The organism is Wenyingzhuangia sp. 2_MG-2023, from assembly GCF_030548295.1.
Lineage (GTDB): Bacteria > Bacteroidota > Bacteroidia > Flavobacteriales > Flavobacteriaceae > Wenyingzhuangia.
Genome location: NZ_JAUOSB010000001.1, coordinates 173,014 through 288,356 on the forward strand (window position 1 = coordinate 173,014; position 115,343 = coordinate 288,356).

General features: G+C 32.9%; 83 protein-coding genes and 1 pseudogene (2 of these 84 only partly in view). 28 read left to right on the plus strand and 56 right to left on the minus strand.

Annotated elements, in window-relative coordinates; genetic code table 11:
• The 16 genes and pseudogenes from galB to Q4548_RS00685 form a co-directional block, all read right to left on the minus strand.
• Positions 1-379: the 5' end (the start) of a beta-galactosidase GalB gene (galB, locus tag Q4548_RS00610; RefSeq protein WP_303450178.1), read on the minus strand. The gene continues 2,084 nt to the left of window position 1, outside the view; only the first 379 of its 2,463 coding nucleotides appear in the window; its start codon is at positions 377-379; its stop codon lies off the left edge, out of view.
• A 206-nt stretch (positions 380-585) separates the two neighbouring features.
• Positions 586-2,058, minus strand: a pseudogene (locus Q4548_RS00615) (sulfatase).
• Positions 2,059-2,151: 93 nt separating this feature from the next.
• Positions 2,152-3,708, minus strand: a complete 1,557-nt coding sequence (locus tag Q4548_RS00620) for a sulfatase (protein WP_303450181.1) — start codon at positions 3,706-3,708, stop codon at positions 2,152-2,154.
• 13 nt (positions 3,709-3,721) lie between these two features.
• Positions 3,722-5,146, minus strand: coding sequence for a glycoside hydrolase family 28 protein (locus Q4548_RS00625; protein WP_303450183.1), 1,425 nt, complete (start codon positions 5,144-5,146; stop codon positions 3,722-3,724).
• A gap of 131 nt (positions 5,147-5,277) precedes the next feature.
• A complete protein-coding gene (locus Q4548_RS00630) occupies positions 5,278-7,701 on the minus strand; it encodes a hypothetical protein (protein ID WP_303450186.1) in 2,424 nt (807 codons plus the stop codon).
• A 225-nt stretch (positions 7,702-7,926) separates the two neighbouring features.
• Positions 7,927-9,165 carry a family 16 glycosylhydrolase gene (locus tag Q4548_RS00635; RefSeq protein ID WP_303450189.1) on the minus strand — a complete coding sequence of 413 codons (1,239 nt, stop codon included), beginning with the start codon at positions 9,163-9,165 and terminating at the stop codon, positions 7,927-7,929.
• A gap of 51 nt (positions 9,166-9,216) precedes the next feature.
• Entirely contained in the window at positions 9,217-10,659 is a 1,443-nt protein-coding gene (locus Q4548_RS00640; protein ID WP_303450193.1) for a sulfatase, read from the minus strand.
• A gap of 6 nt (positions 10,660-10,665) precedes the next feature.
• A complete protein-coding gene (locus Q4548_RS00645; protein WP_303450196.1) occupies positions 10,666-11,580 on the minus strand; it encodes a hypothetical protein in 915 nt (304 codons plus the stop codon).
• Positions 11,581-11,605: 25 nt separating this feature from the next.
• On the minus strand, positions 11,606-13,360 hold the full coding sequence (locus Q4548_RS00650; protein ID WP_303450199.1) for a glycoside hydrolase family 2 protein: 1,755 nt from the start codon (positions 13,358-13,360) through the stop codon (positions 11,606-11,608).
• A gap of 6 nt (positions 13,361-13,366) precedes the next feature.
• Complete coding sequence (locus Q4548_RS00655) at positions 13,367-14,479, minus strand: glycoside hydrolase family protein (protein ID WP_303450201.1); 1,113 nt, start codon at positions 14,477-14,479, stop codon at positions 13,367-13,369.
• A 10-nt stretch (positions 14,480-14,489) separates the two neighbouring features.
• Positions 14,490-16,043: a sulfatase gene (locus tag Q4548_RS00660; RefSeq protein ID WP_303450203.1), complete on the minus strand. Its 1,554-nt coding sequence runs from the start codon at positions 16,041-16,043 to the stop codon at positions 14,490-14,492.
• A 12-nt stretch (positions 16,044-16,055) separates the two neighbouring features.
• Positions 16,056-19,097: a glycoside hydrolase family 2 TIM barrel-domain containing protein gene (locus Q4548_RS00665; protein WP_303450205.1), complete on the minus strand. Its 3,042-nt coding sequence runs from the start codon at positions 19,095-19,097 to the stop codon at positions 16,056-16,058.
• Positions 19,098-19,342: 245 nt separating this feature from the next.
• Positions 19,343-21,025: a sulfatase-like hydrolase/transferase gene (locus tag Q4548_RS00670; protein ID WP_303450207.1), complete on the minus strand. Its 1,683-nt coding sequence runs from the start codon at positions 21,023-21,025 to the stop codon at positions 19,343-19,345.
• 6 nt (positions 21,026-21,031) lie between these two features.
• Positions 21,032-22,882 (minus strand): sulfatase-like hydrolase/transferase, encoded by a 1,851-nt coding sequence (locus tag Q4548_RS00675; protein ID WP_303450210.1) that lies wholly within the window; start codon positions 22,880-22,882, stop codon positions 21,032-21,034.
• Positions 22,883-23,051: 169 nt separating this feature from the next.
• Positions 23,052-24,452: a sulfatase gene (locus Q4548_RS00680; RefSeq protein ID WP_303450211.1), complete on the minus strand. Its 1,401-nt coding sequence runs from the start codon at positions 24,450-24,452 to the stop codon at positions 23,052-23,054.
• 90 nt (positions 24,453-24,542) lie between these two features.
• A complete protein-coding gene (locus tag Q4548_RS00685) occupies positions 24,543-25,295 on the minus strand; it encodes a DUF1080 domain-containing protein (RefSeq protein WP_303450212.1) in 753 nt (250 codons plus the stop codon).
• Positions 25,296-25,505: 210 nt separating this feature from the next.
• Here Q4548_RS00685 and Q4548_RS00690 point away from each other — a divergent pair, with 210 nt between their 5' ends.
• From Q4548_RS00690 to Q4548_RS00700, 3 genes are read left to right on the plus strand one after another with little or no spacing between them, the layout of a single operon-like run.
• The gene (locus Q4548_RS00690) at positions 25,506-25,730 is read left to right on the plus strand and encodes a hypothetical protein (RefSeq protein ID WP_303450213.1); all 225 of its coding nucleotides are present in this window, start codon (positions 25,506-25,508) and stop codon (positions 25,728-25,730) included.
• A gap of 16 nt (positions 25,731-25,746) precedes the next feature.
• Positions 25,747-27,399, plus strand: coding sequence for a family 16 glycoside hydrolase (locus tag Q4548_RS00695; RefSeq protein ID WP_303450215.1), 1,653 nt, complete (start codon positions 25,747-25,749; stop codon positions 27,397-27,399).
• A gap of 17 nt (positions 27,400-27,416) precedes the next feature.
• Positions 27,417-29,390 carry a plastocyanin/azurin family copper-binding protein gene (locus tag Q4548_RS00700; RefSeq protein ID WP_303450217.1) on the plus strand — a complete coding sequence of 658 codons (1,974 nt, stop codon included), beginning with the start codon at positions 27,417-27,419 and terminating at the stop codon, positions 29,388-29,390.
• A 69-nt stretch (positions 29,391-29,459) separates the two neighbouring features.
• Here Q4548_RS00700 and Q4548_RS00705 read toward each other — a convergent pair whose 3' ends face one another.
• From Q4548_RS00705 to Q4548_RS00725, 5 genes are all read right to left on the minus strand, one after another.
• Positions 29,460-31,007, minus strand: coding sequence for a sulfatase-like hydrolase/transferase (locus tag Q4548_RS00705; RefSeq protein ID WP_303450218.1), 1,548 nt, complete (start codon positions 31,005-31,007; stop codon positions 29,460-29,462).
• Positions 31,008-31,032: 25 nt separating this feature from the next.
• Entirely contained in the window at positions 31,033-32,424 is a 1,392-nt protein-coding gene (locus tag Q4548_RS00710; RefSeq protein ID WP_303450219.1) for a glycoside hydrolase family 28 protein, read from the minus strand.
• Positions 32,425-32,722: 298 nt separating this feature from the next.
• A complete protein-coding gene (locus Q4548_RS00715) occupies positions 32,723-33,991 on the minus strand; it encodes a family 43 glycosylhydrolase (protein ID WP_303450220.1) in 1,269 nt (422 codons plus the stop codon).
• A gap of 29 nt (positions 33,992-34,020) precedes the next feature.
• Positions 34,021-36,300, minus strand: a complete 2,280-nt coding sequence (locus tag Q4548_RS00720; RefSeq protein WP_303450222.1) for an FAD-dependent oxidoreductase — start codon at positions 36,298-36,300, stop codon at positions 34,021-34,023.
• A gap of 19 nt (positions 36,301-36,319) precedes the next feature.
• Positions 36,320-37,969 (minus strand): sodium:solute symporter family protein, encoded by a 1,650-nt coding sequence (locus tag Q4548_RS00725; RefSeq protein WP_303450224.1) that lies wholly within the window; start codon positions 37,967-37,969, stop codon positions 36,320-36,322.
• A gap of 159 nt (positions 37,970-38,128) precedes the next feature.
• Between Q4548_RS00725 and Q4548_RS00730 the strand changes: the two genes are divergently transcribed.
• The 5 genes from Q4548_RS00730 (at position 38,129) to Q4548_RS00750 (ending at position 47,942) form a co-directional block, all read left to right on the plus strand.
• Positions 38,129-39,139 carry a LacI family DNA-binding transcriptional regulator gene (locus Q4548_RS00730; RefSeq protein ID WP_303450225.1) on the plus strand — a complete coding sequence of 337 codons (1,011 nt, stop codon included), beginning with the start codon at positions 38,129-38,131 and terminating at the stop codon, positions 39,137-39,139.
• 152 nt (positions 39,140-39,291) lie between these two features.
• Positions 39,292-43,512, plus strand: a complete 4,221-nt coding sequence (locus Q4548_RS00735) for a two-component regulator propeller domain-containing protein (protein ID WP_303450227.1) — start codon at positions 39,292-39,294, stop codon at positions 43,510-43,512.
• A gap of 111 nt (positions 43,513-43,623) precedes the next feature.
• Positions 43,624-45,243 carry a DUF5060 domain-containing protein gene (locus Q4548_RS00740; RefSeq protein ID WP_303450228.1) on the plus strand — a complete coding sequence of 540 codons (1,620 nt, stop codon included), beginning with the start codon at positions 43,624-43,626 and terminating at the stop codon, positions 45,241-45,243.
• 5 nt (positions 45,244-45,248) lie between these two features.
• Entirely contained in the window at positions 45,249-46,808 is a 1,560-nt protein-coding gene (locus tag Q4548_RS00745; RefSeq protein WP_303450229.1) for a ThuA domain-containing protein, read from the plus strand.
• Between the two features lie 258 nt (positions 46,809-47,066).
• Positions 47,067-47,942 carry a bile acid:sodium symporter family protein gene (locus tag Q4548_RS00750; protein ID WP_303450230.1) on the plus strand — a complete coding sequence of 292 codons (876 nt, stop codon included), beginning with the start codon at positions 47,067-47,069 and terminating at the stop codon, positions 47,940-47,942.
• A gap of 133 nt (positions 47,943-48,075) precedes the next feature.
• Here the strand turns inward: Q4548_RS00750 and Q4548_RS00755 are convergent, their stop codons facing one another.
• From Q4548_RS00755 to trkA, 14 genes are all read right to left on the minus strand, one after another.
• Entirely contained in the window at positions 48,076-50,877 is a 2,802-nt protein-coding gene (locus tag Q4548_RS00755) for a pitrilysin family protein (RefSeq protein WP_303450233.1), read from the minus strand.
• 10 nt (positions 50,878-50,887) lie between these two features.
• Positions 50,888-53,152, minus strand: a complete 2,265-nt coding sequence (locus tag Q4548_RS00760; protein ID WP_303450235.1) for a Gldg family protein — start codon at positions 53,150-53,152, stop codon at positions 50,888-50,890.
• A complete protein-coding gene (locus Q4548_RS00765) occupies positions 53,149-54,087 on the minus strand; it encodes an ABC transporter ATP-binding protein (RefSeq protein WP_303450238.1) in 939 nt (312 codons plus the stop codon). Before Q4548_RS00765 ends, Q4548_RS00760 begins: the two co-directional genes overlap by 4 nt.
• A gap of 34 nt (positions 54,088-54,121) precedes the next feature.
• On the minus strand, positions 54,122-56,392 hold the full coding sequence (locus Q4548_RS00770) for a Gldg family protein (protein WP_303450241.1): 2,271 nt from the start codon (positions 56,390-56,392) through the stop codon (positions 54,122-54,124).
• Between the two features lie 127 nt (positions 56,393-56,519).
• Positions 56,520-58,061: a PKD-like family lipoprotein gene (locus Q4548_RS00775; RefSeq protein ID WP_303450245.1), complete on the minus strand. Its 1,542-nt coding sequence runs from the start codon at positions 58,059-58,061 to the stop codon at positions 56,520-56,522.
• A 102-nt stretch (positions 58,062-58,163) separates the two neighbouring features.
• Positions 58,164-58,919: a DUF4843 domain-containing protein gene (locus tag Q4548_RS00780; RefSeq protein ID WP_303450247.1), complete on the minus strand. Its 756-nt coding sequence runs from the start codon at positions 58,917-58,919 to the stop codon at positions 58,164-58,166.
• A gap of 39 nt (positions 58,920-58,958) precedes the next feature.
• The gene (locus Q4548_RS00785) at positions 58,959-60,428 is read right to left on the minus strand and encodes a RagB/SusD family nutrient uptake outer membrane protein (RefSeq protein WP_303450250.1); all 1,470 of its coding nucleotides are present in this window, start codon (positions 60,426-60,428) and stop codon (positions 58,959-58,961) included.
• A gap of 21 nt (positions 60,429-60,449) precedes the next feature.
• Positions 60,450-63,878, minus strand: coding sequence for a SusC/RagA family TonB-linked outer membrane protein (locus Q4548_RS00790; protein WP_303450252.1), 3,429 nt, complete (start codon positions 63,876-63,878; stop codon positions 60,450-60,452).
• A 180-nt stretch (positions 63,879-64,058) separates the two neighbouring features.
• Positions 64,059-65,228, minus strand: a complete 1,170-nt coding sequence (locus tag Q4548_RS00795) for a FecR family protein (RefSeq protein ID WP_303450255.1) — start codon at positions 65,226-65,228, stop codon at positions 64,059-64,061.
• A gap of 106 nt (positions 65,229-65,334) precedes the next feature.
• Positions 65,335-65,847, minus strand: coding sequence for a sigma-70 family RNA polymerase sigma factor (locus Q4548_RS00800; RefSeq protein ID WP_303450258.1), 513 nt, complete (start codon positions 65,845-65,847; stop codon positions 65,335-65,337).
• Between the two features lie 211 nt (positions 65,848-66,058).
• Positions 66,059-66,769 (minus strand): pirin family protein, encoded by a 711-nt coding sequence (locus Q4548_RS00805; protein WP_303450261.1) that lies wholly within the window; start codon positions 66,767-66,769, stop codon positions 66,059-66,061.
• Positions 66,770-66,830: 61 nt separating this feature from the next.
• On the minus strand, positions 66,831-67,007 hold the full coding sequence (locus tag Q4548_RS00810; RefSeq protein ID WP_303450264.1) for a CPXCG motif-containing cysteine-rich protein: 177 nt from the start codon (positions 67,005-67,007) through the stop codon (positions 66,831-66,833).
• A 45-nt stretch (positions 67,008-67,052) separates the two neighbouring features.
• Positions 67,053-68,552 (minus strand): TrkH family potassium uptake protein, encoded by a 1,500-nt coding sequence (locus Q4548_RS00815; protein WP_303450266.1) that lies wholly within the window; start codon positions 68,550-68,552, stop codon positions 67,053-67,055.
• Between the two features lie 5 nt (positions 68,553-68,557).
• Complete coding sequence (gene trkA, locus Q4548_RS00820; RefSeq protein WP_303450268.1) at positions 68,558-69,904, minus strand: Trk system potassium transporter TrkA; 1,347 nt, start codon at positions 69,902-69,904, stop codon at positions 68,558-68,560.
• 60 nt (positions 69,905-69,964) lie between these two features.
• On the opposite strand from trkA, the gene radC reads away from it, so the two are divergent.
• Positions 69,965-70,663, plus strand: a complete 699-nt coding sequence (radC, locus tag Q4548_RS00825) for a DNA repair protein RadC (protein ID WP_303450270.1) — start codon at positions 69,965-69,967, stop codon at positions 70,661-70,663.
• Between the two features lie 4 nt (positions 70,664-70,667).
• Complete coding sequence (locus Q4548_RS00830) at positions 70,668-71,984, plus strand: polysaccharide deacetylase family protein (RefSeq protein WP_303450272.1); 1,317 nt, start codon at positions 70,668-70,670, stop codon at positions 71,982-71,984.
• Here Q4548_RS00830 and Q4548_RS00835 read toward each other — a convergent pair.
• Positions 71,971-72,372 (minus strand): FdtA/QdtA family cupin domain-containing protein, encoded by a 402-nt coding sequence (locus Q4548_RS00835; RefSeq protein WP_303450275.1) that lies wholly within the window; start codon positions 72,370-72,372, stop codon positions 71,971-71,973. The two genes, Q4548_RS00830 and Q4548_RS00835, sit on opposite strands and share 14 nt — an antisense overlap.
• A gap of 133 nt (positions 72,373-72,505) precedes the next feature.
• On the opposite strand from Q4548_RS00835, the gene Q4548_RS00840 reads away from it, so the two are divergent.
• Positions 72,506-73,402 (plus strand): glycosyltransferase, encoded by an 897-nt coding sequence (locus Q4548_RS00840; RefSeq protein WP_303450278.1) that lies wholly within the window; start codon positions 72,506-72,508, stop codon positions 73,400-73,402.
• Positions 73,403-73,433: 31 nt separating this feature from the next.
• Here the strand turns inward: Q4548_RS00840 and Q4548_RS00845 are convergent, their stop codons facing one another.
• From Q4548_RS00845 to Q4548_RS00865, 5 genes are read right to left on the minus strand one after another with little or no spacing between them, the layout of a single operon-like run.
• Positions 73,434-74,927 (minus strand): oligosaccharide flippase family protein, encoded by a 1,494-nt coding sequence (locus Q4548_RS00845; protein ID WP_303450280.1) that lies wholly within the window; start codon positions 74,925-74,927, stop codon positions 73,434-73,436.
• Between the two features lies 1 nt (position 74,928).
• Positions 74,929-75,942 carry a glycosyltransferase family 2 protein gene (locus Q4548_RS00850; protein ID WP_303450281.1) on the minus strand — a complete coding sequence of 338 codons (1,014 nt, stop codon included), beginning with the start codon at positions 75,940-75,942 and terminating at the stop codon, positions 74,929-74,931.
• On the minus strand, positions 75,930-77,036 hold the full coding sequence (locus Q4548_RS00855) for a DegT/DnrJ/EryC1/StrS aminotransferase family protein (protein WP_303450284.1): 1,107 nt from the start codon (positions 77,034-77,036) through the stop codon (positions 75,930-75,932). Before Q4548_RS00855 ends, Q4548_RS00850 begins: the two co-directional genes overlap by 13 nt.
• A complete protein-coding gene (locus tag Q4548_RS00860) occupies positions 77,033-78,019 on the minus strand; it encodes a GNAT family N-acetyltransferase (protein WP_303450287.1) in 987 nt (328 codons plus the stop codon). Before Q4548_RS00860 ends, Q4548_RS00855 begins: the two co-directional genes overlap by 4 nt.
• Entirely contained in the window at positions 78,012-79,283 is a 1,272-nt protein-coding gene (locus Q4548_RS00865) for a replication-associated recombination protein A (RefSeq protein WP_303450290.1), read from the minus strand. The genes Q4548_RS00860 and Q4548_RS00865 overlap by 8 nt, the downstream gene beginning before the upstream one ends.
• A gap of 77 nt (positions 79,284-79,360) precedes the next feature.
• On the opposite strand from Q4548_RS00865, the gene Q4548_RS00870 reads away from it, so the two are divergent.
• The gene (locus Q4548_RS00870; RefSeq protein WP_303450292.1) at positions 79,361-79,786 is read left to right on the plus strand and encodes an OsmC family protein; all 426 of its coding nucleotides are present in this window, start codon (positions 79,361-79,363) and stop codon (positions 79,784-79,786) included.
• 48 nt (positions 79,787-79,834) lie between these two features.
• On the opposite strand, the gene Q4548_RS00875 is transcribed toward Q4548_RS00870, so the two are convergent.
• The 7 genes from Q4548_RS00875 to Q4548_RS00905 form a co-directional block, all read right to left on the minus strand.
• Positions 79,835-80,416: a phosphatase PAP2 family protein gene (locus tag Q4548_RS00875; RefSeq protein ID WP_303450295.1), complete on the minus strand. Its 582-nt coding sequence runs from the start codon at positions 80,414-80,416 to the stop codon at positions 79,835-79,837.
• Positions 80,416-80,688 carry a twin-arginine translocase TatA/TatE family subunit gene (locus tag Q4548_RS00880; RefSeq protein WP_303450297.1) on the minus strand — a complete coding sequence of 91 codons (273 nt, stop codon included), beginning with the start codon at positions 80,686-80,688 and terminating at the stop codon, positions 80,416-80,418. Before Q4548_RS00880 ends, Q4548_RS00875 begins: the two co-directional genes overlap by 1 nt.
• 219 nt (positions 80,689-80,907) lie before the next feature.
• Positions 80,908-81,447, minus strand: a complete 540-nt coding sequence (locus Q4548_RS00885) for a hypothetical protein (protein ID WP_303450299.1) — start codon at positions 81,445-81,447, stop codon at positions 80,908-80,910.
• Between the two features lie 163 nt (positions 81,448-81,610).
• On the minus strand, positions 81,611-83,014 hold the full coding sequence (locus Q4548_RS00890) for a TolC family protein (RefSeq protein WP_303450302.1): 1,404 nt from the start codon (positions 83,012-83,014) through the stop codon (positions 81,611-81,613).
• A 22-nt stretch (positions 83,015-83,036) separates the two neighbouring features.
• Positions 83,037-86,252: an efflux RND transporter permease subunit gene (locus tag Q4548_RS00895; protein ID WP_303450304.1), complete on the minus strand. Its 3,216-nt coding sequence runs from the start codon at positions 86,250-86,252 to the stop codon at positions 83,037-83,039.
• Between the two features lie 32 nt (positions 86,253-86,284).
• Complete coding sequence (locus tag Q4548_RS00900) at positions 86,285-87,367, minus strand: efflux RND transporter periplasmic adaptor subunit (RefSeq protein ID WP_303450307.1); 1,083 nt, start codon at positions 87,365-87,367, stop codon at positions 86,285-86,287.
• 165 nt (positions 87,368-87,532) lie between these two features.
• On the minus strand, positions 87,533-87,961 hold the full coding sequence (locus tag Q4548_RS00905) for a hypothetical protein (RefSeq protein ID WP_303450310.1): 429 nt from the start codon (positions 87,959-87,961) through the stop codon (positions 87,533-87,535).
• A 305-nt stretch (positions 87,962-88,266) separates the two neighbouring features.
• Between Q4548_RS00905 and secDF the strand changes: the two genes are divergently transcribed.
• From secDF to obgE, 4 genes are all read left to right on the plus strand, one after another.
• Positions 88,267-91,227, plus strand: coding sequence for a protein translocase subunit SecDF (gene secDF, locus Q4548_RS00910; RefSeq protein ID WP_303450313.1), 2,961 nt, complete (start codon positions 88,267-88,269; stop codon positions 91,225-91,227).
• Between the two features lie 67 nt (positions 91,228-91,294).
• Positions 91,295-91,831, plus strand: coding sequence for a hypoxanthine phosphoribosyltransferase (hpt, locus tag Q4548_RS00915; protein WP_303450315.1), 537 nt, complete (start codon positions 91,295-91,297; stop codon positions 91,829-91,831).
• 100 nt (positions 91,832-91,931) lie between these two features.
• Positions 91,932-92,504: an adenylate kinase gene (locus Q4548_RS00920; protein ID WP_303450318.1), complete on the plus strand. Its 573-nt coding sequence runs from the start codon at positions 91,932-91,934 to the stop codon at positions 92,502-92,504.
• 120 nt (positions 92,505-92,624) lie between these two features.
• Positions 92,625-93,626, plus strand: a complete 1,002-nt coding sequence (gene obgE / locus Q4548_RS00925) for a GTPase ObgE (RefSeq protein WP_303450321.1) — start codon at positions 92,625-92,627, stop codon at positions 93,624-93,626.
• Between the two features lie 86 nt (positions 93,627-93,712).
• Here obgE and Q4548_RS00930 read toward each other — a convergent pair whose 3' ends face one another.
• Positions 93,713-94,195, minus strand: coding sequence for an RNA polymerase sigma factor (locus Q4548_RS00930; protein WP_303450323.1), 483 nt, complete (start codon positions 94,193-94,195; stop codon positions 93,713-93,715).
• Between the two features lie 305 nt (positions 94,196-94,500).
• Between Q4548_RS00930 and Q4548_RS00935 the strand changes: the two genes are divergently transcribed.
• From Q4548_RS00935 to Q4548_RS00955, 5 genes are all read left to right on the plus strand, one after another.
• A complete protein-coding gene (locus Q4548_RS00935) occupies positions 94,501-95,649 on the plus strand; it encodes a FecR family protein (protein WP_303450326.1) in 1,149 nt (382 codons plus the stop codon).
• Between the two features lie 212 nt (positions 95,650-95,861).
• Entirely contained in the window at positions 95,862-99,437 is a 3,576-nt protein-coding gene (locus Q4548_RS00940; protein WP_303450329.1) for a SusC/RagA family TonB-linked outer membrane protein, read from the plus strand.
• Between the two features lie 2 nt (positions 99,438-99,439).
• Entirely contained in the window at positions 99,440-100,924 is a 1,485-nt protein-coding gene (locus Q4548_RS00945; protein WP_303450332.1) for a RagB/SusD family nutrient uptake outer membrane protein, read from the plus strand.
• A gap of 25 nt (positions 100,925-100,949) precedes the next feature.
• Complete coding sequence (locus Q4548_RS00950) at positions 100,950-101,921, plus strand: substrate import-associated zinc metallohydrolase lipoprotein (RefSeq protein ID WP_303450334.1); 972 nt, start codon at positions 100,950-100,952, stop codon at positions 101,919-101,921.
• A gap of 11 nt (positions 101,922-101,932) precedes the next feature.
• On the plus strand, positions 101,933-103,300 hold the full coding sequence (locus tag Q4548_RS00955; RefSeq protein ID WP_303450336.1) for a DUF4302 domain-containing protein: 1,368 nt from the start codon (positions 101,933-101,935) through the stop codon (positions 103,298-103,300).
• A 224-nt stretch (positions 103,301-103,524) separates the two neighbouring features.
• Here the strand turns inward: Q4548_RS00955 and Q4548_RS00960 are convergent, their stop codons facing one another.
• Genes Q4548_RS00960 through Q4548_RS00970 form a run of 3 tightly spaced genes read right to left on the minus strand, consistent with a single transcriptional unit; the run spans position 103,525 to position 106,122 of the window.
• On the minus strand, positions 103,525-104,076 hold the full coding sequence (locus tag Q4548_RS00960) for a porin family protein (RefSeq protein ID WP_303450338.1): 552 nt from the start codon (positions 104,074-104,076) through the stop codon (positions 103,525-103,527).
• A gap of 57 nt (positions 104,077-104,133) precedes the next feature.
• Complete coding sequence (locus Q4548_RS00965) at positions 104,134-105,543, minus strand: PAS domain-containing sensor histidine kinase (RefSeq protein WP_303450341.1); 1,410 nt, start codon at positions 105,541-105,543, stop codon at positions 104,134-104,136.
• A 3-nt stretch (positions 105,544-105,546) separates the two neighbouring features.
• Entirely contained in the window at positions 105,547-106,122 is a 576-nt protein-coding gene (locus Q4548_RS00970) for a DUF4202 domain-containing protein (RefSeq protein ID WP_303450344.1), read from the minus strand.
• 177 nt (positions 106,123-106,299) lie between these two features.
• Between Q4548_RS00970 and Q4548_RS00975 the strand changes: the two genes are divergently transcribed.
• Together Q4548_RS00975 and Q4548_RS00980 are read left to right on the plus strand one after the other, a co-directional pair.
• On the plus strand, positions 106,300-106,956 hold the full coding sequence (locus Q4548_RS00975; protein ID WP_303450347.1) for a response regulator transcription factor: 657 nt from the start codon (positions 106,300-106,302) through the stop codon (positions 106,954-106,956).
• Positions 106,957-107,019: 63 nt separating this feature from the next.
• Complete coding sequence (locus Q4548_RS00980) at positions 107,020-108,552, plus strand: YifB family Mg chelatase-like AAA ATPase (protein ID WP_303450350.1); 1,533 nt, start codon at positions 107,020-107,022, stop codon at positions 108,550-108,552.
• Between the two features lie 2 nt (positions 108,553-108,554).
• Here Q4548_RS00980 and Q4548_RS00985 read toward each other — a convergent pair whose 3' ends face one another.
• Positions 108,555-109,394 (minus strand): DMT family transporter, encoded by an 840-nt coding sequence (locus Q4548_RS00985; RefSeq protein ID WP_303450355.1) that lies wholly within the window; start codon positions 109,392-109,394, stop codon positions 108,555-108,557.
• Between the two features lie 220 nt (positions 109,395-109,614).
• On the opposite strand from Q4548_RS00985, the gene Q4548_RS00990 reads away from it, so the two are divergent.
• The 5 genes from Q4548_RS00990 (at position 109,615) to Q4548_RS01010 (ending at position 112,440) form a co-directional block, all read left to right on the plus strand.
• Positions 109,615-109,875: a hypothetical protein gene (locus tag Q4548_RS00990; RefSeq protein ID WP_303450358.1), complete on the plus strand. Its 261-nt coding sequence runs from the start codon at positions 109,615-109,617 to the stop codon at positions 109,873-109,875.
• Between the two features lie 74 nt (positions 109,876-109,949).
• Entirely contained in the window at positions 109,950-110,708 is a 759-nt protein-coding gene (locus tag Q4548_RS00995; protein WP_303450360.1) for a YHYH protein, read from the plus strand.
• 32 nt (positions 110,709-110,740) lie between these two features.
• Positions 110,741-111,319, plus strand: a complete 579-nt coding sequence (locus Q4548_RS01000; RefSeq protein ID WP_303450364.1) for a toxin-antitoxin system YwqK family antitoxin — start codon at positions 110,741-110,743, stop codon at positions 111,317-111,319.
• The gene (locus Q4548_RS01005; RefSeq protein WP_336622724.1) at positions 111,288-111,983 is read left to right on the plus strand and encodes an SCO family protein; all 696 of its coding nucleotides are present in this window, start codon (positions 111,288-111,290) and stop codon (positions 111,981-111,983) included. The genes Q4548_RS01000 and Q4548_RS01005 overlap by 32 nt, the downstream gene beginning before the upstream one ends.
• A gap of 142 nt (positions 111,984-112,125) precedes the next feature.
• Positions 112,126-112,440 carry an EF-hand domain-containing protein gene (locus Q4548_RS01010; RefSeq protein WP_303450366.1) on the plus strand — a complete coding sequence of 105 codons (315 nt, stop codon included), beginning with the start codon at positions 112,126-112,128 and terminating at the stop codon, positions 112,438-112,440.
• A gap of 62 nt (positions 112,441-112,502) precedes the next feature.
• Here Q4548_RS01010 and tig read toward each other — a convergent pair whose 3' ends face one another.
• The 3 genes from tig to Q4548_RS01025 all read right to left on the minus strand — a co-directional run.
• Positions 112,503-113,822, minus strand: a complete 1,320-nt coding sequence (tig, locus tag Q4548_RS01015) for a trigger factor (RefSeq protein WP_303450368.1) — start codon at positions 113,820-113,822, stop codon at positions 112,503-112,505.
• Positions 113,823-113,929: 107 nt separating this feature from the next.
• On the minus strand, positions 113,930-114,700 hold the full coding sequence (locus tag Q4548_RS01020) for an alpha/beta fold hydrolase (RefSeq protein WP_303450370.1): 771 nt from the start codon (positions 114,698-114,700) through the stop codon (positions 113,930-113,932).
• A 1-nt stretch (position 114,701) separates the two neighbouring features.
• Positions 114,702-115,343, minus strand: partial view of a pyridoxine 5'-phosphate synthase gene (locus Q4548_RS01025; RefSeq protein WP_303450373.1) — the 3' portion only. It continues 84 nt past the right edge of the window; 642 of the gene's 726 nt are visible here — the last part of the coding sequence; its start codon lies off the right edge, out of view; its stop codon occupies positions 114,702-114,704.

A 115,343-nucleotide genomic window follows, 5' to 3' on the forward strand; every position in this document is an offset into this window, starting at 1 on the left:
CATAAGGTCTATTTCCAACCAATTGTCCGTTTACCCAAACATAGGCATCATACATAGCTCCTTCAAACTCAATTCTAACTACTTTGTTTTTTGCTGTTGTAGGTACTTTAAACGTTTTTCTGTACCATCCAGTTCCATGAAATGGTAATCCACCTGCACGAGCATTGTACTTTACATCAAAAGGTCCTTCAATAGCCCAATCGTGAGGTAAATTTAATTTTCTCCATTTGGAATCATCAAAATCAACTTTTTCAGCCCCTTCTGCTTCCGCATTAAAAAAAGTCCACGATTCATTAAAATTTAAATCTTGCCCATAACTTGCTTGACTAGCAAACAAACTCAAGAACAATAAACAGGTAAGTAAAATGAGTTTCTTCATCTTTTTTGTTTAATTCATTATTTTATAGATACCCGCAAAATTAAGAGATAAGTTTATCTCTATTCAGACAAATGATTTTGTTTGTAGCAGATATGTGTTTTTTAAAAAATATCTGCTTTTATTTTGATCAACACCTTTATTAAAAGGAGTACAAACATTACAAATACAAATGAATTATTCCTTTGTATTCTGAAAAATTATCAAAATTACTCAATAACTAATAATTTCTTTTTAGCGGCTGCTTGCTGTTCTTTTTCGTACATTTTTTTATACAAATCCAATCTTTTCTTTTGATATTCTCCAGATTGCAAATACCTATTTGATATATTTCCTTGATTCCAATCGTTCCAAAGCTTTGCCATTTGAGCTCTTTTTTTAGTGTTTTTGGCCACAATATCTTTAGCTTCAAAAGGATCTTTTTTCATGTCAAACAATTCAGGTTTAGCTCCTTTTTTGTTCAGTTTTAAAAACTTTGTTTTTTCTGTTCTAATTGCCCAAGCCATTCCATCTTGCATTCTCCAATACAAAGCATTGTGTGGAGAACCTTTTTGCTTTCCTGTTAAATAAGGAATAAGATTTTTTCCTTCTAAAGCATTTCCAGTAGTATCTCCATTTCCTACAGCAACAGCCGTAGCAGCAATATCTAAAGCAGAAACCAATCCATCAAACTCTCCTACATTTAAATTTCCTTTAGGCCAATGTAAAATAAATGGTACATGACATCCACCCTCATACATACTTCCTTTTCCTTCTCTAAAATTTCCGTTGTTTGCAAAGGTTTCTCCATTTTTTCTTGGCCCTCCATTATCTGACAAGAAAAAAATCAATGTATTGTCATACTTACCAGATTTTTTAAGAGACTATAAAACCAGCCCTATTCCTTGATCCATTTCATCAATCATAGCGGCATAAACTCTTCTCTTTTTATCTTTAATATGATTGTACTTTACTATAGTTTCTTTAGGAGCTTCTAAAGGTAAATGAGGAGCATTGTAAGCCAAATACAAACAAAAGGGCTTGTCTGAACTCTGTATAAATTTAGTAGCATCTTTACTTAATGCTGTGGTTAAATATTCATTAAACTCTCCTGCCTGGTTGTTTCTAGTTAAAGGCCAATAGCTCCCTTCATTAGCACTGTAATGAGGTTTGTTATTTTTAGGATTGATTAATGGCATATGCGTTTTTACGTTTTCTGGAAAATAAGAGTGTCCTCCTGATAAAAATCCATAGAAATAATCAAAACCTCTATTATTAGGATGAAAGGTATCCGATCCTCCTAAATGCCATTTTCCTATTACCCCTGTGGTATATCCTTTCTTTTGTAATCTTTTTGCAAAAGTTTGTTCTGATAACGGCAAACCGTTATACATATCAAAAGGAGAGTTGGTTAGGTTAATTTCTAATCCAAACCTTGCCTGATAGCGACCTGTTATTAATCCTGCTCTAGAAGGTCCACAGTACGGATGGGTAACGTATCCGTTCTTAAAAACAACTCCGTTATTTGCTAATTTATCTAAGTTGGGTGTAAAAATTTCTTTAGACCCTGTAAAACCTACATCTCCATACCCTAAATCATCCGCTAGAATTACCAACACGTTTGGCTTTTCGTTTTGCGCATTTACTGCTAAACTTGACATTGCTAAGAACAACATCAATCCTATTTTTTTACTAAAAATCATCGTTCATTATTTTTCATCAAAAATAACGTACTTGTAAAAAATTAAATAACTGTATGATTTACAATGCAACACATATGATTTTTTTTAGGCTGCTTAATTGACCTTTGGAAAATACCTCATAGAAGAATAACGTTTGTAGCTATCAAAAACTTCTTTATTTGGCCCCACAACTCTAGGATCTTTTGTTTTAATGAGTTCTTGCATTAATTCTTGTTTTAAAGCTATCTCTACATGCTGATATTCTTTTGTTTCTGATAAATTAGTTAAGCAAGAGCTATCTTTTTCTAGGTTGTACAATTCAAACTCTGGACGTTTGTCACAAGAAATATCAAAATAGTAACTCACCTCATCAGCCTCTTTGTTTTTAAGGATATAACTTTTTGTGGGAGAACCATCAATATCTGCAAATACATTTTTAATAAGTTTTTTATCTTCTTTAGATTTGTAGCTAACAGGAGCACCCGCAGGCCATCTTTCTGGACTAATGTTCCAAATCAATAAATACTCTTTTTTACGGATACTACGTTGCGGATACCCAAGGTTATTATACCTAGCAGAAGTATGTCTTTCTCTTCCAGAAAACACAGCATTATTTGTATTTAATTCCTTTTCTCCTTTTAAGACCTTTAAAAAACTACTTCCCGTAATAGATTGCATTTTAGTAGGTGTTGTTTGGGTTATTTCTAAAATAGTAGGAGCTAAATCTACAGCTCCTAAAGGAGTTTTTATGGTTTTATTTTTCTGAAATTCTTTAGGATAACTTACTACGAAAGGTACATGTACTCCATAATTGTAACAATTAGCTTTGGCTCGAGGAAAAGGCATTCCGTTGTCTGCTGTTACAATCACAATGGTATTTTCTAATTCTCCTTTACTTTTTAAATAGGTTAGCATTCTTTGTAACTGAGCATCAAACCATTCAATTTCTACAGCATAATCTAACAAATCTCCTCTTACTACTCCATTGTCTGGTAAAAAAGCGGGTACGGTTACATCTTTTAACTGTTTATTAGTTCTTTTCCAAGAACCCTTTTCATATCCTCTATGTGCTTCGTGTGCTCCGTACCAAAAAAAGAAAGGTTGATGTTCTTTTTTGTCCTTCATAAAAATTTTAAAATTCTCAAAGTAATTTTTAGAACTTATTTTAGTTGTAGTTCGTTCATCATGTTCTTTACTGTAATGAATTTTATTGTATTCAGGACCTGCAGCATTTTCTTTTCGCCAAAGAGTTTCTTCTGATTTGTTTTTTGCATATCGAAATGGAGACACTCCTTTTCCTGTCATTCCTACTTTATATCCATTGGCTTGTAATTCATCAGCCAATGGCACATATTTTTTCATCCAAGAAGAACCGTGTTGTCCAGATTGTTCATTTTGCCAAGGATACCTACCTGTAACAATAGAACCTCTAGAAGGTGCACAACCTGGAGATGCCACATAAAAATTAGAAAAACAGATTCCTTCTTTGGCTATTTTATCAAAAGTTGGAGTGTTTACAAATTTACTACCTCCAAAACTCATATGTAAATAAGATACATCGTCACAAATGGCGAATAATATATTTGGTCTTTTTTTACTTTTTTGAGCCACTACTGTAAAACTTAAAAGTATTACAAGTCCTGCAATCATTAACTTTCTATAAAAAATCATTATCTAAAAAGAATTAGTTATTTACATCTATCATCACAACTTCTTCTCTCTTATCTTCAGACTTTAAGTTAAACACGATGTTTTTGGTTTTTAAATTCTCAATATGCCTTGCATACAAACCATAGGAAGGTGTAATACCCAACATCGTAAACTCAGGGTACTGAGTTTCGTTTTCTGGAACTACTGTTTTTGCATGTTCTGCTGTTCCTCCTCCAGGTAAAGTAATATTGATATTCTCTAAGCTAATTTTTCCTAATTTATGATTTGGTGTCCCTGAAAAAAACAAACCTGTTGTTGCTGCTAATCTACAATCTTTAAGCTCTCTAACCGTAGCATCAATATTTCTAATAACTACATTGGTAATGCTTCCTGTAGGTTTTCTATCTGCATTTCTGTACACCAATCTACGTTCGCACAAGCGAATAAAAATAGGCATCTCTACATTCTCCATTTTAATATTCTCTATCAATATATTTTCTGCATTAGCTCCATCGGCACTTAAAATTTTAATTCCACCACCTCTAGTATCGTGTACAAAACAATCTCTAACGGTAATGTTTTTAAAATCTCCCATAGACTCTGTTCCAAATTTAATAGCACCCCATTCACTCTTAATTTTACAATCATACACTTCTACATCTGTTGTCGGTTTAGGGCTGGTAGATTTAAAACAAATAGCATCATCTCCTGAATCTATATCACAATTTTTAATAACTCCGTTTGTACTTGAATCAATATCAATAGCATCATTATTTCTGTTAGCATGGCTGTAAATAGAGATTCCATCTACCACAAAATTATTACATTCTAAAAAATGTAAGGTCCAAGCTGCAGGTTGACGTAAATGAATATCTTGCAACTTTACATTTTCTGATCTTACCATTCTTACCAAAAAAGGTCTGTTAGACAAACGAATGTTATTATTTACATAATTATTGGTCTTAGATACCAAGCCAGTTAAATCAGGCTTTTCCTGTTCTATTCCTAATCTTTTTAAAGTTTCTTTTACTTTGTTTGGAGCTAACATTTTTCCGTGACCATCAATAGTCCCTTTTCCTGTAATAGATACATTCTTTACATCAATAGCACCAATAAAACATTGTCCTCTAAATTGCCCTGTAGCATCTACAAAAGGCTCTACAATTGGATAATCATTAGGATTGATACTTCCTAACAAAGTTGTATTTTCTGTGATTTTTAAATCAACATTGTCTTTTAACAATAAAGTTCCCGACACGAATACATCTCCATCAATTAATACCGTTCCTCCACCTGCTTTGGCACATTCATCAATTGTTTTTTGAATGGCAGTTGTATTAACTGTTGCATGATCATCTACTGCTCCATAATCTTTTACATTCCAACTTTTTTGTTGTTGACATGATGAAATTATTACGGATAAAACAATCATCAATCCTTTTAGTATTCTCTGTATCATTTTGTTTTTTTTTTAGATAAAACACCACTACGTGTGCGCACACAAAAATATTCAAAAAGAAGAATTATAAGTCACACGTATGTTTTTAAATATACTACTAATGGTTTATTTTATTTATACAAATCCCGAATTTATTGAGCTTTCAACTTGGAATACCCAATTAACAAGTCCCCTTTTATTGTTTTTCCTAATAATTTTCCAACAAAATTATTTTCTGTAATTCCGTTTCCTAAGCCATCAAATTCAACAATTAAATCTTTTCCTTTTTTCTTTGTTTTGATCACTTTACATCCTCTTCCAAAATCTACCTCTTCGGTAGCTCCAAAGCGTAATGAATTTACATTGATATCTATTTGAGCATTGAATCCTTTTTCTGAACGGATTAGAATTTTAATGTTTTTAGTGGTACTATCAACTTGTGTTTTATTTAACATTGTAATTCTTTTTGGAATCACTAACGGGATTACAATGTTTTTAGAATTGTGATTGTCTTTTGCCAAATCATCTTCTTTAGGCACATCTATCACTGCTAAAGATAAATGTGTAGCTCTACCAAACTGGTCTTGTAACACATGTGGTCTTTCTAATTTGTACCAATGCGTTCTAGTACCATCTACATAAGAAGTATTATCGGGTGTGTAGGCTGTACCTGAATTAAACTTCCAATGAATTCCATCTGGAGATCTTAAATAAATAGCTCTATAATCTAAAAAAGCATTAATCATCATATGATATTGAACCTCATCTTTCCACAAAACAGGATCTTCATAATTAGAGTTTCTATATTTTTCTGGAATAATTTTATTTCCTCGTACCCCCACAGTTAAAGCTTTATAAGGTCCTAATGGATTTTTATCCTGACTAACCATCATTCCACCTCCTTTAGTTACAAATAAAAATCGTCCATCATATAATTGAACTCCTGATAAATTTCTATAATATCTATAATTTAAATTTGGCTTTTCTAAAGAAGTTGACAAATCAACCTCCATAATTCCTAATCTTTTCCAAGGACCACTCATGGACTTAGAAGTAAACAAATTAGCTTCCCAATTAATTAAAGAATACATCATGTAAGTACCATCATTCAACAAAATAATGTCTGGATTATGTCCTTTTCCATCAGCAAAAGAATACACCAACTCTTTTTTAACTTTATAGGGTCCTGTAGGTTGATCTGCAACTACATGAGCTACTGTAGAATTTGGCCACTCCCAATGTCCTTTAATGGCATTGGCAGGCCAACGCGTAATATTCATATGATATTTTCCATCTTTATCGTACACAGGTCTTCCTCCCCAGTATGTCCAATCTACCGCTTCTATACCATTATCAGGATCTCTAGGCAACACTCCTTTGGCTCCCCATAGATTAGAACTTAAAGATTTATGAATAGGCATTGGTACTATTAAATCGCTAAAAGATGTTCCTAAAACAGTTTTTACACGACATTGAATAACTTTAGATGCTTTGCTTCTATTCCCACTATAATCATAAGCATAAACCTGATAAGTATTGTCTGTTTCTTTTAATGGGGTGAAATCTAAATAATGATCCTTTTTTAAGTCATGAGCAATTTCTCTCATGTGATTTCCATTAGCATCTCCTCTAAAAAGAGAATAAGAAGCAATGTCTTTATCTGTATTTTTATTCCAAAACAATTTAATTTCAGTATCAAAAATTTCTGATTTTAAACCTAGTGGAGCATCAGGAGCAATGGTATCTTTTTTTGCTATTTTAACTTTGTTAGAACCTATTGATTCTACTCCTTTTTGAATATATGTTACTACATAATTATAAGGAAAACCTGTAATTAAACGGGTATCTACAAAAGAATTATTTTGAGTTTCTCCAATTTGCTGATAAGCTACTTTGTTTATAGGACTTCTATAAATTTTATAAATAGCATTTTTAAAAGTATTCCACTTTAACGCTACCCCATTTTTCACCAAATTAGCTTTTAATACTAGTACTTTGTTTTTTGTATCGGCAATTTTAATATTTACATAGTGTAAATAGACCTTTACACCTTGTTCTGAATAAAATGTTGCTCTTACAAAGGGTAAACCAGCTTTAGCATCTTCTTTACTAACCACATACGTTCCTTTAAAATGTTCAATGGTTTTGTCTGATCCTATTAGTTTTACTTTTTCTGCTAAAATTCTTTCAGTATCACCAAAAACAAGACTTAAAGAAATAGTCCCTTTGCTTACATACTCTAAATCAGCTCCAAATTCCCATTCAATAATATCTCCTCTTTTAGCTTGTTGATATTTTGGGTTTGTGTTTAAAATTTTAGATTCCGCCACTCCTAGTTCATTCATACTGAACAACGAACCAAAATGCAATCCCATTTTTTCTTTTCCTTTTAAAACTTTTGTTGTCCAAAAAGGAGATTGTTTGGCTTGTCTCCAATACCCTCGTACGGTGGTAAAGTCTCCGTCGTTTACATTGGCATAAGGAGCATTGTCTCCTAGTAATACAATTTGTGCATTTGCTACAGGAATAAATACTGTACAAAAAAGAACGGCTAAAAATGTTTTAAATTTAATCACAACTATAATTTAAAAAACTTCAGTTTGCTAAAAATCAACAAACTGAAGTTAAATTTGATAGTCCTAAAACTATATAGATACAATTGTTTTTATTGTTCTATATGATTTTAAATGTAGTTGATATGATTAAAAATAAAAACAGATATTTTATGAACTTAAACATAAAACATCTGTTTTAAAAAGGTAATTATCTAACTCCTTAACCTATTCTCTATAAATATTATATTATTTTTTCTGATAATATTTTACATAATCAACCTTCATACTTTTACCATTCAAATCATCTTTTAACACTCCGTGCCATTTAATAAGAGCTAAGCTTAAAAAGATAGGAGCTTCACTATAACAAAAATCATTTTTAGTTCTTCTTAATTCTTTACCATCAAAATAAAACACCAATTCATTTTCATCCCACTCCAATCCGTAGGTATGATATTCCTCAGAAAAATCATTCTCTTTACTGGCATCTAAAACAGAAATATCTCTCCATTCTCCATCTTTTAAATATTGAATTTTGTAATTGCTTACTAAGCTGTGCCATGTTTTACTTTGATCTCTCCATCCGTTTGTAAACTGAATACAACCAACAGTTATAGATTGATCCCAAGTGAACTCTACCCATTTATCTCCCTCTTGCTGAGTGCTCCAAGAAGTAAAAGGGTTTCCGTCTATCAATTTATTTTCTGACGAATTTCCTTTATACGAACCGCTAGAAGTAATTGTGGCGTTATTAGCTCTTGCATAGTTTACCAAACCATCAATGTCACTATCTGCTGTTTGTGACAATACCGTTGGATATTCTCCTGACTCGTTTACTCCATACACTCTAAATTCTCCCATGTTAAACCTTGAGCTATTTTTAGAGGTAAAACGAATTTTTTTAGTTTCAACAGGAATTTCTAATTGAATAGAATAGTCAGGTTTGGTTCCAAAAAAGAACATTTCATTATAACTTGGGTGTGTTTTTTTTCCATTAGGTAATAAGGTAAAGTCTGACCAATTGTGGATGTTGGTACTTACTTCGTTAGGATAATGTCCTTCGTTGATATCAATTTCAAATTTTTTACCTTCCGTAGGCTCTCCTCCTCTGGTCATTAACCAAAAAGAATTATTTGTCGCTTCTCCTCCAGCATATTTATAGCGGCATTCAAAATAGCCGTATTTAAATTGTTTGCGTGTCCAGATACTTCCAGCAGTCCAATCTTGCCCCCCTCTTTTTTCTTTTTTAATATTTAAATGCATTACACCATCTACTACATCTACGTTTTCTCGCCATCGGCTACAGTATAAATTTTTACTAGGATGATTGGCAGAAATCCAATTATCATCTAATTGACTGTTTTTATAATCAAAATTATCTTCCCATTTTAATTCCCACTTGGAATAATCAAACGTGCTTTTTTCTTGAGCTTTTACTTTAACTCCAAAAAGAGCAATTCCTATGCATAGTACGATATACTTCATCTTTGTTATATTTTATGTTGTTTATTTATGATCATTCAAAAATTAATTGATTTACTGTAAAAGTCTTTTTTCCCAATCTTTTACTATTTCTTCATAAGAAGCTTCTACAGAAACTTCTGGTTTTTGTTGTTCCGATGCTTTTTTATAATAAATTTTAGAACCTTGTTTGGCTTTAGCAATGGTTGGCTCATCTTCAAAAATCATATTTTTTTCATAGATTTTTAAGTTTGATGATAGGGTTTGAAACAATCTTTCTTGAACTTTTTTACAAGCTTTTTTTCCTGCCAAATTTTTAAATTCCATAGGATCTTTTTTCAAATCGAACAATTCAAACTCTGGCTTTGTTGCTGCCATAAACTGATTGTACGGAGCTTTTAATGCTCCTTTACTATATAAATAATGATACAATGCAAAAGCAGGATATTGTAATTTTTTATAACTCGTTAACTGCATCCATGGTCTGTCATACGTTCTATTCCAAATTAATTTGTAACGACCATCGGTAATACTTCTCATATTTTCTACGGCATCTCCTGTACGTTGTCTAAATCCATAGATATATGTACGTTTTTCTATGTTATTTCCTAAGAACACTTTACCGTGTAATTTATACGGAGTTTTAATACCTGATATAGCCAAACTAGTAGCTGCTACATCTACCAAACTGACCAAACGTTTGTCTTTTTTATTGGGTTTTAATTGATTTGGCCATCTTATAATTAAAGGAATCTGCAATCCTCCTTCGTATAAAAACTGCTTATCTCTTAAATGAGGACGACCGTGGTCTCCAAAAAAGAATACAATCGTATTCTCTGCCAATCCATCTGCTTCTAATTTTTTTAAAATTTGCCCTACAATAGCATCACAATGCTGAACAGACTCTAAATACAAAGCCCAATCTGCTCTTAACAATGGATAATCTGGATAACAAGCAGGTAGTCTAACATCATCTGGATTAATAGGATTCTTTTCATCTCTAGAAAATATTCTATGAGGGTATTTTATTTGAACTTGAGCAAAAAAGGGCTGTCCTTGCTTTCTTTGATTCCAATCTGTTCCATCGTACTTAATACTTGGAATAAAATTGTAATCTTTTTTACCTCCACTTTTTAATAAATTCAATCCATTTCCATTGGTTACAAAATAACCAGCTTTTTTAAAAAACTCAGTAATAGGTTGTATGCCATCAGGCAGAGTTGTCATATTTAAAGTTCTGTGATCTAACGAATTTATGGCTGTAGGATACATTCCTGTAATTTGAGACGATCTACTTGCAGAACAAACAGGAGCATTGGCATAAGCATTGATATACAAAACTCCTTGTTCTGCCAAACCATCAATATTAGGTGTCTGCACTACAGGATGTCCGTAGCAAGATAATTCTCTTCCTAAATCATCAGCATTTATCCAAACAATATTTAGCGGTTTATCTTGTGCTTGTACAAATTGAACTACAACAAAGAATAAAAAACCTAAAATCCTTAATTTATTCATTCTATACTATTTTAATTTATGAAAGTGAAACCAATCTACTAAAAACGTACAATCGGTAATTTGATCTTCTGTTACTTTTGTTTTTCCTTGAGGCATGAATAAGTTTCCTATGTACCAATACAATGGTTTTACTGCCTTTTTAGGAACTGTTCTTAAAGAGGGTTTTACATCGTTATTTGTAAATACAACTCTGTGTCCTATTTTAACCCACTCGCCATTATCAATTTGCCATAATTGCAAATACTCAGGATGGTACTCCATTCCTAATGTTTGCCATTCATCAAAACTATGACTTCCTATAACTTTACCTTTGTATTTATCTTTTTTACCATCGGTCATCATGGCTTTTTTCCAACCAAACTTTTTTCCTAGCTTATTTACTTTAGCTCGTTTCTGAATAGAGTCTACCCAAATATATGCAGGTGCATCTGCGTTCCAGTCTGTTCTTGAAGCTTTCCATGTAGAAAATTCCATAATGTCTATTTCCATCCAACTCATACCTTTTTCATAAGTCCCTGGAACTTTCCCTTTTTTGGTATCGTCTAAAGAACCCCAAACAGAAGGATGCCAAACATTTTTCCCCTCTTCGTGAATTCCTGTAGTCTTCCATCTAAAAGCATAAAAGCCATATTGGAAATAATCATTAGAAACAATTCCTCCTGCTTTCTTTTTGTCTTTACGTCCATAACAGATTAATTTTCCATCTTTCTCTTCAACAAATTCCTGACCTACAGCCAAACCTTTTCTCCATGGTTTGGGTTGTCTATAATGCCACTTCTTAGTATTAAAAGAATTGTTTTTTCTGTTTCCATTAAACTCATCAGAATGCTTTTTACTAGGCTCAGCCTGATACACCTCTTTTAGATCATTAGGAATATCTTGCGCATTTAAATGTGCTACACAAAAAAAAATACGGTGCATGTAATTTGTATAATTCGTTTCATCTTTATGGTTTAATTTTTTCTTTCACTTCCCAATCTTCATAAACATCTTTCAGTTGTTGGTAAGCTTTTTTCTTTTCTCTTGTTTCACTTACAATCCCCCACTCTCTAAATCCAGATTCTGGAGTTCCTTTGTAATTACTTCTATAATCATTATAACTCCACAATGAAACTCCTGTTACATAGGGGTATTTTTTCAACTCTTTTAAATAACCTACTAATCTATCACTCAAGCCCCCTTCTGGTGCTGGCCCTATTTGACCTATGCCTATTTCTGAAATAAAAATGGGTTTACCGGGAAACTTCTTATGTGTTTTTTCTGCCAATACGGGAGCATTTCCATAACTGTTCATAGATATAAAATCTACTTTTTCATAGGGTTCTGTTCCTATTTCTCCTTTTCTGTAAGAAGTAATAGTTACGTAAGTTTTTAAACGAGTAGTATCTAACTCAGCCACATAATCTAACATACTATCTACATAGCCATATTGATCAGCTGTTAAGGCTTTAGTACTCCAAGCACCTTCGGGATTTCTTAATTCGTTTCCTACACTCCAAGCCACTACAGAAGGATGATTAAAGTCTCTTTCGATCATTGTTTTCATCCATTGTTTGGTTAATGGATTGTTGGGAATAGAATTAGGATCTTGATCTCCCCAAACTGGAATTTCTTCCACCAATAAAAATCCATTTTTATCACAAAAATCTAAGATGTTTTTTGATAAAGGGGCATGCATCAATCTAGAAAAATTACATCCTAAAGATTTAATATCTAACAAATCTTGTGTTATTAAATGATCTGGTTCTGTATTTCCGTAATCTGGATGATTGTGTACACGATTAACTCCATTCATACGAACAGGCTGGTTGTTTAAGTAAAATTGTTCTCCAATTACTTCAAATTTTCGAACTCCAAAATTATCTGTAGCTACATCTTGTAGTTTACCCTTTATCAATAACTCACTTGTTAACTGATATAAATTGGGATGATCAAAATGCCACAATTTAACATCTGATAATTTTTTGGTAAAATGAATTACTGTTTCCTTTACCTCACCCGCTTTTATGCTTAGCTCCTTATTCTCTAATTTAACAACATCTTTAATTCTAAAAGCTATGGCTACTTTTGCCAAAGAACTTCCATTGTTCTCTATTTTATATTTAATAGAAAAAGCAACCTCTTTGGTTTTAAAATTAGGTACCGAAGCAATATGTTGGTAAACCATACGAACAGATTCATTAGCTTCTAAAAAAACCTCTCTACTAATTCCTCCCCAAGCCCACCAAGCTCCACGCTTAATAGTATTATCTGCCATTACAACTACAGAATTCACTTCCTTCTTTTTTACTTTTTGAGTTATATTAAATTCAAAAGGTAAATAACCACCCACGTGAGTTCCTAAAAACTCCCCATTTAACCAAACTTTAGCTGTTTGATAAACAGCACCAAATTTTAATCGGACTTGTTTTCCTTGCCAATTAGTGGGTAGTTTAAAGTTTTTTTGATAATACCCTTTTCCTACATATTCTGCATATCTTTTTCTAGTGTCCCAATTCCCAGGAACTTTAAGTGTATCCCATTGTTTGTAGTCTTGAGTTAACACATTGGTTTCAGCTACCTCATTAGAAGCTAAAAATTGCCAACTTCCGTTTAAAGAAATTTTCTTTTTGTAGGAATTTTCAGTTGTTGATGTGTTTACATTTTTACATGATATCATCAACAAAACAGACATACTAAACAATAGAAATACCTTTTTCATGATTGCTTATTTTTCTTTGGTAATTTTTAATGGAATTTGAATATTGAAAGAATGACGAATATTGTTTGCATCAATCGTATCTGCTGCACATAACAATGCTACAGGCTCTCCATTTTCTAGAAACACTTGTGGACGTTCTAAATGATCAAACTTAGTGGTAGTACCATCTTCCCAAGTCACTGTTTTATCAGAAACTTCAAAATGTTTGGCTTTATCCCAAGTAATTCCATCCATAGACTCATAGTGTACTAAAGAAAAAAGTCTCTTTTTCCCTTCAAACTTAATTCTCTTTACAATAGCTCTATATTTTCCGTCTTGATACCAGATGTATGGATCTTCTGCAGGAAAACGTTCTCCTTCAAAAACAAATATTGGATCTGGGAATTTTTTAAAAGGTCCTGTTGGAGAATCTGCAATAGCAACCATGTGCACTACAGGTCCACCTGCTGGTAATTTATTCTTTTTCCCTACAGCTTTGTATACCATTAAAATTTTTCCATCTTTCATTTCACAAACCGATGGATTTGATGTCATTAAAGCATCATAAGCATTTTCATCATCATGATTTATATCTAAAACAGGTGTATCTAATCTTGTCCAAGGTCCATTAGGATTGTCTGCTACAGCCACACCAATTCTTTGATTATTTCTGTGCACCCAGTTAATTTTTGCTTTTCCTGGAACACTTACAATTTTCTTATCTCCAGTATTCCCCATGTAATACAAGTAGTACTTTCCTTTTATTATAAGAATTGTTGGGTTGTGAGTGGTAGATCCATCCCAAAACTGAGGTCCTCTATCTGCTAACGCAACATCGTGAAATGTAAAAGGTCCAAATGGAGAGGTAGCGGTTGCATGTGCAATTTCTGAGTAATTTACCCATTCCCATCCTATATTTTTTGGCCATCTTGAATAATACATATGGTACAATCCATCTTCTCCTTTAACCAAAGTTCCTCCCCAAACACTTTTTCCTTCTTCTAAAAAAATAGAGTTTTTAGAGGCTTTTCCTAATTCAATTTTATAGTCTACAGGTTTTGCTGTAACTTTTTCTGATTTGTTTGTTTTACATGCTGTCATTAAAGACATGGCAAGTATTGCTGTGTATATAACTTTCATCTATTTTAGTTTATTTGTTTTGAGGTACATCGTAAGTAGCTCTTAACTTTATGATTGCTTTTTTTAATTTTTTAATTTCTTTTTGATACGCTTTGTTGTGGTATTCATTTTTCATTTCATTAGGATCTTTTCTTAAATCAAAAAACTCCCATTGATCTATTTTGTAAAAATGAATCAGCTTAAAATCTTTAGAAACCACACCTTCGTGTTTCTGAATACTGTGTCCTCTTGGGTATTCGTAATAATGATAATACAAGTTTTCTCTATCTTGTTTGAATCGTTTTCCTTGCATCAAAGGTTTTAAACTAACTCCTTGTATATCTTTTGGAATTTCTGTTTTTGCAAAATCTAAAATGGTTGGCGTATAATCTATATTCTGTACCAAATTTTGAGACACTTGATTGGCTGGAATTTCACTTGGACAATAGGCAATAAATGGAGTTCTAAAAGCTTCCTCGTACATAAAACGCTTGTCGTACCAACCGTGCTCTCCCAAAAACAATCCTTGATCTGATGCATAAATAATTAAAGTATCGTCTTCTAAATTATTTGCTTTTAAATAATCTAACAACCTACCCACATTATCATCTACCGATTTTACACAGGCTAAATAATTTTTCATGGTACGTTGGTATTTCCATCTCATTAAATCTGCTCCTGCTAAGTTTGCTTTTTTAAAGGCTTCGTTTTCTGCATTAAAAGTAGCATCCATCATTGCTTTTTCTTCAGGGCTTAATCTACCATAAGCTCTTTTCCACAAAGAACAATATTCATCTAAGTATCTGTCTTCTTTTTCTTTTTTAGGAGTCCATAACTGACAGTACCATCCTAAAGGCATTTCTGCCAATGTCATGTCTGTTTCCTTAGCAGCAGCACTTCTATTTTTATAAGTATCTAAAAGATTGCTAGGCTCTGGAATTTTTACATCCTTGAACGTATTTAAATATTTTACAGGTGGCAACCAATTGGCATGTGGTGCTTTGTTCCCCACAATCATCATAAATGGTTTTTGAGTATTTCTTCCTTTTTCTAACCACTGGATGGCTTTGTTGGTAATTACATCTGTTACATAGCCATCGGTTTTGTAAACTCCTTTTGAGTTCTTAAAATCGGAATGATAATAATCTCCTTGCCCAATTAACACATCCCAATAAGAAAAACCTACCGGTTCTGTTTTTAAGTGCCATTTTCCTACAATAGCGGTTTCGTATCCTGCTTTTTGTAATAGTTTTGGCAAGGTTTGTTGATGACCATTGAACTTGGTGGCCAAATCTATCACTCCGTTTTTGTGACTGTGTTTTCCTGTTAAAATGGTAGCTCTTGATGGAGCACAAATGGAATTCCCGACATAACTTCTGTCAAATCGGATTCCTCCGTTGGCCAATCTATCAATATTTGGGGTAGGTGCTATGTTTGCAAATCTATCTTTATACGCACTAATTGCTTGATAAGCGTGATCATCAGAAAGAATTAAAATCACATTCTTTTGAGCCCATGTTTTTGTCATTCCAAAAACAAAAATCAAAAAAGAAAGCACATAGAATTTAGGATTCTTTTGAAACATACTTTTCATTTTTTATGGATTTACAGTTTGTACAGGAGACCAGCTACTGCTTTTTCCTTTTACTATTCTTTTGATTTTAAAATATAAAGGTTTGGTAATAGGATTATTGACATCAACAGTCATCATTCCTCTAACATTGGTGGTAAATGTTTCTGATAAATTGTTTTTATCAAACCCATAAACTACGGTATACACCTCGTCTTCAAAATCACTCGCGTATCCTATCACTAATTTTTTATCATCTATAAAAGATTCCCACACCACAGGTGGTAATTTGCTGTTAATTAACTCTATAGAAATTTCTTTAGAAAGTGTACTTTTTCCTTTAGTATTAAGAGCTATTAAAGCGATTGTATAACTGTTTTTAGACAAATTTTCTACATCTATAAAGTTTGAAATAGTAGGCTCCGTAAATTGATACGCCCCTCCGTTAACTTTGTAAGCTACTTTGTATTCTTTTACGCCGACAGCCTTTGTAAAATATACTCTTGCATTATTTTGTCCTGCAATTACATTGTCTATACTAGGAGCATTAGGCACTGTAAAAAAGATTTCTTTTTTTCCTCTTTCGTACCCTAAAGGATTGATCACTTTTACTTTTAACTGGTAGGCATCTAAATGCTTTTTTATACGCAAACATCCTTTCCAAGTAGCACCTATTTCTATAGTAGGTAGTTTTATTTTTTGCTCGTACAACACCTCTCCTTTTTTATTGGTAAAAGTTGCCACCAACTGATAATTGCTGATTTGATAACTTGGATAATCCGAAGCTTCTTTAGAAGTAATTTCTACTGCAATTGATTTTTTAGAACGATCAATATCTTCTACTTTTAATATTTTTATAGGACTATTTTCTTTTTGAAAACGATCAAACAAACGTCTTTTTTGTCCCCATACATTTACCACTCCCCAAACTCTATTTTCTTCGGCAGAAGTACCTGCATATCCACTTCGATAATCGTTAAACGTCCACATAGATGAACCGATAACAAACTGATTCTTTCCTCTAAAATGCTGATTCCATTCTGATACAATTGGTTTGTCTCCGTCTAAAGAAGCTGTTGGATACGGATCAAAACCATACTCTGAAATAAAAACGGGTTTGTTTGGCCATTTTGTTCTTAATGTATTTAATATTTCTTGAGGTTCTCCTTGCCAACGATACATGTTGTGCATAATTACATCTACATGTGTATTAGGGTCTGTAGTTCTTGTATAGGCTTTCTTTTGTCCTGAATTACTTACGCAAGTTACCAGTCTATGCTCATCTAATTCTGTACGAACATAGTCCATCATTTTTTTTGCATAATCATAATGATCCGACAATTCATTCCCTACACTCCAACCAATAATACTTGGATGATTGTTGTCTCTTTCCATCATTTCCTTTAACCAAGATTTGACTAATGGATATTCTGGAGCTGTAAATTCAGGATTTGTTAAATCACGAACGTTTACTTCTTCAAACAACAAAATTCCTTTTCTATCGCATAATTTAATCAACTCCTCATTTTGCGTTCCGTGCATGATACGCATAAAATTGGCTCCCGATTCTTTCATTAAATCTACATCGCGTTCTAAAATTTCTATGGGTTCTGAAGATCCGTAATAACGATTTTCACTAACTCTATTAAACCCTCCTGTTCTTATAGGTTCTCCGTTTAAAAGTAATTGCGAGTCTGTTACTTCAATTTTTCTAATTCCAAAATCGTTTACTTTAGCATCTAACTCCGATTTATTTTCTGTAATAGTAGTTTGTAACGTGTATAAAGTAGGATTGTCAAAATGCCATAAATTTACATCTTTAGATTTTAAGCTAGCCGTTAACATAATAGTTTTACTACTATTAGGAGCTATTTCTACTTCTTTTTCTGTTAACTTTAAACTTCTAATTTCTTTAATTTTAGACAATACATTTACTTTTCTAACACTGTTAGAATTGTTTTCTATCTTAATTTTTAAACTTACTGCTGCTGTTCCATTTTCTAAATTTGGTTCTGCGTGTATGTATTGATTTTGTATGCGAACGTTTTTTTGTTTTTTAAGCTGAACTCCTCTAATAATTCCACCCCAATTCCAAGTAGCTCCAACAATAAAAGCATTGTTTACTTCTACAGCAATTACGTTTTTTTCTCCAAACTTTACATCATTAGTAACATCAAACTCAAAAGGAGTTAATCCACCTTGATGTTTTCCGATGTATTTTCCGTTTAAGTACACCTTAGCCAAATGATAAACAGCACCAAATTGAATTCGGATTTTTTCATCATTTTTTGAGGACCAATTAGAGGGTACATCAAACGATTTACGATACCATCCTATTCCTGTATAATTAGAATAAGAATTGATCATTCCCCAATGCCCCGGTACTTTTAAATTGTGCCAATCAGTATCATTAAAAGAAGGTAAATAAATCTGCTTAGGCATTTTTTTAGCTTTTGTGTAAGAAGCTTCCGAAATAGGCTTTAACATGACTGCATCTGCAGCAACTTGTCCGTCTGTAATTGCCGTAATTTCTATATAATTATCATCTTTTTTATCAAACTGATAAATCCCCACGCTAATCCATTCTCCACAAAAAACACGCTGACTAACATACTTTGTAGTTATTTCTCCTGCATGTTTTATATTGCACTGAGAGGTTAAGTGACTAGAAAAAGGATATCTTACAAAGGCTTCATAATAACCAGATTTTTCTAGGTTTGGACGAAAACGCACATAATTGTCTTTACTTTCTCCTTTTACAAAGTTTCTAGCTAAATAATCATCCTTATAAAAACTAGTTTCTCTTGCTCCTTGTTTTTTAGATTTCCAGTTCCCTTTTACTCCAACCTTTTCTGTATCTGAATTGTCTATAATTATATCAGCAGCAGTAGCTTTTACATTTAGATAATTGTATCCTTGACCAGAAATGGTATTAAATTTCCAAGTTCCGTTTAAAGAAACTACATCCTCTTCTTTATGTTGAGCTGATAGTTGTAACACTCCTAAAAACAGAAGAACTACGGTACATATTCTTAAGACACTCACTGTTGGAATTAATTTAAATCTCATGTTTTTTCATTAAAATTGAATGTTATTTTATCTTAAAAAGAAGTCTTTCTTTTTCTAAGTACATTAAAGATACTACTCCCTTAACAATCCTTGTTTAAATTTGAGATTTTAGCATTAAAAAACCCTTTTTTTTCAACGGAAACGTTATCGAAAATCATAGCTTTAAACAAACTGTAATCTACAGAAAAGCACATAAAAAAACCTGCAACTTAGATTGCAGGTTTTTTTAGAGGTTTTTATGTTACTTATTTTTTATTCTTCTTTTTCTGCTGTGCTCTTTTTTTTGCTTTTAACTCTTCAAACTTCTGCTTTTTAATTGCTTCTTGTTTTTCAACTTGCTTTTTTTGCTGAGTTGTTAAAGGTCCGTGCTGGGCTGTTTTAAAAGTATTGAACTGAGGTAAAACCCTCATCAACATTTGTTTTTCTTTATATGCAACTTCAGAAAGTTTTTTTTCATCTTTAATTTTAGGAAAAGAAATCAAATCTGATGGTGTTTCACTTACATCGTACCATTTATTGTATCCATCCTTTAATAAACTTTTACTTCTTATAATTTGTAAACCATCTTTGTACCCATAAATCCAATCACGATGTTCTTTTTGTTTAGTGGTTAAAAAAGGCCACAAACTAACTCCGTTAATTTCGTAATCTTTAGGAATATTGACATTTGTTATTTCTGCTATGGTAGGCAATACATCTGCCAAGTTTACCAATACATCTTGCTCTCCTTTTTTGGTCAACCCTAAACCTGGAGCATACACAATAAAAGGTACGTGTGTTCCTTTTTGAGACTCTGCGCTGTTTTTACCATAACCACTTGTACCATTGTCCGCACAAAAAATTACAATCGTATTTTTGTCAATTTTTAAATCTTTTAATTTTTGCAAATATAAAGACATTTGATAATCTAAATAATTTAGGTGATTGTGAATTCCTGGTTCTGTAACCGTTCCATGTGTATTGTACACTCCTTTATCTCCTGTTACATTTGGTGCCGTTCTTTTGTATTTTCCGTTTTTCCATTCTATTTTTGGAGTTCCTGGCCATTTGGTATGTGTTTGTGGATTGAAAAAATCAAATGCATCGTGTCCTAAATGAGTGGTATGGTACACAAAGAAAGGTTTCTTTTCTTTAGTTTTTCGTTCCATAAAATCGAAAATAAAATCCAATTCCACATCAGGTCCGTAAGTATTTAAACCATATTCTTTTTTAGCCTCTTTGGTGTTTGGCCACCACTCAAATGTTTTTTTAGAAGATGGGTGATTCATTAACATTACATGAGGTTTCCAATACCAACCCGACTGTGGATAAGTAGTTGCTTTTTCTCCTGTATCATTGTTAATCACTTGTTTTTTACCGTCTACTTTTTTTAGCTCAACCTGAAAATCTGTGTAAGGGTTCTCTCCTCCTTGAGAAGATTCTCCTGGAGTAAATACACCTTCATCAAACCCATATTTATCTAAATTCGGATTACGCATTTGTGTTTTTCCTGCCCACATAGTTGCATATCCTCCTTTTTGAGCAACCGTTCCTATATTTAAAGGGGAGCTTGCGTAAAACGGATACGTTGCTATTTTTCCATTTTCATCTGTATACTTTCCTGTGGTTTTGTTACCCCACCACTTGTGTAAATGTGCATAACGTCCTGTCATCATCATAGCTCTACTAGGAGAACATACTACTGCTGCCCATGCTGTTTTTACATACAATCCATCATTGGCTATTTTATCTAACACAGGTGTATTAGCTCTGTAGTTCATATCTTGTGTATTTCCGCCTGTAGGCGGACTCCAAGTATCTGATTTATACAAAGGCATTTCACGAGCACTAATATCATCGGCTAAAACAACAATAACATTAGGCTTTTGTTTGTTTTGAGCTACCATTAAGTTGGCAATCATCAATAATAAAACACTTATTTTTTTCATCTTATTTTAGTTTTTAAATTCTTTAATAGACGGGATTATTATAGAGGGGATGTCTAATTTTTTATCATCAGCTCCTTTGGAAAAATTGCTAATCTTGTAGCTATCTTTTTTACTCCAATCTATTTCTACACGACCATCACCTAAAACAATATTGGTTAATTTTTCACGAAACCATTCTGTTAGCTTTTTATAGTCTTTGTTTAACCCTACATTATTTCTTTCATCAGGATCATTACGCAAATCAAACAAAGCAACCTCAACTGTTTCTAGACTTTCATTTCTTGCCCAATCTAATCCTGTACCTGGAGGAACTTGTTTTCCTGGTTTTGAGTTTTTCTCTTTAATACGCATAGAAAAAGCAAAATCTTTTCCTCTTAAATAAGCTCTTGGTCCGTAAACATGATTCATTTCTCCCAACACATATTCTTTTTCTTTTTCTACTCCTCTAGCAACTTTACTTAAATCTTGTCCGTCTAAATACTCGTGCTTTTTAGTATTGATATCTTCTTTAGCCGCAGCTAACACAGTTGTAAAAATGTCTACATATTCTACAAAAGCTTTACTTACTGTGTTTTTAGGATACAATTTTGTATTGGATCCTGCTACTACAATTGCTCCGTTGTTAGAGGTGTTGTAAGGTGCAAATTTAGCTTCTATTCCTTGTTCTCCTAACTGCCAACCATGATCTCCCACAGTTAAAATAATTACATATTCTTGATGATTTTTTTTACTAAAATCTTTAAAATCTTGAATGGCTTTTCCAATCAGTGCATCTCCATAAGCACAAAAAGCATAATAATCTCTAACTGCTTGTTGTTTTTCTACATCTGTTAATCCATCAATTTTCATGGTTTGATACAACTTTACTAACTGCGGAGGTAATTTGCTTAATTCTTCTTTTTTATCAAAAGATGGAATTTTATAAGTTTTGTTTTTAAACTGATCTCTAAATTCTTTAGGAGGTAATACTGGAGTATGTGGTAAATGAAAATTTAAACTCACAAATTGTGGTTGTTTTTCTTTAGGTCCGTTTACATTTCTACCCGATAATGTTTGATATGCTTTACTTTGATGCTTTAAATAATTTTGATATTCTTTTACAATAAATCCATCTAAAGTTTCTCCTGCAGGTCTTGGACTTACACCTCCAATAATCATATTTTCTTGTTTACGAGTATAGGCTCTAAGTATATCTAATTTTTTATCGACCTTTTTAAACTGTTCTTTGTGAGCTGCATCTTTAGCTTCTGGTACTACTTCTAATTTAGACCCATCGCTAAACAGAAAAGCTTCTATTTGTAACGGTTTTTCTCCTTTTATTTTTAATTTTCCTTTGTTATCAAAATCTGCATATCCTTTAAGAATTAAATCATTCTTATAGTTTACATTAACATCATAGTACCCAGGATCCGTCCAACTAGGCCTACTTTTCTTTTCGTCCCATTCTAAAATTCTATATCCAGATTTACCAAATAATGCTGTTCCATACCCAATTTCTTTTAACACTTGTGGCATCATAGGTTTGGTAATAGACACTTTATTGTGTGCTTGTTCAAAACCTGTTACTCCGTTATGATGTGGATACAAACCTGTCATCATAGAACTACGAGAAGGTGCGCATGCAGGAGAGTTGCAATAAGCATTGGTAAACAACGTTCCTTCTTTTGCCAGTTTGTTAATATTTGGAGAACTCACATAGCCTAGCTTACTTTCTTTTTGCCCTAAAACAGCCTGGTTAACAGCCTCAATAGCATCTGCTCTATGGTCGTCTGTTACAATCCATAAAATATTAGGTTTGTTTTGTTGTGCATTTAATCCCGTGAATACAAAGAGTAAAGCATAGAAAAATTTATTCATTTGTTTTTAGTTTGTTGGTTTACTTAGTTAAGACTTTTTTAAGTCTTAAAGTTTAATGGCAAGTCTTTAGAACTACAACACATATGTGTTCACTTGAAACACTTATGTTTTTAAAACAACAAACCCCTAGTGTTTACTAGGGGTTTGTATAATGAATAAAAAATTAAATTCATTTGTTTTTATCGCCAGCTATGGCTTTTCTAATGATGTCTTCTCTCTTTTTTTCTTCTCTATTACAGTTAAACAAATGAGCATCTTCCCACAATGGGGTTACATTGTCTTTAGTCCATGCAATGTATTTTTGTTTTAACTTTTCAACAATTTCAGGATGGTTTACTGCAATGTTATGATTTTCGTATTCATCCTTATCTATATCAAACAAAAAGGTTTCTTTCTTATAGTAAGAATAAATCAACTTGTAATTTTTATCTCTTACGGCATATCCTTCTCCGCCCGAATATTGCCAATACATAGGTCTTTCTTTTAAACTTTTATTCTTTTTAGTAAGAATTGGTAGCAAGTCTACCCCATCTAATTTTTTACTAGTTGGTTGCTCTATATTGGCTGCTGATAAAATGGTAGGAAAAATATCTAACGCAATAATTGGCTTTTTATACACTCTGTTCCCTTTTACTTTTTTAGGCCAAGAAATTAAGAAAGGTTCTCTAATTCCACCTTCAAACAACATTCCTTTATGACCTCTGTATGGATAACTACTTGCTCCGTGAGAATGTCCTCCGTTATCGCTATAAAAAATAATTAAAGTGTTTTCGTACTCTCCGGTGTCTTTTAGTTTCTGAATTACTTTTCCTATTCCAGCATCCATACCAACTACCATAGCAGCATAAGCCGCTCTTTCTCCATTTTCTATATGCTTTACTTTGTCTACATATTCTTTAGTGGCTTGTATAGGTGCGTGTGGAGCATTGTATGCTAAATACATAAAAAACGGTTTTTTGTTTTTAGAATACTTGTCTATATAATTTACTGCTTCGTTAGAAAAATCGTCGGTTAAATACGTCAATTTATTTTCTGGAACCAATTTCCCATCTCTCATTACTCCTAACTCCTTATTTTTAGATATTGTTCTTCCCCAATAATTAAAACCGCCTCCACTAAAGCCAAACCAATCATCAAAACCTCTTTGATTAGGTAAAAACTTTTTGGCATTCCCTAAATGCCATTTTCCTATAGCACAAGTTTGATAGTCATTTTGCTGTAATAATTCAGAAATCATTAATTCATTTAAAGGCAAACCAATAACGGTATCTTCACTTTGTTTTGTGTTTTCTGGATTATTCTCGTGTCCAAATTTTTGTTGATATCTACCCGTTAACAATCCTGCTCTACTTGGGCTGCAATATGGGTGTGATGAATACCCTTGACTAAAAACAACTCCTTCTTTTGCTAGTTGATTTAAATTAGGTGTAGGAATATCCGTAGCTCCGTTAAACCCAACATCTCCCCAACCTTGATCATCTGATAAGATGATTAATACATTGGGCTTTTTTTGTGCCGTAGCAACCAAGACTGTTGCTAAAAACAATAGCGTACTTATTTTTTTGATCATTTTAAATTTATTTTTTACCTAAGCAAGCTAGCACTATCATAGTAAGTTTGTTGACACAAATGTTTTTTAAACTGCCACAAATAGACAATCCTACTTTATTTCTCTAACCCAAATATTTCTATAACTCACCGGATTTCCGTGATCTTGTAATTTTATTGATCCTTTACCATGTGGAGTATAGCTAGGCAAACCAATATAACGTGTAGGTCCTTTTATAATAAAATGATCTTGTACCAAAACACCATTATGCAATACTGTTACGCTTGCTGGTTTTACAATTTCTTTTCCCTTAAATTCTGGTGCATGATAAATAATATCATATGAATTCCACTCTCCCATAGGCACAGATGCTTTTACCAAAGGCACAGATTGTTTATAAACCGAAGCTACTTGACCGTTTACATAAGTATCATTGTTATTATTATCTAAAATTTGAATCTCATATCTCCCTTGTAAAAACACACCACTATTCCCTCGTTGTTGTCCTTTTCCATTAATTTTTGTTGGAGATTTCCACTCTATATGCAATTGCACAGATCCAAAACTTTTTTTAGTCTGTATGGTTGCATTTTTTTGATCTTGACCTCTTTGAATGGTCATACTTTTATCATCTTTATTTAAAATCCAAGAAGGTGTACTTTTATCTTTAGAATTTATCCATTCTTCTAAATTACTTCCATCAAACAACACAACAGCATCACTAGGAACTCCGTTTTGTCCGTATGGTTGAACTGTGGGAGGTACAGGCTCATAAATTTCAGTATCTTTTGGATTTTTTATTTCTTGTGCAATCCCTAGGTTAAAACAAAAGAGTGCAAGTGCTATTATTGATGTTTTATTCATATTTTTTATTAAAATAGTTCTTTTCTCTAAAATAGGTAATCTACTCAAAATCAATGTTTATTATAAATCAGTGAAATATTTTAAACAAAAAAATCACTTTATTCCCTGTAATTTACACACAACTCAACCAATTCCTAATGATATTCATAATAAACACCGTTTTTTAATAAATAAACATTAAAAAACCTTACAACTAAAATCTATCAGTAAATGAAAAAAAAGCTCATTCTTTTAGCATTAATCCCACTCGTGATTTCTTGCTCTACAAGTTCTTCAAAAGAAGAATTCACAGAAAAAAAACAGATTAAAACACTACCTGCTACAGCTATTTCTTTAGATGACTTAAGTGATTTTAAAAATACAGATAGCAATTGGAGTATTGTTGGAGATGTATATGTAGACCGACAAGTAGAGAAAAAAAATAGAAGGTTCTAAAGGAAAAGGTGTTTTAATGAATACACCTACTCAAGAACATAAAAAACATCTTTTTACAAAATTTGAACATGGAGACATTGAACTAGAACTAGATGTAATGATGCCCTTAAAATCTAACTCTGGTTTGTACTTTCAGGGAAGGTATGAAATTCAACTTTATGATAGTTGGAAAGTTACAGAACCTGCTTACAAAGATATGGGAGGTATTTACCAAAGATGGGACAAAACAAAACCTAAAGGACAAGAAGGATTTCAGGGTCATGCTCCAAAAACAAATACTGCTAAAGCTCCAGGCTTATGGCAACATTTAAAAATTATTTTTCATGCTCCAATATTTGACAACCAAGGAACTAAAATAAAAAATGCCTGGTTTGAAGAGGTTAGACTTAATAATATATTAATTCATGAAAATGTAGAAGTAACAGGCCCTACTAGAGCTGCTCCTTTTAATGATGAAAAACCATTAGCATCATTAATGATTCAGGGAGACCATGGTCCTGTAGCTTTTAAAAATATTACTTACAAACTTTATAAAAATCAAAACTTAAAAATTCATAAAAGTGATTTAAAAATTTACGACAACTCAAAAAAAGAGTCCGTAATAAAAGACATTGCTAAATTTAAACTTCTTGAAGAACATCAAACAGATTCTATTTCCCCTTTAACAAGAATAAACAAAAGAGATCAAAAAATAGTAAGTTATACAGGGACACTAGACATTCCTACTACGGGTGATTATTTGTTTGAAGCAACTGTAAATGGTGGTGCCTATTTAGTTATTAATAAAGACACTATTGTAAACCTTAACAATAATTATTGGCCAGACAAAACAGTGTATCATAAAGTTCATCTAGAAAAAGGAACGGCTCCTTATCAATTTGTTTACAACAAACCTATTGTTTGGAGAAATGGTCTAGATTTTTTTATAGAAGGTCCTAACATACAGCGCTACTCGCTTTTAAAAACAAGCACCTCTAGCTTAAGCAAACAACAACCTATAAAACCTATTACATTAAACGTAACCAATACTCCTATTACCCAACGTAGTTTTATAACTCACAAAGGGATTAAAAAAAGCCACTGTATTTCTGTGGGATTGGTTGAAAACTTAAATTATTCTTTAGATTTAGAAACAGCAAGTCTTTTACTTGTATGGAGTGATGGTTTTTTAGATACTACACAAATGTGGCACTCTAGAGGTACTGAACAATTAGCAATGCCCATTGGACCAACCATAAATTCACACGGAAACATAGATTTTGCTTTATTAGCTAATTCAACAGAAGAATGGCCTACGCAACTAAACAACAAAAACTCTATTAAACAACTTGGATATGAATTTAATAACAAAGGCATTCCTTCTTTTAATTCAGAAATTGATGGAAATAAAATTACCAATAGCTTTATAGCCTTACCTAACTCTACAAGAGGATTACAAAGAACCATTACAACCAACTCCAAAGATATCATTTGGCATAAAGTTGCAGAAGGTGAAAAAATTAAATTGCTTGCCAACAACACCTATATTATCAATAATGAGAGTTACTACATTCAATTCCCTAACAATAGCAAGTTCCAACCTATTGTTAGAAATTCAAATGGAAAAGATGAACTTATTATAGAAATCCCAAAAGGTAATAACAATTTGAACTACAACATTATTTGGTAAATAAAACAGCAAATCACATGAAATTTATTAGTAAAATCATTTTCACATTCACTGTTTTACTTATTAGTAAAACAAGTATGTCTCAAAAAAATAAAGTCGTAAATAATAAACAAGTTCAAAAAGAATCTGAGTATTATAAAATAGTCGATGTTCCTATTCCCAAAGACGTAAAACTAGAAGTTGGAGGACTTGCGCTTACCGATAAAAATCAACTAGGAGTTTCTACTCGTAGAGGAGAAGTTTGGATTATAGACAAGCCTACAAGCTCAAAACCCAACTATCATCTATACGCTAGAGGATTGCATGAATCTTTAGGATTAGCTTATAAAAATAATGGATTTTATTTAGCTCAACGTGGAGAACTTACCCGCTTAGAAGATAAAAACAACGACGGTACTGCTGATGTTTTTAAAACAATTTACTCTTGGCCATTATCTGGTAATTACCACGAATATTCTTATGGACCTAAATTTGATAAAAATGGAGACATGATTCTAACCTTAAATGTTGGTTGGCAAGGAGGAGGTGTTAGCTTAGTAAAATGGAGAGGTTGGATGGTGAAAATTAGTCCCGATGGTAAATTTACTCCATATGCAGCTGGACTAAGATCGCCTGCAGGGTTTGGGATTAATAGTGAAGGAGCTATTTTTTACACCGAAAATCAAGGAGACTGGGTAGGTTCTGGAAGAATGACTCACTTGGAATATGGAGATTTTGCAGGACATGTAGAAAGTTTAAACTGGACAGATGATCCGCTATCTCCCTTAAAACTAAAACCTACCGACATACTTGAAGATTCTGGAATATCTCTATACAATTATGCTAAAAGAGTTAAAGGGTTAAAAGCTCCTGCTGTTTGGTTTCCTCACACCATACTTGGTATTTCCACTTCAGACATATTGTACGACACCACCAATGGAAAATTTGGTCCTTTTGAGGGGCAACAATTTGTAGGCGATCAAGGACATAGTAAAATTATGCGTGTGTATATGGAAAAGGTAAATGGAGTGTACCAAGGAGCTGCTTTTCCTTTTGTAGAAGGCTTTTCTTCAGGAATTTTAAGAATGATTTGGGGAGAAAACAACAATATGTTTGTAGGTATGACTAGTAGAGGTTGGGCATCTACAGGAAAAAAACAATTTGGTTTACAACAATTAGTCTGGACAGGTAAAACTCCTTTTGAAATTAAAACCATGAAAGCACTAGATGATGGATTTCTTTTAGAATTTACCAAACCTGTAAACAAAAAAATGGCAGAAGATTTATCTTCTTATCAAATGACAACTTTTACCTATAAATATCATAAAACCTATGGAAGTCCTATTGAGGATCAACAAAAATGTATGATTCATATGGCAAAGGTTTCAGAAGATGGAATGTCTGTAAAACTAATGATTCACGGTATGCGTTTAGGGTATATCCATCAAATAGAAATTCCTAAATTAACTTCTAAAACAGGAGAATTATTATTACACAATAAAGGATACTACACTTTAAATCAAGTTCCAGGAGGAGAACTAAAATCACCTCAAATGATGGGTTCTCACAAACCTAAAAAAACTATTCATCAACCTAAGCGTATTACAACTATGCCTTCTGACTGGGGAGAACATGGTGCCGATGAAAAATTAGTAGTAGGAACCGTTCCTGGATTAAAATACGATGTAAAAGAATTAACCATTGAAAGATCTAGTAAGATTCAGCTAACCTTAAACAACAATGATGACATGCTACACAATCTTGTTATTACCAAACAAGGAGAACAAGTACCTATTAAAGTTGGAGAACTAGCTCAAAACCTAGGTCTTAAAGGTCCTGAATTAAACTACGTTCCCAATTCGGATATGGTATTGTTTCATACAGGTATTGTAGGACCAGAGAGTGCAGAAACTATATACTTTAACGCTCCAAAAGAACCCGGAGTATATTGGATGGTTTGTACCTTCCCTGGTCATTCTTATTCTATGAGAGCAAAACTAATTGTAAAATAATTTTCTTTATAACCCAAAAAAGCCGCTCAGTATACTGAGCGGCTTTTTTTAATTTATTTTTTGAAACGATTAATTGTAGTAATCCCAAAAATCATACTCTACTCCAATTCCTTGTTTGTAATCATCTAAATCTTTTCCTGCTTTTACAAACTCTTCTTGCATTTCTTTTAACAAAGCTTTGTGCTCTGGAAAAAATGCTAAATTCTGAGTTTCCCAAGGATCTTTTTTAATATTAAACAACTGCGTTACCCTAGAACCTTTAACGGAATATCCTCTTTTCCAATCATTATTGGGAGACTTCACATATTCTATTAACTTATAATCTCCTTTTCTATACGCTCTCTGGAATTGCTTGTAAGCATAATATCCATAATTGTAAACTTGCTTTTTAGCTCCATCCATTACTGGTTTTAAACTTTTTCCTTCTACAGATTTTGGAATAGAAATCCCAGCCATATCACACACCGTTGGATAAATATCATGAATGTAAGACAAGGCATTGTACCTTGTTCCTTTTTGCTTTACATATCCTCCAGAAAAAATTAAAGGTACATGAATACCGTCTTCTTCATAGACATTTTGTTTTCCCATCAAACCATGATTTCCAACAGCCAAACCACTATCTCCTACCAAAACAATAATTGTATTTTCGTATTCTCCTTTATCTTTTAAAGACTGAACTACTTTTCCTATTTGTGCATCTAAATGCGTGATGATAGCGTAATAAGCCGATAACTCTTTTTTAGAAACTTGGGGAGTTCTTGGCCAAGCAGCTAATTCTTCATCTCTTAAATACATATCTCCATTGTCAAAAGGATGTTGCGACATGTAAGAAGGTGTTAATTCCATTTCATTTACTGGATACATATCTTGATATTTTTTAGGAGCTTGTCTTGGATCATGTGGTGCATGAAAAGCTAAATACATAAAAAACGGATCTCTCTTTTTATAGTTTTTGATATATTTTGATGCGTTTTCTGCAAAAATTTCGGAAGTATGAGGTCCCGTTAACTCTGTTCCTGTAGGTCCTCTTTTATCGTTTTTGGTAATGGCTCTTCTTTTTGTTTTTCCTTGCTCATCATAGGTTAACAAATAAGCATCTTTTTTAGGAAACTTTCCTGTTTTATCCCAATCCCAAATTGGCATTCTATAATGATCTGTTAAGTATACACCAATTCCCATTACCGATGCTCCATCATCAAAAGAACGTGCTAACGAACCTCTATCTTGATGCCATTTACCTACCATATAAGTATTGTATCCACCTTGCTTAAAAGCTTCTCCAATGGTTACATCTGTTTTTGGCAATACATGTCCTATATCCGTTAAATGAAATAGTTGTTTTCCTGAGTTTAACATGGCTCTACTTGGCATACAAGTAGCTCCAGAAAAAGCTCCCATTAAATGAGCTTCTGTAAACACCATTCCTGTGTTTGCCAAGGCATCAATATTTGGAGTTTTTACAGGTTGTCCTCCTAAAGCATGAATTCCAGAAAATCGATGATCATCTGTATAAATTAGCAACACATTTGGCTTTTTGTGTTTTTGAGCCTTTGCTGTTGTTAGTGAGAACACTCCTAAACACAGTAATACAGCTTTACATATACTATTCTTCATTTTTACTTTTTTTTATTTTTAAGTTCTATTTTTTTACAAATTGCTTTTTACTAATGGGGTTTCTGTTTAAATAAACTTTAGAAACATCGTAATTTTTAACATCATCAAAAACAACAACAGGTCTTTTATCTTTATTTACGGCATGTACGTGTACATTGTTTACATACAATCCGTTTATATGACGTGCGTATATTCCTGATACAGGCAAGGTTCCTACTTTTCCAAATTCTGGCCACCAATTTCCTAAAGTTTCTAAGTTATATTCTTTAATTACATTTTTAGCATCTTGCTTGGTTCCTCCTCCAGAAACCGTCATCTGTATATTGTGTAATTGTATATCTGTAATGTAATGATTTGGCATTCCGGTAATAAAAATAGCTGAGTTTTTATCTAATGCTTTGTTATCGGCAATAATTCCATCAAATATAAAACTATGCATTGCTTTCATAGGTAACATTTCCATTGGAGCATCTACTCCTGCTCTTTGTTGGCAAAATGTCATAAAAATAGGTCTTGGAACATTACGCATTACAAGGTTAGAGAAAGTCATATTTTTCATTTCTCCTCCCTCATTCATTTGAATTTTTAATCCAGCATCTTGTATATCATGAAACGTACAATTACTTACTGTAACAGAATCGAAGTCTCCACGAGATGCCAAACCTATTCGCATAGCTGCCCATTTACTTGTAAATACACAATTGGTAATGGTAATATCTTTACACGGTTTATCTGGTCTAGAAGTTTGTAAACAAATAGAATCATCGCTAGTATCAAAAGAAGAATTGGAAACGCGCACGTTTGTGCAACCATCAAAATCCAATCCATCACCGTTATGGTTAATTCTACTCACAATTTTAATTCCGTCTACTACAATTTCATCACAATACAACCAAGCTGATGTCCAAGCTGCAGGATTTTGTAAAGTAATGTTGTTCATACGAATGTCTTTACAGTTTAAAAAACGCAATAACATTGGACGACCATTTCCTTTTTTCTTGTTAAAGTTTTTTGGACTTCCATTTCCATCAATAATTCCATATCCATCAATAGCAAAGGATTTTGCATTTTCAGCAAAAATCAAACATCGATCCATATGGGGTTCGTTCTTATATGTATTTTTGTGAGTATTGGTTGCATAATCTTCAAAATTTGGACTCCCTAACAAAACAGCTCCGTTTTCTACTCTTAGCGTTACAAAATCTTTTAAGTAGATAGTACCAATAACTACTGTTTTTCCAGAAGGAATTACAACGGTTCCTCCACCATCTTTTGTACAAACATCAATTGCGTTTTGCACAGCTTTGGTGTCTTTTGTTACTCCATCTGCTTTGGCTCCATAATCAAGTACATTGTAGGTTTTGGCAAAAGTTTGCAATTGAAAAAAGAGCATCAGACTAAAAAAAAATGCTTTCATAAATCTTAGTTTTTATATAAAAATTAGCTATTACCTTTCAAATCTAGCATAAAATATAAGATTTAAAAAAAGGTCAAACTAGAACACCAAAGATTGATTTCTAACAAAAAACTCAAATAAAACTACTCTACTCCCTTTGTTTACTTGACATCACAAAAAACCGACCCTTAGTTTCATTAAAAACTAAGGGTCGGTTACCATACACAAAAGACATATGTTATAGATTTAAAACGATATCTGATGTTTTTATTTATTGATGAACGCACTGATTTACATTTACATTCACAAAATTTTATTTCTAGTTCTTAAAAATTCTTTCTTTCTGTTTTTTAGACAATGTTCTAGAAAAGTAAATCTCTGAATCTAAATACAAACGTGTTTCTTTCATTCCCGGATCGTTAAGATCTAAACTTAAATCACAATCAAATCTTGCCAAAATAGAATGTTTTTTTCCACGTTCTCCCACATTGGTAAAATGTGACAATCCCCATGTAATTCCTCTTCCATCCCCATTGCTATTAAAAGCATCTGGCACATAAGAACCTGCTGCAAAAGGCAAAAAAGAAGTTACGGAAGCAATGTCAAAATTTACACCATCTGAAGCATATTGAATGGTGTTGTTTTCATTACCGTCTCTAGTTACCAAAGCAGCGATTCCCTCCTTAAAAGGAAACAATGCTGTTTCGTGCCCTGAATTAAACAATGGATTTAAAGGATGCTTTTTAAAAGGCCCCAAAGGATTATCAGCAATTGCCAATCCATTTCCCACCAAATATTCAGGTTTGTCTCCATAAGCTGCCTTGTAATACACATATATTTTTCCTTTGTAAACTAGTGGATATGGATCGTGTATAGAATACTGATCCCAGGTTCCTGCCTCACCATTTTCAATAATTACTTTGTTTGCAGGAATCCAAGGTCCGTCTGGCGAATCTGAATATGCTGTGGCAACAGGACAATGATCTCCATTGGTTCCACTTGCTTCCATAAAGGCCTGATAATACAAGTAGTATTTCCCTTTCCACTTTAAAATATCAGTAGTTGTTACAGATCTCCAACCCATCAAAGGTTTCTCTGGTCTTTTGATAGCCACACCTTGCTCTTCCCAATTCAATCCATCTTCAGAAGTTGCATACCAAATATCTGACAAATCCCAATCTGTAGAAGGAATAACATCCGTAGACAAGTGCGCATTTGAAAACCCTACAGGAGGTACTTCTGTATCTCTTTTGGTATACCATACATAATACTTTCCTTTTTCTTTGATAATTTTTGAGGGATCTCTTCTTGATACTGTTCCATCTCCATCGCTATAATCAAACCCTTTTAAATGAGTATATTTAAACGCAGAGAATAGCTCATTATCTTGTGGCCTTGGTGCTAAATAATTATCATACAAACGCTCCATAGCCTTACTCAATGGTCTGTTTGGCTTGGTTTGTGGAATATCCCAAGGATAACCTACTGAAGGAACCTCTTGTTTTGGCTCTGTTTTTTCACAAGACTGAAGTCCTATTAAAACAGCCGTTAACATCAAAAATTTAGAGATTTTTATTGTTTTTATCATTATATATTTCTGTTTTATTTGTAATTGAATCAACTGCATAAAATTTCAAAGATGGCCGCAGGTACGTTTTTTGATGGATGTGCTACTTCTATCACCAATCCTTTTGTGAGGATAGGAACCTCCAATTTCCAAGTATTGATGGTTTGATAGTTCTCTTTTTGTTCTACCAAAACATTTCCTTTATCATCTTTGATGATATAACTACGAACAACAAAAGGAACTACATCTTCTGGATGTCCCATTAATGTGGATTCCATTGGGTGATCATAATCTGAATCTAAGAACAATTTGATTTCAGAAATTTCTTTTTCTTCTTCCCAATCAATCTTTAATGTTGGACTTTTATCTTTCAAATCTGCAACCCAAGCATTTACACCTCCTAAAGGACGGACATATCCATTTCCTAAATTAGACACATCAAAAGAAGCAATAGCTGGGTGAATTTCCATGGCAATGTTTTGTCCGTCTGGTCTACGTTGTGGAATCCAAAATTCAAAAGTGTCTACACCAATCTCATCTGGTGGTGTTTGTTTTCCATTGTTAGAAACAGCTTTATTGACACCATTAAAAACCGACAAAACACCTGAATAACGTTGGTTGCTATTCTTTAAACTTACACTATCGTTTTTCATAAAAGTCACAAAAGCATATTGATCTGCATCTGTTGTCTTATCAAAATAAAACAATACTTCTTGTTCTCCTTTTTGCAATGCTATTTTCTGAGTTTCTAAAATCAACTCTGGAGTATAGTTTTTTATATTGTTTGATGTTCTTAATTGCACCTCTAAAATGGTATTTTCTTCAACTTTTACCAATACCTTAAACTGATATTGTTGATTGGCTTTAAAAGGTAATAATTGTGCTGCTGAAATGCTAAGAGAAGTCCATGTTCCATCAAAAGGAATGTTAGATAATTTGAACTCCGAAGAAGCTGACAAAACCGCTTGATTGATCAAATTACTTGCTTGTTGAATTGGAATGTTAGGAATACTTTGCCCAACTTTATTCAACTCATCTTGCAACAATTCCATTTTCCCATTTTCTAAAATAGCTGTAGGATTGATGTTGTTTTCAACACACAATGAAGCCGCCATTCCCACTGCTTGCGCACACAAACCAGTAGTTGCCATAACACGAGTAGAACCAAAAGCTACATGTGTAGCACTGATAATTCTTCCTGCTAAAAATAAATTGTTGATATCCTTACTCACAAAAGAACGATATGGTATTTGATAAATTCCCTTAGAATGCCACTGAGTACAACCAGACAACTCACTATACACTCCATCTGCTGGATGTAAATCAATAGCCCAACCTCCATGAGCAATAGCATCATCAAATTCACACTGACCAATTACATCTTGTTGTGTCATCATGTACAATCCTTCAAAACGTCTACTTTCACGTTTTCCTGGAACAGTACCTACCCATTCCAAAGTCATATTTTCTACACCTTTAAATGTTCCTGAATTTTTGATATAATCCCAGACTCCATAAATTACTTTCCACAATTCGTATTTTATTTCTTCCGTTTCGTGTATTGTATCTCCACGTCCACCATACTCAAACCACCAAAAACGACAACCTTTGTCATCTTTACCAATAGCCTTATAACGTGGAATGGCTGTAATATCTTTCAATGCGAATTCAGGAGCCACATATTTTACAGGTTTATCAGTATTCTTGCTATAGAAGTACATAGAATGCCCTAACAATTCACCATAAGATTTATCCGGAGCAAACTGTTCTCCAAATTCATCTTTGGTTTCTGCTCCCATTCTAAAAGAAGCACCTGCTTTAAAAGCTACAATTCCATCTCCAGAAGCATCACAAAACAAAGGAGCATTTACAACGTACTCTGTTGAATTTTGAGAATTGAACGCTTTTACTGCTTTAATTGTTCTATCGTCAACTTTTTCAAGACCATACACACTTGTATTTAATAACAACGTGATGTTTTTTTCATTCAATACTTTTTCTAACAAAATCGTATCAAAAACTACTGCATTTCCTTCTTTATTGCGGTACAAGTTCTCTACTAAGATTTCATCCATCACCCCTCCTTCACGAGCCCAACGATTGTTGTTTCCCATATGAGAAGTAGCTCCCAAAATCCACAAACGAACTTCTGAAGAAGCATTCCCTCCCAACACGGGTCTATCTTGTATTAAAACTGTCTTTGTCCCCTTTCTAGCGGCAGTAATTGCTGCACAAACTCCAGCAGTTCCACCACCAACAACGACAAACTCCGATTGAATCTGAACAATTTTATTTGCCCTGACATCTTGGTTAAAATTTTGTACAATCATTATCTTTTACTTCTTGAATTTATTTGTCTTTATTTTTAGTCACAATGGTAATCCCTAAAACGAGCACTGCTGCTCCCATTCCTCCTACCAACAATTGTCCTGTTTCTGCAATGAATGATAATATAAGAATCAGCAAACCTGTTGAGGCAACTCCAATACCTATTACCTTACCTCCTTTTTTATTTCCTGATACAGATTCTTCTTCTGTAGAAACATATTTTTTAGCTTCAATCCCCTTATAAACATCGTATTGCTCTACGCTTGTCTTTTGAGAAGTAGTGTAGATTTCATAAATCGTCAATAACAAAATAGGAATTCCCATTCCTACTCCCATCTCTAGAGCTCTACTCAATGTAATATCTAATAATGAAGGAGCTAGAAATTTGAAAAAAGCATTGATTGCCAAAGAAGCTATCGTAATACTCAACACACTTTTCCCAGTCTGATATTTAGAAAACAAAGCCCATAAAGGTGGTAAAAACATAGCACCTCCTGTTAGAGCAGCCAAAGTCATCACAACTTCTACAATTCCTCCTAAATAAGGAACCATCAATGCAATTAAAATGGTCAAAACTCCTAAAATAACTGTTGCTAACTTCCCTACTCTTACCAATTGTATATCGCTCGTATTAGGCCTAATACGTCTATACAAGTCATTGGCCAACACTCCTGCTGAAATATTTAAGGTTGTATTTACAGAACTAGAAGTTGCAAACACCATTCCTCCCAACATCAACCCAAGCATACCAACAGGTAATACTTCTTTACACATTAACAAATACGCTCCTTCTTCTGCCAAATCTCCCAAATCTGGATTCAATACTCTATAAATCATTGGAGGCAACATCCATACAATAGGACTTAACGTGTACAAACCACCAAACAACCAGCCTACTTTTTTAGCTTCTTTAGGAGAAGCCACACTTGTATATCTTTGAACATATGCCCAGTTACCCGCAATAAAAAACAAATTGTACAAACCAAAAGCCACTAAAAAACCTGGAGTATATTCATCATTCACCAAATTGAAAAAGTTATCAGGAGCATGAGAAATAAAATTATCAATCCCTCCTACTTTATCAAAAGACAAAGGCACCACAATTAACACAGCTGCGGTTAAAACTACAAATTGCAATACATCGGTTACGATTACTGCCCACAAACCACCAACAGCTGTGTAGATTAAAATTAGAATTCCTAAAAAAATGATACTTGCTGTAATTGGAATTCCTGTAGAAACTTCCACTATTTTAGCTACAGGATATAAAAAAGCTCCAGTAGTAAAAATGGAAATCCCTAAAAACAAATACGTATATATTTTTTGAGTTCCTCCTCCCAATCTATCTGTAATAAACTCTGCTACCGTTAATGCTTTTGTTTTTTGCCACTTGGGTGCTATAAAAAAACCAATAATAATTCCTGCAATACACATCGTCCATTGAATAGCAACTGCTACCCAACCACTTTTGTATGCAATAGAACCCCACACCACAAATGTACCCGCAGAAAAAAAACTCATAAACAAAGACAAACCACTCATCCACCAAGGCAAAGCACCACCAGCAGCAAAATAAGACTTCATGTTTTTTCCTGATTTGGAAAAACTCATTCCGCATATAAAAACCAATAAGGTAAAAATTAAAATTACCGATATGTCTATTGCTCCCATTCCTCTGATTTATGATTTGATTACCAAAATAATTATAATTCAACTGAAAGAATCCTTTCTTACTAAAAATCAATTTCGATAACGTTTCCGAAACACTTATTTTTATCGGAAACGTTTCCGATAGTTGTCGGAAATTAAAAAAAGAAGTAATATTAACATATGAAACACATTACCATAAAGGATGTTGCCAAAAAATTGAATGTGTCTATTTCTACTGTCTCTAGAGCTTTTAATGACAAATACGACATTAAAAAAGAGACTCGAGATTTAATTTTACAAACGGCACAAGAATTAGGTTACAGACCAAACCCTATTGCTAGAAAACTAATTCAGCAGCGATCTTTCAATATAGGAATTGTCGTACCTGAGTTTGAAAACAGTTTTTTTCCGCAAATAATGTTGGGAGCTCAAGAAGTATTGCACAACAAAGGTTATCAAGTTTTAATCATGCAATCCAATTATTCTTGGGAAATAGAACGTAAAAATGTAGAAACTTTGGTTGACAACATGGTAGACGGGCTGATCATATCACTCACTTCTGAAAAACAGAATAACGAATATTACAAAGAGCTTTTAAAACAAGATATTCCCATTGTATTTTTTAACAGAGCTGTGGATGAAATTCCAGCATCTAAAGTTTTATTTGATGATTTTAAATGGGCTCTGTTTGCCACCGAGCATTTAATCATGCAAGGATACAGAGACATTGTTCATTTGACTGGAACTCATAATTTGACCTTGACCAAAAATCGTTTGAGAGGGTTTGAGCAAGCTCACAGAAAACACAAATTACCTCCTGGAAAAATTATCTCTTGTGGTTTTAAAATGGAAGATGGAGAAAGAATTGCACAAGAATTAATTGACCGAAACGAAATTCCGAGAGCCATTTTTGCTGCCAATGATTCCTGTGCTATTGGTGCCATGAATGTTTTTAAACAACATGGTTACAAAATACCAAATGATATTGCCATTGTGGGATTTACGGAATCTAAACTAGCAAAACACACATATCCATCACTAACTTCTGTAGAACAACCTACAAGAGACATTGGACAGACATCCGCTAATCTACTACTTGAACAAATTGAAAACAAAGGATTTTTTGTTCCACAAACCATTATTCTAAATGGTAGGTTAAATGTTAGAGATTCTTCTATAAAAATAAAATAAAAACACATATCTTTCTTAGAAAAAAACATATATAATGTATTACAGCACTAAACTAAATTAGATTTGCTTCCCTTTCTAAACTAGCAAAGTTGTAATTTATGTTGATTTTATCTACTATTTTTTAAGCATTTTCACAATTTTAAAGACCATACATGCCTACTAAAATTTTAAAAATAATTCTTGCTTTATTGATAGTTTTTACAACTATTCATTCAAATTTCGCACAACATTCTATTGCCTTTTCTCATCTTTCCGTAAATGATGGATTGTCTCAAAGCGACATCAATACCATCTACCAAAGTAATGATGGCTATATGTGGTTTGGAACACATGATGGACTGAACAAATATGACGGCTATAACTTTAATCATTATAGACCCAACCCAATTACAAACAGTCTTAGCAGTAATTTAATTTACGTGATTGTAGGAAATCGAAAAGGAAATATGTGGATTGGTACCACAGGTAGTGGTCTCGATTATTTAAATACGGTAACAGGTAAAGTCATTAATTACAAGCACAACACTCACAAAAAAAACAGCTTAAGAAGTAATTATATTTCTAGTTTGCTTTACGACAACAAAAACAGATTGTGGATTGGTACAAGTAAAGGTTTAGACATGGTTGACTGTACTAGCCAACAAGATAGTCTAGAATTCCAACACATAGAAATAGAAAATAAAAGCCTACAAAACCATCGAATAAACACCATTTACCAAAGAAAAAATGGAGATATTTATGCAGGTGATAACAAATTTATATACAAGCTATACAAAGAAAATGGTAAGATTAAATTTAAAAAGATAAACCAAAAATTAGGTCTAAGACAAACTGCAATTAAATCCATAACAGAAGATAAAAACCAAAAATTAATTGTAGGTACTAGCAATGGAGCATATATAGAAAATAAAGAAAAAGGAACCCTTTTTGAATTTAGTCCCATTAGCATTATTGAGATTGTAGTTGACAATATGAATCATATTTGGATAGGTACCACAAAAGGACTAAGGTATTATAAAAACGAAGAGAATCAAGAACTACCAACTCACGAAAACACCTTTACCAATGATGCTAACGACCCAAACAGTATTAGCAAAAACGTAATTGTATCGCTATACAAAGACCTAACAGGTATTATTTGGGTAGGAACCAATGGTGGTGGAGTTAACAAGTTTGACCCTCAAAGAAAACCTTTTTTGCATATAAAAAAAACATCTAGTCCAACCAGCCTAAGCTACAATAAAATACGTTCCATTTTTGAAGACAGCAACAATACATTGTGGATTGGTACCGAGGGGGGAGATTTAAACATGGAACTTTCTACAAGTAAAAAATACAGTTCATGGAAGCACATTTCTTCATTCTCAAAAACATTTTGTTTAAACGAAATAAAAACAAACAATAAAAAATTTCTGCTTATAGGTTCTGAAGGAGGCCATTCTTTTTCCTATATAGACATTACAAATCCAATTCCCGAAAACAGAAACATAAAACGAAGTCCTATAGACCCCAATATAGGTAGTAGCGTTTTTACTATTATGGTTGATCATCGTAATTATATTTGGATAGGATCTTATAGTAAGGGTGTTTTTGTTTATAAAATAAACGAGAACGATGAGTTTCAAATGATAAAAGAATTTAGTCACAATGCTAATGATCCAAAATCTATTGGAAACAATATAATTAGAAATATTTACGAAGATTCTAAACACAATATTTGGTTTGCAACAAGTAATGGTCTTAGCAAACTAGCATTTGATGAGGTTGACAAAGAAAAACCAGAATTCACAACCTATAGAAACATTCCAAAAGATGAGACTAGCATTAGTTTGAATTACATTTTATCACTTTACGAAAGTAAAAAAGGAGAATTGTGGATTGGTACGTTTGGCGGAGGTATAAACAAATTAACCACCTCTCTTACTGAAAACAAGGCTCAATTCAAAAGATATTCTGGAAAAGATGGATTGCCAAATGACGTCATCAAAGGAGTTCTAGAAGATGACAAAAACAATTTATGGATTTCTACCAATAATGGAATTTCTAAATTCAACCCAGAGTTAGGAACCTTTAAAAATTACAATATTTACGATGGTCTTCAAAGCAATGAATTTCAAGAACTAGCATGCTATAAAAAAGCTGATGGTGAAATGTTTTTTGGAGGGATTAACGGGTTTAGTGTTTTTTATCCAAGTGAAATTAAAGACAATCCTTATGCTCCAATAACCACCATAACCAAAATGTCTCTTTTTAACGAAGTAATTGAGCCTGGTAAAAAAACAAACGGTGTGGTCATCTTAAATCAGTCTATTGATAAGACCCACAAAATAGAGCTAAATCATTTTCAAAATAGTTTAACTTTTGAATTTGCTGCCTTACAATATTCATCACCATTAAAAAATCAATACGCATACAAATTAGATGGTTTTGAAACCAAATGGAATTATACAAACTCTAAAAAAAGATTTGCTACGTACACAAACTTAGCTCCTGGCAACTATTTATTTAGTGTAAAATCTTCTAATGGTGATGGAGTATGGAACAACAATGCTAAAAAAATATTTATCAAAATAACACCTCCTTTTTGGAAAACAATTTGGGCATATATAATATATGTATTGCTTATTATTGGTTTGTTAATCAGTTTCTGGAAATTTACATTGATCAAAACAGAGAAAAAACACGAATTAGAATTAGAACACATAGAAAAGGAGAAATACGAAGAATTACAACAAATGAAAATGGAATTTTTCACCAATATATCTCACGAATTTAGAACTCCTCTAACCCTCATCAAAGGGCCTTTAGAATACCTACAGAAAAAAGGAAAAGAATTAGAATACAATGTTATTCAGAACCAATATTCTTTAATGGAAAAAAATACCGATTACCTGCTAAGATTGGTTACACAGTTGCTAGATTTCCAAAAAATGGACAAAGGAAAAATGGGATTGACTATTTACAAAAAAAACATTGCTCGTTTTGTAAAGGAAGTTGCAGAACCTTTTAAATTTATCAGCGAAAAGAAAAACATCCAATATTCTATCAGATCTGAAGAAGATGCTATTTACAGTTATTTTAGTCCAGATGCACTAGAAAAAGTAATGAACAATCTATTGTCTAATGCCTTTAAATTCTGTCCAGAAGGAGGAATTGTTGATGTTTATGTGTACATTAAAAACACTTATCATTCAGACAGATTGACCAAAGGCTCTGTTTATAAAAGAGTGGTTATTGAAGTGAAAGATTCAGGATCTGGAATTTCTGAGGCTAAAAAACAAAGAATTTTCAATCGTTTTTATAGCAACTCTGCAAAAGAATTGGCAAATCCTACAGGTACAGGAATTGGACTGAGTTACACCAAAAGCTTGATAGACCTACACCAGGGAAGCATAGCTGTGGTAGATAATGAATTGGGAGGAACTACGTTTGCCATAAATATACCGCAAGAAAAACAAGCTTATATTGACAAGCCTAATATTGAATTTGGTAATGAAACAGACAATGTAAGTACCACTACCGCTTACGTATCATCAGCACACATTATTTCTGTTGAAGACGAAAGAAATGATCAGGAAATGATTGCAAAAAGACCTGAACTTCCTATCATACTTGTTGTTGATGACAATGAAGATATTCGAATGTTTATTAGACAAGCACTTCAAAAAGACTACAATATTCTTGAAGCAGAAAACGGATTAAAAGGCTTTGAAATTGCTAAAAAAGAGGTTCCAAACATTATTATTAGTGATTATGTAATGCCCGAAATGGATGGTGTAGAATTTTGTAAAAAATGTAAAGATTTGGCAGAAACAAGCCACATTCCTTTCATGCTTTTGACAGCAAAAACATCTAAAGAAAATGAATATTTAGGATTAGAAAGTGGAGCTGACGATTACATTACCAAACCATTCAATTTAGAATCTTTGCAATTAAAAATTAAAAATATCATCTCTAGACGTAATCGTTTGAGAAAACGATTCAATCAAGAAATTATTCTAAAACCTGAAGACGTAACAGTAACTTCAACTGATGAAATTTTCTTGAAAAATGCAATGGAAGTGGTAGAAAAAAACATGATGAACACGGAATTTAGTGTAGAAATGTTGGTAAAAGAAATGAATGTAAGTAGAAGTAACTTGTATCTAAAATTAAAAGAAATCACAGGATTGTCTTCTAGTGAGTTCATTCGTAGCATCCGATTGAAGAGAGCTGTTCAATTGCTTAAAAAAAGTGACTTGTCTGTAAAAGAAATCATGTACATGACCGGCTTTAATAGTCCTTCATACTTTGCAAAGTGTTTCAAAAAACAATTTAACATGACTCCTAGTGAATACATTAGCAGTAATGATATCGACATCAAAAAAGGTTAAAAAAATACCATATACATAATGAAAATTAAAAAACATGCTATTATTATAAATAATAGCATGTTTTTTTTCATTAAAAATAAATATATTTACGCTAAAATCAGATAGTTTAAAATGAAAACTAAGAAACTCCTTTTTGCCTTGCTAATGATTTTGTCATTACAATTGACATACGGTCAAATTACAACCGTAAAACACAAAAACCACAAAACTTTTGACATCCCAAAATGGGAAGTTATAGACATCGTCATTAAAAGCAAAACGAACATAAAACAACCTTACCGTTCAGATTTTGGTGCTGTTTTTACCCATGAAAATGGAACTACTCAAAAAGTCCCAGGTTTTTATAATGGAAACAACGAATGGATTGTTCGTTTTTCTAGCTCACTAAAAGGAAAATGGAGTTATATTACCTATGCTGAAAGTTCTAAATTGAAAAATAAAAAAGCAAAAATTTCAGTAACAGATGCCAAAGAAAATAAACACGGAGCCATTGTAATCAACCAAAAAAACACAAAACGTTTTAGTTACCAAGACGGAACACCTTACTTTCTTTTGGCTTTTGAATGTGACTGGTTGTATGCTTTGGATTATCACAACAAAAAAGAAATTCCCAAAACAGATCATTTACTAAATCTTATTCAAGAAAATGGATTCAATCAAGTAGTAATGAATGTATTTTCATATGACGTAAGTTGGAAAAAAGATGAAAAATTAAAAGAGCATCCTGAACATGAATTTGGAGGTCCAAAAGATATATTTCCTTTTTTAGGAAACAATGACCATCCTGATTTTTCTTCTTTAAATCCAGAGTTTTTCAAAAAATTAGATCGAACTATCAGCATGATGAACGACAAACAAATTGTTTCTCATTTGATGATTTATGTATGGAACAAATTGGTTGCTTGGCCTGAAATGTATTCAGAAGCAGACAACATGTATTTTGATTATGTTGTAAAACGTTACCAAGCTTTTCCAAACATGCTTTGGGACATTTCTAAAGAAGCTTTGTATTATGGAAGAGCAGACACTAAATACATTAACGAAAGAGTAGATAGAGTTAGAAAACTAGACAGCTACAAAAGATTGTTAACCGTTCACGATTATGGCTACTGCAACAAAAATCCTGAGAAAGTGGATTTTATTTCTAGCCAAAACTGGTCACATAACATATACGATACTATGTTAGAAGCAGGTCAAAAATTTGACAAAAAACCAGTATTCAATATTGAGCACGGAGGTTACGAAGAATCTCCTTACACTGTTTTTACAGGAAACTATGACAATGCTGAATATTGTTTAAGAAGAAACTATATGTGCTTATTTTCTGGAGTCTACACTACTTATTACTGGCAAGGAACGTCATGGAATGCAATTATTTACAATCCTTTTGAACAACCAAAAGGTGTCTACAAACCTAAGTTTGATTATTTTAAACACATGAATTCTTTGTTTAAGAATTTAGATTTTAGCACTTTTAAGCCTGTTCCTCATAAAAACGCTGGAGTTTACAATTTATCTGACGACAAAGGAACCGTTTTATTATACGTGCCAAAAGAAAACCACAGTATACGTGTTTGGTTCTTTAAAAAAGAATTGAAAAACAGAACTTTTGAGTGGTTCAACACATTAACAGGAGAAAGACAACCTTACTCAGGCCCAACAGCAGGTCAATATATGTCTCCTTGGAGCGGACAAGCAGATGCCGTTCTTATTTCTAAACTAATCAAATAACAGCCATGAAATTTCACAAATTAAAGTACATCGTTCCCATTGTTTTAACTTTTATTTTAGCTGCCTGTGCTACTCAAAAAGAAGTAAATCAAAAACAAATCAATAAGAAAGTTCTTGTTTTTTCTAAAACAGCAGGCTTTAGACACAAGTCCATCCCTACAGGAATTTCAACATTAAAAGAGATGGCTGAAAGAAAACAGTGGCAAATAGATTTTACCGAAGATGCATCGTTATTTAACGACGTTAATTTGCAACAATACCAAACCATTGTTTTCTTAAATACCACAGGAGATGTTTTGAACAGAACCGAGGAAAAAGCGTTTGAGAACTACATTAGAAACGGTGGTGGATACCTGGGAATTCACGCAGCAACAGATACTGAATATGACTGGCCATTTTATGCAGAAATGATTGGAGCACAGTTTGCATCACACCCTAAACAACAGACAGTTACATTGATCAAAAATAAAGATTGTAAGCATCCTGCTACTGATCATTTGCCTGATAGTTTTAATAAATTTGACGAATGGTACAATTTTAAAAAACCTGTAGCAAAACACGCTAATATTTTATTATCTCTAGATGAAAGCAGTTATACTGGAAAAAGAATGGGAGCAGAACACCCTATTGCATGGTACCATACGTACGAAGGTGGACGTGTTTTTTATACTGGAATGGGACATACTGATAAAATATATACTGATCCAGATTTTATAACCCACATAGAAAAAGGAATTGACTGGACTTTAGGAAATATAGAAGTAGAAATTCCAGAAAAAGGAATTTCTATGTTGGACACAAAACTTTCTAATTGGGATATTTGGATGGGAATTCCTCACACATCCGTAAAAAATCTAGAGGCTCCTAAGTTTGACAACGTTATGAAAAAGGAGGGTATCCCTTTAGGCTTGCACAACGACCCTAAACAGGTATATTCTGTAATTGAAGAAAATGGAGAACCTGTATTAAAAATTACAGGTGAAATTTATGGTGGATTGACAAGCAAAGACGAATTTCAAAACTATCATTTTTCTGCTCAATTCAAATGGGGAGAAAAAAAATGGGAACCAAGATTAAAAACCAAAAGAGATAGCGGAATTATTTACCATGCTAAAGGACCTCATGGAGCGTTTTGGAAAACCTGGATGTCTTGCTTAGAGTTTCAAGTACAAGAAGGTGACTGTGGAGATTTTTTCCCTTTAGGAACCTTAAAAGGAGATACTCCAGCAGACTCAAAAACAAACAGCAAAGGAAAAACATACCACGTGTACAATCCTAAATCTAAAACATACTTTACTGGAAGTGTTTCCAAATCTGAATTGCATGAAAAACCAAACGGAGAATGGAATACTATTGAAATTTACTGTTTAGGTGATGAAAGTATTCACTTGGTGAATGGGCATGTAGTCAACCGAGTTAAAAATGCAAGACAAAAAATTAATGGAAAAATGATTCCTGTAACCAAAGGTAAAATTCAAATTCAGTCAGAAGCTGCTGAAGTTTATTACAAAGACATCGTAATTACACCTATCAAAAAATTCCCTAAAAAATATGACAAGTTGTAGTATTTTTTAAATTTTAAAACCCAGAAAGGGATTTCTTAATCAATTTAAGAAATCCCTTTTTTTTATTGTGTTGATGTTCTCCGGTTTCTGAATTTTTAACAGAAATAAAATCTTTACAAAAACACAAATGTTTGTTCCTAAAAAATTGTTTTCTATAGAGACTATTTATAAAATTGCATTTTACGATACGTTCTTAATTTGGATATCAATTTTATAAATGAAAACGTATATTATTCACTGCCCTAATCCATCAAACATATGTCTGATTTATTGATCAAAGCCTTTTTACCCTTGTCACTTGCCATGATTATGTTTGGAATGGGAATGACTTTGACTCCAAATGATTTTAAAAGTGTATTTCAACATCCAAAAGCGGTAATCATTGGTCTTATCAACCAAATTGTGCTTTTGCCTTTGCTAGCTTTTTTACTAGCACTTATCTTTCAACTAGATGCTGTTATGGCTGTAGGAATTGTCATTTTAGCTGCTTGCCCTGGTGGACCTACAAGCAATATGATTACCCAAATTTGCAATGGAAATATCGCTTTATCCGTAACGTTGACCGCTATTGCCAGTTTTACGAGTATTGTTACCATTAACATTATTGCTTCTTATGCCTTGGATTATTTTGGAACAACAACTGCCATTATCAAATTACCAATAGTAGATACCACACTACAAATTATGACCATCACTTTGATTCCTATTTCTTTAGGAATGTTGGTTCGTAAATTTAAAACTGGTTTTGCCATTCGTATGGAAAAACCCATGAAAATAGCCTCAACATCTATTTTTGTATTGATTTTTATTGGAATTATAGCTACCAATTTTAGTTTGTTAGGAGATGCGCTAAAAAGAATTGGGGTGGTTACTCTTTTGCTCAACATTGGTACTATTGGACTGGGATATATGGTTGCAAAAATTTTTAAACTAAATTACAAAGATGCTATTGCTATTGGTGTAGAAGGTGGTATTCAGAACGGAACGCTTGCTTTTGTAATTACCACAACCATTTTAAACAATATGGAAATGGCAATCCCCACAGCTGCATATTCTGTTTGGATGTATGCTTCCGCCAGCATTTTAATGTGGCAATTTGGTAAGAAAAAATCAAATATTGCTTTAAGCGTATAAAAAAACTCGTTTCTTTACGTTAACAGAGAACCTCTCCGTTATGAAAAAGAAACGAGCAAAAACAAAACTCTCAAAACTATATTTAAACAGCTTTTATATATAAAAAAGTTACATCAATAAACTCTTTTACACATCAATCTAAAGGTTTGAAAACAATCTCGTAAGATTTGGAATCTTTCAATACCTTTTTAGTGAATTTTTGTACATCTTTTGGTGTGATGGACTTTACAATCTTTTCAAAATTCTTAGGATCTTCCATATTGTATCCTTCTCTATAAAAAACAGTCAACAGTCTCATATCAAAACTATTGTAATCCTTTTGTTGCTTTCTTTCTTTAAGGTAATTGGTCAATGTTTTCTCTAAATCTAATTGCTGAATATCTCCATTGGCAATCTTTTCTATTTCTTGATGCACAATACCAATCAACGATTCTACCTTGTCTGGGTCACAATCAAAACTTACAGAAAGTACTGCTTGTTGTGATGGTTTTTTGGATAAGTTTGCACTTACATTGGCTCCATAAGTACCACCTTCTTCTTCTCTTAAAGTTTCTGTGAATCTTAAGCTTAAAACATCTGCCAATGCACTTGCCACAATATTTTGTTTCAGACTGTATTTAAACTCTTTTTTGTAGGTAATCCTAACAGAGCTTTTGGCATCCTCCATTTTCAAATAAATATCTTTATCTATATTTTTTTCTTTCCATTCTGTAGCATCATCTTTCCAATATTCTCTTGTCTCATTAGTAGGAATACTTGCAATGTATTTTTCTATCAACGGTTTTAGTTGTTCTTTTTGAACATCTCCCACAATAAAAAATTCAAAATCTGCTGCATTTCCAAACCTATCTTCGTAGATGGATTTGATTTTATCAAAAGAAATCTCATTCACAAAAGAATCATTAAAAATACGGTGTCTCGGATGTTTGTCTCCATACAAAGTAACAACCACACTATCGTTCATTTTCTCGTTAATGTTCTGACTTCTTCTTACTTGATAATTTTTTACATTTTGCATAATCACATCGTATCCTTCTTTGTCAAAACGAGGTTTTACAAAACGAAGAAAAACCATTTGCATCATAGTTTCAACATCTTTGGTTACCGATGCTCCCGAAATATTTTCTGTGATACTACTTAAATTTATAGATGCATTTGCTGTTTTTCCAACCAATACTTTAGGCAAATCTGTAGCAGAATAATCTCCTAAACCTGAATACTGAATAACGTTTTCTAGCAAATTCGCAGAAGGCAAATCAGAATCTTTTAACAAAGACATTCCTCCATCACTAATTGCTTTCAATTTCACATCGTTCTTATTTTTGTCCGCAAATTTGTAATGTACTTTTATTCCATTATTTAGTACAAATGTTGTAGCTCCTATCGTTTTATTTTCCGTCTCCGAAACAATTTCCCCTGGCTGAATATCTAAACCACTTGTCAATGTTTTTCCTGAAAAATTATCTGTATGCGCTATCAAATTCTCGTCATTTTCTACCGTTTTCAGTATACCAATAGCCTCCTCTTCAGTCAAATTTTGTTTCCCTTTTACTCCTGTAACCATCAAAAATCTATTTTCTTGAGCATACAATTCTTTCATTCTTTCATGAATCTCATCAGACTTTAAATTCTCAAAAATAGTTTTTACAATTTCATACTCTTTGCTAATATCAGTAATGGTCGAGTTGTTTAAGTAATTGTCTTTTATGCGCTGAACAATACTCCCATGAGATCTATCTTCTTCTTTGATGATTTGATTTTCATAATAATTTTTAAATGCTGTAATTGTTCTTTCAATTTCAGCCTCTGTAAAACCAAACTTTACAGCCCTATTAACCTCTGTTAAAACAGAAGCAAATGCCGCTTGTTGTTGATTTGGCTTGGGAGAAACAGAAATATTAAAAACATTAGTAGTTCTTGTCTGTTGCCCAAATTTGACACCCGCTCCTAAAAAAGTAGCATCCGATTTTACAGACAATTCCTTTATTCTTTTAGACAACATGGTTGTAACCATACTATTTAATAAAGATTGTTTTAAATCTGCAATGGTTTTGTCTTTTAAGAGTTTAGGATGCCTAATTCCCAATAAAATAGAAGGGGTAGTTATTTCTTCATCCATAGCTAGGACATAAGACATTTTTTGATGTTCTGGAATGCTTACCAGAAATCTTTCTTTGGGGTTTTTGACTGCTGGTATTTCAGCAAACAATGCCTTGATTTTTTCTTCAACAACGGCTACATCTACATCACCCACAATAGCAATTGCTTGTAAATCGGTTCTGTACCAATCGTGGTAAAAATCTCGCAACGCTTTGTATTCAAAGTTAGCAACCACATCCATAGAACCAATTGGCAAACGACTTGCGTAAATGGAATTGTTAAACATGGTTGGTAGTGACTGTTGTAAAATACGCATAGAACCGCTCTGACGAGTTCTCCATTCTTCTTTAATCACACCTCTTTCTGCATCAATTTCTTCATCGGTAAGTAACAAATAATTAGACCAATCGTGTAAAATTAACAACCCTGTATCTATCAATTCTGGAGTTGTAGGAATGTTATTGATATTGTATACTGTTTCATCAAAAGAAGTATAGGCATTGATGTCTCTACCAAAAACAAGCCCGTGTTTTTGCATGGAATTCAGTACTCCTTTACCTTCAAAATTTTCAGTACCATTAAAAGCCATGTGTTCTAAAAAATGTGCCAATCCTTGCTGGTTGTCTTGTTCTAAAACAGAACCTACATTTTGAATGATATAATAACTAGCAACTCCCTTTGTGACGTCTGTATTTTTAATATAATACGTCATTCCGTTAGCTAACACACCTTTTTTAACAGTTTGATCTACGGGTAATGGACTTTCTAAATCTATGCTTTGAGCATTGTTATTCACACTTACAATTAGTGCAAACAAGAACATCATTTTTCTCATTTTCTTTGTTTTAATTTCTATGCCTCTTGATTAAAATCGTTCCACCTAAAATAGCTATTAGAAAAGGAATAATCCCTAAAACAACAACTTTCAACCAGTTGATTTGCTTTCTGGTCATTAATATTTCTGTATCAATTGGTTTGGGTCTTTTTATTGAAACAGAATACTCATTATTGCTAAACCATTTGAACATTTTTTTAGTAAAAGACACGTTTACATTTCTGGGAGAATTCCTAGTCACCTGAGCATTGCTCATAAAATCTGCATCTCCTAAAACCACAATTCTTTGTTCTTTTGAACCGTTTATTTTCCTTTTCATAGCAATGGCAACAGGAATTTCTTCTTTACGATTGTTGATACTATCAAAAACTATTTTTTCAATATTCAGATCAAAAGGCTCTGTTCTTCTCCAAGTGTTTTCTTTGTTACTTATCAGCAAAGGTATTGTTTCAAATTCTGAAGTATTTTCATAAGTAATTCCCATAGCTTTAGGATGCACCACCACAGCACTTTCATGAAATTTAAATCCTTTCAAAGCTTCTTGTTTTGCAAATTTACTTTGAATCAAATCCAGTTCAAAATTTTCACTTTCTTGCAACAACTCACCCTCTAAAAAAGCAACTCCAAAAGTATTTACAATAGGATTTAGCAGTTCTTGTTTTCCAGGTTCTCCAGCCAACAATAAATTTCCGCCAGCTTTTATGTATGTATTTATTTTTTGCAATTCTTTCTTAGAATACGCATACTTAGGATCTGAAATCACCAAGACATCCAACGTAGTATTTATGGTATCTGTTTCTTTAAGTGAAATGTCTAACACATCAAAACCAGAGTTGATCAATGAACCTCTAACGTTCAATCCTTTGGTGATGTATTTGTACGAATCATTCCCTTTTTTGTAAGTATCTCTTTCTCCATTACCTGTTAACATTCCTACAACTCCCTGTTTTTGAATCAATCGTTTTAAGGTAGAAGTAATGTCTGTTTCATTAGGATACACATAAATATCATCAAACATACGAAGCGGAATTGTTTGGTCTCCATAATGTATAAACCTCACAAATCGATTGTCTTCAGATTTCAAATCAATTTTCTTTCTTATCTGTTCTGGGGACAGCACATTCTTTAAATTCACATGATGTACTCTAGCTGCTTTCTCCACCAATTTACGCATCGTTTTTGTGGTATCCATGTACGTGATAGAGTCGTAATAATAGACATAATTCATCTCCATTTTTGGAATAAACCTTCTGTACTTCTCAAAACTTCTCAAATCTTTGATACGGTTTTCAGGAGCCCCATAACGTGCTGAACTATGAATCAAATTGACATAATTTGTCATGTGAATGGGCTCCTCTAATCTTTTGATGATTTCCTGTGACGTTTCTGTCAACGTTCTGTCTTTAAAACGTGTAGTGTCGTAATATTTATTGATTGTAGGTAATGAGCTTACATAACCTAATCCCATTACAAAAACAAACAAACCTGAATAACTAAGTGTTTTTGCAAATAATGATTTTCTTTTTCGTTCGTAGGTAAGTTTTAAAATTCCAAGTATCAAAAACAAGAAAATCACCAACAGAAAATAGAGAATATCTTTGGTGCCTATAAGACCATTTACAAAATAATTAGCCCTTCCTCTCATAGACAACCAATAGGTAATTTCTCTGATGAAATCATACACCTGTCCTACGTTTCCTATAAAATTAAAAAATGCAAGAACGGCCAATGTACTGATGGCAGCAACTACTTGATAATTGGTTAGTGTAGACATAAACAAACCAATGGCAGCGTAGGCACTCATCAGCAAATAAACACCTAAAATCCCTCCTAAAACAAACTTGATATCAACAGCTACTATAGACATTGTTCCAACAACAATAAAGCTAGAAAGCAAAATGGCCAATAGCAGGTTGTAAATAGCCATGGATAGGTATTTCCCTAGAATAATCTCTTTGATTTTTACAGGAGAAGAGTACAATAATTTGATAGAACCACTACTGGTTTCTTTACTCATCAGTCCCATAGTTAACAAGGGAATGTACAAATACAAATAGTTCTGAACTTTAGCCAGAATACCATCTTCTCCTGCGTACAAAATTTTTGTCAATACACTAAGTGGTCTTCCTAATTGCTGATTGGTTTCGTATTTATAGAGCAATTCTGTAAATGTCAATCCTGTTTGAATAAAGAAAATGATAAGGACGAACCAAGCAATTGGAGAATAGAACATTAAACTTAGTTCTAGCTTTGCTATTTTTATAATTTTTCTCATTTATTCGCGTAATTTTTTTTCTTTGACAATTGAGCAAATATTGCATCCAAAGAGCTTTTTTCTAACTGAATTTCTGAAAGACCCCAACCTTTTTCTATACTTAACTGAATGATTGTTTTTGTGATTTCTGGATTGGCATCAAAAGTCAATCGAACATTCTTTTTGGTAACATAATCTACATGAGTAACTCCTGCTATTTCTAAAAACTCAGCAACCAAAGGCGGATTGTCCATAGAAATTAAAACAGTGTTGGGTTCAATATAATTGTTAAAAGCATCCATGGTGTCTTGAAAAACAGTTTCACCGTGTTCAATCATCACAATATTGTCACACGTTGCTTGTACCTCTGATAAAATATGTGTTGAAAGTATTACTGCACGATCTTCTGCAATATTTTTGATAAGCCTTCTTACTTCGGTAATTTGGTTAGGATCCAATCCATTAGTCGGTTCATCCAAAACTACCAATTTAGGATTGTGAATAATGGCTTGAGCCAATCCTACACGTTGTTGATATCCTCCTGATAAATTTTTCAAAACACGTTTGCTAAAATGCCCTATTCCACATTTGTTTTTAGCAACCTCAACAGCTTCTTTAATTTTGTTGGAAGGAATAGATCTCATGTATGCACAATGCGTTAGATACTCATCTACGGTCAATTCCAAATACAAAGGTGCTTTTTGAGGTAAAAAACCAATCAATTTCTTTGCTTCTACAGGATTCTCTCTAATATCTATACCATCAATCAAAGCCAATCCTTCTGTTTGATTGATGACCCCACAAAGAATATTCATAGTGGTAGATTTTCCTGCTCCGTTAGACCCTAACAATCCTAAAATACCTCGGTTTTTTATTTCAAAATTTATATTTCTAATCGCCCAATCTTTGCTATATCTGTGTGATAAATTTTGAACTTTTGCAATGCTTTCTTCCATTGTTGTACTTTTATTTATAAAATAAATTATATAATTAGTTGCGCTTTCTTTTAATCAAAGTAAAAACTCCTAAAATTGCCACTAGAAAAGGGACTAAACCGATAAAAGCAATCTTTACCCATTTTAGTTTTTCTTGAGATATTAGAATCTTATTGTCCGTTGTTGTAGGTCTTGTAGTGTCTATAGGATATTCCCCATTGCTAAACCACTTAAACATCTCTTTGACAAACGTATAATTTTCTTGCTTTTTTAAATTAGATCTGCTTATTTCTTTATTACTCATAAAATCCGCATCTCCTAGCACCATTATTTTTTGTTCTTTTCCCTGAACATTTCTTTGGAGTGCAAGCGCTACCGTAACTTTTTCTTTTTTATATTTTTCCGAATTAAAACTTATAGAATCAGTTTCTAAATTGATTTTCTCGGTATGATTCCACACCTCTTCTGGATTGGTTACCACAACTGGTGTTGCATTAAAACCTAACGTATCTTTGTATGTTATTGCCATTGCATTTGGCAAACTTATTACGCTTTTTTCTTTTATTGAAAAACCAAGATTTAACGCAGTGTCTGACATTTTTCCTTGTATCAAATCTAGCTTGTAATCTTGCGATTCTTGTAACAACATTCCTTCGGAAAACTGAACTCCAATTTCTTTCAAAATAGGATTTAACAAAGCTTGTTTAGAAGGCTCTCCTGCAATGACAGCACTTCCACCTTGTTTTATATAATTGCTAATTTTTTTTAATTGATCACTTTTATAAGCTTCAATAGGATCTGCTATTACCAATACAGAAAGATCTAATGGCAACTCTTGATTGTTTTCTATAGAAACAGGAGCAACTTCAAAACCTTGATTTATTAGAGACGTTCTAACATTAAGCTCTGCCAATACTTGCTTATAATCTTTATCACCTCTTTTGGCTATTCCTCGTTCGTAATTACCTGTTAGCACACCTACTTTTGGTGCTCCGTGTAAAATATTTTTAATTGCTGCCGAAACTTCTGCTTCTTTTGGATAACCAACTTGGTCAAAAAACATACGAAGATTGGCCGTTTTCCCTTTGTACTCTACCACCCTTACAAATCCATTTAACTCTGGTGACAAATCCACAATCTTATCAATTTCTTCAGGATTTAGTACCTCATCAAAATCATAACCATTTGCGGTAGCATAACGTTGTGCTCTTTCTAACAATGGTTTTCCTGTCTCATCTCTTTTGTCTAATGTGTAGTTGTAATATGGCTGATAATTTATTTCTAAATTTGGTAAAAATCTAGTATAATCTTCAAATTGTCTCAAGTCAAAAATTCTAAACTTAGGAGCTCCTATGTGAGAAAAATAATTGATGACATTAGGATAAACCGTTATTTTTAGAGGAGCATCCAATTGCTTGAACAACTCTTGACTGTTTTTTGTTAGTGTATTTGTTTTGAACCTAGTTGTATCATAATATCCGTTAAACACAGACAATGAACTTAAATAACCTATAAACAAAACACTTGCAACAACAACTGAATATCTTATTGCTTTTGTGGCACTGCTGTAAGAACTTCTACCTGCGTTCAATCGCATGATACTCAAAGTTAAAAACAGACTTATAATCAATAAAAAATAAATAACATCTTTACTACTTATCAACCCTATTCTAAAATTATCAACTCTGTCGGAAAGTGACATCCAATAAGTAATATCTCTTACAAAATCTATACTTTGTCCTACGGAGCTCATAAAGTTTAACAGCGCAAAGACAGCAAGCGTACTCATAGCAGCTACCACTTGATACGTTGTCAAACTAGACATGAACAATCCTATAGCAGCGTAAGAACATGCCAATAGATAAAGTCCAAAAACACCTCCTAACAGATAGTAAAAATCTATAGATTCAATAGAAACAACACCGATCAATACAACTCCAAACAACACCAATACTAATAGAAAGCAGTACATTAACATGGCTAAAAACTTTCCTAAAATAATTTGCCTATTGGTTATAGGTGAAGAAAGCAATAGTTTGATAGAGCCACTGCTCAATTCTCTACTCATCAACCCCATGGTTAATAAAGGAATGTATAAATATAATTTGTTTTTTACTGAATTGAAAAAAGCATCATACCCTCCAAAAACATCTTTTGTCAACCCTTTTAATTTATTCCCTAGCTCTTGACTGGCAGCTTTTGCATCAATCAAATCGGTAATGGTGATACCGCATTGAATGATGAAAATAATCAATACCAACCATGCTACTGGTGAATAAAACAGGATACTCAATTCTACTCGAGCAATTCTTACAATTTTTTTCATTCTAAATTTAGTGCTTTTTAGACAATAGTTTTCCAGCCCTAAAGTAAGTAAGGCTTTTCTTTTTTATATATTCTGATGCATAATTAATTATGTGGAGTGCCCTAAAACACTCCACATAATTTTTTATTTACTTCTGAGGTGCAATTGACAATACACGATCAAAACCAGTAAAACTTGTAATGTTAGCGGTATCTATATTTCCTACTCCAACATTTACAATTGGCAAAAGGTATACCTTTCCTTCAACATCATTGTAAGTAGACATAACCAACTGTTTGTTGTTTGTACTTATATTATCTGTTGAATATTTGTCAGGATAACCTGACTGCTGATACATTTGCAACGTAGTAATACGCTCTCCTGCTGGTGCTGTATAACGAAGTTCAAATGTTGGCGTTTCTGTACTGTACAACATTGCATAAATTTTGGTTTCTGTAGCATAATACATCACTCTTTGGTCTACAGGCAATACAAAAAATTCTGCATTTTCTATATCTGGAGCAGAAGCCAAACTGTACAATCCTTTTGGTGCTGGTGGTATTGGACTTGGGTAAAGATCTCCTCCACCATCAAGAATATACAAAGTCAATTCATTTGTTGTTTTGTCTTTTAGCAAATGCCTAAAATCTCCTGTAGAACTTACGCCAGCAGCTAAATTTATTTTATCCTTTACATCATCTGGATTGAATATTCCATCTGCATCTCCAGGAACAGCATGCATGCTAGTATCACCAAAAGCAATCGTTGGCAAATACACAAAGTGTTCGTTTACTTCATCGTAAAAATTGAATCTTACAGGCAAAGGATAGTACGAAAACCCATTGTATCCGATATGATCTGGAACGGTATACGTAAAGTCAAAAGGCAATCCAAATTTTCTTGAAGCTCCCATATAAGTTGCAGTCAATTTTCCGTTCCCTACATACACATCTCCCTGAACTATAGCACCCAATGCTTGAGGTTGGTAATTATCAACACTAGAAAAGAACAAGTCATCATTTTCACCTTCAAATGTGTAATCTAACGTATTTACACGCACCACACTTTGATCTGTAATCCCTAACAATGCATCTACACCATAAATAGTGGTAAACCTCATTTGTTTGATCAATCCATCAATAGTGGTTCCGTTAATAGCTGAATACACATTGTATTTCACACTAATTTCTGTAGAATTTTGTGTCACTTCTGGTGACATGATATGACTTAAATCTGTATTGATTCCATCTGAAGTTACCGCGATAACCAAACCTTCTCCTATATTGTTTTGAACCGTTAATGGCCAAGCAACACTGTATTCCAAATTTGTTTCACTATCAATAACTTTGTAATACAATACATGATTCTCTCCAACTTTATTGGGAGGCAATCGCACTTCATATTCTAGATTTTTATCTGTACTAATAACATCAAAAAAGTCATCGTTGGGCTCTAAATTAAGTTGCCATTCATAACTTAAATTGGATTCTGATAAATCTCCAATATCAAGAGTCGGATTAATTTCTAAGGTTTCAAATTGTCTAACAGACAATGTACTCACCCCAGTGGTATCTATAGATACCGCTGTAATTTTGTTTAAGTCTAGCTGACTATCATCTTTGTAACACGATTGTATTAATAAGAAGATGGTAACTAAACAAAATAACTTGAAAATTTTTATATTTTTCATCTGTTTATTTTTTAATTGTTTTACGTTTCTTAACTTTTGGAGAAACAAAAATGGATTCATCAAAGGTTAAGCATAGACTATTACGATAAGACAGAATTGTATTTAATCGTATTTAGATTTGGAATAATATCTTGGTACAATTTCTTGTCCTGCCAATGTACCGTCATCGTGTAATAATGGATTGCCTGGATGATCTAAATTCCACTGTTTTATATAATCTCCAAATTGAGTTCCCAAAGCGGTAGCCCCAGCAGTTCCTACCAGAAAATAATCCGCACGATCAAATTGTGTAACTCCTGTAGATTCTACAATAGCTCTATAAGCAGATGTACTTGCTACAGACGTAAAAAAGTAACGATAATAGGTCCAAGACGGAACCACAATTTGATTGGTCCAATACAACGTAAAATCGTTTGTTTCTGCTACTCCTGAAGTAAAATCATCTGAATCTGACAATTCTAAATTCACAGAAACTGTTGTACTGCTCAACGGTTCTGAGTTGTACAACTTTACATACAATTTACCTTCGTATTCATTAGCTTTTACCACACCTTCCAAAATTTCAAATTGATCTTCAGTTGCAGTGGTAGCATCATCACTAGTCATAGTTGCTGTAAAGTATCTATCAACCTCTGCCGCTCTTCCAATAACCTGCACGTCTACTTCTTGAATGTATTCTCCTGTTTCATTTCCTAAAAACGAATAGGTTTTTTCGTAGGTTCTATTTACAGATTCAGGTAAAAAGGTAACCCCATTATCCCCTTCAAATGATGTAATTTCATCTTTAGCACATGCTGATAAAAAAACAAATGTTATCAACGTATATAGAGCACCTATTTTTAGATTTATTTTTTTCATAATTTATAAGTTTTAAATGTTAACATTATTTCCACCCCATTAAAATTCCGAGTCAGGATATGGTAAAACATAAACAGCATCATCTACTATAATTTCATCACCTACTCCTGAAAAAGTGGTGTAGCCTAATCTTTTGTAATAAAAAAACAACTGTCCTTCTCCTATAAATTCTTTTCTGTATTCTTTTTCTAATTCAAGTTTTAGCTCTTCTTGAGTGGCTGTGTCTGGAATATCTTCAATAATACCTCTACTTGACCTTACGGTGTTCAAATAGTTAATGGCTTCTAATGTTTCTCCTGTATTGATGTAATATTCTGCTGCGATGTAATACATTTCTGGCAATTTCATCAATGGCACTTTTTCAGGATGAGTAATTCCTGTTTTCTGAATTAATTTTGTACTAACCAAACCTCTTGTTTGACTCTCTAGCAACGTATTGTAACGAATGTCTGCCACACCAATATTGGTATTGCTAGTTTCGTACAAATTATCTGCAACAGTTTGCGACAAGTACAATGCATTGTAATTGGTGGCTGTAGAGGCAGAGTTTAAGATTCCTAACGTTATATTTTCGAAAGCCGTTACATCTAACCCAAACAAGATTTCTGGATACAACAAAGGATCAGAAGCTACAGAATATGTTTCTGAATTGATCAATATCTTGTTTGATTTTTGAATCACTTCTTCTGCCGCTATACTAGCTGCTTGTAAGTTTTCCTGTCCACCTTGCCATGCGTAAACTCTAGCCTGTAAAGCTTTTACAGCATAATAATTCATACGCAATTCTCTAGTATCGTAAAAACCTGTTCTGTTTACTTCTGTATAGTAATCATCTGTTCTGTCTACTTCTGTATAAATAGGATCTTCTTTTAACAAATCTTCAGCCATGGCTAGATCTTCTAGCATCAAATTAAAAGTTGCTTCGTAAGACAGTGGACTTGTTACTGCTTTACCAAAATCTATCACGTATGGAATTGCTAAACTTCCAGCTACATCAGTTCTTTCTGCCAAATTACCCATTCCGTAAAAACGCATCAAATCAAAGTGAACAAAAGCTCTCAGCCCTAACAATTCACCTTTGATAATGCTGTAATTAACCGTTCCTAACAATTCTTGTTTATCGTCAATTGCATCTAAAGCACTGTTGATGTTTGCTATTACATTGTACGAATTTGTCCATATAGCATCTACTTGTGCAGTGGATATTGTACCTCTGTAATTGTACCCTTGAACTTGACTGTACAAAGCACTACTTGTAAGAGGCTCATATTGTCTACTTAATATATCCGCCAAATTGTACATCATATCTTTACTGTACAATTCTGGGGCTGTCAATCCTATATACACTCCTATCAAAGCATCTTTAAAACCCGATTCTGTATCAAACTGACTTTCTGCTGTAATGGTTGCTGATGATGTTTCATCTAAAAAATCATCGCAAGACACTGCTAACAACATTATGAAAATCAATAGAAATTTATTTTTTATTTTTTTGATTGTATTTTTCATATTTGAAAATTTAGCTGGTTATTAAAATGTTGCCAATAATGAAAAAGACAACGTTCTTGCAAAAGGATAACTAGTTCCTCGTTCAATTTTAATACTCGAAAATTTAGCAACTTCGTTCATATTAAAACTCAAACGCAACCTGTTCAAACCAAGATCTTCAATCATCTCTTTTTTAAAGTTGTAGTACAAATTGATGGCTGAAATATCGATTTCATTTCTATCCTGTACAAAACGAGTTGTAGCACGAGTTTTTTCTTGATAAGCGGTAACACTACCATCTCCATTACTGCTATTGTAATCTCCCAATCGTTTGTACAAAGCTTCTTGTCCTGGCACCAACCAACGACCTGTTAACACTCGTTTGTCTACATTATAATTAATATCTACGTTCTCTACTCTGTCTACAAGTGTTTGGTTGTACAATTGTCCACCTCCTATAAAGCGACCTGTAATTCCCATACCAAAACCTTTGTATTCACCGTTAACTCCAAAAATTCCTTGATAATCAGAATTGCTGTTTCCTGCTACAACCAAGTCATCTGAACTCCATTCAAAAGTTGTGTTTCCATCTTTATCAACATAAATTTCATTCCCTGTTGCAGGATCAATTCCTAAGGAAGGAACTGCCCAAATAGCGTTTAAAGATTTTCCGTCTTCATAAATTAATACCGGTTGATTGTTTCCTCTATCCGCAGCTCTTTCTTTGGCCAATTCATTTACAGATTTTAGTGCATCTGAAAGTTCTACGATTTCATTTTTATTGGTTTGTATCCCAAAATTAAAAGACAAAAAACTAGTATCATTAGACCAAACCAAGTAAGATGCATTGATTTCTATTCCTGAGTTTTTAACCTTTCCTATATTTTCACTTACAGAACTAAATCCTGTAGAAGTTGGTACTGTTAAATCTGTAATTAAATTTTCTGTAATACTTTGGTACACATCAAACTTTAAAGAAAGTCCCTTAATTTTTGCATCCAATCCAGCGTTGTAATCAAATTTAGATTCCCATTGCAACGCACTGTTAGACAAATTATCTAAATAAGAACCGCTAAAACCTTGGTACAAATTATCTAAGTAATAAGAATAGGTTGCTATAGACTGATTGGTATTAAAGTTTTGGTTTCCTGTAGACCCTAAACTCCCTCTTAATCTAAACTCACTCAACAATTTATCTTTCAAAAATGCTTCATTGTGCAAATTCCACCCAAGTCCTAAACTCCAGAAAGTAGCCCAACGTTTGTCTGCACCAAACTGAGAAGAAGCATTGGTTCTAAGGGTTACATCTGATAAGAATCGATTGTCATACACATAAGATCCTACGGCCAAAAGTCCAAAATCTCTTGAAAGTCCTTCAACACCAGAAGGTCTAGTTCCCAAAGCATAATCTCTACCAAAAATAATGTTATCACGTCCACTAGGAAATCCTTCTACGTTGTGTACCAATTCCTCATATCTCTGCTCACTTACGCTAAATCCTACATTAGAGAAATACGTGTGCTTGTCAAATGTTTTGTTGTACATCAAGTTAAAATCTCCAGAAACTCTTGTGCTATTTCCGTTGTTTACCTGATAAGATCCTTTACGTTGTATTTGTTCATCAGTTACGTATGAGTCAAAACTTGTATGATCTGATGGAAGAAAAATATCAGCATCATTGTATTTTAAATCAATACCAATTCTAGTTGTAGCTCTTAATTCTGGTAAAATATCCCATTCAATATAAAAATTGTTTAAGAAATTAAGATAAGAAGATTCTGATTTTGTGTTGATCGTTGTATTGTACAATGGATTTGTATACCTGGTTCCATCTGGTGAAATTTCTGAATAATAAGGTATGCTACCGTCTGTATTTACGGCTCTCCAATAAGGATTCATTTTTACATATTCACTAAACTCTCCGTAAGGTGATTCTGTAGATTTTGTACTTGTTATAGAAGTTCGGTTGGTGAAAGACACATTTTTTACACGGTAAAATGTATTAAAACTCCCATTCAATGTTTTTCTGTCAGAACCAATCATCACTCCTTCAACATCGTTGTAAGATAAATTTGCCAACATACGCAAATCTTGTCCTCCTAATTCAACAGACAAAGAATGACGTTGTCCTATTCCTGTTTGCAAAGGTTTAGAAATCCAATCGGTGTCCAAACCTTCTAAAGCTAATTTTTGTCTGTAATTGTACAATTGTTCCAAACGAACATAATCATCTGCATCATCAAAAACAGAAGGCATATAAACACCGTCAATACGTTCTGCTTCTATTTTTTCTAAGGCATTGGTCAAGTTGTAACTTGTCAAGTCTGGAATTTCAAAATCTAGATTTGAATTGTATGTCACACGAACTTTCTCGTTGCTCAATTTTTGTGTTTCAATAACCACCACTCCGTTGGCAGCTCTAGAACCATAAATAGCTTTAGAAGCCGCATCTTTTAAAATAGTTACACTCTCAATAAAATTAATATCTAAGTCTAATATTTGTTCAATGGTACTTTCAAAACCATTTAGAATAAAAAGAGGTTGGTTTGGATCTTTTAGATAATTCCCTCTTAAACTAGCACTCAAATCTGAATCTTCTGTTGGCAAAGATGAAGCTCCACGAATTTGAACATCCGGCAGTGCATTGGGGTCAGAACCAAGCTCAAAACTATCAAATATTGCGATAGATGGATCTATATTTTTTATGGTTTGGAACAAATTGGCATTCCCAACTCTTTTTAACTGTTCTTTGGTAATGGTAGATGTAGCTCCTGTGTAATTCCCTGCATTACGCTTAAAAATACCCGTAGATATTACAACCTCATCTAACTCATTTAATGATTCTTTAAGAATTACATCTATAGTAGTTTTGTTTCCTACTTTAATTTCTTGAGTAGCATAACCCAAGCTTGAGAATATTAAAATACTCTCTGAATTGGGAACTAAAATTCTATATTTCCCGTCTAAATCTGTAGATGTACCAATACTTATGTTTTTTACAACTACTGTTACTCCTGGAATTGGAGCACCTTCTTCATCTATTACTTTTCCAAAAACTCGTTGTTGTTGTTGTTGTTGCTGGATGTTGGCAGTTACAGATGTTTTCTCTTTGATAACAATGGTGTTGTTAGGTGTAATTGTTACGTTTACCTTATCTTTTGGAAAACTTTTTTCTAACAACTCATTTAGTTCATAAACACCTTTTTTTAGAAGAACATCCGGAAAATCATTAAACAAATCTTCTGCATAAATAAACATGTAGTCGCTTGTTTGCTCCTTGATGATTTGAAATACTCCATCCACACTTACAGTGGTGTCTTTTTCAATCTTAATTTTGGTTTTTTGAGATAGATTTTCTGTTGGTGTAAAGCTGAACATTGTTGCACTTAGCAAAAACACCAGTGTTTGAATAGCGCGTATTCTCAGTCCCTTTTTATTTCTAAAAAGAACATTAGTCAATTTAATTTTCATAAATTTGCTTGTCGTTAGTTAGTTAATTTTTAATTGATTAATACATTCTAAAAGGAGGAGATAGTCACATACTTTCCTAGGGTTGAAACTATAGCCTCTTTTTTTATATATTAAAATTGTATTTTTTTCTATTCGCTCTTGTTTATTTCATTGGCACTTATTATGTTTTAGATGGTTCTATTATTTTAAAATGATTGTTCTATCGTTTATGGTATAAGAATTAATTACGCTTGCATATTCCATCAATTGAAGAATGTCATCTATGCTGTAATTTTTATTGATCAATCCTACAAATTTTTGACTCTCTAACTCTTTGTTCTCAAAAATCACATCTACATCGTACCAACGAGATAACACCACCATAATATCTTTCAACACCTTTCTATCAAAGTTGAAAACTCCGTCTTTCCAAGCTATTTCTTTGCGAACATCTACCTCCGAAACTGTTAGAGAATTGTTATCTAAATTCAATTTTGACTGTTGATTAGGCACCAAAACCATATTCATTGAATTGACAGAAACAGATACTTTACCCTCTACAAGAGTTGTGTAAATATTGCTTTCATTTTTATACGCCTTAATGTTAAACTGTGTTCCAATCACCTTAACTTGTTGCTCTTTATGATATACTTTAAACGCAGCACCTTTATGTTCTGTACTTGGTGACACATCAAAATAAGCTTCACCATAAATAAGCTCTATCTTTCTGGTAACACCTTCTACAAATGCAACAGGATACTTTAATTTGGTTTCAGAATTTAACCACACTTGCGTTCCATCTGACAATTTGACAAAAAACTGTCCACCTCTTGGAACCGTCAAATAGTTATACTCTATACTCGTACTGTCTTTTACAGAAGCCACATAAACAATCTCTTCTCCATTACTTTTAAGGTTTGCTGCGGTGTACGCTTGCCCTTTGTTCAATTTCACAGAAGAACCATCTCCTAAAGTCAGTATAGCCTTGTCTGTACCTGCTTTAATCTTACTCTCTTTAACTGTTTGAGAAGTTGTAGCTTTCTTAAAAACACTTGTATTTCTATACATAAGTGTAACTGAAATCAAAATCAAAATTGAAGCTGCAGCAGCCACAAACTTGGTATTCCTAAATAAAAACAAAATACTTTTTTCTTCCTTTTCTTGTTTTTTTGTCAACACCTTTTTCCATGCAGTATCTGCATTTATTTCGGAAAATTTTTTAACCGCGCTTTCTTCTTTCTTTAATAGCAATAAACTTTCATAAAGCTCTCTGTTTGCTTCTGACTCAAGAAGCCACTCTTGAAACAAAACTTCTTCTTTTTCACTTAAATGGGATGCAATTTTTTTTAATAAAATCTTTTTCTTTTTCACGTTAACGTTATTTAATAAATTATAGCCTTTATATACAAGACCCAAAAAGAAGATTTAGGGTGATGTTTTTTTAACTATTTTTTTACTTTTTGCTAAAATGAGTAATTTAAAGAATTACTTGACTAGAAATTATGTAGAGAATACAAGCGCTTTTTAAAGTAGTTCTTAGTATTTTAAACGCTTTTTTCATTTGTGTTTTTACCGTATTTATAGAAATTCCTAAAGCATCTGCAGCTTCTTTGTATTTCAAATCATCTAACACGCATAACAAAAATATTTTTTTGCATTGCTCTGGTAATAAGTTTATCTGTTTGTATAACTGAACTTTTTTTTGAAGAGCCAATTCATTTTCACTTTCAGTATTGGATTCATTGTAAAAAAGAACTGTTTCGTCAATCTTTTCTGATTGGTACTTTTTGGAGATTCGTTTTAAACTAGCATTTCTAACAGCAACTTTCAAATAATTTTCTAATTCTTTTATTTGATCTTGCTTCTCCATTATTTTCACAAAAACATCTTGAACAACATCTTCAGCTTCTGCAATATCTTTTGTGAAAAAAAAAGACATAATACACAAGTCTTTATAGCATGCTTTAAATGTTTTTTCTAGATTACTCAAAAGTATAAAACTTTAATATTCTTTGGTGATTCTGAGATAATTCTAAGGATAAACGATCCTTTTTTTCTCTCTAATAATACTCACCAAATTTAGAAAAAAAGAAACTATGCTTTTCTGAGTAAAAACAGAAGCACAACCAACAATATACAATTCTAATTTTTCTTGAGCTTATAAAAACCAAAAACGCTACCAGAATTTAGCAGCATTTTTTTTAGACCATTGACACTTCCATCAAGAGTACGTGTGTATTGGTTTTAAACTTAAAATTAATTATTTCTTGAGCTACAATCCCCATTCCATCTCTACTTATCAATTCCTGATCTCCCACAAACAACTCCCCATAAATTACAAAAACATACAATCCGTTGTTCGGGTTTTTCATTTCATATATTGCCTCTGTATTTCCTTCAAACTTACCCATATGAAAATAAGCATCTTGATGAATCCAAACACCATCATCGTTTTTATTAGGCGATAATATTTGGTAAAATTCATTCGGTTTTTCCAACTCCTTAATTGATTGTTGATCGTATCTAGGTGTTACTCCTTGCTCATTTGGAAACAACCATATTTGCAAAAATGCTACAGGAACCTCAGCATCTTTATTGTATTCGCTATGAAAAACTCCTGTACCAGCACTCATCACTTGTATTTCTCCTTCTTTGATAATTCCATGAGTTCCTATAGAATCTTTATGCTCTAAATCTCCAGATAACGGAATAGAAATAATTTCCATATTATCGTGTGGATGGGTTCCAAATCCTCTTCCTCCAACTACTTTATCATCATTTAAAACTCTTAAAACTCCAAAATTCATTCTTTCTGGATTGTTGTATCCTGCAAAACTAAAAGTATGATGACTTTCTAACCAACCATGATTGGCATGACCTCTAGAACCTGCTTTGTGCACTACTGTTTCCATAATTTTTTGTATTTGACTAATTAGGGTTTTATAGTCGGAAATTTTCTTAATAACTTTCATTTTACTGACCTATTGAGTTTGCTTCAAAAGACACCAAAGCATCTGAATCCCAGACAGTTTTTAGCTCTATGGGATTGCAACAAACCTCACAATCTTGAATGTAAGTTTCACTAACAGAAAACTCTAACTGCATCGCAATGGTTTCCCAACAATAAGGACAAGTAAAATGATGTTCCATTTCTTTTTTAAAACCTTAAGTTACAAAAATCAATCTTTTTAAAGATTAATTACTTTTCCAAAAATAAGGTGTCAAAACAATCAAAACTGTAAACAACTCCAAACGACCAAGCAACATTAAAAAAGAACAAAATAGTTTGGCTGTATCACTCAAATGCGCAAAATTATCTACAGGACTCAACGATCCTAAAGCAGGTCCAATATTCCCCAAACAAGAAGCGGCTGCTCCCAATGCTGATAAAAAATCCAATCCTAAGAGAGTCAACACAATGGTGCTTAAAATAAAGATCAGCATGTAAATGACAAAAAACGATAAGATGTTAAAAATAATTACTCGAGAAACTCTGCTTCCATTGTAACGCACAGAAATAATTGCTTTGGGATGCAATTGTTTTTTCAATTCCAACATAGAATTTTTAATCATAATTACGTGTCGAACCACTTTTACACCTCCACTAGTGGAACCTGCAGAACCTCCTATAAAAAACAAAGAAAACATTAAGGCGGTGGCCAAATAATTCCACATGGTAAAATCTGCCGAAACAAAGCCTGTTGTTGTAATAACACTTACTACTTGAAAAGCTGCATGTCTAAAAGCACTCTCAAACTCCCCATAAGGTTTTGGATGGTATATTGTTGTTTGTAACGATGGTTCTTGAAAAAAGACAATTAACATTGTTATTATAATTGTTACCGACACACTAATTAAAAAATAATATCGGAACTCATCGTCCTTGTAAATCTTAGATGGTTTTCCTTTCAAAGCAAAATAACTCAACACAAAATTAGCACCTGCAACAAACATAAATCCAATAATGATATATTGAATTAGCGGATTTCCATTCCAATAAGCCAAACTATTATTCTTCGTAGAAAATCCCCCTGTACTTAACGTAGCCATTGCATGATTGATGGCATCAAACCAAGACATTCCGGCTACTTTTAACAACAGAAATTCTGCAATGGTAAAACTAAAATAAATCAACCATAATCTTTTTGCTGTCTGTGTAATTCTAGGGTGTAATTTGTCTGTAGAAGGTCCTGGTGCTTCGGCTACAAATAGCTGCATTCCTCCAATTCCTAACAAGGGTAAAATAGCCACTGTTAAAACAATAATTCCCATTCCTCCAATCCAATGGGTAGCGCTTCTCCAAAACAAAACTCCTTTAGAAACGCTTTCTATATCTGTTAAAATAGAAGCTCCCGTAGTAGAATATCCTGAAATTGTTTCAAAAACAGCATCGGGAAAAGAAGTAATGGTGCCCGTTAACAAATAAGGTAAAGTTCCTGTTAACGTAAGCATCAACCAACCCAAAGTCACAATTAAATAACCATCTCTTTTCTGAATATTTTTTTCTGCATTTTTATTAAAAAACCACAATAAAAACCCCAACGCAATAGTTAACAAACCTGCACTTAAAATTCCAAAACTAGCCTCTTCATGGTGGTACCAACTAAAAGGTTCTGACAACAACATAAAAAAACCATTCATCATGGATGTCAACCCCATAAAACTGGCAATAATTTTAAAATTTAACCCTTTCATGAATCTTAGTTGTTAAACAATTTTTCTACCTGAGGAATTGCATCAGGCAGACAAAAAACAATAGCTCTATCTCCTGGCATAATGGTAAAATCTCCAAATGTCATTTGAGCCACTCCTGATCTTACCACACCTCCTAAAACAGTATTCTCTGGCAAGTTTAAATCTTTTATTTTGTTCTCAGTAATTTTGGTATTTCTTCTTACAAAAAACTCAAGCACCTCAGCTTCTACATTGTGTAAATTTGCCAAAGCTAAAACACGACCTTTACGCACGTGCCTAAAAATAGCGCTTGCTGCTAATATTTTCTTGTTGATCAAAGTATCTACCCCTATGTTTTGAGAAATCCCCATATAGTTCATGTTCTCCACAAGGGCTATGGTTTTTTTAACTCCTTTAGACTTTGCTACCAAACTAGTCATGATGTTGGTTTCAGAACTCCCAGAAACTGCTACAAAGGCATCCATCGTATCTAAAGACTCTTCTTCTAACAATTCAATATCTCTACCATCACCGTGAATAACCAACGTATTTTTTAAAGTATCAGACAAATCAAAACACTTTTCTCTGTCTTGTTCAATCATTTTTACTCTTAAGTTTTTACTACAAAATCTTTTGGCTATTTTTTGACCAATTCTACCACCCCCTAAAATCATTACATCTTTAACACCAACTCTTTGATGATCTACCAACAAATGTATTTTCTCTAGACTTTCTCTAGGCACCGAAAAATATACTTGATCGTTGACTTCAAAAATTGTATTCCCTCTAGGAATGATAATTTGATTGGAGTTTTCTCGTTTTACAGCAATTACAATAAAATCAAAATTGTATTTTTTTCTAATTTCTTGCACTGTAGAACCTACAATATTTGAATCTATAGATAATTTAGCTCCCAAAACACTCAAAGCTCCTTTTTCAAATTCAAACTTATCATTAAAGGCAGTCTCTTTGATTAATATTTCAATTTCATTAGCAGCCAATTCTTCTGGAGAAATCATATAATCTATTCCTACTTCAGAAAAATTAATTTCTTTAGACTTGATATATTCCGTATTGGAAATTCTAGCAATTGTTTTTTTTGCTCCAAGCCTTTTTCCTATTCCGGCAATGGTTAAATTGGTATGTTGAAATTCCGTAACCGCCACTAACAAGTCTGCATCACCAATCCCTACCGCCTCTAAAACCTCAATAGAAGCTGCATCCCCTTTTTTAGTAAACACATCCAGATGCGTGTTCATATGGTTTAGCCTTTGAGCTTTGTTGTCAATAACATAAATATCGTGTGCCTCCATAGAAAGCAACTTTGCTAAATGATAACCAATTTCTCCTGCTCCAGCAATGATAATCTTCATAATGAATTGTTTGGTACAAATATATTATATTTAGGAGAACGCTCCCTAAATAATAAAGCTATGAAAAAAGAAGTAAAGTCACTTACGATCAAGGAGTGGAATGAAGAAGATAGACCTAGAGAAAAACTGATTTTAAAAGGAACAAATTCCTTGTCCGATGCAGAATTGATTGCAATTTTAATTGGGTCTGGAAACCGAAAAGAATCGGCAGTGGAACTATCTAAAAAAATACTAGCACATTTTAACAACAATTTAAATCAATTGGCAAAAGCCAGTGTTACCGATCTAAAGACTTTTAATGGTATTGGAGAAGCAAAAGCAATTAGCATTGTAACTGCTCTAGAAGTTGGCAAAAGAAGACGTTTGGAAAAAGCGTTAGAAATTCCAAAAATCAGCTGTAGCAAAGATGCTTTTGAAATTTTTCTACCATTGATAGGTGATATTCCACATGAGGAATTTTGGGTATTGCATCTTAACAACAGTAACAAAGTCATCGAAAAACAAATGATTAGCAAAGGAGGATTGACAGGAACATTGGTTGATGTGAGAATTATTTTAAAAAAGGGCTTAGAACTTTTATCAACAGCACTTATTTTAGGACACAATCATCCTTCTGAAAAACTAGACCCAAGTCAAGCAGACAAACAAATCACTCAGAAAATAAAAAACGCTTGCAGTACCTTAGATATAAAAGTCCTAGATCATTTGATAATCACACAAAAAGCTTATTTTAGCTTTGCAGACGAAGGAATTCTTTAAACTTATGGCAGACGAACTACTTATATACACTCCTAAAGTTACACCAAGAGTAAGCTATATATTTAAGCATATTTTTGTTCGTATTCTCAACATTCCTATCAAATTCACCTCTACCATAGAGGAATTTGTAGCTCATGACAATCTAAAAATGAGTTATTGCAAAGCTCCCTTAGGAAATGAATTTTTTATTCAAAGTCACGGCTTGTTGTTAGAACAAGGTATTAATGATACCGAAATCTCCATTTCTCAATGGGAAAGTACTCCTTGTTTTTTTAGTGTTGGAAAAAAATCCAAACTTCCTTTTGATATTTTTGCTGCTAGTTTTTACCTATTAAGTAGGTATGAAGAATATTTACCTTCTGTTTTGGACGAAAATGATTGTTTTCCAGCAGAACAGAGTATTGCATTTAAAAATAATTTTTTAGACAAACCTTTGATTGATGTTTGGGCTTATAAAATGCTCAAAAGCCTGAAAGAAACATTTCCAGAATACAATTACAAAGCAAAAAAATACCAATACATATCTACTTTTACCATCAACCAAACTTTTTTATTCAAAAGCAAAGGAATTATTCGTAGTATTATAGGTAGCGTTTTTGACTTGTTTACTTTTAAACTTTTTAATTTTTGGATGCGTATTGCTACGCTTGTAGGAATTAAAGAAGATCCTCACAACACCTTTGATAAGATTATTACTTTGCAAAAAAAGTACGATGTAAAAACCATTTTCTTTTTTTTACTGTCCAACTATACTACTTTTGACAACAATATTTCTTTTACCAAAAGAAATTATACATCTCTAATTAAATCCATTGCAGATTATGCTAGAGTAGGACTGCTTGCTTCTTATTTTACTCTTGAAGATGAAGAAATTTTAAAGAAAGAATCTAAAAGACTAGAACGCATCATCAACACCCCAACTACTTTATCCAAACAACATTATGGTAGAAATCAACTTCCTGAGACTTATCATAAATTAATTGATTTGAATATTGAAGAAGATTACACCATGGGCTATCCTAAGCACGTGGGATTTAAAGCAAGTACTTGTACTCCGTTTTATTTTTACGATTTGGATTTTGAAATTCAAACACCCTTAAAAGTTTTTCCTTACGCATTCAACGACAATGCTTTGCGTTTTCATATGCAACTGAGCCCCAAACAAGCTTTGATGAGAATAAACCACTTGGCAAACATGGTAAAACAAGTAAACGGCACCTTAATATCGGTTTTTCACAACGATTCCCTTTCTAATTATGGACCTTGGAAATATTGGGATCAATTTTACGAAGAAGTTCTAAAATGTGTTAAAGCTGATTGACATAGGTAACAAACTCATTGTAATCGTATATATAATCACTTTCTTTGTATTTTTCCGAAGCTAAAACCAAACAGACACTTCCACTAGAAAAATTTTCTAATTCTCGCCAAACACCTGGTTTGATCAACAATCCTTTTGTGGGCTTATTAAGTGTTACAATTTCGTGTTCTTTTCCGTTTTTTAAAGTGACGTCAAAACTACCAGACAAAGCAATCAAAACCTGATACAGTTCTTTATGCGCATGCCCTCCTCTGTAAGAATCCGAAGGAACATCAAACAAATAATACACACGTTTGATGTCAAAAGGTAAAGTTTCTCCCTCAATAACCGCTAAGTTACCTCTAGGATCCGTAATTTTTGGAATGTCTATAAATTCTATGTTGTTCATTATTATTGATAGAGAATAGTTTCTAAGATAGAATTCTCTTGTCTAAAAGTAAGTTTTTTTTATTACAAAATAAATTAGAGTTCCTATTGTTTATTGCCTTTAATAAGTAATTTTATCACATCAATATGTATTTATGTCTACTTCTCCATTAGTTACGGTTATTTGTAGTTGTTACAATCATTCCGAATATGTACTAAAATCTTTAGATGCCGTTACCAACCAAACGTATCCTAATGTAGAACTAATTGTAGTTGATGACTGTAGCACAGACAACTCCATTGAAATTATTGAAAACTGGACTCGCAACAAACCCAAAGTTCTTTTTATCAAAAATTCTAAAAATTTAGGATTGACTCGGTCTTTTAACCATGCTATGAAATCTGCTTCGGGAAAGTATTTTATGGATTTGGCTGCTGATGATATTTTACTACCTAATTGCATTGAAACACTTGTAAAATCTTTTGAAAAAAATCTTGATTTAGCAATGGTTTACAGCAATGCAGAAACCATCAACGAAAAAGATGAAGTCAAAGAAACTTTTTTTAACAAAGCCCAAACTGCTAAAATAAAAACTGCTATTCAAGATAATTTTTACCAAAATATTCTTGCCAATTCCATCTACATGTGTAGTGTAAGTGCTCTTTACAATCGTAATATTTTTGATACACTAAATGGCTATGACGAAGGTCTTTACTTTGAAGATTTTGATTATTGGCTGAGGATTTCTAGAAAACATCCTGTTGAATTTATAGACATCATTTTGGTTCAGAAACGTTTCTTAGAAAATTCTATGGGAAATGGTTTTTTTGTCAAAAGCGAACATACCCATAAATTACATACTAGCTTTTATATTATCCTAAAAAAAGCCTACAGTATGAATGTTAAAAAATCGGAATATGTTGCGTTGCTTCAAAGAATTTACAAACAGACAAGATGGGCAATTAAAACCATAAACGTTAAGTATTTATTTCTCTATTTTGTATTGTTTACACAAACTCTATGTAAATTGATCAGTGTTAAAAAAGAATAAGATTTCTACTTACATCCAAACTGTTTTATTTCTATTTACTCTTGATTTTATGTTTCATCTTTACTAAATAAGCCATAATATCAACTCTTTTATCTAACTCTTTGTAAGAGTAAATACATGAGAGAACAAGTAAAATCCCTATTAAAAAATACGTATTTGGATCCTTTACAAAAAACAAAATCAAACAGTTTAGCAATCCTATCAAACAAGAAACAACCATAATTCTTAAGGTATCTTTTCTAAAATCAAACTCAAATTTATTTTTCAATATAAAATAAACATAAAAACCATAAATAGAAAAATTAATCAAGTTGGCTAGACCAATTCCTATCAAACCTAAAAAATGATACAAAGCTATTGTTAACAATATATTTAAAGCATCTCCCAACAACTCTTGCTTAAAATACAAGCGATTTTCTCCTTTTGCCAAAATTACATAAGCCAAAGGCCATATAATTGCTCTTATAATTACCGCAAACAATGCTGCTTTCAGAATCAACACCACCTCTAAAAAATCTTTGGAATAAAGAGTTCTAATCAATATAGGTGCTGTTAAGTATAAAAAAGTTATTGCTGGAGTAATGATCAACAAAGCTATTTCAATCTGATCATTCACCAATGCTTTTATTTTAACGTTGTCATTAGAAACAGCCGTCAATCTAGGATAATAATCGGTGTTCATGGCATTAAAAATCATCCCAACATAAGACAACAAAATAATGGTACTCACTTCATAAAACCCCAAAATTTCTGCCGTTGTTCCACTATTGTTTAAATACAACTTGATAATATAAGTACAGATTTGTCCAAAAAGAACATTGATAGACAACAAGAAACCTAATTTGATAAGTGGTTTTCCACACCTGATGGTTTCTTGTAAGGTAATTTTGAGTTTTAAAATTTTAACGTTTCTAGTAAAGTACAAATTGACAGCAAGTGCAATGGCACTTGAAAGTAGTATTACAGAAACAATTCCTTTCAATCTAAAAAAATAATAGATGGGAATGGTAACAATTGTGATGAGTATTGAAATAACAAGATTGGATACGGCAATTGATCTTATCATTCGCATTCCTTGCAATATGGCTACTCTACTTGCAGTTAAACTTGATAAAATAAAATTGATGGACAAGAACACAAACCAAAGTTGATATTCATTAGATCCAAAGGTCAATTTGCTTAAAACCGAAGACAAACATAATGTTAAAATTCCGCCAAATAGACCTATGGCTATAGACCATCTTTCTAAAACAATAAATCGTTTTGAAAATTTTCCGAGATCATTTTCAGCATGAGCTAAACTCATTTCTCGAACGCTAACAACCTGTATTCCAAAACTTGTTAATGATGACACAATGCTAATTGTATTGTTTAGAAGACCCGCAATACCAATACCCACAGGCCCTAAAAAAATAGCAATAAACTTAGCTCCAATAACGCTAATACTCATTTTAAGAATTTGAGTAAATCCAAAAACTCCTGTTGTTTTTAGAATGGTTTTATGAGAGCTTTCTGTTTTCTGCATATCAATCAATTGTACATCCAAAAGAGGTGTATTGAAATTTAAATTTTTTCACCCACTTATTCCATTCCTCTGCATTTGCAGCGGTTGCATTTTTTTCTTTTAAAATTGTATCTATGATTTCTGGATTCAAGTCCTTTGGAAAACCGCCCATCGCATCAAATTGATTTTCATACCAAGCCTCGTTCACAATTTTATTAAAAGCAAACATATCTAAATTTACATCTTCATAATTCTTGTGTTGGTTGGTTGCTGCAGATAAAAAACTAGTTTTTACAATTTCTTTATTAGTCCTTCCAAAATTTACATTTTTGTTAGATTTTAAAAACTTAACGGCATTGTAAAGCTGAAGCTCTTCAGAAACCGTATTGGTGTGATTGTTCCATAAACTCAAAAAATAATCTCTTTTAAAAATTGCCCCAGCAACAGAATAAATAGCATAGTAACGCAACGCTCTTGCTGTTGTATAGATATTAAAAAAAGAAAAAAAACGCCTTATTTTAAATCGATCAATAATAAAAACCAATCTATATAAAAGTGGATTTTGAGTATACAACTGAGGTTGATAAACACTAAAAAAAGGATCTTTTTTAATGATTTTATTAGAAATCAATTTAGGATTCCCCAACCAAAACAATTTCAACATTTGCACTTTTTCTTTACTCAACTCAATTTGCAAATCGCTCAATGCAACACAATCCGTCAACCAAATATCATCTTCCAACAACAGAAAATAATCAGAAGCTTTTTTAGCAGCATCAAGCCACAAATCTATCGGAATTTCTGTGCTTACATTTCCCAAGTCACCCTCTATTGATGTTACTTTTTCAGCATATTTAGAAGATTTTAAAATCGTAATTCCATCATGTTTTTCTTTGATTTTTTTCAAATATTTTTCTGGAGTTCCATCGTCTAAAACAATTATTTGATACTCTGAATCTACAACAAATTTGTTAATGCTCTGAATACACCTATCCAAACAATACGGTCTATTGAATGATTTAATTAGTATGTCCATGCATTTATTTTTTCAATAATTAAATCAACCTCTTTGGTGGTTAAAACTGGACTAATAGGCAAACTCAATGCTTCTTCGTGTATTTTTTCAGTAATTGGAAAACTCAACTCATTCCATTCCGCGTATGCCTCTTGTTGATGTGGTGATAAGGGATAATGAATCATGGTTTGTATGCCATTTCTATCCAAATACACTTGCAACTCGTCTCTTTTCTCACACAAAATCACAAACAAATGAAACACATGATTTTTACTTTTATGATAAGTTGGCAAAACAATTGTTTTATTTTTTATTTCTGACAAATAACGTTGTGCTATTGCTCTTCTCTTTGCATTGTCAGCATCTAATTCTTTCAGTTTAATACTTAATATTCCTGCTTGTAATTCGTCCAAACGGCTATTGATTCCCTTGTGAGAATTGAAATATTTTTTATCAGAACCATAATTAGCCAACACTCTAACCAAAGCAGCAATTTGCTTGTTATTCGTTGTTACGGAACCTGCATCACCCAAAGCCCCTAAGTTTTTTCCTGGATAAAAACTAAAGGCAGCAGCATTAGATAAATTCCCAGCTCTGTTTCCATGCTCATCCATTGCTCCGTGGGCCTGTGCTGCATCTTCAAAAACCAATAAACTGTGCTCTTTTGCAATTTTATTGATGCCTTTCATATTTGCCAGTTGACCGTACAAATGCACCGCTAAAATGGCTTTGGTTTTCGTTGTGATTTTTTTAGAAATGAAACTAACATCCATATTGAATGTAGCTATTTCTGGCTCTACCAAAACAGGAGTCAAACCTACTTCTGTAATTGCTAAAATAGTAGCGATATAAGTATTTGCAGGCACAATAATTTCATCTCCCAAATGAATTTCACCCAATGCTATATAAGCTTTTAAAATCAACTTAATAGCATCAAAACCATTACCTACACCTACACAAAATTGTGTTCCGCAATACAAGGCATATTCTTTTTCAAATTTGGTCACTTGTGACCCGTTGATGTACCAACCAACTTCTAAAAAAGATTGAAAACTTTCTTGAAACTCCTTTTCAAATCGATGATTTATTTTCTGCAAGTCTAGAAATTTAATCATAACAAGACTTCGTTTAACAATTTATAATTTGATGTTTTTACACGGTAAAAACCTTGGGTTACCATTCTGGCTCCAAAACTTTCTTTCCAAAACTGCAATCCGCTATTCACTTTCGTTCCTTGAGCTTCGTTGCTAATTCCAAAATCAAAATAATCTTTTTCTTGGAATACATTTTTCAACATATAATCATGTAAAAAATCCAAACTCCCTAAATCATTGTTTTCTGAATTTTTGGAAATATATTGAGAATGCGCTACTCTCTGTGATTCAAAAATAGTTGTTCCTGCCACAATCACCTCATCTTTATACACATTGAATTGCCTTATATTTTTTGGAAATCTTTCTTTTAACAATGTAATTTCTTCCAAACTATGCACTGGTTTTGCGTTGTGTTTTTTTCGCAAATTAGGAATCAATATCTCATTCCAAAATGTATCAAAAGCTCCAACTTCTTTTACATTTAATTTGTTTTTGATTCCTTTTTTCACTCCTGATTTTCTACTTTTTCCAAACATCAAATCGTTCTTCATTTCTATCACAGACAGACCGTCTCTTCTATACAATTCTGCTTTGCACAAAAACAACAAATGCAAAATTTCATCACTTGGAAAAAGAGCATATATAGATGGTATTTCTTTAATTTCTACTGTTTTGACCCCCTGCTGTTCTAAAAAGCACAACAATGCTCTAAAAATAAAAACACAGCTCTTGTATTTTTCCTTAGCGCTTAAAATCAAACCACCATAACTCAATCCTTGATGAGAACAAACTACTTCTTCATTTCTATTGGCAGGAAAAAGAGCTACTATTTTTTCATTCTCATAAACCATCAGAGAAAAATCAACAAATCGATCTGCATGGTATTCCATAAAATCTCTATCAAATAAAAAAGTGCCGTTTTTAGAAGCTTTTACAAAAGCATTCCATGCCTCTTTTTTATCCGATGTATATTTTACAACTCTTATGTTCTCTGATTTACTCATATTTGTCTCCCCAACGATCTTTCATTATTTTTCTAAACTCATTTTCACGTGCATTTACACCTGGTGAATAAAATGAGGTTCCAACCAAAGCATCGGGCAAAAATTCTTGATCCACAAAGTTGCCCTCATAAGCATGGGCATATTTGTAATTTTTCCCATAGTCCAAATCCTTCATCAATTTGGTCGGAGCATTTCTCAGATGCAATGGTATGGGCAAATCTCCCGTTTGTTTTACCATTTGGATTGCTTGGTTGATGGCTTCGTAACTTGCATTGCTTTTGGCTGAATTTGCCAAGTAAATTGCACATTGACTCAATAAAATTCTAGCCTCTGGGTATCCTATGGTTGTTACTGCTTGAAATGTATTGGTAGCCATAATCAACGCTGTTGGGTTTGCATTTCCAATATCTTCAGAGGCAGAAATCAACATTCTACGGGCAATAAACTTTACATCTTCTCCCCCTTCTATCATTCTTGCCAACCAATACACAGCTCCATTAGGATCTGATCCTCGGATGGATTTGATAAAAGCCGAAATAATATCATAATGTTGTTCTCCTGTTTTGTCGTATCGCACTACATTTCGTTGTACTTTTTGCAACACCAAATCATTGGTAATTTCTACACCTTCTTCTTCAGAAGCCACAATCAACTCAAAAACATTCAGCAATTTTCGAGCATCACCACTAGAAACCTGTAACAAAGCATCTATTTCTTTTAATTTTATTCTTTTTGCAGCAATGTCTTCATCTTCTTCCATAGCACGTTGTAACAGAGCCTCCATATCCGATTTATCAAAAGGATTTAAAATGTAAACCTGGCAACGAGACAACAAAGCGGGAATTACTTCAAAACTAGGATTTTCTGTAGTTGCTCCAATCAGTGTTACCCAACCTTTCTCTACCGCCGCCAACAAAGAATCTTGTTGTGATTTGCTAAAACGATGGATTTCATCAATAAACAAAATAGGATTTTTTGTTGTAAACAAACCTCCACTCTGCTTGGCTTTATCTATAATTTCTCGAACATCTTTTACTCCTGCATTGATGGCACTCAACGTAAAAAAAGGTCTATCAGAAGTTTCTGCAATAATATTTGCCAACGTGGTTTTTCCAATACCTGGAGGTCCCCATAATATTAAAGAAGGAATAATTCCGTTTTGGATGTGTTTTGTCAATACCCCGTTTTTTCCTACAAGGTGTTGCTGACTGATATAGTCCTCTAAAGATTTAGGACGAATGCGTTCTGCCAAAGGTGCTTTCATAAAGTAAAGATACGAGTTGTGAAACAAATGAGGAATTGATTTAGTTTGCTTATTTTTGAAGTCTAAAATTTAAGCACATGGCAACTCAAAAAATAAAATTAAACTGGAAAGAAGGTGTACATTTTGAATCAGAAGGACCCGGAGGATTGGTACCAATTGATGGTTCTGAAGAAGTAGGTGGACAAGGAAAAGGTTTGCGTCCAAAAGCGTTGATGTTGTCTGCATTGGCAGGTTGTTCTGGAATAGATATTGCCTCTTTAATTCAAAAAATGCGTATTGATGTGGATACCTTTGACATTGATGTAGAAGCTGAATTGACAGAAGAACACCCAAAATACTATCATAAAGTTTGGGTGAATTTCAATTTTTATGGTGACAACTTGAGTGAAAAGAAAATAGAAAAAGCAGTAAAATTATCTGTAGACAGTTACTGTGGTGTAATGGAAATGTTCCGTCAGTTTGCTAAAGTGGAAACAAAAATTAATTATTTTCCAAAACAGTAAAACAATTTATATTAGCATAAAAAAAGGAAGTCAATTGACTTCCTTTTTTTATGCTAATTTTTTCTTACCCTTCCATTTACTCAAAATATAATGAGCTAATTTTAAGTATAAAATTGCTTCTATTATTCCTAAAGTATATCCACAAAGAATGTCTACAGGATAGTGTTTACCCATATAAATTCTACTGTATGCAAACAACAATGGATAGATATAAAACAGGATTGACCATCTATATTTTTTTCTAAATAACAAATACATAAAAGTGGTTACTGCGGTTGAAGTAGTTGCGTGTCCGGAAACAAAACTAAAACTACCTGAACATTTTAAAATACGAATTTGCTCCAGAACTCCCTCTTGCCAACAGGGTCTAGGCCTAGCTGTAGAATATTTGATGATATTTACCAAAACATCCGAAAGCCCTGCCATGGCACAGATAAACAAAAATAAGAACAAACCTTTTTGCCATTTGTAATTTTTGATCAGCAAAAACAACCAGAACAAAAATAAAGGTATCCAATTGAGAGGTTTGGTAATGATTAACCAAAACTGATCGTAAGGTTCACTTCCAAAATTGTTTAAGTAAATTAATAGTTCCTGATCTGCTGCTATGATGGTGTCTAAAAAACTCATTATTTCATTCGTTTGATAGGCCCTGTCATGTCGTCAACGCTTTCTTTAACATCATCAATAGTTTTTTTGATGTCTTTTGTTACATCTAAATCCACTCCAACATCTTTTGCGCTATTGTTAATCTCTTTCTTAATATCTTCTGTTGCATTTTTAATTTGAGCCATTCCTTTACCCAAACCACGAGCAATTTCTGGAATTTTATCAGCACCAAAAAGCATCACAACAAGTAACAGTATGATAAAAACTTCTGGACCTCCTATAAATAAATACATTGTCTTCTATTTTTAAACAAAGATAACAGGAATAAATGAATTTCTATCCATTTTAAATCTTACAAAAAAAGACTCTTTGCAAAGTTTCTCAATTGGTATTTCACTCTTAAACTTCCTTTTATTCAGATAAGAATAATTTTGCAAAACCTACCCTCTACCAAATACAAAAAGACCGTCTTTTTAGACCGTCTCTTGTTTTATTTTTAAGGTTTTTAATGATTAAAAACTTTTACCTATTCCTATCCCAATAGACAAATTAGAAATTCCATCTGTTGCATGATCGTAAAAGAAACTAGGAGCAACATCCCAGTGATGACCAATATTTAAATCATACTCTAAGCCAATTCTTATCAAATCCTTAACTTCTCCATTTTCAAAAATCACTCCTGGCCCTAATACAAATTCCAAGTGTTCAACTGGATTCCACAAAGCATCTAAAGTAATAACTACTGGGTATCTTCTATCAATCACACCCCCATGCAACTCTTCAGACTCTTTACTCGAAATCAACTCTACATCACTAAAAACTCCAATTCCCCATTTTTTTTTAAACCAGTATTCATAATCTAAACCAAACGAGGGAATAGACAAAACATCTTTGTTCCCCAATTCATAGCCTAAATTCAAATAAGAATGCCCTAAAACCACACTAACTCTGTGTCTTTTTTCTTTCACTTCTTCCTTTTCTTCAATTTCTTGCGCTAACAATCCATCAACACTAAAAAGCAAGCAGACAATGTAAAATAGTTTCTTTTTCATTTTGTTATAATTTCATATCACAAAACTATTAAGACTATTTAATCTTTTTATATTTTAAAAATTAATATTACGAAAACGTATGAATAAAAGGAGCCCGAGGGTTAACAAGCAAATTCCCCAGGCTCCAGACAAAACTAACTATGAAAAAAAGTTTCTTTTATTTCTAATTCCAACCACCTCCTAAAGCTTTGTAAATATTTACAAAAGCATTCATTTGGTTCTTTTTGGTTTCTATCAATTCAAATTTAGATTCCAAAGCATCACGTTGTGTTAATAACACTTCCATATAATCTGCTCTTGCAGACATGAACAATTTGTTTGATATCGTAATAGATTCTGTAAGCGCATTTACCTCTTTCTGTTTTAGGTCAAAGCTCTTTTTCATATTACTGATTTTAGACAATTTGTTTACAACTTCTACATATGCATTCAAAATAGTTCGTTCGTAATTGTAAACGGCTTGAATTTGTTTTGCATTTGCATTGTAATAATCTGCTTTGATAGCATTTCTATTGATCAACGGAGCTGTCAAATCTCCCGCTAAAGAATACAACAAAGATTTAGGTGTGTTTAACAAATACTTTGCGTTAAAAGCTTGGTAACCTATATTTGCAGATAACCCTAAAGATGGATAAAACCTAGCCTTTGCCACTCTTACATCTAATTTAGCAGCTGCCAATTCCAACTCAGCCTGTTTGATATCAGGACGGTTTGTCAACAATTGAGCAGGAATTCCCGCCTGAATTGCATCGGGTTCTAAATCTACAAATCCACTGTGATCTCTTACTATAGTACCAGGAAACTCTCCAATTAAAAAGTGAATTCTATTTTCTGCTTCGGTTATTTTTTGTTCAATTTCAAATTGGATACTTTGTGTACTCAATACTTGTGCTTCAAACCTACGCACAGCAAGCTCTGTTACTCTTGCAGATTGCTTTTGCAACCTTACAATTTTTAGTGCATTGCTCTGAATCTTAATATTCCTTTTTAAAATTGTTAACTGATTGTCTAACGCCAACAATTCATAATACGAATTTGCTATTTCTGCAATCAAATTGGTCACCATAAAATTCTTCCCCTCTACGCTTGCTAAATATCTACTTACTGCTGCTTTTTTAGCGTTGTGCAATTTGTTCCAAATATCTATTTCCCAAGTTGCATGCGCTCCAAACATAAAATCTGGCAAAAATTCTGGATTTTCTTTGCTCCCTCTAATTGGAGTGGTAGCATCGTTAGCACCTTGACTGGTGTAACGACCTACTTTTTCTCCACCTGCACCCGCAACAATGCCTACAAAAGGCAAATACTCTCCTTTTCTTGCTCTAATCTCGTTTCTAGCAATTTCAATCTCTTGCATCATAATATTCAATTCCTGATTATTTTGTAATGCAACATCTATCAATTTCACCAAATGAGGATCGGTAAAGTATTCCTTCCAGTTCATTTTCACTACATTCACTGTATCTTTTGATGTGTTGAAACTCTCAGGTACATCTGTATTCTCTGTTTTCTGAACTAAAGTCGGAGTTTTACAAGCCCATAGGGTTAATATCCCTCCTATTATCATTAGCCTATAAAGGCTTTTTGTTTTATTGATCTTTTTCATCTGTTTCTTCTTCGTTTATAGAATATGTATCTACTGCGTGAACAAAATCTTCGGACAATGAAGTGTCTTCTTCGTCTCTAATTAACTTTCGACCCTCTGCTAAACTACCAAAAATGTAATACAGCCCCGGAACAATAACAACCCCAAAAATAGTTCCGAACAGCATCCCTCCTAATGAAGCAGCACCAATGGTAAGATTCCCTACAGCACCTGGTCCTGTAGCCACCAACAATGGTATCAACCCTGCTATAAAGGCAAATGAAGTCATTAAAATAGGTCTAAAACGAGCTTTTGCTCCTTCAATTGCAGCATTTAATACAGACATCCCTTCGTGATGTTTCTGAATTGCAAACTCTACAATCAACACTGCATTTTTACCTAGCAATCCAACCAGCATAACGAGTCCTACTTGTGCATAAATATCGTTAGCAACACCTGCAAATTTAATCAACATAAAAGCCCCAAAAATACCTGGAGGTAAAGAAAGAATTACAGCTAATGGCAAGATGAAACTTTCATACTGTGCAACCAATACCAAGTACACAAAAACCAATACAATGATAAAAATATATACAGCTTCATTCCCTCTAGCTACTTCATCTTTTTGAAGTCCTGCCCAATCAATATCATACCCTTTAGGTAATTTTTCTTTAGCTACTTCTTGAATTACTTTAATAGCTTCTCCACTACTATATCCTTCTGCTGGAGAACATCTGATAGAAGCTGAATTGTACATATTATATCTGTTAACTTCGTAAATCCCTTGTGTTTTTTTCATTTTCATAAATGAAGAATAAGGAACCTCTTCGTCTCTGTCATTCTTTACATACAACTTCATAATATCTTCAGGAAGTGCTCTATATTTTGGATCTGCTTGGACGTAAACTTTAAAATAACGACCATATTTGATAAATCCTTGATCATAGGTACTACCCACCAAAATAGATAAGTTTTCCATTGCTTCACCTATAGACACACCTTTTTGCATTGCTGCTTGATTGTCTATCTCTAACTCATACTGAGGGTAATCTGTACTATAAAAAGTAAACAAAGATGTAATCTCTTTTCTCTTTTCAAGCTCAGCCATGAACTCCTTAGTAGTTCTATCTAAACGTTTATAATCAATGGTGTTATTTTTATCTAACAACTGCAAAGCAATACCTCCTGCAGCACCGTATCCTGGCACAGCTGGTGGATTAAAGAATTCTATTTTTGCTCCAGGAATATCCTTAGCTTTTTCTTCTAATTCTTCTATAATCTCTTTTACTGTATGCTCTCTTTCTCCCCAAGACTCTAAATTGATTAATAGTGTTCCTGAGTTGGAACCACGACCTTGAGTTAATATTTCGTAACCTGCTAATGCCGATACAGATTTAACTCCATCCACTTCCTTGGCAGCCTCTTGCAACTGACGGCTTATTGCATATGTTCTTTCTAAAGTAGACCCCGCAGGTGTTTGAAGTACAGAATAAATCATACCTTGATCTTCATCAGGTACAAATCCAGAAGGAAGGAGCTTTGAAATACCAACAATACTAACTGCAAAAATGATTAAAATTCCAAAAGTAACAGTTCTTCTATGTACAATTACTTTTAACAATTTAACATATCTATTGGTTAGTCCGTTAAACTGCTTATTGAATCTATCTAAGAATTTGTCAATAAAGTTTTTCTTCTTTTCAACCCCATGATTGTTTTTTAATAAAATCGCACACAATACAGGTGTTAAAGTAAGTGCAACAGTACCTGAAATTACAATTGAAGAAGCCATTGTAATGGAGAATTGACGGTAAAAAATACCAACAGGTCCAGACATAAATGCTACAGGAACAAATACTGCAGTCATTAATAATGTAATTGCAATAATAGCTCCACTAATCTCACCTAACACTTTTCTAACAGCATTGTATGGTGTAATATGTGGCTCTTCTTCAAATTTAGCATGGACTGCTTCTACTACCACAATAGCATCATCGACCACAATACCAATGGCGAGCACCAAAGCAAACAGCGTAATTAAGTTGATGGTTAAGCCAAAGGCTAGCATTACAAAAAAGGCTCCAATTAAAGATACAGGTACCGCTAAAATTGGAATTAACGTGGATCGCCAATCCCCTAAGAATACGAAAACTACAATTGCTACCAATATAAAGGCATCTCTTAGTGTATGAATCACTTCCTCTATAGAGGTATCTAAAAAGTTAGATACATTGTAACTAATTTCATAATCAACCCCTGGCGGAAAATCTTTTTTCAGTTCTTCTAATTTCTCTTTTAAACGATCAATTACCTCTGTAGCATTACTTCCGTATGCTTGGTTCAGCATAATTGCTGCAGAAGGGTATTCATCTTTGTTTGAATACACATCATAAAACTCACTTCCCAATTCTACATCCGCAACATCTCCTAAATGAAGTACTTCTCCATTAGGCTTAGCTTTTAGAATAATGTCTTTATACTCTTGAGCCTCATTAAATCGTCCTTTATAGGTTAACACATATTCAATAGATTCCGACACTTTACTATCGGCTCTACCCAACCTACCTGGTGAACCAATAATACTTTGCTGATCAATAGCCTCCATTATCTCTTTTGTAGATATATTGTAAGCCCTCATTCGGTCTGGTTTTAACCAAACACGCATTGCGTACTGTCTTGTACCAATAATTTTTGCTTGCCCTACTCCACTTACCCTCTGCAACTCTGGCATTACATTTACGTATGCGTAATTAAAGATATATTCCATATCCACATTGGCTGTATCTTTACCATAGAGGTTTACATACATTAACATGTTAGGCATTAATTGTTTTACAATCAACCCTTCTAATTGCACCAGCTCTGGCAACCTACTCTTCATCTGAAGCACACGGTTGTTAACATTTACAAGTGCTTGATTGGGATCCGTTCCTTTATTAAATACAACTGTAATGTTTGCCTCTCCTGAACTTGCCGCAGTAGAAAACATATACTTCATTCCTGGAACCCCGTTAATGGCTTGTTCTAATGGAATAAGAACAGATTTTGTTAACACTGTAGAACTTGCTCCTGGATATGCTAAATACACAACAATCATTGGCGGAGCAATGTCTGGGAACTGCGATTTAGGTAGCGTTTTTATGGCCAATGTTCCCATAAACACGATGAGTAATGAAATTACTATCGCTAGGGCTGGCCTATGAATAAATTTTTGAAACATATTGTTTTATTTTTTTGTTCTTAGAATTACCATTATTCAGCATGTAAGTCTAAATGAGCAATTACTTGTTTAGGATCTTTCAACTCATAATGGATTTCTTGATTTTCTTTTACTTTTCTAATTCCTTCTAAAAGAATCTTATCACTTTGTTTTAAACCGCCTGTGATTACAAATAAATTTTTTAATTCTGTACCGCTTATTGTTACCATTCTAGATTCAAGAACATTTTCATCATTTACTACATAAACATATTTTTTATCTAAAATTTCATACGTTGCTTTTTGAGGAATAAACAAAACATCAGACAAAGGGACATCCATTTGAATATTTCCTGTTTCACCATGTCTTAATAATTGATTAGGGTTAGGAAAAGTTGCTCTAAAAGGAATATTACCTGTTTCATTATCAAAATCAGCAATAATAGCTTTTACAAATCCTTCATGATTAAATAATTTTGTATTCGCCATTTCTAACTCAACTTTTAATGGGTTATCTTCATCTATTTTACTTTCTAAATTAAGATACTCAGACTCTGGAACATTGTAGTACACCCACATTTGACTATTATCTGACAAGCTTGTTAACAAATCTCCATCATCAATAAGACTACCTAATCTTACATGAAAACGATCTATATATCCATCAAAAGGTGCTTTTATTTGTGTAAACTGTAAATGAACCTTTTTTAAAGACAACTCAGCATTTGCCTTAGCCAACTTAGCTTTAGCCATAGCCAATTCGTTTGGAGAAACCACATTCTGATCTGCTAACTGCTTGGTGTTTTTGTATTCTATTTCAGCAAAACTAACCTCAGCTTCTGCTTTTTGCATTTCAGCTTCGTATAGCTTAGGCATAATTTGAAATAACAATTGTCCTTTTTTCACAAATTGTCCTTCATCTACATAAATTTTTTCTAAGTAACCTCTTTCTTGGGCTCTTAATTCAATGTGTTGTATTGAGTGTATTTGACAAACATATTTTTTCTTGATAATTGTATCCATCCTTATTGGATTGGTAACAAGATAAATATCCTCTTTTTCTTTTTCATGTTCTTTTTTGCAGCTTGTAAAGCATGACAAGACACAAAAACTTACGAGCGTAAGAATTCTCTTCATAATAATGTTGTTTTTATTAATGTAATTTTGGTTGTTCTTTATAAACAGAAGTGCATAACAATACACATAAACGCACGATGACAAATAGACATAGAGCGATAAACAGTTAAGAATAACTGCAAAAAAAATTAAGCAGGTGATTGCTTAATTAATAAGTAAGGATGATCAAATTCTGATAACTCTGAAAAGGATGTATCTTTTTAACGATACGTAAGAAGTATTCTTGTAAATAGAGATTAAGGAAAAACTTGAGTGTAAATCTCTCTGAAATAGAGATGAACTAACAACCGTTTGAAAACTGGCTATTTGTGTTTTTTTCTTAGAAGGTGACTCTGATTCTGATTCAATTTCTTCGTCTTCTTCTTGACCTTCAATTTCAACCTCAAATTTTTCATCTTTATTTGATGAATGAAGTGGTTTTGCAATAAATTCTTGAAAATTACTTTCTAAAGAATCTATCTCATCAGCACTTAGCAAATGAAGATTTTCTACAATACAACTATCATCTACCTCATCAGAAAAAGCATAGCTATGCCCGTATCCATTTAGGAAGACAAAAAATAGTACTAAAAATTTTGTGTAAAAATTCTTCATTATGAAGGCGAAATTACATAAAGTCTTTTAGTAACGCAAATATTGTATTGTAAAAAAACACAAATTACAAAGAGCTAAAGAAATCACCACTAACATTACAATATATCTAAAAACCAGCCTCATAAAACTTCATTTTTTATAAAAGACTTCATTTTAAAACATCGTTTGTTATAAATTAACATGAAACAAACATTAACTTTTTGATTATATAATACAATTAACTTCTTAAAATTCGCCTTTATTAAGTTGAAATATTATATTTGCACACTTACATAAAAAATAGTAGAGAAAATACACATAAAAAAATGCAAAACAAGGGACTTATCAGATTATTTGCTATCCTTTTTGGATTGGTTAGTTTGTACTCTTTATCTTTTACTTTTTTCGCGAACAAAGTAGAAAAAGAGGCTAAAACTTACGCTAAGGCAAATGCAGAAGAAAACAATGGTAGAGAGATTGCTAGATTAGAGAAAGCTTATTTAGATTCTGTTGCAAATGTACCAGGAGTATTAGGGTTTGGAAGTTTTACTTACAACGACATTAGAGACAAGGAAATCAACTTAGGTTTAGATTTAAAAGGAGGTATCAATGCAACCTTACAGGTATCTGTAAAAGATATTTTGATTGGATTGTCTAACGACTCTAAAAATCCAATTTTCTCACAAGCGTTACAAGCAGCTTCAGATGCTCAAAGAAATTCATCAGAAAGTTATTTTGATTTATTTTACAAAGAGTTTGAAAAAATTGCTGGTGAAACTAAATTGAGTGATCCATCTATTTTTGGAACTAAAAACTTAAGAGAAAAAATTAAATTCGACACTCCAAACAGCGAAGTAAAAACCATTTTAGCTAGTGAAATAGATGCTTCTATATCAACTGCTTTTCAAGTATTACGTTCTCGTATTGATAAATTTGGGGTAACACAACCAAACATTCAAAGAATTGGAACTTCTGGAAGAATCTTAATTGAATTACCTGGAGCTAAAGACGTAGAGCGTGTAAAAAAATTATTACAATCTACAGCAGAATTACAATTTTGGGAAGTATACACAGGACAGGAATTGATTCAATTCTTAGTAGCTGCCAACCAAAAAGTTGCTGAAACTATTGACGTTGAAGAAACAAAAACTACAGAAAGTAAATCTGACGAAGACAATTCTATTGAAGACTTATTAGGAGATGTTGAAGAAAATGATTCTATTCAGAGTACTTCTAAAATGGTAAGTTTATTTAGTTACTTACAACCAACAGGTCAACCTTCATCTGTAATTGGTTATGCTGCTGTAAAAGATACTGCAAAAGTAAACGAGTACTTAAGCAGAAAAGATGTGAAAGCATTGTTGACAGGAGAATACAAATACACAAAGTTCTTATGGGATGCCAAGTCTAGTGACGACTACTTACCTTTATACGCTATAAAATCTAACAGAAACAACGAAGCTCCAATTGAAGGAGATGTTATTTCTGATGCAAGTCAACAATTTGACCAATTAGGAGCAAATCCTGAAGTAAGCATGACCATGAACGGAAACGGAACTAAGTTATGGGCAAAAATGACTGCAGAAAATGTAGGTAAATTTGTTGCTGTAGTTTTAGATGATTATGTATACACTGCACCTAGAGTAAATGATGCGATTACAGGAGGAAGAACTTCTATCTCAGGAAACTTTACCGTAGAAGAGGCTACCGATTTAGCAAACGTATTAAAAGCAGGTAAATTACCAGCTGCTGCTCATATTATTCAATCAGAAGTAGTTGGACCATCATTAGGACAAGAAGCAATCAATGCTTCTATGATTTCATTTGCCATCGCAATTTTATTGGTATTGGTTTGGATGATCTTATACTACGGAAAAGCAGGATGGTATGCTAACGTTGCATTGTTGGTAAACATCTTATTTATTTTTGGAATTTTAACATCTTATGGAGCGGTATTAACGCTTCCTGGTATTGCTGGTATCATTTTAACGATTGGTATGTCTGTAGATGCCAACGTAATTATATTTGAAAGAATTAAAGAAAACTTAAGGTCAGGACAAAATTTTGTCACTGCCATAGATAATGGATTTAGTGTAAAAGGAGCTTTGTCTTCTATTATTGATGCCAACATTACCACTTTATTAACAGGTGGAATTTTATATGTATTTGGAACAGGACCTATTCAAGGTTTTGCCTTTACTTTAATTGTAGGTATTTTAACTTCATTGTTTACTGCAATTTTTATCACTAGAATGTTGTTAGACGGTGCTACTTCTAAAGGAAAATCTTTAGCTTTTAACACTCCAACTACTAAAAACTGGTTTACAAACATCAACATAGAGTTCTTACAAAAACGTAAAATAGCTTACATCGTTTCTGGTACTATTATCATTTTAGGAATTGGATCGTTATTTACAAACGGATTGAACTATGGAGTGGACTTTGTAGGAGGTAGAACGTATACTGTTCGTTTTGACAAAGATGTAAAAGCTTCGGATGTGTCTGCTACATTGAAAGATGTTTTTGGATCTGCTCCAGAAGTAAAAACATACGGAAGCAACAATCAATTAAAAATAACAACAAAATACTTAATTGAAGAAGAAGGTCCCGTTACTGACACCAAAGTTCAAAAAGCATTGTTTGATGGTTTGGTATCTTACTTACCAGCAGGAACTACTATAGAAGATTTTAGAGGTGGTTTTGATGGACAAACTGTAGGAATATTATCTTATGCAAAAGTAGAACCAACCATTGCTGATGACATTAAACAATCTGCAGGATGGGCTATTATTGGATCTTTGATTGGAGTGTTCTTGTACATTTTATTAAGATTTAAAAAGATAGAATTCTCATTAGGAGCTGTAGCTGCAGTTTTCCATGATGTATTGGTTGTATTGGCTGTATTCTCTATCACTTATAAACTAATGCCTTTTGATATGGAAATTGGTCAATCTTTTATTGCTGCTATCTTAACAGTAGTTGGATACTCATTAAACGATACGGTGGTTATATTTGATAGAATTCGTGAATTTTCTACTGAACACACAAAATGGTCATTCTTAGATACTGTGAACAAAGGATTAAGTTCTACACTAGGACGTACTGTAAACACTTCTATCACAACATTGGTTGTACTGTTAGCAATCTTCATTTTTGGTGGAGATAGCATCAAAGGATTTATGTTTGCTTTGATTATTGGAGTTATTGTAGGTACTTACTCTTCATTATTTATTGCATCACCAATTATGTATGACTTTAAACAAAAGAAAGCAAAATCTAAAGAATAGTTTTACTTTTTATACACACAAAAACCGTTTCATATTTTTGAAACGGTTTTTTGCATTTTAATCATTTATGGACATCAAACTTCACGACAAAAACTTTGAACCTTTTCTTTCTAAAGAGATTATTTCCAAAGCAATTGACACCATCAGCAACGCTATTTCTAAAGATTATCAAAATAATACTCCATTGTTTTTAGGAGTTTTAAACGGCTCTTTTATGTTTTGTGCTGACTTGTTAAAAGCCTACAATCATTCTTGTGAAATTAGTTTTATCAAACTAGCTTCTTACCAACAAACTGAATCTACTGGAACTGTAAACGAATTGATAGGACTGAATGAAGATCTAACCAATAGAACCGTTATTATTATTGAAGATATTGTAGATACTGGAAATACTTTAGAAAAAATTATTGCACTATTAGACAAACAGCCTATTAAGGAATACAAAGTTGCTAGTTTGTTTTTAAAACCCTCTGTATACAACAAAACCATTCCTATTGATTATGTAGGATTAGAGATTCCGAATCACTTTATAGTGGGTTACGGTTTGGATTATGATGGTTTGGGAAGAAATTTACCAGAAGTATACAAATTGAAATCTTCTTAATACAATAATTTCTTTTAAAAATTCAACTGTTATCCGTACATTTGCACTCTGTTATTAAATAATTTTATTTCCTAACTTACAGGATATTAAATATAAATAGATGAAAAACATAGTTTTATTTGGCCCTCCAGGAGCAGGGAAAGGAACACAAGCAGACGTTTTAAAAGACAAATACAATTTGGTGCATATTTCTACAGGGGACGTATTTCGTTACAATATGAAAAACGATACTGAGCTAGGAGTTTTAGCAAAGTCATATATTGAAAAAGGTCAATTAGTTCCTGATCAAGTAACTATCAACATGTTGCAAGCCGAAGTTGAAAAAAATTCTCAAGCCAATGGGTTTATTTTTGATGGTTTTCCAAGAACAGAATCTCAAGCAGAAGCATTGGATGCTTTTTTAGCCAAAAAAGAGAGTCAAATTAATGGAATGATTGCTTTAGAAGTGAACGAAGATGAATTGAAAAGTCGTTTGACAGAAAGAGCAAAAACAAGTGGTCGTGCAGACGATGCAGATCCTGCTGTAATTCAAAAAAGAATTGATACTTACAATGCAGAAACTGCTCCCGTAAAGGATTATTACGAAAAACAAAACAAATATTACGGAGTTAACGGTGTAGGTTCTATTGAAGGGATCACAGCGTTGATCTCAGACGTAATCGATTCATTATAAAAATAGTGGCCTAAGGCTATTTACAATTGGCTATTGGTATTTTTATAATACTAATAGCTTTTTTATTTTTGAATTATACACCGCGAATGGCACTAAGCCAATAGCTAAATAGCTAAAAACATGACAGACGGAAATTTTATTGACTATATAAAAATATATGCTGCTTCTGGTAAAGGAGGTAGTGGATCTATGCATTTACATAGAGAAAAATTTATTGAAAAAGGAGGACCCGATGGAGGTGACGGTGGTCGTGGTGGACACATTATTATGCGTGGAAACAAAGAAATGTGGACCTTGCATCATTTGCGTTTTTTAAAACACAGTAGAGCTGGTCATGGTGGTAATGGTAGTTCTAGTAGAAGTACAGGTAAAGACGGGGAAGACAAATACCTAGACGTACCTTTAGGAACCATTGTTCGCGATTCTGATACTCAAGAAATCTTATTTGAAATATCTCATCACGGACAAGAAATTATATTGTGTGAAGGTGGTATTGGAGGATTGGGTAACTGGCACTTTAAATCATCTACCAACCAAACACCTCGTTATGCGCAACCGGGTATGCCTAGCGTAGATGGATGGTTTCAAATAGAATTAAAAATTTTAGCAGATGTAGGATTGGTAGGATTTCCCAATGCAGGAAAATCAACCTTATTGTCTGTGGTTAGTGCTGCTAAACCTAAAATTGCTGACTACGCTTTTACCACGTTAAAACCCAATGTAGGTATTGTAGATTATAGAAACTATCAGAGTTTTGTAATGGCAGATATTCCTGGAATTATTGAAGGTGCCAACGAAGGAAAAGGTTTGGGGCATTATTTTTTACGTCATATAGAACGCAACTCTACTCTATTATTTATGATCCCTGCAGATTCTGACGATATTAAAAAAGAGTATAAAATTTTATTGAATGAATTAAATTTACACAATCCTGAATTGATGCACAAAGATCGTCTTTTGGCCATCACCAAATCGGATATGTTAGACGACGAACTAAGAAAAGAAATAGAAGATTCTGAGTTACCAGAAGGAATCAAAACTATGTTCATTTCTTCTGTAGCTCAAACAGGAATTGTAGAACTTAAAGACGAATTGTGGAAAATGATCAACAAAGAATCATAGTATTACACTCACTTAGAAAATAAAAAAAGGCTTTAACAATTTTATGTTAAAGCCTTTTTCATCAAACTAAATATGCTGTAAAGGTTTCAAACATCATCTTCTAAAGATTTTATTTCTTCTTTAATTTTAAGAATTGCTTTTGAAATTTGTCCCTCTACTGTTTTAATAGATATACTCAAAATCTCAGCTATCTCTTGATACTTAAACCCATTTTGTTTATTTAAAACAAATATCTCTTTGCATTTTGGAGGCAATTTTTCAATAGCCAACTTTATTTTTCTTTTTTGACTTTTGATGCTCTCAAAATCTTCTTCTACAAAAAAAGTCAATCGCTCTTCTTCTACTGCATCTATATATTTCAAATCTTTTTTATGTGCATTGTATTCCGTTACAAACTCATGGTAACATGCTCTATACAAATAACTTCTTATGGATGTTTTAATTTTTAAAGATTGCCTTTTTTTCCAAATAGTCAACATTACATTCTGTACAATATCCTCAGCCTCAAATTTATTATTATTTAAACTATAGATATAGGAAGCTAATTCGTTATAATATACATTATACAAAAGTTCATAAGATTTAATGTCTCCCTTTCTTAACTGTTCTATGTTAACTTCTTCTTCTATGCTAATTAAATTTTTGATGGATTTTCTATGCTGGAATAATAAAATAAAATTCCTATAAAGTAAAACATGAAATTATCACAATATAAAACATCAAAACATGGTGTTTCCATAGGAATATTTCAGCTTTATAAATTGTTTTTTTATGCTTTTGTTTCGATGACAAAGTTTCTGTAGGGGTTTTTAAAATAAAGTTCGTCTTATAGGTATAGACACGTTTTAATTAGATCAAAAAGAAGTCTTCATACATGGAAAAAGAGCAAATCTTAAAATACTTAAACAATCAAATGAGCAATAAAGAATTGCGTGAATTTGATCAATTGTTAGCGAAAGAAGAAAACTTTAAATTATTCAAAGAGTTTTTAATTACGCATCAATATATAAATGTGAGTCAAGATCAATTTGATGATAAAGTTGCCTTTTTATTATTTGCTCGTAAAATTGGTATCAAAAAAGGATTTACTATTTCATTTTATCCTATGGCAATAAAAGTCTTAAAATATGCAGCAATCTTTATTGGATTACTTGTCTTGGTTACCAAGAGCTATAGAGACAACGAAACATTATTTTCAGAAGTTACCCTGAAGATGGGAAGTAATTTGATAAAAAAAATAAGTATAGATGATGAAACTGTAGAATTGAGGGATGACAAAGGAACGGTAGTCGCTATCCAACAAAAGGACAAATTGATTTATACTCTTGCGTCAACAATATCTCATAACAAAGTTGCTACAGAAATAAAGATGAATACGCTAAGTATTCCTTACGGTAAAAAATTTCAATTGATTTTGTCTGACGGTACAGAAGTACACCTTAATGCAGGGTCAACCATAAAATACCCTACGTTATTTGCTGAAAATGGAATTAGAAAAGTGGAGTTAGAAGGAGAAGCTTATTTTAAAGTTTCTAAAAATAAAGAAAAGCCATTTGTGGTCTATACAAATAAAATTAGAGCCGAAGTTCTAGGAACAGAATTTAATCTATCTAGTTATAGAAATGATCCTTTCTCTGAATTAGTTTTGGTTGAAGGTAGTGTTGGAATTTTCTTAGACAAAGAAAGATTAGATAGAGAAAATGACATTATTCTAAAACCTAATCAGAAAGTGAAACTTACTAAAAAAGACAACAAATTAACAGTTTCTAGAGTAAGAACAGAACCCTATGTTTCTTGGAGAAACAATGTATTGATCTTTAATAATGAAAATTTTGAAGGCATTGTACGTAAACTAGAAAGACGTTTTGATGTGAATATCAAAATTAATTATGACAAACTTAAAAACGAACATTTTACAGGTCAGTTTGATATTGAAACTTTAGAAGAAATCATCAAAACGTTTCAAAAAACAACTCCTTTTAACTACAAAATAACAAACAAAACAATCAATATTAACCCTTAAAAACTATACATGAAATAATATCTATCACAAAAAAAATCGAGAAATATTGCAGTATTCCTCGATTCAGTAAAATTAATCTAACAATGGTTCAATCATTAAACTAGCACTACAAAAGTATGGAAAAAAAAATACAGAATCTTTCTGTGAAAATTATTAACGCAAAATTAAGTTTAAAAATGAGGTTAAGTTTCATTTTATTGCTCTTATGCCTTATGAAGGCAAACGCAATCACTTATTCACAGAACACCAAGATCAACTTAGATGTAAAAGACGAGAATTTGTCTGTGGTTTTAGACTTGATAAAAGAGAAAACCGAATTCAAATTATTTTATAAAAATTCTGAAATAGACCTTAACAGGAAAATCTCATTAAAATCTGACAAAAGAAAACTTAGCGATGTTCTGAATGATATTTTTAAAGGAACCAATATTATGTATACTGTTTTTGACAAGCAGATTATACTAGGTACAGCTCCTGTAAAAATGGAAAACAAAATAGAAGCACAAAAAAGCTTTGTCATTGCAGGTCAGGTTGTAGATGAAGATGGTGTACCTCTATTGGGCATTACCGTTTCTGTAAAAGGAAGCAACAAAGCAGCCGCTACTGATTTTGATGGAAATTTTAAACTAGAAGTAAGCGAAGGAGATACTGTTCTAGTAAAATCTGTTGGGTTTACCACACAAGAAATTGTGATAAAAGACCAAAAGTTTTTAAAAATTGTTTTGGTAGAATCTTTAGAGCTTTTAGATGCTGTAGTAATTACAGGATATGGAAAAGTTGAAAAAAGAACTTTTACTGGAGCAAGTACTTCTCTACAATTAGAAGAATTAAAAATTGATGGTATTACCGATGCCTCTAGAATGTTAGAAGGACGTGTGGCTGGGGTAAACATCCAAAATGTATCGGGTACTTTTGGTACTGCTCCTAAAATTACCATTAGAGGATCTTCTTCCATTTTTGGAAACAACACACCTCTTTATGTAATTGATGGTGTTGTTCAAGAAGACGTTGTTAACGTAGATTTGACACAATTGACTTCTGGAAATGCACAAACTTTAATCAGTTCTTCTTTAGCAGGTATTGATGCAAACACCATTAAAAGTGTTGAAATTTTAAAAGATGCTTCTGCAACTTCTCTCTATGGTGCAAGAGCAAGAAATGGAGTGGTTGTGATTACTACCAAAGAGGGAAAAAGAGATAGTCCTCTAAGAGTAAGCTATAGCTCTGAAGTTACTATGACAGACGTACCAAGTTATAACAATTACGATATTTTAAATTCTAAAGAAACTGTAAGTATTTTTAAGGAATTAGAATCTAAAGGGTATTTAGACTTACCAGAGGTAGCACAAGCTAGATATGGAGGTGTGTATTATTTAATGGCAAAATTAACAGATACTTATTTAAGTAATGGTGAATTTGCTTTACAAAACACTCCAGAAGCTAGAAATGCTTTCTTACAACAATATGAAATGGGGAATACAGACTGGTTCAAAACGCTGTTTAGAAATGCCGTTTCACAAAATCATTCTTTAAGTTTTTCTGGAGGTGGTAAAAACAATGCATACAGTGCTTCTGTAGGTTTTTATACAGATCCAGGATGGTCTATAGCAGACAACGTAACTAGATTAACTACCAATTTAAAAAACACTTTCTACCTTTCAGATAAACTTACTGCAACTCTGTCTAGTATTATTTCTGTAAGAGATCAACTGACTCCAGGAACATTTGAAAGCGAAACCGATAATTTTAATGGTTCTGTTACTAGAGATTTTGACATCAACCCTTTTAGTTTTGCACTAAACACATCACGTGCCTTAAGACCAAGAGACCAAAATGGTGATTTGGAGTACTACAGAAACAACTGGGCTCCTATGAATATTCTTAATGAAACGGCAAACAATTACATGGATTTAAGTGTAAAAGACATTCGTTTTCAAGCAGATATAGAATACAAAGTAACCGACAAATTAAAATACAATGTTGCTCTTTCTAACCGATATGTAAACAGTACTTTTGAACATCAAATTAAAGAAAACTCAAACGTTGTTGGTGCTTACAATGCTGCTGAAACTACAATTGTTAGAGACGATAACATTTTCTTGTACAGCGATCCTAACTCCCCTAACAGTCCCCCTGTCTCAGTTTTTCCACAAGGAGGTATTTATAAAAAAACCGATTATGAATTAACATCTTACTACCTTAGAAACAGTCTTCAATTTGATGATAAATTTAACGACAGACATGAAGTAAGTTTATTGGCTGGACAAGAAATGAGGTTTGTAGACAGAAAAGATAATCGTTTTGATGGTTATGGAATTCAGTACGACAATGGCTTGGTTCCTTTTACAGATCCAAGATTGTTAGAAAAATTAATCACAGATGGTCAAGATCTATTTTCTCTAAACGAAGAAAAAGAAAGAACCGTTGCATTTTACGGAAAAGGATCTTACACCTACGACAACCGATACACTTTTTCTGCAACAGGTAGATATGATGGATCTAACCGCCAAGGTAGAAGCAATAGTTCTAGATGGTTGCCTACAGGTACTGTGAGTGGAAAATGGAATGTAACTGGAGAAGAATTTATGTTTGATGTAGATGCTGTAGATGCATTACAACTTAGAGCTTCTTATGGTTTGGTAGCTACTCCTGGTTCTGCAACCAACTCTTTGGCTATTTATCAAAATCAAACCACAGACAGATTGTTATTAGCAAACAGAGAATCTTATCTTAATATAGAAGATTTACAAAACGCAGAACTAACTTGGGAAAAACAATACGAAACCAACATAGGACTAGACGTTGCCTTATTTAACAGAGGTATTGAGCTTACTGTAGATGTTTTTAAAAGAGATATTTTTGACAATGTTGATTTTGTAAAAACCTCAGGAATTGGTGGTGAATACATCAAAACAGGAAACAATGCAGATGTAGATGTAAAAGGTTTAGAATTTTCTATCAACACCAAAAACATCAGTACAGAACACTTTAAATGGAACACAGGTTTCAACTTCTCTTATATAGACCAAGAAATTGTAAAATTAGCCAACCAGCCTACCGTTTTTGACTTGGTAACTCAAAATGGTGGAAATATAGAAGGGTATCCTATCAACTCTTTATTTTCTTTTGATTTTAAAGGATTAGACAACCGAGGATTGCCAACATTTGCATTGCCAGATGACAGCACCAATGAATTCAACGAAATTAACGGAGCTGACTTTCAAGAATCAGAAAACATCCTAGATTATTTGGTTTACGAAGGTTCTTCTAACCCAAACATTACTGCGGGTTTAACCAACAACTTTACTTATAAAAACTGGGACTTGTCTGTATTCATTAGTGCTTCTGGAGGAAATAAAATTCGTTTGAATCCTGTTTTTAGTGATGAATACTCAGACTTAGATGTATTTACCAAAGATTTTTCAAATCGTTGGATTTTACCTGGTGATGAATTGGTTACAAACATTCCTGTAATTGCAAGTGAAAGACTAAACTCTGAAATTCCAAACTTAGACAAAGCTTACAATACATACAATTACTCTACAGCTAGAATTGCAGACGGATCGTTTGTACGTTTAAAGAACATCTCATTAGGATATACTTTAGACAAAAAGTTAGTTAAAAAAATGGGCTTGTCTAATTTAAAATTTAAAATTCAAGCAACCAATTTATTTCTATTGTACTCTGACTCAAAATTAAACGGTCAAGATCCTGAATTTATCAACACAGGAGGTGTTGCTTTTCCAATAAAAAGGCAATACACTTTTTCTTTAAACCTTTCAATATAATTATGATGAGAAATATATATAAAATCAAAATCGCACTGTTGATAACTCTTGCTACTCAACTAGTAAGTTGTGATGATTATTTATCAGAACTACCCGATCAACGAACTCTGATTGACTCTCCTGAAAAAATATCTCAACTGATCACCAATGCGTATCCTCAAAGCGGGTATCAATTGATGGCGGAAATCATGTCTGACAATGCAGATGATAAAGGTACAACTGAAGAAACAACAGATTTAGAACTAGATTCTTTTCGTTGGATTACCAGTAATTTAGACACCAATGACACACCTGCAAGCTATTGGAATAGCTGTTACAATGCCATAGCACATGCCAATGAAGCATTGGCTTCTATAGAGAATTTTCCAGAAACAGATTTAAGCGCACAAAAAGGAGAAGCTTTGTTAGCAAGAGCTTACGGTCATTTTATGCTAGTTAATTTTTGGGCTAAATCTTACAATTCAACTACAGCAAGTACAGACTTAGGAATTCCTTATGTTCTACAACCTGAAACAGTTCTTTTAGAAGAATACACCAGAAATACCGTTGAAGAAGTTTACGACCTAATTGAAAAAGATTTGATTGAAGGACTGGCATTGGTTACAAGTGATTATGATCAGCCTAAATACCACTTTACAAAAAGTGCTGCATATGCATTTGCTACTAGATTCTATTTGTATAAAGGAGATTGGGACAAAGTAATTGAACATTCTTCTAAAGTATTGACAAACCCTAGCAATCAAATTAGAAATACAGAAGGATACAGATCTTTAACTTATAGTCAAAACAAAGCCATTTATCCAAGTGCTACAGAGACCACCAACTTGTTAATTGTTTCTACAGAATCACTTTACGATCGTAGGTTTGCAAGTACACGTTTTGGATTGTCTGCCTTAAAAGCAAATGAATTGTTTTTTAGTGGAGCCGGAAATCCTCTTTCTAAATCTTGGTCATATGCTGTTTATGGAACAGACGTAGTTTACAATTTACCAAAATTTGATGAATACTTTAAATTGACCAATGCGAATGCAGGTATCGGAATTCCTCACGTAGAAATAGTATTGTTTAGTATTGATGAAGTGTTATTAAACAGAGCAGAAGCTTATGCCATGAAAGAACAATACACAGAGGCATTAGCAGATTTAGATATTTTCTTATCTAGAAAAACAAGATCATACGATGCTACCACAGACAAATTAACAGATGATATTGTAAAAGCTAACTACCCTATAGTAACAGATGAATATACCCCATCTTATAGTTTGTTAGACAACCAGACACCGTACGTAAAAATGATTGCTGAGTTGAAAAGAAGAGAGTTTTACCACGAAGGATTGCGTTGGTTTGACATTAGAAGATTTGATTTAGAAATCACACACGAGCTTTCAGACAGATCTGTAGTAGTTTTAGAAAAACAAGACCCAAGAAAAGCATTGCAAATACCAACTTTTGCATTGGCACAAGGTCTTACAGCCAATCCTAGATAAATTATTAATTAAAGAAATTTGAGATATGAAAAAAATAAAAATTATTTTAATTGTTATGCTTCAACTAACTTTAGGGTTGAGCAGTTGTGCTTCAAAAGATGATTTGGGAGAAAGCGAATTAGACATTACCACTCCTGAATTAACTGATTTGGATGTATGGATCCGAGATAATTACACATTTGATTACAATATTGAAGTATTGTATCGTTGGAATGAAAACGCGGTAGATAGAAACCGATATTTGTTTCCTCCTACTGCCGAAAAAGTACAACCTGCTTTAGCTGCCATCAAAAAAATATGGATTGACACCTACACTGAAGTTGGTGGAGAAGATTTTATAAAAAAAATAGCTCCTAGAGAAGTTCTTTTGGTTGGTGGAATCAATTTAAATCCATCAGGAACCATCACTTTGGGAGTTGCAGAAGGAGGAAAAAGAATTACCTTTTTCAACACAGATTTGGTTGATTTAAAAGACAAAGCTAGTTTAGTGAGATTTGTATCTACCATGCAACATGAATACGCACATATTCTAAACCAAACTGTCCCTTTTGATGAGGAAGAATTTCAAGCAATTACTCCTTTTAACTATACCGCACAATGGTTTAATGAAAGCATTGAACAAGCAAACGAACTAGGTTACATTACAGACTACGCAAGAGCTAATGTTAGCGAAGATTTTGCAGAAATGGTAAACGCAATGCTTTCTAACAGCGCTGATGAGTACAATGCTATTCTTACCGGAATTCAAGATCGAGTTGTTGCTAGAGAAGTTGCTGCTGCTGTAAACAGTCTTCCTGCTGATGCTACTCCGGAAACAATACAAGCCGTAACAGATGCTGTAACGTTAACTGCCAGTAATGAAGCACAAATTGCAATCAACGCAATTAGAACAAAAGAAGGGCTTGTTGCAGAATACTTCAAAACAAATTTTGATCTAGACATTTACCAGCTTCAAGAAATTGCAGCTAGAAATACTTTAGAAGTTTTAAACAATTAAATTAAAAAATTATGGACATAAAAATAATTGAAAATTATTTCAAAAACATAGCATTACTCATCCTCTTAACAACAGTTTTTACTGCTTGTCAAGATGAAATAGAGGTTGAGTCCAAGTTTTCTGAATCGGCAGCAGTTCGTATTACTAACAACGAAACAGAAATTAAAGAATTATTAAAGTCATCACCAGAAGGTTGGAAAACAACTTATTTTACAGACAATGAATTGTTAGGAGGTTACACTTTTCTTTTCGATTTTGAGGATGATAAAAACGTAAGAATGACTTCAGATTTTGATGATGATTTTACCGTAGCTACTAGTGAATACCAAATTGTATATGGGTCTACCTCCAAACTCTCCTTTGCTACCAGAAACGAAATTCACAAATTATCAGACTCGGACAATTTTCCTACGGGAGATTTAAGAGGTGAAGGTTACAAAGGAGATTTTGAATTTTTATACTACGGACAAGAAGGTGATGATCTTATTTTTAGAACCAACAGAGACTTTATAGAATTGCGATTTACCAAAGCCACCGTAGATGATTGGACAGAAATTGAAGAAAGTAAAATAATGCGCGAAAAATTAGTTTCCGATGCTACAACTTCTGTTTACAAATCTTTAGCTATTTCTGATGGAACTACAGAAACAAGATACGACTTGTCTTACAACACCGCTACTTTGTTTGCCAATGCCAAAAGATTGAATGAAGAAGGTAAATTTTCTGAATTGAATTTTGGTGTAGCTGGAACAAAAGAAGGATTGATTGCAGATCCTGCTATTGAAACGAATGGAGTTTCATTTAAAGATTTTGTATTTGATTCTGATTTGTCTCAATTTGTAGCAACCGTAGATGGTCAAACTGCATCTATTGGTTTTTTTGACGAACCTGCGTTTCTTACGGATGACGTAGCTGATATTGGTGTAGATTTAGGAACATTTGTATATGCTTTAAGTGAAGGAAACAATGCGCTGACATCTCCTGGATTTGATGCTTTAATTGATCAAATTGAAACAAACGCTGGTACTAGGTTTCCTTTTGAAACACTAGCTCTTTTTTCCTCACCTGATGGTTCAGATGTAGAACTACTCTTGCTAATGGGAGGGTATGGATTCCGTTATACCTTTACTTCTGAAATTAAGGATAATAAGTATTTTTTAACTTATGTAGGACCTAGAGATGGTAATGGGGCTTTCTTAGAAGCAGCTGTTTTGCCATTTATAGAAATGTTTGCAGGACCAAATGGATTGTATTATACCAATGAAGGTTCTTTTAATGCTATAAAAGACGATGGAAGTGTAACCAGCTATTCAAATATTTCTGGTGCATTTGTAAGTGCCGATAGTCCAAACATAAGATTTTACGGTTATTGGTTTTAACATTTAAACACTTATGCTCAACTTTAAAAAAATACCCTATTGATTTTTAATGCTGTAAAAATTAGCCATTTTTATAATAAGTTTATTTTATGTTTTATTTATATTGAAAACCAAGGGAGCTAGCTGTAGTATTTATAGCTACAGCTAGCTATTAAAGAAGCATTAAAAAACCGATTTAGAATTAATTCTAAATCGGTTTTTTAGCTAAAATTCTTTTACACTACTTACAATGTAATTCCAACAAATGCTTGAAACAATGTATTAAATTCATCCGAATCTTTATAAGCACTGCTCAACCCATAATAATACCTAAGTCCTATTGTTACTCCTGGATTGATAGCAAAACCTACACCTCCGTTAATTCCCCAATCAAAAGTATTAGGCTCAGATGTTTTGGTAGAAGTACCAATTATAAAATCAGTTTCTTCCTTTTTACTAATCGTTACACCTACTTGTGGACCTAACTCAACATATAAAGGTTTTAAAATATATGCTTTAAACATCAAAGGGATTTGTATGTAATCTAGCTTTATTTTTTGATTGTCACCATCTTTAAACCCTAACTGAGAATATATTAGCTCTGGTTGAAAAGAAACATTGTTGTTAATTTGGTGTTCACCATAAACCCCTACATGGAATCCATTTCTATTGTCTACATCTCCACTTCTTAACGAACTTAAATTGTAACCCGCTTTGATTCCAAAATAGGAATTGTTTTCTTGTGCAAAAACAATGGCAGAAAATAACGTAGCAATTACTAAAAATTTGATCTTCATAATTTTTGTTTTTCAATTTATGTATTTATAATACACAAAAAATTGAACAAAACAAAATTATTTAGAAATTGGCACCACAATATTCACCGTGGTTCCCTTACCATCTTCTGATGTAATCAACAACTCACCATCTATATAATTCACACGTTCTCTCATAAATCTTAACCCATTTCCTGTTCCTTTGTATTTGTGAGTGTCCTTGGTATCAAACCCTACACCATCATCTTCTACCCTAATTTTTAAATAGGAATCTGTATGGTACAACGTGATTAAAATATACTCAGACATTGAATATTTTAAAGCATTGTTTACAGCTTCTTGCACCACTCTGTAGATATTTACTTCTACATTGTTATCCAATCGTTTGTCAAATTCAGAAACATTTTCATACAATACTTTGTGACCTGTAAAATTCCCAACCATGTTGCTCATTTTACGTATGGCAGAAGCCACTCCATGATCCGTTAATTCTGGTGGAGCCAAACTAAAAGTTACTGCTCTCACATCTTTAATCAACTGTCCAAAAACTTCTTTTAGTGATGAAAGACTTTCTTCTGCTTTTATTTTGTTGGTAAAATCTATACCATCAATATTAAAACGCAATGCTGTCAACATTTGCCCAATTCCGTCATGTATATCTTTGGCAATACGTTTTCGTTCATCTTCTTGAGCCGTCATAATTTGCTGAGACAAATCTTTTTGTGACTGTACTTCTGCAACAAACTTATTTCTGTTTACCCGTTGCATTTCCATACCCGCATGTTTTCGCTTGGTAATGTCATGACAAACAATCAACCTACGTTTAGAATTTTTAAGATTGTCCATATTGATGATTGACATTTCCATCCAAAAAATTTCGCCTTCATGATTGGTCAACCTCAACTCTTTATTCACCAACTCACCCTCCGCACTATTCAACACCTTTCTAATTCTATGGTGCTGATTGTGTTTGTATGTAAGTACTTCTTCAAATTTCCTAAAGGTCAAATCTTCTTTATGACCTAAATATTGCTCAAATTTTTTACTGATATACGCAATTCTATTCTCATCTGTAATTGTTGCGTACAAAACAGCATTGTTTACCGCAAAGTTCAATTCTCTAAAACGCAATAATGTATTTTCTCTAGACGATAAAGGTCTGTCTGAATTATGGATGTTGTTTTTTATAGCTAACAAATCCGTAATCAAATCTAAATACGTGATATAGGTTGGTCGAATCAATTTGAATAAAATATAACCCAAATATCCCAACACAAATGTAGAAATCAATCCTAAATACAATTTTAGGTTGTCAATATCATCTTGTGTCATTAAGACCGTATTCTCATCAGAAAGTTGATTTTGAATTGCGTAACTCATTACAATGACAATCGCAAACAACAGAAAAAAAGCTCCTGATATTTTAGACCTCCTTTTTTGTAAAAGTGACCGTTCCCTATCTGATAAATACGTATCTAATAATCCCATAATTTAAGCCAATGCTTTTTGAACCAGTGCCAATCCAGAGTCTGAAAATGGCAATTTCAACGCAGCTTCGTGTCCTTTATCAGACATTTTACCCCACGTTTTTTGAACAATATCAATTATTTTTTCATCGCTATGCTTGGTTGCAAAGTCATCAAAGTAGAATTCTAAAAACACCAAACAAATTACATCTTCTAAAGCTTGAGTCAATTCATTCTTTTTTAATTGTTTTTTTAACAACATAAATTTCACCTCATCAATCAAGTCTTGCTCGTAACCTACTTCTTTTAATATTTCTTCTGCTTTTTGAGAATGCATTTTTTTCAATTCATTTCTCCAAGTTATATAACCAACTTTATCCATAGGATAAGTACTCCTTGGAATTTCCCATCTACAAATATGTTGACATCTAACAGCCAACTTTAAAGACTCTGGAGCATCTGGCATAAAATCTTCTAATTTTTTGCTCATTCTTACCCCGTAGATATATTCTTTTGAATAAGTTATATCCCCAACTATTTCTTGGTTTGTATCTTTTTTATTTGCCTCATCTATCAATAAAATTGCTTCGTCGTATTTCATGTAAATTAATTTATAATACAAAGTTCGTTAAAAAGGTTAAATATATTTACCCCAAAAGCGCAGAATAATCTCTGACTGAAAAATTACGTAGATTTTCTTATGAATTTACGTAATTTCGTTGTAATTTTACGTATAATTTCATTAAGTACCCTATTTTTCCTAAATTCATAAAAACCAATGAGTCAAATTAACATTTTATTAGTTGATGATCACCTATTAGTAAGAAATGGACTGCGATCTTTGTTAGAAAGCGAACCCAACTTTACTGTTGTGGGGGAAGGAACTAATGGACAAGAAGGTGTTGATTTTACTTTGGAATTGAAACCAGACATCTTAATTATTGATGTTCGCATGCCTATTATGAATGGTATTGATGCCGTAGCCCAACTTTCAAAATTGGGAACCTCTACAAGGTCTATCATTTTATCAATGCACGATTCTGAGGAATATATCTTAAAAGCAATTTCTGCAGGAGCAAGTGGTTATTTGTTAAAAGACACAAATAAAGATGAATTTGTAAAAGCAATTACCAACGTTTACAATGGTGGTAAGTATTTTAGTGGAGACACTACTGATGCTATTGTAAAAAGTTTGATCAACGGAACAACTCCTCAAAGAACAGTTGCCAACAGTTACAACGACACTTCTAAATTGACTAAAAAAGAATCTGAAATTTTAGAATTCATTTTAAATGGGTTTACCAATTTAGAAATTGCAGAAAAATTAGGAAAGAGCAAACGAACTATTGAAACACACCGTTTCAACCTAATGAAGAAACTAGATGTTAAAAATTTAGTGGAACTTTCTAAAAAAGCTCAAGAATTAGGCTTTTAATTTACGAATACCTTAATTCTAACCTGTATTTTTTAATAACTTTAGCAGATAAAGAAATTTGCTATGTTAGAAAAAGTATATGCTGCTGCCTTTTTAGGTGTGGACGCAACCCTTATTACCATTGAAGTAAATATTGACAAAGGTATTGGATACCATCTTGTGGGTTTGCCAGACAATGCCGTAAAAGAAAGCAACTTTAGAATTCACGCAGCTCTTAAAAATAATCAACTTCATTTTCCAGGTAAAAAAATAACCATAAACATGGCTCCGGCTGACATGCGTAAAGAAGGAACCGCTTATGACTTATCTTTAGCCGTTGGAATTTTAGCTGCATCCAATCAGGTAAATTCCCAAAAGTTAAAGGAATATATTATTATGGGAGAACTTTCTTTGGACGGAAGTTTACAGCCCCTAAAAGGAGTTTTACCTATTGCTATAGAAGCTAAAAAACAAGGATTTAAAGGAATTATTCTCCCTACCAAAAACGCCAAAGAAGCGGCATTAATAGATGACTTTGAAGTTTATGGACTAGAAAATTTATCTGATGTAATAGATTTTTTAGACGACAACAAAAAATTTACTCCTCTAATTTTTGATACTCAAAAATATTTAAACGAAATAGATGATAAATTTTCGTTCGATTTTATGGATGTTAAAGGGCAAGAATCTGTAAAACGTGCTTTGGAAATTGCAGCTTCTGGAGGTCATAATATTTTATTAATTGGTCCACCTGGTTCCGGAAAGACTATGTTGGCAAAACGTCTCCCAAGTATTTTACCTTCCATGTCTCTGAACGAAGCCATTGAAACTACTAAAATTCACTCCGTTGCAGGAAATACTAAAAACAAGGAAGGTCTAATTTTAGAACGTCCATTTAGATCTCCTCATCACACTGTTTCTGATGTTGCACTGGTTGGTGGTGGACAGTATCCTCAACCTGGTGAAATTTCTCTAGCTCACAATGGAGTCTTGTTTTTAGACGAATTGCCTGAATTTAAAAGAAGTGTTTTAGAAGTTATGCGACAACCCTTAGAAGACCGGGAAGTAACCATTTCTAGAGCAAAATTCACGATTACTTATCCTAGTAGTTTTATGCTTATTGCAAGTATGAATCCATCGCCAAGTGGTGATTTTATGAACGATCAAAACAAAATCCAATCTTCTTCATTAGAGGTAAAAAAATATTTGAATAAAATTTCAGGCCCGTTGTTAGATAGAATTGATTTACATATTGAAGTGAACCCTGTTCCGTTTGACAAATTGAGTAATGAAATTCCAGCAGAAACTAGCAAATCTATCAAACTACGTGTGCAAAAAGCTAGAGACTTACAAACAAAAAGATTTGACGAATACAACATACATTACAATGCACAAATGGATGTAAAGCACATTAAAAAATACTGCAAATTAAACCAAGACACCAAAGCTTTGCTTAAAAAAGCAATGGAATCTTTAAACCTATCCGCCAGAGCTTACGATAGAATTTTAAAAGTTAGCAGAACTATTGCAGATTTAGAAGCTTCTCAAAACATTGAATCTCATCATATTGCAGAAGCTATTCAATACCGTAGCTTAGATAGAGAACACTGGGTTTGATATTAACTTTTTCTTTTTAAATAAACATTATAAACCAAACCAAACATAATTAACAACACACCTAAAAGAGTCCATAAATTATAGGTTTCTCCAAACCAAAAAGCACCAATCAAAATCATAAAAACTACTTCTAGGTATTTTAAAGGAGCAATTACATTTGTTTCGTATGATTGAACAGCTTTTGTTAAATACAATTGCCCTATATATCCAAAAAAACCTAAGCTTAACAATAGTAGCCATTCTATAAAGTTTGGATGCCTCCAATGATTGATAGACATCAACCCTCCAAAAACAAATGCCATCACCATAAAATAATTAATAATAACTAATGGATGTTCCGAGTTTCCAATTTTACGGATTAAAACAAAAATTAAACCTAAAGAAACAGCTGATAACATTACAAAAATTAAACCTAAAGAATTTACATCTACTCCAAAACCTTTGATAATTAAAACACCAGCAAATGCAATTAAAAACAAGAACCATTGCATAGGCTTTATTTTTTCTTTCAGAAAAATAAAGGCAAAAATTGCAGCAAAAATAGGAGATGTATATCTTAAAGAAACTGCAGTACCTAAAGCCAAATAATTTAGAGATTGAAAAAAACAAGTTAGAGAAATAACTCCGGCTAAACCTCTAAGAAATAGCAATTTTTTATGATTCCCAAGAAAAGAAACTTTGGCTTTTATGATTAATGGAATGGTAAAAAACAAAGTTCCTACAGATCTAAAGAAAACAATTTGGTAGGCACTAAAATCATTTAAATATTTAACCACTGCATTCATAAATGAAAACGCAATAACACTAAATATCATATAAAAAATGGCTTTTGAGCTTTTCATAAAAATGATTTTTTCGTTCTAACCTAACAGTCTATAAAATTACTATTAATAAATACTTTAGCCTCCAAATCAAAAAATAAATAATTGAATTTAAGTGAGTATTTACATAACACCATCAGTACTACCCTCAATTCACAAAAGACTCTTTGTAAAATTCATACTTGATAAGTTCATTCCTTTTTCTTAAATTAGAGAAGATACAACCTCAAAACATACTATTATGCTTCCATTTAGAACAGAAATAAGAAATAGTCCCAAAAAACAAACCGTAAAAGTGTATATAAATGACACAAAATGCGATCAAGAATGCAAAGATTTACTAGAAAAAATTAGCGGTGTTGATTTTATAGAAATTCAAGAATCTATAAGTAGAAATCGGGTAGAAGAAAACTTGACCATTTTTATAAAAGACGATGCTGATGTTAATAGAGTATTGAAACTCATCGAAAATAAATTGGATGGGCATTTTGCTTTTGATTGAATTAACAACTAGTAGGTAGGGTAAACGATACCTTTCTTGTTTTAATTATACAAACACATACTTAAAACAAGAAAATGAAAACAAATATCAAATTAGGCCTTACTGCACTATCCTTAATAATAGGATTTTCTTCATGTAGCAGCGAAAACAATATAGACAGTGACAATGTAGATACCGAAGAAACCGTAGTAACAGAAGTTCACAAAGCATTTGCTGAATTTAACGAAGAGGCAGTAACTGTTTACTTATCTAATGGAGGAACAGAATACACCATTGAAACTACAGGTTTACCAAATCATGAAACAGTATATTGGGGAGAAGACAGTGACTTGTACTTAGAAGAATCAGATGTAGAAACAACCCCTTCTATTATGACAAGTAACAACAATGCAGTGACCATTACTGTAGATGCAACACCAAACTTAACAGGTAATACCGTTTCTACAGAACTTAACACTATTGGAATAGCAGTAAGTGGTGTTTCTATTTTTAACGATCAAGAAGGGAATGGAGCCCTAGATGCTGCTGCAGGTAGTTTAGATTGGACTGGTGCACACATTGGACCTGGAGTATACCACTACCACTTAGAACCTAAAGCATTCTCTAACGATGATGATGCCTTGGTGGGAATTTTACTTGATGGTGTTTTTATTTATGGTAGAAAGTGCAATGCTACAGGAACTTATCCCACAGATTTAGATGTGTCTGGCGGACATACATCAACAACACAATATACAGAAGGTGAGCAAGAATACCACTACCACATCATAAACGAAATCTACTCTAATACAGGATCGTATATTGCTTTTACAGGACCTTTCCAAGGATATTAAAAATGAGACACCTCCACCTTAAAATACATTTAATGATTGCAGTTATTTTTTATGGCTGTAATCATCATAAAGAGCAACAAAATTTAGATACTAAAATAATAATTGAAAATATTTTTATTGACAAATCTAGTTTGACATTAAACAATACTGAAGGAGTTTGGTATTATAAAAAACAACCCTTTAATGGTTTTGCTGTTGTCTATTTTAAAAATGACTTGTTAAAACAAAAAATTGGTTTTTATAAGGGTAAAAAACAAGGTGTTGCCAAAGAATGGTTTTCTAATGGTCAATTGCGAATAGAATCCAACTACAACCAAAATGCTTTAACAAATACCTACAAAGCATGGAGAGCAAATGGAATACTAGAATCTGAATGTTACTTTGTAAAAGGAAAAAAAGAAGGTGTAGAGAAAAATTGGTATCCAAATGGACAATTATCTAAATTAAGAAACTTAACTGGCGGAAAAGAAAATGGCATACAACAAGCTTGGCTAGCAAACGGAGAAATATACGTTAATTACGAAGCAAAACACGGTCGTGTTTTTGGTTTAAAACGTGCAAACTTATGTTATAAATTAAATGATGAAAAAGTTGTTATCACAAAAAAATAAAATTTTACTCTATTTACTTATTGTTGTTTTAGCTTCGTGTAAAAATGAAACTAAAAAACAAAACAGTAGAATTGAAGAAACAAGTAGAGTAGACTATTTACCCTATTACAACGAAGCTAATTTTACACCACACTGGCTTACACCTGGCAGTAATGAGGAACAAGAATTTCATAAAATCCCTAATTTCTCATTAACAAACCAATTAGGGAATACGGTCTCTCAGGAAACATTTAAAAATAAAATTTATGTTACGGATTTCTTTTTCACCTCTTGCCCAGGAATATGTCCTACCATGACTAGCAACATGTCTAAAATTCAAGAAGAATTTATAAATGATAACGAAGTTCTTTTGCTTTCTCATTCCGTAACCCCAACCTTAGATTCCATTCCTGTACTAAACTCCTATGCTGTATCTAAAGGTGTTATTCCAAACAAATGGCATTTAGTAACTGGAGATAGAGGTGAAATTTATGAATTGGGTAGAAAAGCATATTTTGTTGAAGAAAGCCTAGGTTTAGAACAAACTAAGGATGATTTTTTACATACCGAAAATTTTGTATTGATAGATAAAAACAAGCACATTAGAGGTATTTATAATGGACTAAACAGAACCTCTATAAATCAATTAATTATTGACATTAAAACTTTAAAAAAGGAACAATAATTAAATATTAAATCAGCCATATGTCTGCTGAAAATGAATAGAAATTAAAATCCTAATTTGTTCTTTATTAAATTATCTAATATTGGGTAGGGAGAACAACTTCTTTCCTGTTTTAGTTATATAAACACATAATTATAACAAAATGAATATTAAATTTTTATTAGTAACAGTAGCTATTGCTACAATGACCATTTCTTGTAAGTCAAACGAACAAACAACTCAATCTAGATCACAACAGGGACAAGGGCAACGAAACCAACGTCCGTCTATAGAAGAATTATTTGCCGAAATGGATAGTAACAAAGACAACTTATTGTCTAAAAGCGAAGTCAAAGGACCTTTAGCAGAAACGTTTTCTGAAATAGACACTGACGATGATGGATTTATTTCTAAAACTGAATTAGAAAACGCCCCTAAACCCGAAAGACAAGGTCAAGGAGGAGGACAAAGAAGATAATTAAGAATAAAAAAAGCGTTTTCTATATAGAAAACGCTTTTTTATTTGTTATGATGCAATTCTTATTTATAAACTTCTTTCACAAAATCTTCATAAGTTACTTCTTTCTCATCAAAAGAAACTTTTTCTTTAAACAAGTCTAACATTTTAGAACTAATCAATTGTGATTGTAATCTCTTAGCTTCATCTTGATTTTGCAAAACTCTCATTGCAATATCTTCCAATTCTTGATCTTCAGGGTTCATCTGACCATATTGAGCCATTTGTTGTCTAATAAATCCAATTGCGTAATCTTTCAACTCTTGAAAATCAACTTTCACATCGTTGTCTGCCATTATTTTACCTTCAATCAATTGGTAACGCAACCCTTTTTCAGACTTGTCATATTCAGCAGCAGCCTCTTCTTCTGTCAGAGGTTTATCTCCAGCTCTTTCCAACCATTTGATTAAAAACTCTTTTGGCAAATCAAAAGAAGTATTTTCAATTAAGTTTTCTGTTATTGCATTTAACAAATATTGATCCGCTTGTTGTACAAACTGTCCTTCAGCATCTTCTTTAATTTTTTGTCTCAATTCAGCAGCAGTAGAAACTACTCCTTCTCCAAAGATTTTATCAAACAATTCTTGATCTAAATCTGCTGGTTCTGTGTAGCTAATTTCATCTATTTTAAAAGTAACAGGAATTTCTAAACCTTCAACTTCCTCTAATTTTAAACCTAATGAAGTTGCTAATTTTAAATCTTCATTAAACAAATTCTTAGTTTTCAACTCTAAAACATCACCTACTTTAGACCCTACAAACTTTTTAGTGTTTAATTTTCCTTTGATATCCTCTAATACCAATGTAGCAACAGCCTCAATCTCTTTTTCTTCGTTTACAAAAACTCCTTTAATAGTGGAATTTTCTGCAACTTCTTCTTGAGAAATTACATTTCCAAAACGGTTTTGTAAGTTTTCAACTTCTTTATCAATCAATTCGTCGTTTGCAACAATATTGTATTTTGTAATTTTACCTGCTGATAAATCTACATTGATTTCTGGAGCCAATCCTAATTCAAATTCAAAAGAAAAGTTTTCAGCATCCCAATCAAAATTCTCTTCCAATTTTGGTAATGGATTTCCTAAAACATCTAACTTTTCTTCAGCCAAAAAGTTATTCAAAGACTCTTGTAATAATTTATTTACTTCATCAACCATTACTGATTTTCCGTACTGCTTCTTTACCAATCCCATAGGCACTTGTCCTGGTCTAAAACCTGGAATGTTTGCCTTCTTACGATAATCTTTTAATACAGAAGCCACTTTCTCTTGATAATCCTCTGCTGTAATATCAACTTTAACTACTGCATTCAATGCATCGATATTCTCTTTAGTAATGTTCATTTGACTAATTTTATTTAAAATCTCTAAAAAATTGGGTGCAAAAATACGATTTTTTCGTTAAGCTACAAAAGTTATAACCAATTCATGCTCAATCGCTTTGATTCCAGTTAAGATTGCTTTAAGAAGCGAATCAACTTATTGTAAAACTCAACAGGGTTTTCTGCATGCAGCCAATGTCCTGCATTTGATACCGTTTCTATTTCAGCTTTTTCAAAATGTGCTTCTATCAATGAAAAATCTTCGTCTTGAATATAATCCGATTTCTGCCCACGTAAAAAAAGAACATCTCCATCATACATGGTAAAAGAAGGCAAGGCTTCTCCTACTTCAGAATTGTTTTCGGTCAAACTTTTTAAATTGAAACGAAAAGCCATTTCTGTTTTGGTTTTTCGATACACATTTTTCAACAAAAACTGACGAACTCCTTCTTCTTTAATATTCACTTTTAAAATATCATCTATTTCAGAGCGTAATTTTAATTGTGAAAAATCCACACTATTCAATGCATCGATAATAGCATGGTGATGTGGTGCATAATATTTTGGAGCAATATCTACAATCACCAACTTTTCTATCAATTCTGGATATTCTACAGCAAACAACATGGCTGTTTTTCCTCCCATAGAATGCCCTAACACAATTGCTTTTTCTATTCCTTTTTCTTCAAAATAAAATCGCAAATCTTCCACCATCAATTCGTAATTAAATTCATCAGAATGAAAACTACGTCCATGGTTTCGCTGATCTACCATGTGCACTTCATAATCTTTAGACAATGTGTTTGCGTGAGATTTCCAATTGTCTCCCATACCAAAATACCCATGAAGAATGATCAATGGAAAACCCGAACCAACAACATTTGAATGTAACAACTCCATATTATAACACGTCTTGTAATTTATATAAATACATATTTACCACATTTTGCAGACCATAGTACAATGCTTCAGAAATTAGCGCATGTCCAATAGAAACCTCATCTAACTCAGGAATATTTTTTGCGAAAAAATTGATATTTTTCAAACTCAAATCATGTCCAGCATTTACGCCCATTCCTAATTGCTTTGCAAGTTTTGCAGCTTCAGCATATTCCGCAATCACACTAGTATTCCCTTTTGCATATTCTACAGCATACTTTTCGGTATACAACTCCACTCTATCAGCTCCTGTAGTAGCTGCAGCTTCTATCAACGCAGGATTTCCTGTATCTATAAAAACAGAAGTTCTAATTCCCGCCGCTTTAAATTCAGCAATTACATCTTTTAAAAAAGCTTGATGTTTGATGGTATCCCAACCAGCATCTGAAGTAATATTATCATCACCATCTGGAACCAACGTAACCTGATTTGGCATTACATCTAACACCAATTGTTTGAATTTTGGAATCGGATTCCCTTCTATGTTCAACTCGGTTGTAACTATTTTTTTTAAATCAAACGCATCTTGATAACGAATGTGACGTTCATCAGGCCTTGGATGGATGGTGATTCCCTGCCCTCCGAACTCCTCAATATCTTTAGA

Excerpts from the sequence above, each read along its gene's own strand:
- Q4548_RS00620 (WP_303450181.1), bottom strand. The coding sequence starts at position 3,708 with ATGATTTTTTATAGAAAGTTAATGATTGCAGGACTTGTAATACTTTTA.
- Q4548_RS00625 (WP_303450183.1), bottom strand. The coding sequence starts at position 5,146 with ATGATACAGAGAATACTAAAAGGATTGATGATTGTTTTATCCGTAATA.
- Q4548_RS00635 (WP_303450189.1), bottom strand. The coding sequence starts at position 9,165 with ATGAAGTATATCGTACTATGCATAGGAATTGCTCTTTTTGGAGTTAAA.
- Q4548_RS00640 (WP_303450193.1), bottom strand. The coding sequence starts at position 10,659 with ATGAATAAATTAAGGATTTTAGGTTTTTTATTCTTTGTTGTAGTTCAA.
- Q4548_RS00645 (WP_303450196.1), bottom strand. The coding sequence starts at position 11,580 with ATGCACCGTATTTTTTTTTGTGTAGCACATTTAAATGCGCAAGATATT.
- Q4548_RS00650 (WP_303450199.1), bottom strand. The coding sequence starts at position 13,360 with ATGAAAAAGGTATTTCTATTGTTTAGTATGTCTGTTTTGTTGATGATA.
- Q4548_RS00655 (WP_303450201.1), bottom strand. The coding sequence starts at position 14,479 with ATGAAAGTTATATACACAGCAATACTTGCCATGTCTTTAATGACAGCA.
- Q4548_RS00660 (WP_303450203.1), bottom strand. The coding sequence starts at position 16,043 with ATGTTTCAAAAGAATCCTAAATTCTATGTGCTTTCTTTTTTGATTTTT.
- Q4548_RS00665 (WP_303450205.1), bottom strand. The coding sequence starts at position 19,097 with ATGAGATTTAAATTAATTCCAACAGTGAGTGTCTTAAGAATATGTACC.
- Q4548_RS00670 (WP_303450207.1), bottom strand. The coding sequence starts at position 21,025 with ATGAAAAAAATAAGTGTTTTATTATTGATGATTGCCAACTTAATGGTA.
- Q4548_RS00675 (WP_303450210.1), bottom strand. The coding sequence starts at position 22,882 with ATGAATAAATTTTTCTATGCTTTACTCTTTGTATTCACGGGATTAAAT.
- Q4548_RS00680 (WP_303450211.1), bottom strand. The coding sequence starts at position 24,452 with ATGATCAAAAAAATAAGTACGCTATTGTTTTTAGCAACAGTCTTGGTT.
- Q4548_RS00685 (WP_303450212.1), bottom strand. The coding sequence starts at position 25,295 with ATGAATAAAACATCAATAATAGCACTTGCACTCTTTTGTTTTAACCTA.
- Q4548_RS00690 (WP_303450213.1), top strand. The coding sequence starts at position 25,506 with ATGAAAAAAAAGCTCATTCTTTTAGCATTAATCCCACTCGTGATTTCT.
- Q4548_RS00695 (WP_303450215.1), top strand. The coding sequence starts at position 25,747 with ATGAATACACCTACTCAAGAACATAAAAAACATCTTTTTACAAAATTT.
- Q4548_RS00700 (WP_303450217.1), top strand. The coding sequence starts at position 27,417 with ATGAAATTTATTAGTAAAATCATTTTCACATTCACTGTTTTACTTATT.
- Q4548_RS00705 (WP_303450218.1), bottom strand. The coding sequence starts at position 31,007 with ATGAAGAATAGTATATGTAAAGCTGTATTACTGTGTTTAGGAGTGTTC.
- Q4548_RS00710 (WP_303450219.1), bottom strand. The coding sequence starts at position 32,424 with ATGAAAGCATTTTTTTTTAGTCTGATGCTCTTTTTTCAATTGCAAACT.
- Q4548_RS00715 (WP_303450220.1), bottom strand. The coding sequence starts at position 33,991 with ATGATAAAAACAATAAAAATCTCTAAATTTTTGATGTTAACGGCTGTT.
- Q4548_RS00720 (WP_303450222.1), bottom strand. The coding sequence starts at position 36,300 with ATGATTGTACAAAATTTTAACCAAGATGTCAGGGCAAATAAAATTGTT.
- Q4548_RS00725 (WP_303450224.1), bottom strand. The coding sequence starts at position 37,969 with ATGGGAGCAATAGACATATCGGTAATTTTAATTTTTACCTTATTGGTT.
- Q4548_RS00730 (WP_303450225.1), top strand. The coding sequence starts at position 38,129 with ATGAAACACATTACCATAAAGGATGTTGCCAAAAAATTGAATGTGTCT.
- Q4548_RS00735 (WP_303450227.1), top strand. The coding sequence starts at position 39,292 with ATGCCTACTAAAATTTTAAAAATAATTCTTGCTTTATTGATAGTTTTT.
- Q4548_RS00740 (WP_303450228.1), top strand. The coding sequence starts at position 43,624 with ATGAAAACTAAGAAACTCCTTTTTGCCTTGCTAATGATTTTGTCATTA.
- Q4548_RS00745 (WP_303450229.1), top strand. The coding sequence starts at position 45,249 with ATGAAATTTCACAAATTAAAGTACATCGTTCCCATTGTTTTAACTTTT.
- Q4548_RS00750 (WP_303450230.1), top strand. The coding sequence starts at position 47,067 with ATGTCTGATTTATTGATCAAAGCCTTTTTACCCTTGTCACTTGCCATG.
- Q4548_RS00755 (WP_303450233.1), bottom strand. The coding sequence starts at position 50,877 with ATGAGAAAAATGATGTTCTTGTTTGCACTAATTGTAAGTGTGAATAAC.
- Q4548_RS00760 (WP_303450235.1), bottom strand. The coding sequence starts at position 53,152 with ATGAGAAAAATTATAAAAATAGCAAAGCTAGAACTAAGTTTAATGTTC.
- Q4548_RS00765 (WP_303450238.1), bottom strand. The coding sequence starts at position 54,087 with ATGGAAGAAAGCATTGCAAAAGTTCAAAATTTATCACACAGATATAGC.
- Q4548_RS00770 (WP_303450241.1), bottom strand. The coding sequence starts at position 56,392 with ATGAAAAAAATTGTAAGAATTGCTCGAGTAGAATTGAGTATCCTGTTT.
- Q4548_RS00775 (WP_303450245.1), bottom strand. The coding sequence starts at position 58,061 with ATGAAAAATATAAAAATTTTCAAGTTATTTTGTTTAGTTACCATCTTC.
- Q4548_RS00780 (WP_303450247.1), bottom strand. The coding sequence starts at position 58,919 with ATGAAAAAAATAAATCTAAAAATAGGTGCTCTATATACGTTGATAACA.
- Q4548_RS00785 (WP_303450250.1), bottom strand. The coding sequence starts at position 60,428 with ATGAAAAATACAATCAAAAAAATAAAAAATAAATTTCTATTGATTTTC.
- Q4548_RS00790 (WP_303450252.1), bottom strand. The coding sequence starts at position 63,878 with ATGAAAATTAAATTGACTAATGTTCTTTTTAGAAATAAAAAGGGACTG.
- Q4548_RS00805 (WP_303450261.1), bottom strand. The coding sequence starts at position 66,769 with ATGGAAACAGTAGTGCACAAAGCAGGTTCTAGAGGTCATGCCAATCAT.
- Q4548_RS00810 (WP_303450264.1), bottom strand. The coding sequence starts at position 67,007 with ATGGAACATCATTTTACTTGTCCTTATTGTTGGGAAACCATTGCGATG.
- Q4548_RS00815 (WP_303450266.1), bottom strand. The coding sequence starts at position 68,552 with ATGAAAGGGTTAAATTTTAAAATTATTGCCAGTTTTATGGGGTTGACA.
- trkA (WP_303450268.1), bottom strand. The coding sequence starts at position 69,904 with ATGAAGATTATCATTGCTGGAGCAGGAGAAATTGGTTATCATTTAGCA.
- radC (WP_303450270.1), top strand. The coding sequence starts at position 69,965 with ATGAAAAAAGAAGTAAAGTCACTTACGATCAAGGAGTGGAATGAAGAA.
- Q4548_RS00830 (WP_303450272.1), top strand. The coding sequence starts at position 70,668 with ATGGCAGACGAACTACTTATATACACTCCTAAAGTTACACCAAGAGTA.
- Q4548_RS00835 (WP_303450275.1), bottom strand. The coding sequence starts at position 72,372 with ATGAACAACATAGAATTTATAGACATTCCAAAAATTACGGATCCTAGA.
- Q4548_RS00840 (WP_303450278.1), top strand. The coding sequence starts at position 72,506 with ATGTCTACTTCTCCATTAGTTACGGTTATTTGTAGTTGTTACAATCAT.
- Q4548_RS00845 (WP_303450280.1), bottom strand. The coding sequence starts at position 74,927 with ATGCAGAAAACAGAAAGCTCTCATAAAACCATTCTAAAAACAACAGGA.
- Q4548_RS00850 (WP_303450281.1), bottom strand. The coding sequence starts at position 75,942 with ATGGACATACTAATTAAATCATTCAATAGACCGTATTGTTTGGATAGG.
- Q4548_RS00855 (WP_303450284.1), bottom strand. The coding sequence starts at position 77,036 with ATGATTAAATTTCTAGACTTGCAGAAAATAAATCATCGATTTGAAAAG.
- Q4548_RS00860 (WP_303450287.1), bottom strand. The coding sequence starts at position 78,019 with ATGAGTAAATCAGAGAACATAAGAGTTGTAAAATATACATCGGATAAA.
- Q4548_RS00865 (WP_303450290.1), bottom strand. The coding sequence starts at position 79,283 with ATGAAAGCACCTTTGGCAGAACGCATTCGTCCTAAATCTTTAGAGGAC.
- Q4548_RS00870 (WP_303450292.1), top strand. The coding sequence starts at position 79,361 with ATGGCAACTCAAAAAATAAAATTAAACTGGAAAGAAGGTGTACATTTT.
- Q4548_RS00875 (WP_303450295.1), bottom strand. The coding sequence starts at position 80,416 with ATGAGTTTTTTAGACACCATCATAGCAGCAGATCAGGAACTATTAATT.
- Q4548_RS00880 (WP_303450297.1), bottom strand. The coding sequence starts at position 80,688 with ATGTATTTATTTATAGGAGGTCCAGAAGTTTTTATCATACTGTTACTT.
- Q4548_RS00885 (WP_303450299.1), bottom strand. The coding sequence starts at position 81,447 with ATGAAAAAGAAACTATTTTACATTGTCTGCTTGCTTTTTAGTGTTGAT.
- Q4548_RS00890 (WP_303450302.1), bottom strand. The coding sequence starts at position 83,014 with ATGATAATAGGAGGGATATTAACCCTATGGGCTTGTAAAACTCCGACT.
- Q4548_RS00895 (WP_303450304.1), bottom strand. The coding sequence starts at position 86,252 with ATGTTTCAAAAATTTATTCATAGGCCAGCCCTAGCGATAGTAATTTCA.
- Q4548_RS00900 (WP_303450307.1), bottom strand. The coding sequence starts at position 87,367 with ATGAAGAGAATTCTTACGCTCGTAAGTTTTTGTGTCTTGTCATGCTTT.
- Q4548_RS00905 (WP_303450310.1), bottom strand. The coding sequence starts at position 87,961 with ATGAAGAATTTTTACACAAAATTTTTAGTACTATTTTTTGTCTTCCTA.
- secDF (WP_303450313.1), top strand. The coding sequence starts at position 88,267 with ATGCAAAACAAGGGACTTATCAGATTATTTGCTATCCTTTTTGGATTG.
- hpt (WP_303450315.1), top strand. The coding sequence starts at position 91,295 with ATGGACATCAAACTTCACGACAAAAACTTTGAACCTTTTCTTTCTAAA.
- Q4548_RS00920 (WP_303450318.1), top strand. The coding sequence starts at position 91,932 with ATGAAAAACATAGTTTTATTTGGCCCTCCAGGAGCAGGGAAAGGAACA.
- obgE (WP_303450321.1), top strand. The coding sequence starts at position 92,625 with ATGACAGACGGAAATTTTATTGACTATATAAAAATATATGCTGCTTCT.
- Q4548_RS00935 (WP_303450326.1), top strand. The coding sequence starts at position 94,501 with ATGGAAAAAGAGCAAATCTTAAAATACTTAAACAATCAAATGAGCAAT.
- Q4548_RS00940 (WP_303450329.1), top strand. The coding sequence starts at position 95,862 with ATGAAGGCAAACGCAATCACTTATTCACAGAACACCAAGATCAACTTA.
- Q4548_RS00945 (WP_303450332.1), top strand. The coding sequence starts at position 99,440 with ATGATGAGAAATATATATAAAATCAAAATCGCACTGTTGATAACTCTT.
- Q4548_RS00950 (WP_303450334.1), top strand. The coding sequence starts at position 100,950 with ATGAAAAAAATAAAAATTATTTTAATTGTTATGCTTCAACTAACTTTA.
- Q4548_RS00955 (WP_303450336.1), top strand. The coding sequence starts at position 101,933 with ATGGACATAAAAATAATTGAAAATTATTTCAAAAACATAGCATTACTC.
- Q4548_RS00960 (WP_303450338.1), bottom strand. The coding sequence starts at position 104,076 with ATGAAGATCAAATTTTTAGTAATTGCTACGTTATTTTCTGCCATTGTT.
- Q4548_RS00965 (WP_303450341.1), bottom strand. The coding sequence starts at position 105,543 with ATGGGATTATTAGATACGTATTTATCAGATAGGGAACGGTCACTTTTA.
- Q4548_RS00970 (WP_303450344.1), bottom strand. The coding sequence starts at position 106,122 with ATGAAATACGACGAAGCAATTTTATTGATAGATGAGGCAAATAAAAAA.
- Q4548_RS00975 (WP_303450347.1), top strand. The coding sequence starts at position 106,300 with ATGAGTCAAATTAACATTTTATTAGTTGATGATCACCTATTAGTAAGA.
- Q4548_RS00980 (WP_303450350.1), top strand. The coding sequence starts at position 107,020 with ATGTTAGAAAAAGTATATGCTGCTGCCTTTTTAGGTGTGGACGCAACC.
- Q4548_RS00985 (WP_303450355.1), bottom strand. The coding sequence starts at position 109,394 with ATGAAAAGCTCAAAAGCCATTTTTTATATGATATTTAGTGTTATTGCG.
- Q4548_RS00990 (WP_303450358.1), top strand. The coding sequence starts at position 109,615 with ATGCTTCCATTTAGAACAGAAATAAGAAATAGTCCCAAAAAACAAACC.
- Q4548_RS00995 (WP_303450360.1), top strand. The coding sequence starts at position 109,950 with ATGAAAACAAATATCAAATTAGGCCTTACTGCACTATCCTTAATAATA.
- Q4548_RS01000 (WP_303450364.1), top strand. The coding sequence starts at position 110,741 with ATGATTGCAGTTATTTTTTATGGCTGTAATCATCATAAAGAGCAACAA.
- Q4548_RS01005 (WP_336622724.1), top strand. The coding sequence starts at position 111,288 with ATGATGAAAAAGTTGTTATCACAAAAAAATAAAATTTTACTCTATTTA.
- Q4548_RS01010 (WP_303450366.1), top strand. The coding sequence starts at position 112,126 with ATGAATATTAAATTTTTATTAGTAACAGTAGCTATTGCTACAATGACC.
- tig (WP_303450368.1), bottom strand. The coding sequence starts at position 113,822 with ATGAACATTACTAAAGAGAATATCGATGCATTGAATGCAGTAGTTAAA.
- Q4548_RS01020 (WP_303450370.1), bottom strand. The coding sequence starts at position 114,700 with ATGGAGTTGTTACATTCAAATGTTGTTGGTTCGGGTTTTCCATTGATC.